Below are 115,343 nucleotides of genomic sequence, written 5' to 3'. Positions count from 1 at the left end.
CGCCTGCACCGGCTCCTGCGCCCTGGCGCCCCGGACAACACGCCTGCCCTCCCACCGGACGCGATAGGCCACGTCGCCGGCTCCTGGCACATGCCGGATGGCACCCGCACGCGAGGGCTGTTCGCCGTCTTGCGCACCGTCCCACGCGCCTAGGCACCCTACGGACGGCCAGGGCCGCTCTCCCGATCATCCGGGAGCCGAGTCCCCGCCGGAGGCGTATGCATCTGATCATTTCGTTCCACCAGCGCCATGACCCCTGACGCCAGCATGAAGGCAACCCCGATGAGGGCGAAGGTGACGCCCGAAGTGCCTCCAGACGTGAACGCGGCGACAACGAGGGCGAGCAAGCCAAGCCCGACGAAGCAGAGCAGTATGTCGCGGTTCTTCATGGCGAGCGATCGTAGGGCTGCGGGGCGCCTGGTGCATGGACGGGCCCCGCCGGCGTCCGCTCCTGCAGCAGTACGGCGAAACCGTCGAGATGGCGGGCCAGGCTGTACTCGAACAGGCCGTCCAGATCTGACACCGCCTCCCCAGGAATCGTGGCCAGCAGGGGAAAACGTCCACTGTCGAGGAGTTCGTCGGATCGGTGCTGCTGTTCGAGCCACCACCGCGTGAGGGTCACACCGGTCTCCTGCTCCGCCTCGACCTCGTCGGCCCTGGACAGGGCGACGGTGACGACCAGGGCGTGCAGCGCGAGTGCCTCTCGTATCCGTGTCGTCATGGACAGCCCCAGCCCGTCGAGCGCGCGCAGGGTCCACTCGGTGTGGGCCATCATGTTGGGCACGAGCAGCGGGCGGGTGAACGAGATGGCCCTGGGCAGCCAGATGTGCCGCTGCCCCAGCTGCCATTGCCGGCGGGAGACCAGTTCGAGCTTGGCCCGCCACCCCTCCGGCCCGGGGGTGGGCAGTTCCGATTCGCCGAAGACCTGGTCGACCATCTGCGTCACCAGCTCGTCCTTGTTCGCCACGTGCCGGTAGAGCGACATCGGGCCGACGCCGAGTTCGGCCGCGAGCCGCCTCATGGACACGGCACCGAGCCCCTCGGCGTCGGCGATCTCGATGGCGGTGCGGAGCACGTGCTCGCGGTTCAGTGCCTGCCTGGGAGGTGGTTCCGGCTGCTGGAGGTCCGGGCGGGCGGCGACCACCGTACCGGCGCCGACCCTCGCCACGACCAGCCCCTCGTCGCGTAGGGCCGCCATCACCTTGGTCGCGGTCGCGATCGCGACGCCCCAGCGCTGAGCGATCTGCCGGATGGACGGCATCCGCGCGCCTGACCGCAGGTCGCCGGAGAGGATCCGGGCACGGAGCTCTTCGACTATGCGCCGGTAAGGCGGATCCTGGCTCGACGACTGCATGAGGCCCCTTGGTGTACTAGTTCACTTCTTCAGGCTACTAGTTCACTTTATAGCGTTAGCCAGCTGTATAGCGGAAATACCGCGCATACGCTGTACGCATGACACTTGTTACACCGTACGCAGTCAGATTGTGGCACCGGCCGTTGATGGTCATGGTGGCGGCGATGTCGGCGCTCATCGTCGTCGCGGGTTTCGGTCTCTTCGCGGACGGCCGCGAGCTCATGGAGCAGTCGGTCTGGGCGAAGCCGTTGAAGTTCGGGGTCTCGTTCGTCATGTACGGCGCCACGCTCGCCTGGATGCTGCCGCAGCTCCGCAAGGCAAGGCGCACGATGTGGACCCTCGGAACGGCCTTCGCCGTCGCCGGTCTGATCGACGTCGGCTTCATCGTGGTGCAGGCGGCCCGCGGCACGTACAGCCACTTCAACGCCGAAACCGACGCGTTCAACGCGATCGGGCAGCTGGTCTTCTCCACGGGCGTGATAGGGCTGTTCGGAGCGACCCTGCTCATCGCCGTCATGCTGCTGTTCCAGCGGACCGGTGACGCGGCTCTCACCTGGGCCCTGCGCGCCGGGATCGGGCTGGCCGTCCTGGGCATGGCGCTGGCGTCCTTCATCACCGGGTCGACCTCGGCGAACGGACCCCGGACGGCCAAGGACGCCTACGGCAACCCGGTGTCACTCGTGGGGGGCCACGGGGTGGGCGTGCCGGACGGTGGCGGCATGCCGATCACGAACTGGAGCACCGTGGGCGGCGACCTGCGCGTTCCGCACTTCATCGGCCTGCACTCCGTCCAGGTGTTCGTGCTGGCGGTGCTCATCCTCACCACCCTCGCGACCCGGATCACCCGGCTCCGCCACGAACGCGTACGCGCCCAGCTGACCGGGGTCGTCATCCTGGGATACACCGCGCTGTTCGCCATCACGGCGTGGCAGGCGCTGCGCGGTCAGGCCCTGATCCACCCCGACGCGGCCACGTGGACCGCACTCGCGGTGACGATCTTCGCGACCACGCTGCTGGCGGCCCTGGCCCTCGCAGCGGCCCGCCGCCGCATCGATACGGCACCCGCCCCATCCACCGGCCGGGACCGGATCGCGATCCGGTGATCAGCCGAGGAGGTCGGCGCGCCGACGCCGAAGCATTCTCTCATGCCGGAAGACCGAGCCCCGGCCGCTTCCGGCCCTGACTGCGCCACAAAGGCGTAGATCCACTGCGGGGATTCGAAACTCTGGCATGTACGGAAGCGCATGAATCAGTCACTCTGAGTACAAGGCCCAATCGGTCAATGGAGGAGGCACCGAATGATCCCAGGCTGCGGAAGCTGCAACTGTGACGACGTGATGTACCAGGGCACACCGTCGCACTGGACGCAGTTGCACGTCGAGTAGGAGACGCGGCAGGAGCCCCGCCGAACCGTGATCGCCGGGGCTCTCGCCAACTGACGGAACCCATGCCCCTACGCGCGCCTCGAAGCCAGGTGACGAGAACCGCCCGCCAGCGTGTAGTCAGGTGATCTCAGGCGAGCATCGCGCCGGGACGCCGAACCGTTCGTAGAACGGAAACGGGTGCCTGCGAGTTCCTCAGGATCTGCCACGTGAGCAGCCCCGGCCAGTATGTGCATGGTCATGTTGTGGTGGGCGACTTCGATGTCACTCAGCTTGTCGCTCAAAGATGATCTAGGAGGGTGGGATCACGGGATTCTGACGCTCCGAGACGTATCCGGGAGCGGTTCCATACCCACCCCTCCTTGAGCTGCGGGCCCCAAGGCGCTCTGACCAGACTCCAAACAACCCGAAGCTTAGATTTTGAGGCCTAAGCGCCACAAGGGATGTGCCCTGGTCTGCCCGTATGCCGTCGCCCCACCCGAAGGGACAGCGGGACAGCCGCGGGGGCTGCCCCAGCCGCGCGCCGGCGCCAGGATCATGACGGAGAGAAGGCGGCCCCGCGGCCGGTCTTCTAGGGCTTGCCCTGGGACGGCGGTGTTCTCCACCCGTAACGCCTCCAAGACTGCGACACAGCTTTGTGTCTCTGCTTTCGGATCGCGACATCCCGATCGAGGACATCTCGTGCCTGCTCAGGCACGCCAACACGGTGGTTGCGGAGACGGTCTACCGTCAGCAGATACGGCCAGTCATCGCGCGGACGACGAGGCATAGCCGTTCAACATGTCACTCAGTTTGAACTTTCTGCTGGTGGGCGTTGCTGGGTTCGAACCAGTAACCCGCATCTAACCTCGGTGAGAACGTTCCTCCCGAGTCCTCAGCCCTGCTCGCTCGTCCAGGGCCGTTGCCACGCAAATAGTCACTCAGCGGGGACGTTGACAGGAGGCGGGGCTCCAGATAGGCCGTCTCCCAGCGAGCCGGCGGTGGCGGCGGCTTTGAGATGACTGGCCGCCACTCGTTCAGAAGGCTCGTGACGTCGGCGGCGCCGGATGGGACACCCCGGTATCACGTCGATCAGGAGTTCGCCAGGCCGCGCGATGCTCCGACCGCCGACTCCGCGACGCCGGGTCTCTCGGCCGCCACGCGTCTGGGGCGCCGAACGGAAGAGGACCGAAATGTAACCAGACCCCGAGAAAATGTAACCAGCACATGGTTACATTTGGCCTATGAGCCAGCACGTGAACGAATTGGTCGCGCGTCTTCGAGCGACCGGGGGCGACTATGACGATGTCGAGGTCAAGTCGGCGGCAGGAGGGCTGCCGCAGTCGCTCGCCTCAACCCTGAGCGCGCTCGCAAACCATCCAGGCGGCGGGACGATCATCCTCGGCCTCGACGAGGCCACCGGCTTTCGTCCGGTGCAGCTTTCAGATCCGCAAGCTCTCAAGCAGGGCCTCGCTCACAAAGCTCGCTCGTTCTCGCCACCGGTCCAGCTCACGATCAGCGATGCGGAAGTGGATGCGGCACCGGTCATCGTCGCCAGAGTGCATGAATGCGATCCGTCCGCCAAGCCGTGTCGGATCGCGGCGTCGGGCACGGCATACATGCGGGGGTACGACGGAGACTTCCCACTGTCGGATCTGGAAGAGCAGGCATTCCTCGCCGCCCGGAAGCCACCACTCTTCGACCGGCAGCCCGTGACAGGCGCGACCCGCGAGGACCTGGACAGCGACCTTGTCACAACGTTCCTACGTTCGGTGCGCGAACGGGATCCCCACGGCCTGGGCCGTTTCCCTGACGATGCCGAGTTGCTCCGGCGTGCTGGAGTGACTCTGCCCGACGGCACTCCGACCGTCGCAGGGCTGTTGGCTTTGGGGGTTCATCCACAGGAGTGGTTTCCGCGCTTCGTCATCCAGGCTTCGGCGGAGCCATTGCCGACCGATCCCGCAGGATCGCGGGCTCGGAACCAGACGACGATCACGGGGGCGATTCCACGAATGCTGGAAGAGGCCCTGAGCTGGGCCCGGCGAACCTTCGACACGAGCGTCGTGTCAGCGCCGGACGGGACTGTTCATGATCAGCCCGCCTATCCATACATCGCATTTCGCGAGATCATCGCGAACGCTCTTCTCCATCGCGACCTCGATCATTGGTCCGCTGGCATGGCCGTCGAGGTTCGGCTCCGCCGTGACCGGCTAATCGTCTCCAACCCGGGCGGCCTGTACGGCATCACGGTCGATCGGCTCGGTCGGGACGCCGTCACCTCCGCACGCAACGCGCGACTCGTGGCGATCTGCCAGCACGCTCGCACACCAGAAGCAGGCGCGCGAGTGATCGAGGCTCTGGCGACCGGCATCCCGATCGTGGGTGATGCCCTGGCAGAGGCCGGGCTCCCACCTGCGCACTACATCGACGCCGCTATTCGATTCACCGTCGTCCTAAGGCAGCAGGCGGTTCCCGTCATCCGCCCAGGCGACGACCTGAACGAGACGGAGCTACGCGTCTACGACGCCTTGGCGACCGGTACGCGCAGTGTCGCCGACCTCAAGCAAGACCTGAACCTGTCCGCACCCAACATCCGCAAGGCACTCCGCGAACTGAGATCGAGGGGGCTCGTCGAACAACTGGGGGGCCAAGGACGGCCAACAACCTACCGCAAGCTCTCGGAGTAACAGGGGCTGCTGATGTCCTCGCACGCCGGTTCGCCCAGCGAGACAAGATGACCACTGACCCCAGCAACTGCCCCAGGTTCGAACAGCGACTGATCAGGCCAATCTCGTCGATGACAGCGAAATTCGCATGCCTGCTTGCGCGAGCCAACAGCGCGACAACCCCGCAACATGATCGCTTCGGAGCTTCTTGACGCAGGTGGGCGGTACTGGGTTCGAACCAGTGACCCCTCGCTTGTAAGGCGAGTGCTCTACCGCTGAGCTAACCGCCCCTGATCGGCACTACACCTTACGACACCAAGGGCCCCGATCGCACATCCATCGCCCACCCAGGCCCCAGCTCAGGCCGCCCCGCCGCGCGCCAGCCGAGCAGGGACGCCCCGAGCATCCCGGCGTCCACCCCGAGGGCGGCCGGGATCAGCGGTGGCGCCTCGCGGAAGGCCAGGCGCTTGATCAGGCGCGTACGCACCGGGTCGAACAGGGCCGGGCCGGCTTCCGCCAGGCCGCCGCCCAGGACGATCACCGAGGGGTCCAGCAGCAGCGTGTACGTGGCCAGCGCCAGCGACAGCGCCTCCACGGCCTCGTCCCAGACCTCTATGGCGATCGGGTCGTCCGACGACACCACCTGCTCGGCCTTGACGCCGTCCAGGCCGGCCCGCTGGCTGTAGCGGCGCCCGACCGAGGCCGCCGACGCGTACGTCTCCAGGCATCCGAACTGGCCGCACGCGCACTGCTCCCCGTCCGGGAACACCGGCGTGTGGCCGATCTCGCCGGCCCAGCCGGAGGCGCCGCCGTACGGCTCGCCGCGGATGATCGAGGCGCCGGCGATGCCCGTGCCGATGGGGAGGAAGAGGAAGTCGGAGACGCCGCGGCCGGCGCCGAGGATGCTCTCGGCCAGGCCCCCCGTGCGTACGTCGTGCCCCAGCAGCACCGGGATGTCCAGGGTGGTGAAGTCGGTGGCGGGGACGTCGCGCCAGCCCAGGTTCGCCGCGTACACGGCCGAGTTCTCGGACACCAGCCCCGGCACGGCCAGCCCGACGCCGGCGGGGATGCCGTCGCCCGAGGCGGCCAGGTGGCTGATGAAGTCGGAGATCGCGGCCACGACCGCGTCCGGCCCCTCCGTGCGGGGAGTCGGGCGCCGCTCGCTCAGCAGCACCGCGCCGGACTCGCTGACCAGGCCGCCCTTCATGGACGTGCCACCGACGTCGAGCGCGACGACGAACGAACTCATTGCGGACACGATAGGAGACGATAGCGCAGCTCAGTAAATGTCCGGGAAAGGTGTGGGAGAGCGGGCGGCCTCAGCCGCTCACCAAGCCCCGAAACCCCCGGTGAGCCCCCAGTGCACCACGACGGCCCGCCGACGCCTCCTGGGGCCGCTACGCCCGCCCCAGCACCCGGTTGAGCGCCGCCTCCACCTCCGCCGACAATCCGGGCGGTGGAGCCACCGAGGCCGGGCTGAGCGTCTCCGACGAACGGGCCATCCGCACGGCCCCGCAGGACCGGCACTCCACCTCCCCCAACCGGCAGATCAGCGCCGTGGACTTGCAGGTGGCGCAGGAGTCGAGGTCGAGGTCGTGCAGCCGTTGACAGTCCGGGCAGATCAGCACCTGGGACTCGTTGCGCACCCCGCGCTGCCACGGGCTGGCACCGCGCACCGGGTCTGTCTGCCGGGCCCCGCAGCGGTAGCAGGGCATCCTTCCCTCCGAGGTCATGAAATGTCGGCGAGTGCCTTGACGTAGTCGGCGACGTCACGTGCCGAGGAGATCGGATTGACCACCGACCACCGGATCACGCCCTCGCCGTCGATGATGAAGGTCCCCCGCTGAGCGAGCCCCTTCGCCTCATCGAACACACCGTACGCCCGCGCGACCTGTCCGTGTGGCCAGAAATCAGAGAGCAGGGCAAAGGTATAACCCTCGCGATCCGCCCATGCACGGTGCGTGAACACGGAGTCCACGGACACGGTGAGCACCCGCGCCCCCTCGATCGGATGATCGCGCAGGGCGGACAGCTCACCGTGACAGATCCCGCTGAACGCCAGCGGGTAGAAGACCAGCACGACCTTCTCGCCCCGAAAGTGAGCAAGGCTCACCGGAGTGCCGTGCTGGTCCTGCAGCTCGAAATCCGGAGCCAGGGCGCCGACCTCGGCAGGATGTGCGTTCACACCAACATCCTGCCGTACGGCTGACGCTCAGGCCCCTATCGGCGGCTGCCCTTCGGCGGGACGAGCCTGGTGCCGGACCAGTCGGGTGCGGCGGAGATGCTGCTGGTCTGCGAGAGACCCGCGGTAGCGGCATCCTCCCCGATGTCGCTCGGCTCCACGTGGCCATCGCGCCCGGCCTTGGGAGTCAGCAGCCAGATCTGGCCTTCGTTGGCGAGTGCTCGCATGGCGTTGGTCAGAGCGTCGAAGAGGTCTCCGTCGCCGTCGCGCCACCACAGCAGCACCACGTCTACGACGTCGTCGCTCTCCTCGTCCAGCAGCTCGTTGCCGGTCAGGTCCTCGATGGAATCGCGAAGCTCGTCGTCGACGTCCTCGTCCCAACCGATCTCCTGCACCACCTGACCCGGCTTGAGGCCGAGTCGTTCGGCCAGGCCGCGCTCGCCCTGCGCCTGACCCGCGGTCGCGCTCACGTTTATCCCTCCTGCTTGAGTGGCCCCGCTTATGCGGTTTATCGCTTCGGCACAGTCCACACGCTGTGACCCTCAGTCGTCAACGGTCGCCACGGGTCCGGCCTGTGCCCAGGCAAAATCAATCAGACAAAAACGACAGGCGAACCTGACGTTGCGGGTTGTCGACGTTGAGGTCCACCAGCGCGATCGACTGCCACGTGCCCAGTGCCATTCGCCCGCCCAGCACGGGGATCGAGGCGTACGGCGGGATCAGGCCGGGCATGACGTGTGACCTGCCGTGGCCGCGCGAACCGTGGGCATGACGCCAGCGGTCGTCGGCCGGCAGCAGATCGCGCAGCGCGGCCAGCAGATCGTCGTCACTGCCCGAGCCGAGCTCCAGCAGGGCGACGCCCGCGGTCGCGTGCGGCACGAAAATGTGCAGCAGCCCGTCCTCACCCTGGGCACGAACGAAGTCGGCACATTCTGCCGTGATGTCGTGCACCGTCTCTCTGGAACCAGTGGCCACAGAGATGATTTCAGATCTCACAGGGAAATCTTACTTAGGCACAACGACGGCATCAGGGCCGGGAAACACCAGCCCGGTGTGCCCGTCGTCGAACCTCACCATGTACGGGGGCCCGCCGTCCATGCCCTGGACCTCCGTGATGACTCCGCTCCGGTCCCTTTCGCCAACGGTATTCCCGTGCACCAGGAGCCGGTCTCCTACCGTCGCATTCATACCTCCCACATTGGTACGCGGAATGCCGGAGGAAAAGACCGATTCATAAGTTTTGCTCCCCCTAGAGGGGGAGGAAGAAAGATGACCAGACCGTTACGCTGCGCGGATGTGGCGTTTCGGCCTGCGCGGCAAGATGGCGGCCTCGTACGTGCTGGTCACCGCGACCGCGGTGTTCCTGGTCGAGGCCGTGATCGCGGCCATCTACCTGATCCCCTGGGCCAACGCCACCGATCTGGCGGCCGTGCTGCAGGAGCAGGCGGCCAACGACACCACTGTGCTGAACCTGGAGGTGGCCAGGATCTCCACCACCCGCCCCGGCCTCTCGCCCGCCGAAGTCCTGGCCGCGGTCGCGGCGGGGACGCGGGACAGTAAGGTCGCGGACGACGCCCGGCGGCGGGCGGTCCCGGGCGAGGTCCAGCCGCGGGCGCTCCCGAGCGAGGTCCAGCCGCGGCCCGTCCCGGGCGACGACCCGCCGCAGGCGGTCCCGAGCGCGCCCCCGCCGCGGACGGACGTCCCGCCGCGGACGCTCGTGGGCGGCGCCGAGCCGCTGCACAAGCAGGGGCTGGCCATGCTGGCCGCCCTGGTGGACATGTCCGGCGCCGTCGTCGAGAGCTCGGCGCCCGCGATCTACCCCGTAGGAGGCACGCTCGACGTCTCCCCGCCGGGACTCCGGGGCGGCCCCGGAGTGGGCAGCACCAGGACGGGGCCGACGACCTGGCACTTCAGCCCGGTGCTGATCAAGTCGCCGGACGGCTCGGCGGGCTTCGACGCGATCGGGTACGTCTACGTACAGGCCCCCTCGGACGCCGCGCCCACCCCCACGGTCGGGGAGCTGCTCCCCCTGGTCGCGGCCGGCGGGCTGGCACTGGCGCTGGTGGTGCCGGTGGGGCTGGTGTTCGGGTTGCTGAGCACGCGCCGGCTGACGAGCCGGGTGCGCCGCCTGGCCGGCGTGACGACGGCGGTGGCGGCCGGCGACTTCCGCCCGCGGGTCCCGGTGGCGGGCTCCGACGAGGTGAGCACGCTCGAACGCTCGGTCAACCTCATGGCCGACCGGCTCGGCGCGGCCGTGGAGGCGGACAGGGCGACCGCGCGCGCCGAGGCCAGGCAGGCCGAGCGCGGCCGGATCGCCAGGGAGCTGCACGACTCGATCTCCCAGGACCTGTTCTCGCTGAGCCTGCTGGCCGCGGGCATGCGCCGGGCGGCGCCGGGCGGCCTGCGCGAGCAGTCCGAGGCGATGGAGCGCACGGCCGCCCGCGCGATGCGCGAGATGCAGGCGCTGCTGCTGGAGCTGCGCCCGGTGGCGCTGGAGGACGCGGGCCTGCTGCCCGCCCTGCGTGAGCTCTGTCACGCCTATGAGGAGCGGCTCGGCGTCGCGGTCGAGGCGGAGCTGGACGAGGTCACGCTGCCGCCCGCCGCCGAGCACGCGGTGCTGCGCCTGGTGCAGGAGGCGGTCGGGAACGCGGTCAAGCACGCGAACCCGAGCAGGATAGAGGTACGCCTGCGCGAGCGCGACGGCGCGATCACCGTGTCGGTGTCGGACGACGGCACCGGCTTCGACCCGGCGGACGTGGCCACCAGGCACGGCATGGGGCTCAAGCTGATGCGCGAGCGGGTCACGGAGCTCGGGGGCCGGCTGGACCTCCACAGCGACGAGAGCGGTACGACGGTGACGGCGAGGCTGACATGACGATCGGCGGCGACGGGGACGGCGGGCCTGACCCGACGGCCCACGGAGACACGACGGCCCACGGAGACACGACGACCGGTGGCGACGCGCCCGGCACGACGATCCGCGTGCTCATCGTGGACGACCACCAGGTCGTCAGGCAGGGCCTGCGTTTCGTCCTGGAGCAGGAGGACGGCGTCGAGGTCGTGGGCGAGAGCGGCGACGGCGAGGGCGCGCTGCGCGCGGTGGAGCGGTGCCGGCCCGACGTGATGCTGCTCGACCTGGTGATGCCGGGGCTGGACGGCCTGGCGGTGCTGGAGCGGCTGCGCGGGCTGGAGCGGCGGCCGGCGGTGATCGTGCTGAGCTCGTTCCAGGAGGACGACAGGGTGGTGGCGGCGGTACGCGCGGGCGCGCTGTCGTACCTGTCGAAGACCTCCGCCGTCGACCGCGTGGTGGAGGCGGTGCGCGTGGCCGCGCGCGGCGGCAGCGTGCTGGAGCCGGGGGTCGCGGCGCTCCTGCTGGGCCGCATGCGCCGGCCCCTCGACACGCTGACCCCGCGCGAGCGGGAGGTCCTGGTCGCCCTGGCGCGCGGCCGCTCGAACGCCGAGATCGCCAGGGACCTGCGCATGGGAAGGGAGACGGTCAAGACGCACGTCTCCAGCATCCTGGCCAAGCTCGGCGTGGCCGACCGCACCCAGGCCGCGATCTACGCGCTCCAGCAGGGGCTAGTGCCGCTCGACCAGGCACTCTAGGCCCACTCGAGGCAGGCGGGAGGCACGGCGGCTAGACTCGCCCGCCGCGGGTGAGAACCCTCTCCCGCGGGGGAGGGTAAGGCTACGGAGGCGGCATCCGGGACGCCAGGACATTCGAGCGAAATTTCGTTCGTTTTCCTGTCTTGTTAAATTGCTCCCGCGAGGTAACCTTTGGTGGCGATTCGTCCTACCATCGGTGGTCTAGGCCATCGTAGATGGCCCTGCCAGCAGGGACACTCTGGTTACTGGCTAGTAGAGATGCGTTTTCTACGGCTAGCGACCAGGATGGAAGGCGACCCAGACCAGACATCAGTCCATCTCGGAAGGCGAGACCCAGTGGCTTCCGGACGCCAGCGTTTCTCGATCATCAGCGACGGCCTACCCAGCCAGCTGCCTGATGTCGATCCCAGCGAGACCAACGAGTGGCTCGAGTCTCTCGACAACGTCGTCAAGACCGAGGGCCGCACCAGAGCCCGCTACCTGATGCTCCGCATGCTGGAGCGGGCGCGCGAGCACCAGGTCGGCGTGCCGGGCCTGCGCAGCACCGACTACATCAACACGATCCCGCCGGAGCGCGAGCCCTGGTTCCCCGGCGACGAGCATGTCGAGCGCCGCATCCGCGCCTACATCCGCTGGAACGCGGCCATCATGGTGTCCAGGGCCAACGCCCGCACCAACGTGGGCGGCCACATCGCGACCTACGCCTCGGCCGCCTCTCTCTACGAGGTCGGCTTCAACCACTTCTTCCGCGGCAAGGACCACGGGGAGTCGGGCGACCAGGTCTTCTTCCAGGGCCACGCGGCGCCGGGCATCTACGCGCGCGCCTTCCTCGAGGGCCGGCTCAACGAGGCCCAGCTCGACGCGTTCCGGCAGGAGCTGTCGCACGGCTTCCACGGCCTGCCCTCCTACCCGCACCCGCGGCTCATGCCCGACTTCTGGGAATTCCCGACGGTCTCCATGGGCCTGGGCCCGATCGGCGCGATCTACCAGGCGCGGTTCAACCGCTACCTGCTCAACCGGCAGATCAAGGACACCAGCCGCAGCCACGTATGGGCGTTCCTCGGCGACGGCGAGATGGACGAGCCCGAGTCGCTCGGCGCGATCGGCCTGGCCGCTCGTGAAGAGCTCGACAACCTCACGTTCGTGATCAACTGCAACCTGCAGCGCCTGGACGGCCCGGTACGCGGCAACGGCAAGATCATTCAGGAGCTGGAGTCGTACTTCCGTGGCGCCGGCTGGAACGTGATCAAGGTCGTGTGGGGCCGCGACTGGGACCCGCTGCTGGCGGCCGACGTCGACGGCGTGCTGGTCAACCAGATGAACACCACGCCCGACGGCCAGTTCCAGACCTACTCGGTCGAGTCCGGCGGCTACATCCGCGACAACTTCTTCGGCTCCGACCCGCGCCTGCGCAAGATGGTCGAGCACCTGACCGACGACGACATCCGCAAGCTGTCGCGCGGCGGCCACGACTACCGCAAGGTCTACGCCGCGTTCAAGTCGGCCCGCGAGCACGTCGGCCAGCCGACGGTGATCCTCGCCCAGACCATCAAGGGCTGGACGCTGGGCAAGGACTTCGAGGCGCGCAACGCCACGCACCAGATGAAGAAGCTCACCAAGGCCGAGCTCAAGGAGTTCCGCGACCGGCTCTACCTGCCGATCCCCGACTCGGCGCTCGAAGGTGAGCTGCCTCCCTACTTCCACCCGGGCGAGAACGACCCCGAGATCCAGTACATGAAGGAGCGCCGCGCGGCGCTCGGCGGCGTGCTGCCCAAGCGGGTCATGCGCGCCAAGCCGGTCAAGCTGCCCGGCGACGAGGTCTACGGCGGCTTCGCCAAGGGCTCGGGCAAGCAGCAGGTCGCCACCACGATGGCGTTCGTGCGGCTGCTCAAGGACCTCATGCGCGACAAGGAGATCGGCCACCGGTTCGTGCCGATCATCCCCGACGAGGCCCGTACGTTCGGCCTCGACGCCATGTTCCCGACGGCCAAGATCTACTCGCCGCACGGCCAGACGTACGAGGCCGTCGACAGGGAGCTGCTGCTGTCGTACAAGGAGGCCGTGCAGGGGCAGATCCTGCACGAGGGCATCAGCGAGTCGGGCTCGATGGCCTCGGCCATCGCGGCCGGCACGGCCTACGCCACGCACGGCGAGCACATGATCCCGATCTACATCTTCTACTCGATGTTCGGGTGGCAGCGCACCGGCGACCAGATGTGGCAGATGGGCGACCAGATGGGCCGCGGCTTCCTGCTCGGCGCCACCGCGGGCCGCACCACGCTCAACGGTGAGGGCCTGCAGCACGAGGACGGCCACACCCCGCTCATCGCCTCGACGAACCCGGCCGCCGTCTCCTACGACCCGTCCTGGGCGTTCGAGGTGGCGCACATCGTCAAGGACGGCCTCCGGAGGATGTACGGCGACCAGCCGGAAGACATCTTCTACTACATGACCGTCTACAACGAGCCCTACCTGCAGCCCGCCCAGCCCGCGGACCTCGACGTGCAGGGCCTGCTCAAGGGCCTGTACAAGTTCGCCGACGGGCCGCAGACGCAGGGTCCCAAGGCCAACATCCTCTCCTCGGGCGTGGCGGGCCCGTGGGCGATGGAGGCGCAGCGCCTGCTGGCCGAGGACTGGGGCGTGTCGGCCGACGTGTGGTCGGCGACGTCGTGGTCCGAGCTGCGCCGCGACGCGCTGGCGTGCGAGGAGCACAACCTGCTCAACCCCGACGCCGAGCCGCGCGTCCCCTACGTCACCCAGGTGCTCTCGCCGGCGCAGGGGCCGTTCGTGGGCGTCAGCGACTACATGAAGGCCGTGCAGGACCAGATCGCGCAGTGGGTGCCGGGTGACTGGTCCTCGCTGGGCACCGACGGGTTCGGCCTGTCCGACACCCGCTCGGCGCTGCGCCGCCACTTCCACGTGGACGCGGCGTCGATCACGCTGGCCGTGCTGACCAGCCTGGTCAAGCGGGGCGAGCTCGACGGCGAGGTGCTGCGCGAGGCCATCGCCCGCTACCACCTCAAGAACGGCGTCACCGAGGCGGGCGGCGCGGAGAGCAACGACACCCAGTCCATGGGGGTCTGAGTCATCCGAATGAGGCGCTCCCGCGAATGAGTTTTCGCGGGAGCGCCGTCATATCCGGCCGTCCGCGCCGTTGGGCCTGTGAGGCGGCACGTTCAGGAGGGGTACGTGCCGCCTCACCCAGGTTTGGTGCAGGGTCACGTATTGTGGGCACTACTTCCCCCTGAGAGATGTGAGGGGAAGTTCGTCATGCGTCGCCTTCTAGCCGCCGCCCTGCTTCTGGCGGCCGCCGGCTGTTCCACCGCACCCGCCGAGCCGGCCACGGAGTCCACCGCCGACCCGAACAAGATCGCCTGGGGTCCCTGCACCGACATCAAGCGCCCTGACGGCGAGCCGCCGGCCAACAAGGACGCCACGGTACGGTGCGGCAAGCTCGCGGTGCCCCTCGACTACGCCAAGCCCGACGGGGACAAGCTGGACCTGGCGCTCATCAAGCTGCCGGCCACCGGCAAGGGCAAGCGGCTGGGCTCGGTGGTGTTCAACTTCGGCGGCCCCGGCGCCTCCGGCGTCGACACGCTCGACCAGGCCGCCAAGGCGCTCACGGCGCTGCGCGCCCGCTATGACCTGGTCAGCTTCGACCCGCGCGGCGTCGAGCGCAGCTCCGGCGTACGCTGCGGCGACGGCGCCGAGATGGACCGGTTCACCTCGCTGGACACGCTGCCGCCCGACGCCCAGACGCACCAGGAGGCCGCGGCGGCCAACAAGCAGTTCGCCGCGCTCTGCCAGCAGAACTCCGGCAAGATCCTGCCCTACATCGGCACCGTGAACGCCGCCCGCGACATGGACCGCATCCGCGCCGCCGTGGGCGACCCCAAGCTCAACTACGTCGGCATGTCGTACGGCACGCAGCTCGGCGGCGTCTACGCCACCCTGTTCCCCAAGACCGTGGGCCGCATGGTGCTCGACGCGCCGCTCGACCCCACGGTCACGTTCGAGCAGCGCACGCTGGCGCAGACGCGCGGCTTCCAGAAGGCGTACGAGAGCTTCCTGCGCTCCTGCGTCAAGAGCACCTGCGACGTCGGCAAGGACCAGGCCACCGCCAACGCGAACGTCGAGCGGCTGATGAACCAGCTCGCCGGCAAGCCGCTGCAGGTCAACGGGCGTGCGCTGACCCAGGGTCTGGCCTCGACCGGCGTGGCCGCCGCGCTCTACTCGGAGCTGACCTGGCCGTTCCTGGAGGAGGCGCTGAGCCAGGCGCTCAAGGGCCAGGGCGAGGCGCTGATGTACCTGGCCGACTCCTACACCGGGCGCGCCCCGGACGGCAGCTACTCCACGCAGATGACCAGCTTCCCGGCGATCACCTGCGTCGACTCCGCCGAGCGCCCCGACGAGGCCGCGCTGCGGCGCACCGAGGCGGCCGCGATGAAGATCTCGCCGCTGTTCGGCAGCGAGGGCTCCGGCGGGCTGTGCCGGGTCTGGCCGGCCAAGGGCAGCAACGAGGCACGGCACGTGGACGCCACCGGGTCCGCGCCGATCCTGGTGGTGGGCGGCAAGGGCGACCCGGCCACCCCGTACGAGTGGGCGCCCAAGCTGACGGCCCAGCTCAAGACCGCGACGCTGGTCACGTACGAGGGCGAGGGGCACGGGGCGTACCTGTCGGGCAGCAAGTGCGTCCAGGGGCTGGTGGATTCGTACCTGATCGACGGGAAGGTGCCGAGCAAGGGCACGAGTTGCCCGGCGGCCTAGTCTGGGCCGCGTGACGGACTACGAATCCCAGATCCAGACCGAGGTCGCGCGGCTGGCGGACCTCTCCGGCGACCTGTCCGTGCCGGTGCCCACGTGCCCGGGATGGACGCTCGCCGAGCTGGTCACGCACGTCGGCCAGACCCACCGCTGGGCGGTGCACGTGCTGCGCGATCAGGTCCAGGAGCGGATCTGGTCGCGGCAGGTGCCCAGCGGGCTGGCCGAGGGCCAGAGCGGCGACGCCGGCTGGCTGACGGCGGGGGCCGCCGAACTGCTGGAGACCCTGCGCGCCACCGATCCCTCGATGACGGTGTGGACGTGGGGCCCGGACGGGACGGCGTCCTGGTGGCCGCGCCGGATGCTCTTCGAGCTGGTGGTGCACCGGGCCGACGCCGAGCTCGCGCTCGGCGTCGACCCGGAGATCCCGGCGGGAACGGCGATCGACGGCATCGAGGAGTTCCTGCACAACCTGCCGTACGCCGCCTGGGTCACCCGGCCGCTGGCCGAGCTCGGCGTGGAGGGGGCCACGATCCACCTCCACGCGAGCGACACCGACGGCGAGTGGACGATCACGCAGGGCCCCGCCGGGAAGATCACCTGGACCCGCGGGCACGCCAAGGGCGACGCCGCCGTCCGGGGCCCGGTGAGCGACCTGCTGCTCCTGCTCTACGGCCGCCGCTCCCCCGAGGGGCTCACCGTGCACGGCGACCGCGCGCTGCTGGAGCGCTGGCTGGCCACGGCCGCCTTCTGACCCTGTCGTGAAGGTGTCGTGAAGGTGCCCTGGACGCGCCGCCGCTCGGCGATCGGCGGCGAGTCCAGGGCGAGGGGGTGAACCGCTCCGGGGATCTGCCCTCGGGAGCGGCCCGCTCGCCTGCCGGGGTGTTCGCGGGGAAGGCGCATGCCCCGGCCCGCGAGCGGGTGATCACCTGCGGTGGAAGACGCCGAAGACGCTGCCGGAGACGTCGTGGATGTAGGCGAAGTCGGTGCCGGCGCCGTCGTCGATCACCTTCGTGATCACCTTGCCGCCCAGCGACTCGCTCTTGGCGCAGGTCTGCTCGACGTCGGCCACCTGCACGTGGAAGATCGCGTGGCTGGGGAACTCGCCTCTGGTGTTGAAGAGCCCGCCGGCGGGCTGCTCCCCGCCCGGGTAGCCGATCATCCGGTAGTCGAGCGGGCCGTCGTCGCCACGGTCGAACGTCCAGCCGAACAGCCCGCCGTAGAAGTGCTGGGCGCCTTCGGGGTCGTCGGTCGCGACCTCGAACCAGGTCACCGTGTTGTCCATCATCGTCTCCTCTTTCTCGAACAAGACAACGATGTATCCCTATGGCGACAACCCTATGTCGGTGTTTCCGCATCATTAATCGAGCAAAGTTCCGTGTACGACCATCTCGGGCACGTCGGTGGCGAAGCCTTCGAGCGGCCGGTCGGGGCAGCGCTCGGCGGTGACGGTGGCGGCCGCGATGCGGTCGAGGCGGAAGACGCGCACGTCGTCGCGCAGCCGGCACCACGCCACGAGATACCAGAAACCGCCGCGCCCGCCCAGGAACACCCCGGGCTCCACGTCGCGCGAGGTCAGCGCGCCCTTGGCGTCGGCGTAGTCGAGCCTGAGCACGCGGCGGCGCAGCAGCGCCTCCTCGATCGCCCGCGAGATGCCCTCGCCGCCCAGCGGCCGGATCTCGCCGCCCGGCTCGGGTGGCAGGTGCACGAGCTGCACGCGCCGGGCCAGCTCCCGGGCCAGCTCACCCTCGGGCCCCGGCATCGCGGCCACGACCTTGCGTAACGCGCTGCGCGCCTGCCGGCCGAACGGCTGGTCGCCGGCCCGGCTGAGCGCCACCGCGATGGCCACGGCCTCGGCGGGGGTGAAGTTGAGCGGGGGGAGCGACATCTTCTTGTCGATCGCGTAACCACCCTTGCGCCCCGGCTCGGCGTAGATCGGCACGCCCGACTCCTGCAGGGCGGTGATGTCGCGCTCGATCGTGCGGACGCTCACCTCGAACCGCTTGGCCAGCTCGCGGGCGGAGCGGCAGCGGGGCGAGATGGCGCGCAGGTCCTCGACTAACGCGTAGAGCCGGTCGGTACGGTTCACAGCCGAGACGCTACGCCGCGCCACCGACAATCGCGGGGCGCCCGGCAGCCCCGGGACACCCACGTAACCGCGCGGCCACAGGGGTCTCACGCTTCGGTCACTGCCCCAGGGCCCTCTGCCGGGGAGAGTACGCCGAGGCGGGCTTTCCCGCCACGCAACGACGGCCGCTTTTTCCTGACCGGGACGGGAGGTGCCGGGATCTCACCGGGCGGCGCCGATCCAGCCCAGCAGCCGGTCGAGCGGCCAGGTGTTGACGACGCGCTCGGCCTCGATCCCGCACCGGGCGGCGCGCTCGCACCCGAACCGCTGCCAGTCGAGCTGCCCGGGGGCGTGCGCGTCGGAGTCGATCGCGAACACGCACCCCATCTCGTACGCCAGCCGCATCAGCCGCTTGGGCGGGTCCAGCCGGTCCGGCCGGGAGTTGATCTCGACAGCCACCCCGAACCGCCGGCACGCCTCGAACACCAGCTCCGCCTCGAAGTCCGACTCCGGCCGCTTCACGCCGCGCTTCCCGCCGGCCTGCACCACCCGCCCGGTACAGTGGCCGAGCACGTCCACCAGCGGGTTGGCGATGGCGGTGACCATCCGGCGGGTCATGTCCTCCCCGCCCATCCGCAGCTTGGAGTGCACGCTGGCCACCACCACGTCCAGCCGCTCCAGCAGCTCGGACTCCTGGTCCAGGGAGCCGTCCAGGTTGATGTCCACCTCGATCCCGGTCAGGATCCGGAACGGCGCCAGCCGCTCGTTCAGCTTGGCCACCACCTCGAGCTGCCGCTCCAGCCGCTCGGCCGACAGCCCCTTGGCCACGGCCAGGCGCGGCGAGTGGTCGGTCAGGGCCCAGTACTGGTGCCCGAGCCCGATGGCCGCCTCCGCCATCTCCTCGATCGGCGAGCCCCCGTCCGACCAGTCGGAGTGGCTGTGCAGGTCCCCCTTGAGCGCGGCGCGCAGCTCGGCGGTCTCGGCGTCCAGCTCGATGCCGGCAGTTGCCCGCATTCTCCGCAAGTACGTCGGAACCAGCCCATCAAGGCTTTCGTTTATCACAAGGGCGGTGACCTTGCCGATGCCGGGAAGGTCGCCGAGCCCGCCACCGCGGGCCAGCCGGGCGAGCTCCTCCTCCGGCAGGTCGTCGACGACCGCGGCGGCGCGGCGGAAGGCACGCACGCGGTACGTGGGCTCGCCCGCGCGCTCGAGCAGAAAGGCGATCTCGCGCAGGGCCTCGACCGGTTCCATGCGTCCATTCATACCCAAGAGAACCGCAACCACAGGGGCATACACATTGAACGGGGACAAGGGCCACCGCTAGGCTGATCGGCCCAGGAAAGCAGGAGTTTGATGGCAAATCCGGCGCAGGCGCCCAAAGAACCGCCGCGCAAATCGTCGAAGATCGTCCCGTTGGTCGTACTCGGTGTGCTGTCGGTCATGGTGGTCGGCTACTGCGCGGCCGTGCAGGACGACGACGACGTCACCGCCGACTGCGTCGTCCGGCTGGACGACGGCACGTACGAGGTCGTGGACGAGGACTACTGCGACGACGACGGCACCAGGGTCTACTACGCGGGATCCCGGGGAGCCTACTTGTGGTACTACGGCGGGCGGAGAGTGGGCAACCGCGTCGAGGGCGGCACCACGCTGCGCCCGTCCGACACGAACATCACCAGCCGGGGCGGCAAGGAGATCCAGCGGGGCGGCTTCGGCCGCAGCTGGAGCGGCGGGAGCTGACGAGATGCGCCGCGAACACGGCACTCCCAGGAACGACTGGGAGAAGACGATCGAGAGCCAGGGGCTGGCCTACCACCGCGCCGCCCACCCGTCCGGGCTGAGCCGCCCGTACTGGGACGAGTCCGTCCACTACGTCTTCTCGATGGACGAGGTCGAGGAGCTGGAGACGCAGGTCGAGGAGCTGCACGGCATGTGCCTGCGGGCCGTCGAGCACGTGGTCTCCGCCGGGCGCTTCGCCGACTTCGCCATCCCCGAATGGGCGTGGGAGGAGGTGGCACGCTCCTGGGAGCGCCGAGACCCCTACGTGTACGCCCGCTTCGACCTGCGCTACGACGGCACCGGCCCGGCCAAGCTGCTGGAGTACAACGCCGACACGCCCACGTCGCTGGTGGAGGCGTCGGTCGTGCAGTGGTTCTGGCTGCAGGACGTCTTCCCCGACGACGACCAGTGGAACTCGCTGCACGAGCGGCTCATCGACCGCTGGCGCGAGCTGCGGCTGCCGCCCGGCCCCACGCACTTCGCGTTCACCAACGCGGACGAGACGGGCGAGGAGGCCATGACGGTCGCCTACCTCCAGGAGACCGCCGAGCAGGCGGGCCTGCAGACCGTCGCCGTGGCCATGGAGGACATCGGCTGGGACGCCCTCAACCGCCGCTTCGTCGACGTCGAGGAGCGCGCGATCCGCTCGGCGTTCAAGCTCTACCCGTGGGAGTGGATGCTGACGGACGACTTCGGGCGCCACGCCGTACGGCACGCCACGTGGATCGAGCCGCTGTGGAAGACGCTGCTGTCGAACAAGGCGCTGCTCGCCGTCCTGTGGGAGCTCGACCCGGGCCATCCGAACCTGCTGCCCGCCTACCTCGACGGCCCCCGCGACCTCACCTCCTACATCGCCAAGCCGCTGCTCGGCAGGGAGGGCGCCTCGATGCGCATCGTCACCCCGGAGGGCACCCAGGAGACGCCGGGGATCTACGGCCGGGAGGGCTACGTCTTCCAGAGCTTCGAGGCGCTACCGGCGTTCGAGGGGCAGCGGCCGGTGCTCGGCGCCTGGGTGGTCGCCGACGAGGCCGCCGGGCTGGGCATGAGGGAGACGACCGGCCTCATCACCGACGACACCTCCTCGTTCGTCCCGCATCGCATCGCTCCATGACCCGTTCCCGACACATGCTCTTCCACGAATGGAACTGACGTGACCCTTCTTGAGACCCTCGCCCGCGGCGCGGGTGCCATCGCCTCCTACGCCGCCGTCGGCGTGATCCTGATGATCGTCGGCTTCTACGTGATCGACTGGGCCACGCCCGGCAAACTGAGCGAGATCATCCGCAGCGAGCGCAACCCGAACGCCACCCTGCTCGCCACCTCCGCCCTGGCCGCCGTCGGCCTGATCGTGGCGGCCTCCATCTGGTCCTCCGGCGGCCGGCTCGCGGAGGGGCTCGCCGGCACGGCGGTGTTCGGCCTGGTCGGCATCGTGGTGCAGACGGTGGCGATGCTGGTGTTCGACCGGGTCGTCGGCATCTCCGTACGCGATCTGGTCAAGGAGCAGGAGCTGCAGCCCGGCTCGCGGCTGCTGGCGGTGACCCATGTCGCGATCGGCCTGATCACCGCCGTGGCCGTGATCTAGGACCGGCGCGAACCGCCGTTCCGGTCATCCGAAGGGACCTGGCACTCTAGGAGGCGTGACAGACCGGACCCGGGAGGACACCACGCGCAGGCTCGAGCGGGCCATGGGCTCGCTCGGCACGGCGGCGATGGCGCGCATGGACGAGCAGCTGCCGTGGTTCCGCGCGCTCAGCGCCGAGGACCGGTCGTGGGTGGGGCTCGTGGCCCAGGCCGGGATCGCGGCGTTCGTCGAGTGGTTCCAGCACGCGGGCCAGGACCGGCCCACCCCCAGCATCGAGTTCTTCGGCACCGCCCCGCGCGAGCTCAAGCGGTCCATCTCGCTCCAGCAGACCGTCGACATCGTCAGGGTCGTGGTCGAGGTGGTCGAGGCCCAGACCCACGAGCTGGCCGCCCCCGGCGGCGAGGACCAGCTCCAGCAGGCCATGTTGCGCTACACGCGCGACGTGGCCTTCGCCGCCGCCCACGTCTACGCCCGCGAGGCCGAGGCCAGGGGCTCGTGGGACGCCAGGCTGGAGGCCCTGATCGTGGACGCCCTCGTCCGCGGCGAGGTGGACGACGGCCTGCACTCCTGGGCCGCCGCGCTCGGCTGGACCTCCTCCCCCGTCGTCGTCATCGCCGGCCACGCGCCCGACGACGACCCGCGCGCGGTCATCGACGGGCTGCGCGAAAAGGGCCGCCGCATCGGCATGGACCTGCTGGCCGGGGTGCAGGCCGACCGGCTGATCGTGATCGTGGGCGGCGCCGGCAGCGTCGACGACGCGGCCAAGCAGGTGGTGGCCCGCTTCGGCGTGGGCCCCATCGTCATCGGCCCCGAGGTGCCCGACCTGCACGCCGCCGCCAGGTCCGCCAGGGCGGCGCTGGCCGGCCTGAAGGCGTCCTCCGGCTGGCCCGACGCGCCCAGGCCGGTGCACGCCGAGGACCTGCTGGCCGAGCGGGCGCTCGACGGCGACGCCGACGCCAGGGAACAACTCATCGAGAACGTCTACCTGCCGCTCGCGGGCACGCCGCTGCTGGACACGCTGGCGACGTACCTGGAGCAGGGCACCTCGCTGGAGGCGACGGCCAGGCTGCTGTTCGTGCACCCCAACACCGTGCGCTACCGCCTGAAGAAAATCACGGAGCTGACCGGATATCAGCCCACCGAGGGCAGGTCCGCCTTCACGCTGCAGGTCGGGCTCATCCTCGGCCGGCTCTCGGAGAGCGCCGTAACGTGGGGTGCCCTAACGTAATGGCGCCGAAATCCCCACTGTAGGCTTCCTACAAATCACCCAGGACAAAGTTCGTACGGATCTCCATCCGCGTGTCGGAGTTCTACAGGGCAAGGTGGATTTTGTGCTTGTACTCGTCGCCCCGGGCCAAGGTGCCCAAACACCGGGCTTCCTGACTCCCTGGCTCGAGCTGCCCGGTCTGGCCGACAGACTCGGCGCCTGGTCGGACGTCGTCGGGCTCGACCTGGTCGCCTACGGCACCACCGCCGACGCCGACGAGATCCGCGACACCGCCGTCGCGCAACCGCTGCTCGTCGCCGCCGCCCTGGCCTCCGCCGAGGCGCTCGGCGTGACCCCCGACGTGCTGGCCGGCCACAGCGTCGGCGAGTTCGCCGCCGCCGCGCTGGCCGGCGTGCTGACCCGCGAGCAGGCCCTCGGCCTGGTCCGGGCCCGCGCCGAGGCCATGGCCAAGGCCGCCGCCGTCACCGAGACCGGCATGACCGCCGTGCTCGGCGGCGTCGAGGAGGAGGTGCTGGCCGGCATCGACAAGCACGGCCTGACCCCCGCCAACATCAACGGCGCCGGACAGGTCGTGGCGGGCGGCACGCTGGAGCAGCTGGCCGCGTTCAAGGAGGACGCGCCCGCCCGCGCCCGCCTCATCCCGCTCTCGGTGGCGGGCGCCTTCCACACCCACCACATGGCCCCGGCCGTGGAGAGCCTGCAAGAGGCGGCCTGGAACGTCGTCCCCACCGACCCCGGCATCACGCTCCTGTCCAACGCCGACGGGCAGGCGGTCACCACCGGGGCGGAGTTCCTCCAGAGGCTGGTCAAGCAGGTCAGCAACCCCGTCAGGTGGGACGCCTGCATGGAGACCATGGCGGGCCTCGGCGTCACCAAGATGATCGAGTTGCTGCCCGGTGGCACGCTGACCGGGCTGGCCAAGCGCGGCCTGCGCGGCGTGCGGACCGTGGCGCTGAAGACCCCAGACGACCTCGACGCGGCCAGGGAGCTGACCAAGTGAAGATTCCCGACATCGCCCCGGGCGGCAGGGTGCTGGCCCTCGGCCACTACCAGCCGGCCAACATCGTCACCAACGACGACCTGGCCAAGACCATGGACACCAACGACGAGTGGATCCAGTCCAGGGTCGGCATCAAGGAGCGCCGGGTCGCCCCGCCCGAGGAGTCGGTCGAGGACATGGCGACCATCGCCGGCGGCAAGGCGCTGGCCGCCAGCGGCCTGTCCCCCGACGACGTCGACCTGGTCATCGTGGCCACCTGCACGCTCGAGACCCAGATCCCCAACGCCTCCGCGATCGTGGCGCACCGGCTGGGCATCAAGGCACCGGGCGCGTTCGACGTCAACGCCGCCTGCGCCGGGTTCTGCTACGCGCTCGGCACCGCCGACGCCGCCGTACGCGCCGGATCGGCCAGGAACGTGCTGGTCATCGGGGCGGAGAAGCTGTCGCAGTGGGTGGACTGGACCGACAGGTCCACCGCCGTGATCTTCGCCGACGGCGCCGGCGCCGCGGTCGTCGGCGCGTCCGAGACGCCCGGCATCGGCCCCGTGGTGTGGGGCAGCGCCGGCGACAAGGCCGACGCGATCTCCATCAAGGACCGCGACAACTACCTCTACCAGGAGGGCCAGACGGTCTTCCGGTGGGCCACCACCGCGCTGCACCCGGTGGCCCTCGAGGCCTGCTCCCGCGCGGGCGTGGACCCGTCGGAGCTGGCGGCGTTCGTGCCCCACCAGGCCAACCTGCGCATCATCGAAGCCATCGCCCGCAAGCTGGGCGCCGACAAGGCCGTGATCGCGCGCGATATCGTCAACGCGGGCAACACCTCCGCCGCATCCATCCCGCTGGCGCTCTCGCGCATGCTGGAACGCGGCGAGGTCCGCTCGGGCGGTCTCGCGCTGGTGCTCGGCTTCGGCGCCGGGCTGACCTACGCGGGCCAAGTGATCGAGATCCCCTAGGGATCCCGGCACACCATCCAAGCTTGTGCGGCAACGTCCGCACAGAACCCAGAAAACCAAAGGAGAACTAGCGACATGGCTGCCACCGAGCAGGACATCCTCGAAGGCCTCGGCAAGATCATCAACGAGATCACCGGCATCCCGGCCGCCGACGTGACCCCCGAGAAGAACTTCGTGGACGACCTCGACATCGACTCCCTGTCCATGGTCGAGATCGCCGTGGCCGCCCAGGACGAGTTCGGCGTCGAGATCCCCGACGACCAGCTCAAGAACCTGAAGACGGTCAAGGACGTCCTCAACTTCATCCAGAACTGACCCCGACAGACCCCCGAACTGATCAGTAAGGAGCGCGAAACGTGAGTGCGAACCGGGTACGTGTCGTCGTCACCGGGCTTGGCGCGACGACGCCCGTCGGTGGAGACGTCACCTCGACCTGGTCGGCGCTCCTCGCCGGTCAGTCGGGCGTCGAGACGCTGACCTCGGACTGGATCGACTCCGTCCCCGTGAAGTTCGCGGGGACGGCTGCGGTCGATCCGACCGAGGTGCTGCCGCGGCCCGAGGCCCGCCGCCTCGACCGCAGCGAGCAGTTCGCCCTGGTCGCCTCCAGGGAGGCCTGGCAGGACGCCGGCTCTCCCGAGGTGGCGCCCGAGCGGCTCGGCGTCGTGGTCTCCAGCGGTATCGGCGGCATCTCGACCACGCTCAGCGCATACGACACGTGGAAGGAGCGCGGCTGGAACCGGCTGTCGCCCTTCACCGTGCCGATGCTCATGCCCAACGGCCCGGCCGCCTGGATCGGGCTCGACCTGGGCGCCCAGGCGGGCGTGCACGCCACGGTGTCGGCATGCGCCTCCGGCGCCGAGGCCATCGGGTACGCGATGGACATGATCAGGGTCGGCCGCGCCGACGTGGTGGTGGCCGGCGGCACCGAAGCCGCCATCCACGGCCTCAACATGGCCGCCTTCGCCGCGGCGCGGGCCATGTCCCAGCGCAACGACGACCCGCAGGGCGCCTCCCGCCCGTGGGACCGCGACCGCGACGGGTTCGTGCTCGGTGAGGGCGCGGGCATCGTCGTGCTGGAGTCGGAGGAGCACGCCAAGGCGCGCGGCGCGCGGATCTACGCGTACTGCGCGGGTGTCGGCTACTCCGCCGACGCCCACCACATCACCCAGCCCGAGCCCGAGGGCCGGGGCATCATCATGGCCATGACGCAGGCGCTCACCGACGCCGGCATCACCGGGCTCGACGTCAAGCACGTCAACGCGCACGCCACCTCGACCCCCGCGGGCGACGTCGGCGAGGTGCAGGCGGTGGCCAAGGCCATCGGCACCCACCCGCTGGTGACCTCGACCAAGTCGATGACCGGGCACCTGCTCGGCGGCGCCGGCGGCATCGAGTCCGTCTTCACGATCAAGGCTCTCCAGGAGCGGATCGTCCCCCGCACCATCAACCTCGACAACATCGACGACGGCATCGAGGTGGACCTCGTCCACGGCGAGAACCGGGCGCTGCCGCAGGGCGACATCGCCGCGGTCAACAACTCGTTCGGATTCGGCGGCCACAACGTGACCGTCGTCTTCAAGGGGGCTTAATGACGGTGCTCGACAACCGGGTGGTGGGCGAGGGCTCCGATCCGGAGCCCTCCGATCCCCGCGACCCGGTCGTCCGCCTGACAGCGCTGCTCGACGAGGGCTCGCTGCGGCTGATCACTCCTGAGGACAAGAGCGGCGTCCTGGCCGCCATGGGCCGCGTCGAAGGCGTCCCCGTCGTCGCCTTCTGCAGCGACGCCCGCTTCCAGGGCGGCGCGATGGGCGGCGAGGGGTGCGAGCACATCGTGCACGCCTACGACGTCGCCGTCCGCGAACGGGTGCCGGTCATCGGAATCTGGCACTCCGGCGGTGCGCGACTCACCGAAGGCGTTGAGTCGCTGCACGCCGTCGGCCGGGTCTTCGCCGCCATGACCAAGGCGTCCGGCGTCGTGCCGCAGATCTCCGTGGTCGTCGGGCCCGCCGCCGGCGGCGCCGCGTACGGTCCCGCGCTCACCGACCTGGTCATCCTGGCCGACTCCGGCCGCATCTTCGTCACCGGCCCCGACGTGGTCCGCAGCGTGACCGGCGAAGACGTCGACAGCGCCGCCCTGGGCGGTCCCGAGCCGCACAGCAAGCGCAGCGGCGTCGTGCACATCGTGACGAAGACCGAGACCGACGCGTACGTTCAGGCGCGCCGGCTCGCCACGCTCCTCGGCCACCAGGGCCGCGTGCGCACCGGCGAGATCGAGGAGATCGACTTCTCGACGCTGCTCCCCGAGTCCGCACGCCGGGCATACGACGTCAAGCCGCTGGTCAACGGCCTGCTCGACGAGCCCGGAGTCGAGCTGCACCCCAAGTGGGCGCCCAACATCGTCACGTCGCTGGGCCGCCTCGGCGGCCGCACGGTCGGTGTGATCGCCAACAACCCGATGCGGCTCGGCGGCTGCCTCGACGCCACGTCCGCCGAGAAAGCCGCCCGGTTCGTACGTATGTGTGACGCCTTCGGCGTGCCATTGGTTGTCCTCGTCGACGTGCCGGGTTACCTGCCCGGTGTCGGGCAGGAGCACGACGGCGTGGTCCGGCGCGGCGCCAAGCTGCTGCACGCCTTCGCCGAGGCCTCGGTGCCCCGGGTCACGCTGGTCACGCGGAAGGCGTACGGCGGGGCGTACATCGCGATGAACTCCCGCGCGCTCGGCGCCACCAAGGTGTTCGCCTGGCCGACCACCGAGGTGGCGGTCATGGGCGCGGTGGCCGCGGTGCGCATCCTCAAGCGGCGCGAGCTCGCGGCGGCTCCCGAGGAGGAGCGGGCCGAGCTGGAGCAGCGCCTGGCCGAGGAGCACAAGGTGCTGGCCGGCGGCCTGAGCAGGGCGCAGGAGCTGGGCGTCATCGACGAGGTGATCAAGCCCGAGGAGACCCGCGGCGCCATCGCCAAGGTCCTCTCCCAGGCCACCCCGGCCAGGGGCGCCCACGGCAACATCCCGCTGTAAGCACGTTTCACGGCCGACGGGCCCGCACCTTCCTCAGGTGCGGGCCCGTCGGTCATTTACGGACTGGCGCCATCTCGCCCGTCACGGGCGGCATTTCCCCATCAAACGGCCGCGTGCAGCCAGCGGACGGGCGCACCGTCCCCGGCGTACCTGAACGGTTCCAGCTCTTCGTCCCATGGCCGGCCGAGCATCTTGTCCAGCTCGTCCTCCAGCACGCACCTCCCCTGCGCGGCCATCATCATCGCGGCGCGCAGCCGGTCTTCCGGGATCATGATGTCGCCGGCGACGCCGATGACCGCCGTGAAGGCGCCGAGCGTCGGCGTGTAGGCATGACGGGAGCCGTCCACTCCCGGCGAGGCGTCCTCGGTGATCTCGAACCTGAGGCGCTGCCAGCCCATGAGAGAGGAGGCGATGGCCGCGGCGATGCCGGCGCGGCCCTCCCACTCCGCCTGTGCCCGCACGACATTGGGCGCGGCGGGTTGCGGAGTCCACGTCAGGTCTACGGGCACGCCAAGGACACCCGCGACTGCCCATTCGATGTGAGGGCACAGCGCGGGCTGAGCCGAGTGGACGTAAAGGACGCCACGAGCAGACACCGGACCTCCCGTTCGGTACGAGGTGCGCCTTCCCCAACGGCCTCGCCACGGGATGATCACAAGTGACTAGGGAGAGACTACCGTCGGTCGCAATCCGACACCAGAGGGGGGCCATACCAAGTTGGTGCGGGAGTGGCGGGTGACAGCTGGCCGAGGGCGGAAACATACCCGCTCATGGAAATCCAATCTGTCGGCGAGGCGTACATCCGGCCAGGTCAGGTGCTGACCGACCGGGCCGCGGTCTCCGCCGCGTCGCGCTGGACCCAGGCGGTCTCGGAGGCGGACGGAGTCTGCGTCATCCACCTGTCGCCCGGCGCCGACCCCTGCGAGATCGCCGCCGAGCTCCGCGCGCAGGGCCTGCGGGCATCGCCCAACCACGTGCTCCGCGGCCAGCCCTTGTTCTTCGGCGGTCCCGCGTCCAGACCCTTCCCCGCCCCGCCCATCGGCTTCAAGGCGGGGCGGGCCCGCTCCGGCGTGGTCGTGGGCCTGCTCGACACCGGCATCGCCAAGCATCCGTGGTGGTCCGGCAGCGACTGGTACTCCCGTCTCGGCCCCGAGGAGGCCGACGCCTCCGAGGGCTCCCAGGCCGGCCACGGCACGTTCATCGCGGGCCTGCTGCTGCGCCGCGCGCCCGGCGTGTCGCTGCGCGTGCGCCGCGTCCTCGACGGCGACGGCCTCGGCGACGAGGCGGCCGTCGTACGCGCCCTCCACCGCATGCGCGAGCGGCCCCCGCAGGTGCTCAACCTCTCCTTCGGCTGCCACACCTTCGACGACCGGCCCCCGCCCCTGCTGAGCGACGCCATCGCCGGGCTGACGGACACGGTCACCGTGGCCTGCGCCGGCAACACCGCCTCCGACCGGCCGTTCTGGCCCGCCGCGCTGCCCTGCGTGGTCGGCGTGGCGGCCGTGGACGCCGGCCAGCAGCGCAGGGCGCCCTACTCCGGCTACGGCACCTGGGTCGACGCGTGCGCCCGGGGCGACTGGCTGACCAGCAGCTATCTCGACGCGGCGGACTACTCGGGGTACGCGGCGTGGAGCGGCACGTCGTTCGCCACCGCCCTGGTCGCCGGCGCCATCGCCGAGGCGGCCAGGGACGAGCCGGCGAAGGAGTGGACCAGGAGGCTCCTTGACTCCGAGGAGACCCGGCAAATTCCCGATCTGGGAGTTCTCTTCCCGGCGAGTCTGTAGAGTTTACGCTCAGTCCCCGGACAATCACGAGGAGGCATGATCGCCTTCCGTGCCGGACGGAAGGAGGCCGTATGCGCGATCCTCGGGATCCTGCGGAGCTGCTCGAAGCCGCGGCCGACGGCGACCGGTCGGCCTGGGACGAGCTCGAGTCGAGATTCGGGCCGCGCATGTGGGCCGTGGCCCGCGCGTGCGGCCTGAGCCCCGCCGACGCGGCGGACGCGGTCCAGGGCTCCTGGCTGCGCCTGCTCCAGCACCTCCAGAGCATCAGGGACCCGGCGGGAGTGGGGGGCTGGCTCATGACGACCGTACGCCGCGAGGCCCTGCTGCTCCAGCGGAAGGAGCGCTCGGGCGGCTCCTCGTTCGAGGTGGTCGAAGACCCTGATCCCGCCTCCGCCGTCCTGGAGGCCGACGGCCGGCGCCGGCTCTGGCAGACGGTCTCCACCCTGCACGAGCCCTGCCGCTCACTCCTCCAGCTGGTGGCGATCGACCTGGGAAACCAGCAGGTGGCCGCGCGACTGGGGCTGCCCGCGGGCAGCATAGGCCCGACCAAGGCCCGCTGCCTGGAAAAACTGCGCACTCTGATCTCACTACAGGAGACAGCGCAATGATCAACGACGAATACTTCCTGGCGGCCCTCCGGCTGGCCTCCGGGAACGACCCGATCCCGATGCAGGTGTCCGCCGCAGCACGAGACGCCTACCGGTTCCTGGTCCCCCGGGCGGTGACGGCCGCCTACGCCGAGTCCGCCACCATCCGCAGCGTGCGCGACGACGACAGCTCCCACCTGGTGCGCTTCGTCGCGGCCGGCCTCACCTTCGAGCTGGAGGTGACGGAGGGCGACGGGCTCATCGACGTCGCCGGGCACATTTCCCCCTACCCAGGAGAGGGCGCTCTCGTCGATGTAAGATCCCCCCACCTGACGCTGACCAGGCGCATCGCCCACACCGGCCACTTCGTCGCCACGGGCCTGCCACCCGGCTGGCTCAGCGTGGTGTGCCACCGGCCCGGTCACGCACCCATCCAGACGACCTGGGTGCGCATCCGACCCTGAACCACCAGTGACCGGCCGGGAGAGCGCGTCCTTCTCTCCCGGCCGTCTCCCGACCGAGGCCGGCCATGAGCGCAACATCGGACGAACACGACCCGCCCGGCGACCTCCACCCGCTCGTCAAGGCGGCCGAGGCCGCCATGATGCGTTCGCTGATCGACCCGGACCACGCCATGCGCGCGAGCCGCGTCATCCTCGCGGCCGCCCGCCGCGCCAGAGCTGCCGAGGCCACCGCCGTGGCGCTCAGGTCGATGGCGCTGGCCGCCCGCGAGCTGGGCGATCTGGAGGCCGCCGAACACCACCTCCGCGAGGCCATCGGCACGGCCGGAGCGCCGCCCGAGCGGATCGCCCAGGCGCGGCTGTCCCTCGTCACCGTACGCACCGAGCGCGGCCACCCCCTCCAGGCCCTGCGCGTGGCGGCCCTGGCCTGGGCCTACCTCACCCCGCTCGACCGCGCCAAGCTCGACACCCAGCGCGCGGTCGCCCTGGCCCACCTCGGCCGCTACCAGGAGGCCATCGCCTCCTGCGACCGCGCCCTGCGGGCCCTCGTGACCGCGCCCGGCACCATCGACGACCGCAGGTTCCTGGCCGGCGGGCTGCTCAACCGCGGTCTCATCCACTCCTACCGGGGCGACTGGGACGCCGCCATGCGCGACCTCGCCGCGTGCCTGCAGATCTCCCAGCACGCCGGGCTGCGGCACCTGGCCCGGCTGTCCGCCGCCAACCTGCCCTTCCTCGCGGTGCGCCGGGGCGACATCGCCGGGGCGTTCAAGCACTACAGCGAGGCCGAGGACACCCTGTTCGGCTTCCCCGAGCGGCTGGCCACGATGCGGGCCGACTTCGCCGGCGCCCTGCTGGCCGCCCACCTGCCCGGCGAGGCCAGGGCCATGTTGAGCCTGGCCGTGCCGGACCTGGAGGCGTCGGGGGCGCGCGCCGCGCTGGCCGAGGCCCGGCTGAAGCTGGCCCAGGTGGAGCTGCTGACCGGCGACCCGCACCGGGCCAGGCAGGTGGCCGAGCAGGCGGCGGAAGAGCTGGCCGCGCAGGATCGGCTCTCGTGGCTGCCGCTGGCCCGGGAGGTCCTCCTGCGCTCGCGGCTGGCCCTCGAACCTGTCACGCCCGAGCTGGTCGCCGAGCTGATCGCATGCGCCGACGACCTGGAGGAGGGCTCCCACCAGGCGGGTGCGGCGGCGCTGCGGCTGGCCGCGGCCGAGGCGGCGCTCGCCGTGGACGACCACCCGACGGCCTCGGCGCAGCTGGCCAGGCTCACCCGGCACGCCGAGCAGCGCGAGCGGTGGATGCCGGACGGCACCCGGCTGACCTCGCTCGCCTCCGAACCGCAGGCCAGGCAGTTCGCGCAGGCCGCGCAGATCCCGGTGCCGGTGCGCCAGCACGCGCTCGCGCTGCAGGCCGCGCTGCAGGAGGACGTCACGGGGGCCTTCCGGGCGATACGCGACGGGCTGGCCGAGGTGAGCGGGCGCGTGGAGGCGTTCGAGGACCCGTCGCTGCGCGCCCACGCGGCGCGGGCCGGGGAGCGGCTGGCGGCGTTCGGGCTGGAGGTGGCGGTGCGCGACGGGAGCGCCAGAGAGGTGTTCGAGTGGGCCGAGCGGTGGCGGGCCGTGGCGGCTCCGGCCCACGCGTGCGCCCTGGTGGACCCCGACCGGGTGCGGGCGGAGCTGGGGCGGGGGGCTCTGGTCGAGTACGTGGCGGACGGCGACGCGCTGCTGGCCGTACTCGTGACCGGAGAGCGAATGCTCCTGCGCCGCCTCGCCGGCGTGCGGCAGGTCAAGGAGGCGATCGTCCAGCTCCGGTACGCGCTGCGCCGCCAGGGCCATCCCCGCGACGTCGAGACCGCGGCCACCGAGGTCGAACGGCTGGTGCTGCGGCCCCTGGCGGCCGACCTGGCCGACCGGCCCCTGGTGGTGGTGCCGGTGGGCGCGCTGCACACGTTGCCGTGGGGGGCGTTGCCGTGCCTGCGGGAGCGGCCGGTCAGCGTGGCGGCCGGCGCGGCGGCCTGGCTGCGGGCGCGCAAGGCCCGGGGCTCGCGCTCCGGCCGGCCGCCTTCGGTGGTGGCGGCGGCCGGGCCGGCGCTGGCGCACGCGTACGCCGAGGTGGCGCACGTGGTGGCCTGCCATCCCGGCGGGCGTCAGGTGCCCGGGCGCATCGGGCCGGTGCTGGAGTCGCTGGGGACGGCGGACGTCGTGCACCTGGCGGCGCACGGGGTGTTCCACGCGCGCAGCCCGCTGGTGTCGGGGATCACGCTGGAGGACGGGTCGCTGATGGCGTACGACCTGCTGGACGTCTCGCGCTCGGCCGGGCTGGTGGTGCTGTCCGCGTGCAACTCGGGCATGTCGCGCACGCCGATGGAAGGGGCGCCGCTGGGGCTGCCCGGGACGTTCCTGGCCAAGGGGTCGTCCTGCGTGGTCGCCGGGCTGGTGCCGGTGGAGGACGAGGCGGCCCGGGCGGTGATGAGCACGTTCCACGAGCTCGTGGCGGCGGGGCAACCGCCGGACACGGCCCTGGCGTGCGCGGCGGCCAAGACGGGCGAGACCGGGTTCGCCTGCTTCGGGGCCGGCGACCAGGCGCTCTATTAGGCGGGTCAGCCGGTGGCGACGGGCCTCGACGGGTCGGCGACCCAGTTGGACCAGGAGCCCACGTACAGTGCCGCCGGCAGGCCCGCCACCGCCATGGCCAGCACCTCGTGCGCGGCCGTCACGCCGGAACCGCAGTAGGCGCCCGCCTCGACCCCTTCCCCCACGCCCAGATCGGCGAAGCGCGCCCGCAGCGCCCCGGGGTCGAGGAACCTGCCGTCGGGTCCGACGTTCTCCGTGGTGGGCGCGCTGACGGCGCCGGGGACGTGCCCGGCCACCGGATCGACCGGCTCCACCTCGCCCCGGTAGCGCTCCGCGGCCCTGGCGTCGAGCAGCACGCCCCGGCCGGCCAGCGCCGCCGCCTCGTCGGCCGCCAGCACCGGCATCCCGCCCGGTCGGGCGGTGAAGTCGCCCTCGACCGGCTCGGGCGTCTCCTTCGTGGTCGGCCGGCCGGCCTCGATCCAGGCGGGCAGGCCGCCGTCGAGCACGCGTACGTCCTGGTGGCCGAAGTAGCGCAGCGCCCACCAGGCCCGGGCGGCGACGGTGGACCCGGCGTCGTCGTAGACCACCACCGGCCGGCCGTCCGAGACGCCCAGCCGCCGCATCGCCCCCTGGAAAGCCGCCGCGTCCGGCAGCGGGTGCCGCCCGCCCTCTCCGGGGGGCGCCGCGAGGTCCGTGTCGAGGTCGCAGTAGACGGCACCCTCGATGTGGCCCTCGCGGTAGAACTCCAGCCCGGGCGGCCCGCCGAGCCGCCAGCGCACGTCGAGCACCGTCGCGCCGTCGAGCGCGGCCAGATCGGCGGGGGTGATCAGCGGGCTGGTCACGTGTGTACCTCCAGGAGCGGGACGTGCTGTTCGGCCGTCGTCAGCGAGCCGTGATAGCCGGTGAAGAGGGCCTCGATGCGTTGCTGGGTGGGGGCGGTGATGGCCAGGTCGGTGTGCGGCACGGCCACGACGTCGCCGATGCGCTCCAGCCACGCGTCGCGTACGACGGGGCCGAACCAGCCGGACTCGACCGCCTCCTGCCTGGACACCACCCACGCCTTGCCGCGCAGGGTCTCGCGCCACGCCTCCAGCACCTGCTTCGCGGCCCCCGGGCGGGCGTAGACGTGCCTGGCCCTGGCCTCGCCGCCGAGCAGCGCGACCCCCTCGGTCAGCTCGGGGACGCTCTCCGCGTCGAGCTTCTCGGTGGCGTTGACCATGCCGTGGTCGGCGGTGACGTAGAGGGCGGAGCCGGGCGGCAGGCCCTCGGCGATGCGCTGGGCCATGTCGTCGACGATGGTGAGCTGGCGCAGCCACTCCTCGCTGCCCCAGCCCACCATGTGGCCGGTGGCGTCGAGGTCGCCGTAGTAGACGGTGACGTGGGCGGGCCGCCGCTCGCGCAGCGCCTCGCGGACGCGGGCGACGCGGTCGTCGACGGACTCGGCGGGGACATAGCGGACGCCGCGGTAGACCGCCCTGGTCAGGCCGGTGCCCTCGAACTCGGCGGGGGCGACGTAGACGGGGTCGATGCCGGCCCGGGCGGCGCGCTGGTAGACGGTCGTGGCCGGCTGCCACACCTCGGGGTCCATCGTCAGGCCGTCGGGAAGGGTCCAGCGCAGGCAGTTGAACAGGTGTCCGGTGCCCGGCACGGCCAGCATCAGGCCCACCATGCCGTGCTCGCCGGGTGTGAGGCCGGTGCCCAGGGAGCACAGGCTCGTGACGGTGGTGGCGGGGAACCCGGCCGTGAGCGTCCTGCCCGCCAGACCGGACAGGAAGGGGGCGGCCTCGGGGTGGGCGCGCAACATCTCGGCCCCCAGGCCGTCGACCAGGAACAGGCAGACGCGGTCGGCGGGCTCCAGGGCCAGCGCGTTGGGCTCGCGCAGGCCGAGGGCGGCCAGCAACGAGCCAGGCAGATCCACCAGCGACGCGCCGCCGTATCCCGGCACCAGCATGCCCCCCAGTCTAGCCCTCCGTGATCTCCTACCGCCGCTCCCCATCCACCGGCCCTCCGGGACCGCCGCCGTGCCGGGCGAACCCGACCCGCCGCCGTGCGGGACGGCCGCCGTGCGGGCCGGGGCGGCACGCGGCCCGTGCGAGACAGCCGCCGGGTCCCGGGCGGGTGCGGCGTTCGGGTGTGGCCGCATGACCTACCGTCTCGTTCGGCGGGCGACTCCCGGGGAGCGGTCGCGTCAGGTGGCCGGATCACGCCGCGCGCCACCGACCGGTGTGCCGTCCCGGTGGAGTCGCGGCCGTGTCGCCGACACGATCGTCGTGCTACGTCAGCGGATGCGGCATCGGCGCGTGACGCACCGAAGGACCGCCGTGCGCTGGAGGGATACCCGGTCAGAAAGCCGCCACGCGCGGGGAACCGCCCTGTGCGGCGTGCAGCGTGTGGCGCGGCAGCGCTCGCATGCGTGCCGTCGGGTCGAGCCGAGGTTCCGGGCGAGCGACAAAGCCACCCAGCGCCCGGGGCCACCGCCGCGCCGGACAGCTGCGGGGCCGGACAGCTGTGGGGCCGGCGGTCAGGAGGTGCTGGAGCGGCGGCGCCAAGCCGTGCATCGGCACCCCACCGTGTCGGACGGCCGGCGGTCGACGGCGGCACGTGGCGGGCGCCGTGCGGGGGTGCCCGTCTGGGGTCGGGGGCGGGGGTGAGGGCCGGGGAGGGGTCAGGAGGTGGCGCGGGCGGTGGCTTCCGAGAGGGCCTTGGCGAAGGAGAGGACGTGGGTGACCGCCTCGGGGCCGTCGGCGGCCTCGCTGACCCGCAGCGACAGGTCGTCCGCCGTGATGGCGCCCGTGTAGCCGTGGTCGGCCTCGCAGTTTTCGTCGCCGCACGTGGCCGGCTCCAGGTCCACGTGGGAGATGGCGCCCCAGCCGATGGTGAGCGTCACCTCCGTGGGAGGGACGCCGGGGACGTAGGAGGCCGGGTCGGGCACCACGCGGGTGACGGCGACGGACTGGACGCGGCTCAGGCGGACGGCCTCCGTGGTCGTGGAGGCATGGGACGCCGAGACGCCCTCCACCGCCGGGTGCTCGTCGGTGTGGCACACCAGCAGCCGGGTCGTCGACAGCACCAGGACGGTGACGTGGCGGCGCACCTCCATCGCGGGATCGAAGGTCGCCTCGTGATGGACCACGAACGCGGTCACGGCCTCCTTGCCCAGCGCGGATTCGACCGCATCGGTGACGAGGTCGGGGTAGTAGCCGCTGCGTTCGATCGCTTCACGCAGGCCCGCGGCTGAGACTCGGGTTTCCCTCATGGCTCCATCCTGCCAGGACCGGGCAGTGCACTCACCCGCCGGACATAACGCTCTATAACGTCTTCTATCCGTGCACCACAGGGCACTTGTTCCCCTTGATTCGCCAAGGGCGATCAGCCCAGCCGGCGGGGACCACCGTCGAGGCGCGGGCCCGCCGGAGTGCGCAGGGTGGCGCGGGCGCCGAGGATCATGACGTCCGACTCCCCCACGAGCACCTGGTCCAGGTCCAGGCGGGCCAGCTCCGGCAGGTCGTGGGCCAGGCGGCCGACGCGTACGAGGAGGTCTTCGAGGGCGTCCACCGCCACGGGCGGGTAGCCGTACTCGCCGAACAGCAGCGGCGCGGCGCGTACGGACCGGACCAGCTCGGAGGCGTCCTCCCCGGTCAGCGGGGCCAGGCGGAAGCCCTGGTCCTGGAGGAGGCGCGCGGTCACCTCGCCGAGCCCGAACGTCACGACGGGCCCGAACGCGGGATCCTCGATCACGCCCACGACGGTCGGCACGGCGGGCTGCGGCGCCATCCGCTGGACCGCCAGCTCCGCCTGGTCGCCGAGCTGCTCGGCGAACTCGGCGTACGCGTGGCGCACCATCTCGGGACCCGTCAGCCCCAGGCGTACGGTCCCGGCGCGCCGGGAGGCCCCCGGATCGGCCACCTTCACCACCACCGGCCAGCCCAGCCGCTCGGCGGCGGCCACGGCCTCGTCCGGCGAGCGTACGGTCTCGGCGGGCCAGACGGTCATCCCGTAGCAGGACAGCAGCTCGGTGGCGTCGATCTCGACCGGCGGCCCGGCCTGCGCGAAACCGCCCGCGGAGGTGTCGGGACCGGCCGCGCTGCCGGACAGGGTCCGCTCGGCCAGCGCCCTGGCACAGGCGGTGTCGATGCCGTCCAGCTCGGGCGGCGGCGTCGCCGGGTGGGCGCGCCAGGTCGCGTGGCGCACCACGTGGGCCAGGGCCCGGACCGCCTCCTCGGGCGCCGCGTAGGAGGGGATGGACCCGCGCGAGGGGCCGGTGCCCGGCACGCGCAGGGCCGGATGCATCCCCAGATGCCCCCGGAACGTCGTGAGCACCGGCTTGGCGGCGTCCTTCGAGACCCGCAGCAGCTCGCCGGCCACCTCGTCGTCCCTGCCGGGGATCGGCGGCATGTAGATCACGACGGCCGCGTCCACGTCGGGGGAGGCCAGCTCGCCGGCGAGGGCGGTGCCGTACTCGGAGGGGCCCGCGGCGGGGCCCAGGTTGACCGGCGCGCGCGGCTCCAGACCGGCCGCGAGGCAGGCGTCGGCGGCGAGCAGGCCCAGGGCGTCGGAGTTGGTCACGAGCGCGACCCTGGGGCCGGCCGGCAGCGGCTGGTACGCCAGCAGCTGGCCCACGTCGAAGAGCTGGATGAGGTCGTCCACCCTGATCAGGCCCGCCTGCGCGAACAGCGAGCTGATCGCCGAGTCCGGCAGCCGCAGCTCCTCCGCCGAGTGCCCGGTGGGGGTGCCGCCGCTCTTGACCACCACGATCGGCTTGTTGCGGGCGATGCGCCTGGCCAGCCGGGTGAACTTGCGCGGATTGCCGAGCGACTCCAGGTAGAGCAGGATCACCTCGGTGGAGTCGTCTTCCTCCCAATATTGCAGCAGGTCGTTGCCCGAGACGTCGGCCCGGTTGCCCGCCGAGACGAACGACGAGATGCCCATGCCGCGCTGTGCCACGCGCTGCAGGAGAGCGGTGCCGAGCGCGCCCGACTGGCTGAAGAAGCCCACCTTGCCCCGGCCCGGCACGGTGGCGGCCAGGGTGGCGTTGAGCTTGACGGCGGGGTCGGTGTTGGCGATGCCGAGGCAGTTGGGGCCCACGACGCGCAGGCCGTAGGAGCGGGCGATGCGGGCCAGCTCGTCCTGCCTGGCCCGGCCCTGCGCGCCGGTCTCGCCGAATCCGGAAGAGACCACGACCAGGCCGTGCACGCCCTTCTCGGCGCACTCCTTGACCACGTCGATCACGCCCTCGGCCGGCACGGCGACCACGGCCAGGTCGACGTCGCCGTCGATCGCCCCCACGCTCGCGTACGCCCGCACGCCCGCCACCGCCCGCACCTCCCGGTGCACCGGATAGACGGGCCCGGTGAAGTCGGCCGCCAGCAGGTTGCGCAGGACGGTCTGGCCCACGCCGCCCGGCTCGCGCGAGGCGCCGATGACCGCGACCGACCCGGGGGTGAGCAGCCTGGCGATCGACCGGGACTCGGCCCGGTGCTCGCGCGCGGTCGTCACCTCCGCCGAGGTGTCGGTGGGGGTCAGGTCGAGCGTCATGCGTACGACGCCGTCCTCGAACTGGCTCTGGGCCGTGTAGCCGGCCTGGCGCAGCAGCCCGGTCATGCGCATGTTGGCGGGCAGGACGTCGGCGATGAAGCGCTCGATGCCGCGCTCGCGGGCCGTGGCGGCCAGGTGTTCCAGCAGGACGGAGGCCACTCCCCTGCCCTGGTGGGCGTCCTCGACGAGGAAGGCCACCTCGGCCTCGCCCGGGCCGGTGCGGTCGTAGCGGATCACGGCCACCATCTCGGTGCCGATGGTGGCGATCAGCGCGACCCTGCTGACGTAGTCGACATTCGTGAACCGCTCGACTTCCCTGTCGGACAGCCGGGGCCGGGGTCCGAAGAACCGGAAATAGATCGACTCGTCGGACAGCCGGGAGTAGAAGGAGCGGAGACGGTCCGCGTCGGCGGGCCTGATCGGCCGCACGTGCGCGGTCCCGCCGTCGGCCAGGACGACATCGGCCTCCCAGTGGGCCGGATATTGTGCCTCCACAGATTCGAGCGTAAACCCGCATCCCAAATGCCAAGACCCCGGGCCCTGTTGGGCAACGCTTGTGCATCGACTCAGGCCCGGTGTCCGAGGTAAGCCCCACGGGCGGCCCGGAAGCTGTTAGTTTTGCCGTGGCGTTCCAGCCGTGGCCAGGCTCGATCTGAAGGCAGCAAGGTGGTGACATCATGACGCGGGTCGTCGTGGTGGGCGATCTCATGACCGACGCGGTCGCGCGCGCCCGTTATGCGCTCGCCCGGGCGAGCGACACCCCGGCGATCGTGACCATGCACGGCGGTGGCTCGGGGGCCAACATCTCCTCCTGGCTTGCCGTCGAGGGCGCCGAGGTGGCCTTCATCGGCCGCAGGGGCGCCGACATCACGGGCCGCAACCGCGACATGGAGCTCATGGGCTATGGCGTGGACGCACGGCTCGTCATGGATCCCGAGCGGCCGACCGGCACCTGCGTGGTGCTCGTCACCCACAAGGGCGAGCGCACGATGCTGTCCGACCCGGGTGCCAACGCCGCCCTGTCGCCGGAGGACCTGCCGCGCGACCTGTTCACCTCGGGCACACACCTGCACCTGTCGGGCTACACGCTGATCAACGAGGGCTCGCGCGACGCCGGGCTCGCGGCGCTCGACATGGCCAGGCGCGGCGGGATGTCGATCTCCGTCGACTGCGCTTCGTCGGCGCCGCTGGAGCGCACCGGTGCCGAGCCGTTCCTCGAGTGGACCGACGGGGCCAAGCTGCTGTTCGCCAACGTCGACCAGGCGAAGGTGCTGACCGGCCGCGACGACGCCGAGGCCGCCGCCAAGGTGCTCGCCGCGTGGTTCCCGCAGGTCGTCATCAAGATGAACGCCGAAGGCGCGCTGTGGTACGGCAACGGCCGCCCCGATCCCGTACGCGTGGCCGCCGACCCGGTCGACAAGATCGTCGACGGCACGGGCGCGGGTGACGCCTTCTGCGCCGGATTCCTGCCGCCGTGGCTGGAGGGCAAGCCCCCGGCCGAGGCGCTGGCGTCGGGCAGCCGGCTGGCGGCCAAGGCGATCATGCACCTGGGCGCGCGGCCGCCGTTCTAGGCGACCACGGCGTGCGTCCCTTACGGCCGGGCGATCCCCCATCGGTCGGCTCCTACGAGATCACCGGATTTCTCGGCGAGGGCGGCCAGGGCAGTGTCTACCTCGGTGTCTCGCCGTCCGGCGAGCGGGTCGCGATCAAGCTGCTGCACGCCAGGTTCGCCGGTGACGCGACCGAGGTACGCCGCTTCCGGCGCGAGGCCGAGGCGGCCCGGCGGGTGGCGGAGTTCTGCACCGCACGGGTGCTCGAGGTCGGGACCGTGCACGACCAGCCGTACATCGTGGGCGAGTACGTCGACGGGCCCTCGCTGCAGCACCACGTCACCACGGAAGGGCCGGTGCGCGGGCCGGCTTTGATGCGGCTGGCGGTCACCACGGCCACCGCGCTGGTCGCCATCCACGGGGCCGGGGTGGTGCACCGGGACTTCAAGCCGAGCAACGTGCTGCTGGGCCCCGACGGGCCCCGGGTGATCGACTTCGGCATCGCGCGGGCGCTGGACGCCAGCCACAGCATGACGACCGGGATCGTCGGGACGCCCGCCTTCATGGCGCCCGAGCAGTTCCTCGGGGAGGCCGCTCCGGCGAGCGACGTGTTCGCGTGGGCGGGGACGATGGTGTTCGCGGCCACGGGGCGGGCGGCGTTCGGGGTCGGGGCGCTGCCGGTGGTGATGCACCGGATCCTCAACCTGGATCCGGATCTGTCCAAGGTGCCCGGGGAGCTGGCCCCGCTGCTGTGGGCCTGCCTGTCCAAGGACGCCCGGCGCCGGCCGACGGCCGAGCAGCTGGTCCGGGACCTCATCCGGGCCGGCACCACCGCACCCGCCGCCCAGACTCCCCCGCCGGTCCCCCTCCGGCCGTCGCCGCATCCGGCCGGGGGTCCGGCCGGGCGCCCGAGGGAAGGCCCGGCCGGTCACCCGGCTGGGGGCCCGGCTGGGGGCACGGCTGGGGGCACGGCTGGGGGCACGGCTGGGGGCACGGAGCCGCCCCCGCCGGTTGCCGCCACCACGCCGCTCCGGCGGGTCCGCAAGGCGCTGATCCCCATCGGCGCGGCGGTCACCACCCTGGCGGTGACCGCCGCCATCTGGCTGGTCCGCCAGGCGGACCAGCCGGGCGGGACGGGCGGGACGGCCGCCTCCGCCGCACCGTCGCCGGCGGCGTTCGGGGCGGCCGTGGAGAACGTCGCGAACCCCTCCACGAAGACCGGCGGCACGCTGCGCGTCGTCTCGGCCTCCACCCTGGAGTCCACCGACCCCGGCAACATGTACGCTCCCCACTCGCTGAACATGGTGCGGCTCTACGGCCGGTCGCTGACGATGTTCAAGCCGGTGCCCGGGGCCGCCGGCACGCAGATCGTGCCGGATCTGGCGGAGTCGCTGGGCGTGCCGAGCGATGGCGGCAAGACGTGGACCTACAAACTACGAGACGGCCTGAAATATCAGGATGGCTCCCCGATCCTGGCCAAGGACGTCAAGCACGCCGTGCTGCGCAGCATGGACCCCGACTTCGCCAACGGCTCCGCCCATCTGGACCTCCTGCTCGACCTCCCCACCGGCTACCAGGGGGCCTACAAGTCGCCCAGGGTGTCCACCGACGCGGCCGTCGAGACGCCCGACGACCGCACGATCATCTTCCGTCTGAAGGCCCCGTACTCCACGTTCGACCAGGTCGTGCAGCTCCCCGAGACGGTCCCGGTGCCCGCGACCAAGGACACGGGGGCCCGGTACGGCAAGAGCGTCCTCGCCTCGGGCCCGTACCGGCTGGAGAGCGTGACGGACAACAAGGTCGTCCTGGCGCGCAACGAGCACTGGTCCGCCGCGACCGACCCCAACCGGCGACCGCTCCCCGACTCGTACGAGCTCGAGTACGGCGTCCCCCCGGAGGACGCCGACCGGCGGCTCCGGGACGGCACCGCCGACGTCGGCCCGAGCGTCGCGGGGGACGACGTGCCGGGGCTGCTCGCCGACCCGGCGCTCAAGGCGCGGGCCGACGCGCCCGTCACCACCGGCGTCCGGCTCCTGGCGATCAACCCGGAGATCCCGCCGTTCGACAGGCCGGACTGCCGCCGGGCGGTCGTCCAGGCGCTCGACCTGAGCGCGCTGCGCCTGGCGTACGGCGTCGGGCAGGCGCCCGTGCCCACGTCGCTGCTGCCGCCCACGATCAGCGGCCGCCGCCACGCCGACCCGGACCTCCACCCGGAGGGCGACCCGCGGGCCGCCCGGCAGTCGCTGGTCAGGTGCGGGCAGCCGAACGGATTCAAGGCCAAATACGTCCACCGCGACCTGCCCGCCGAGGCCCGCGCCGCCGAGGCCGTGCAGAAGGCCCTGGCCGAGGTTGGCATCGACGTCAGCCTGGAGCGCGTCCCCATCGCCGAGTTCCACGAGAAGAAGGGCGGCAGCCCCGACTACCTCAAGGAGCACGGGACTGGGCTGATCGCCAAGGGCTGGTCCCCGGACTGGCCCGACCCCGAGTCGTTCCTGTCGCTGGTGGCGGACAGCAGGCAGATCAACGAGGAGTCGTACTCGATCAACGTGAGCGTCCGCGTCCGGAGCATCGACGACCTCATCGACCAGGCCAGGAAGGAGCTGAACGGCTCCGAGCGGGCCGAGCTGTGGTCTCGGGTCGAACGGTCGCTGGCCGACGAGCACGTGCTCGTGCCGATGGCCTGGCAGGTGCCGCTGCTGCTGCGCGGCCGGAACGCCGCGAACGTCCACGTGAGCCCGGTGTACGGGGACTACGACCTGCTCACCATGGGCGTCAGCTGACGGTCGCCAGGGCCAGCGGGAGCACGGCCGGCGCGCCGGCGTGGCGGACGAGGGCCGCGCCCAGCGTCATCGTCCACCCCGTGTCGACGCGGTCGTCCACGAGCAGGACGGGCCCGCCGCACTCGGCGATGGCGGCGCCCAGGTCCTTCGGCATGGCCAGCGTGCCCCTGATCGCCTGCACCCGCTTTGCGCTGTTGAACTGCTGCCCGGGCGAGCCCGCGCGGTAGCCCAGCTCACCCAGGTAGGACAGCCGCCCGACCTGTGCCAGCCGCTCGGCGAAGCCGCGCACCAGCTTGGGCCGGGTCGCGGACGGCACGCTGACCACCGCGACCGGGCGCTCGCGCCAGTCCCACGCCGACAGGACCTTGATCACGGCCGCGAACATGTCGTCGGCCATCGGCCCGTCCTCGCGGGCGAACAGCTCCCGCAGCCGGTTGCCCCACCCGATGTCGGTCAGCCGCCCGAGCGCCCGGCCCGGCTCGGCGCCCAGCTCGGGCTTGATCCGCCCGGACAGGTCGGACAGGCCGGTCGGCCACTGCTTGCGGGCCTCGATCTCCACACCGGGCCTGCTCAGCCGCTCGCGCGCGCTCTCCACGGCCTGCGCGCCGATCTCGGGCGAGCGGTGCCGCCCGGTGCAGTTGTCGCAGCGCCCGCACGGCGTGGCGCTGTCGTCGTCGAGGTGCCTGCGCAGGAACTGCTCGCGGCACTCGGTCGTCGTCAGGTAGGCGAGCATGGCGTCCTGCTCCGCCCGGCGCTCGGCGGCGATGCGGGAGTAGCGCTCGCCGTCGTACGCCCACGGCTCCCCGGTGGCCTCCCAGCCGCCCTTCACCCGGCGGACGGCGCCGTCCACGTCGAGCACCTTGAGCATCATCTCCAGGCGGCTGCGGCTCAGGTCGACGGCGCTCTCGAGGGCCGGGGTGGACATGAGGCCGCGCTCCTCCAGGGTCTGGAGCGTGGTGCGGACGACGGGCTCGGGCGGGAAGGCCAGCGAGGCGAAGTAGGCCCAGATGTCGCGGTCTTCGACGCCGGGCAGCAGGATCACCTTGGCCCGCTCGACCCCGCGCCCGGCCCGGCCGACCTGCTGGTAGTAGGCGACCGGCGACTGCGGCGCCCCGACGTGCACCACGAACCCCAGGTCGGGCTTGTCGAACCCCATCCCGAGCGCGCTCGTGGCCACCAGCGCCTTGATCTTGTTGTTGAGCAGCGCGTCCTCGGCCGCCAGCCGCTCGGCCGGGCTCGGTCTGGCCGGAGTAGGCGGCCACCTCCAGCCCCTGCTCGCGCAGGTAGCCGGAGATCTCGTGGGCGGCGGCCACGGTCAGGGTGTAGACGATGCCGGAGCCGGGCAGCTCGCGCAGCGTCTGGGCCAGCCAGGCCAGGCGCTGCTCGGCGGTGGGCAGGCGGACGACGCTCAGGTGCAGGCTCTCGCGCTCCAGCGGCCCGCGCAGGACGAGCGTGTCGTCGCCGTCGGGCCGCAGCTCGGCGGGCAGGCGGAGCTGCTCGGCCACGTCGCGGGTGACGCGGGCGTTGGCGGTGGCGGTGGTGGCCAGGACGGGGATGCCCGGCGGCAGGTCCGCGAACAGCGTGGACAGCCTGCGGTAGTCGGGCCTGAAGTCGTGGCCCCAGTCGGAGATGCAGTGGGCCTCGTCGACCACCACGAGCCCGGCGCTCTCGGCCAGCTCGGGCAGGACGTTGTCGCGGAAGTCGGGGTTGTTGAGCCGCTCGGGGCTGACCAGCAGCACGTCGACCATGCCGTCGGCGACCTGACCGTAGATCTCCTCCCACGCCTCCGGGTTGGCGGAGTTGATCGTGACGGCTCGGATGCCCGCGCGCTCGGCGGCGGCGATCTGGTTGCGCATGAGGGCCAGCAGCGGCGAGACGATGACCGTGGGGCCCTCGCCGAGCTCGCGCAGCAGCGAGGTGGCCACGAAGTAGACGGCCGACTTGCCCCAGCCGGTGCGCTGCACGACGAGCACCCTGCGGCGGTCGACCACGAGCGCCTCGATGGCGGCCCACTGGTCTTCTCGGAGCACGGCGTGCTCGCCCGCCAGCGCCCGCAGGCGCTCCTCGGCCTCTTCACGCAGCATCGCGGCATCGGGGGCGTCAATCATGCCTCCTTGTTACCAGCTCCGGCCGACGGAATGCGCCCGCTGTGCCCATACCGGGTGCCCATTCTCCGGAACTGTGGGGTTCGACGGGACGTTGGAGCAGACACACCACCGGATCGCCGCCCGCAGGAGGGCTGATGACGGGGCTGGCCAGCGCGCCGGTAGCCCCGGCGACGAACGCGCGCCGCCGGGAGAGCAACGCAGTCGACCGTTTACGAATCTTCGCCCGGGTGCTCCTGGCGGCCATGGTCCTGGCCACGGCGGGCTGTGCGGGCACCAACGTCAAGGCGTCGTACCACCCGGCCTTCCTGCCGGTGAAGCTCGAATGGGCCAACGGCGAGGTGAAGCTCGCGGGAGAGACCTCGCTCGTCACCCCGATCGGGGTCTTCTCCATCGGGGCCGAGTACAGCCTGCCCGACAAGGAGGCCGACTCCCTCTACGTCATCATCCGCGACGGCCTCGGGAGCGCCGACCATCCGGAGATCGCCGGATTCGACCACATCTACAAGGTCAAGAGCGGCTCCGGCCAGTTCACGGCCGTGGTCAACGGCACGGCCGTGATCCAGGTCGTCGACCGGCAGGTGCTCATCGACGTGACGGACGGCAGCGTCCAGACCATCGAGTTCAAGGGCGCCCAGCCCGTCGTCCAGGAGCGCGGCTCGACCATCGGCGACCGGTGGCAGGCGTACTGGGACGGCTCCTTCTACTCGCCCATGGCGCTGTCCCGGTGGGCGTACGACGACTCCACCATGACCAGCTGGTTCGGCCTCGGGTTCCTGTGGTTCCTGGTCCGCCTGGCGCTGGCGATCGTCCTGGGCCTGGTCGACCTGCTGCTCACCGTGGGCTGCACGATGGCGGCCGCCGCCTTCGTGCTCTTCGGCCCTACCGGACGCAACATCGCGTACGGCGTGGAGGCCCTGACGTTCCTGATCTGCGCGTGGATCGCCTGGGCCTACTTCAGGCTGTGAAAGTCACTGGTCGGCGTGCTCCGGGAAGGCGTTGATGGTGACGCGGTGCATGCGCCGGCGCTCGGTGTAGTCGGCCACCGCGTAGTGCTGCGTCGGCCGGTTGTCCCAGAAGGCCAGGGTGCCGGGCCGCCAGCGCAGGCGGAGCTGGAACTCCGGGGAGCGGATGTGGTCGATCAGGTACGGCAGCAGCGCCTCGTTCTCCCGGTCGCTCAGCCCGACGAGGCGGGTGGTGGAGGCCCGGTTGACGAAGAGCGCCTTGCGGCCGGTCTCGGCGTGCACGCGTACCACCGGGCGCTCGATCGGCGGCCACTTGGCCTGGATCTCCGCCAGGTCGAACGGGTGCCCCTTCGAGATCGCCTTCTTCATCGACATCGTGATGTCGTGCACGGCGGTCAGCTCGTCGCACAGGCGCTGGATCGGCGGCGAGAGCGTCTCGTACGCCAGGTACGTGTTCGCCCAGCAGGTGTCCCCGCCCACGCTCGGGAGCTGCATGCAGCGCAGCAGCGAGCCCATCGGCGGGGTCGGCTCGAAGGTGTTGTCGCTGTGCCACTCGTCGCCACCCTCCCCCTTGGGCGAGGTCTGGTCGAGCACGTGGATGGGGCTGGTGGCGTCCTTCTTGAAGGCGGGGTGGTTCAGCGTGCCGAAGTTCAGGGCGAACTGCAGGTGCTGCTCGTCGTCGATGGGCTGGTCGCGGAAGAAGAGGACGAGGTGCTCGAGCCACCCCGCCCGCAGGGTCGCGACCTCCTCCTGCGACAGCGGCTTGCGCAGATCGACCCCGGTGACCTCGGCGCCGATGTGCTTGGTCACGGGATGGAACTCGATCATGACGCCTCCGTATCCAGGTGGGAACCCTCGACCCGAACGTACGACCCAAGCAATTGCTTGGTCAAGGCCGTTCCGCCGGATCGAACATGTCTGCGATAAGTGGCGGACATCGAGTAGCATCGGGGCTCTGGAGCCCGCAGGAGGCGAGACGTGATCAACGCCATCGATACGCCACAGGAGACGCGGCTCGTGTCATCATCTCCAGGGGCGCCCGGGTTACGTCGACGCCTCGCACGCCGATCTGACGCTTCTCCAGCGGGCTGACGGCTACGGTTAAAGCACAAGAGCAGAAGGAGGATGCGCTTCCCCTCGGCGCGACGGCCGAGGCAGCCGCGCAGCACAAGATGGCCCGACGCACGACTGCACCCCCACCTGACGACTTCGAGGAGCGGATCGTCGATATCGACGTCTCCTCCGAGATGCGCGCGAGCTACCTCGAGTACGCATACTCAGTGATCTACCAGCGGGCGCTGCCCGACGCTCGTGACGGTCTCAAGCCGGTGCAGCGGCGCATCCTCTACTCGATGAGCGAGATGGGCCTGCGCCCCGAGCGGGGGCACGTCAAGTCCTCCCGCGTCGTCGGCGACGTCATGGGCAAGCTGCACCCCCACGGTGACAGCGCCATCTACGACGCCCTCGTGCGCCTGGCGCAGCCGTTCTCGATGCGCCTGCCGCTGGTCGACGGGCACGGCAACTTCGGCTCGCCCGACGACCTGCCGGCCGCCATGCGTTACACCGAGGCCAGGCTGGCCCCGGCGGCGATGTTGATGGTGGAGTCGCTCGACGAGGACACCGTCAACTTCAAGCCCAACTACGACGGCCAGGAGACCGAGCCCACGGTCATGCCGTCGGCGTTCCCCAACCTGCTGGTCAACGGCACCAGCGGCATCGCGGTCGGCATGGCCACCAACATGGCCCCGCACAACCTCACCGAGGTCGTGGCCGCCGCCCGGCACCTGATCAAGAAGCCGGACGCGACGCTCGACGAGCTGATGAGGTTCGTGCCGGGTCCCGACCTGCCGACGGGCGGCATGATCATCGGGCTGCAGGGTGTGCGCGACGCCTACGAGACCGGGCGTGGCACGTTCCGCATGCGGGCCAAGTGCGTGGTCGAGCAGATCACGCCGCGCCGCAAGGGCATCATCGTCACCGAGCTGCCCTACAACGTGGGTCCCGAACGCGTGGTCACCAAGATCAAGGAGCTGGTGACCAGCAAGAAGCTCCAGGGCATCGCCGACCTCAAGGACCTCACCGACCGGCACAAGGGCCTGCGGCTGGTCATCGAGATCAAGAACGGCTTCATCCCCGAGGCGGTCCTCGAGGAGCTCTACCGGCTGACGCCGATGGAGGAGACGTTCGGCATCAACAACGTCGCCCTGGTCGACGGCGAGCCGCGCACGCTCGGCCTGCGCGAGATGCTCCAGGTCTACGTCGACCACCGGATCGAGGTCGTGCGCCGCCGGTCGGAGTTCCGGCGCCGCAAGCGCGAGGAGCGCCTCCACCTCGTCGACGGCCTGATCATCGCGTTGCTCAACATCGACGAGGTCATCCAGGTCATCCGCTCCTCCGACGACTCGGCGCAGGCGCGGACGCGGTTGATGGACGTGTTCAGCCTGACCGACATCCAGGCCGCCTACATCCTCGAGACGCCGCTGCGCCGCCTGACCCGATACGACAAGCTCGAGCTCGATCGGGAGAAGGAGACGCTCACCGACGAGATCGCCAAGCTGACGGAGATCCTGTCCTCGGAGACGAAGCTGCGGGGCGTGGTCTCGGGCGAGCTGGCCGACGTGGCGAAGAAATACGGCACGCCGCGCCGCACGGTCCTGCTGGAGGCGCCCGGCGTCACCCGCACCCCGGTCGTGTCGCTGCAGGTGGCCGACGACCCGTGCCTGGCCATGCTGTCCTCGACCGGCCTGCTGGCGCGCACCTCCGACGCCACGCCGCTGGCCGGTGAGGGCGAGCGTTCGGCGCACGACGTGCTGGTCAGCGTCGTACGCACGTCCGTACGCGGGGAGGTCGGCGTGGTCACGTCGCTGGGCCGGCTGATCCGCGTCCAGGTCGTCGACCTGCCGACGCTGCCGCCCTCGGCCAACCCGCCGTCGCTGTCGGGCGGGCACCCGGTGTCCGAATACGTGTCGCTGCAGCCCGACGAGAAGGTGGTCGGCCTCGGCTCCCTCGATCCGGATGGCCCCGGGCTGGCCCTCGGCACGGCGCAGGGCGTGGTGAAACGGGTGGTGCCCGACTATCCGGCCAACCGCGACGACTTCGAAGTGATCACGTTGAAGGACGGCGACAGCGTGGTGGGCGCCGTCGAGCTGGTGTCCGAATCCCACGACCTGGTGTTCATCTCCTCCGACGCCCAGATGCTGCGCTACCAGGCCGCGCTGGTGCGGCCGCAGGGCCGCCCGGCCGGCGGCATGGCCGGCATCCGGCTCGACGACGGGGCCAAGGTGATCTGGTTCGGCGTGGTGGATCCCGCGCTGCCCTCGGTGGTCGTCACCGTCGCGGGCTCCTCCACGGCGCTGCCCGGCACGCAGGTGGGCGGCGGCAAGGTGTCCGACTATGCCGAGTTCCCCGCCAAGGGGCGCGCCACGGGCGGGGTGCGGGCCCAGCGCTTCCTCAAGGGTGAGGACGAGCTGCTGCTGGCCTGGGCCGGCCCGGCGCCCGCCAAGGCGGTCTCGGCGGTGGGCAAGCCGGTGCCGCTGCCGGAGGAGGTCGGCCGCCGCGACGGGTCGGGCGTACGCCTGACGCACACCATCGGCGCGGTCGGCGGCGCCCTGGCCTCAGGGCCAGAGGCCCTGCCGAGCGGGCCCTCGGAGCAGCCGCCGGCGGACGAATAGCCGGGCGCCGGGGCCGATGGTTCACATCGGCCCCGGCGATCCTGTTATGAAACGCGGGCCACCGCCGATCTCATCAGGGAGAGCGCTCTCTCCCTGATGGAGGTACCGTGTTCCGAGCCAGACGCCCGTTATGGGTGGCCCTCACGCTCCTCGCCTCGCTCATCGTGGCCCCGCCCGCCCTGGCGGCCGCCGAACCGCTCACGATCACCGACTTCGCGTCGGACGGCGTGCCCGCCGGTGTGTACGCCTGGGGCAACGACGCGGCCTCGACCCCCACGCTCACGATCGAGCCCGGCGCGGACCGGCCCGGCGCGTCCGCGACGAACCGGGTCCTCAAGTCCGTCTACACCATCAGCCAGTGGGGCGGCTGGTCCCATGACCTGCCGGCCACGCAGGACTGGTCCCCGTACGAGGGCTTCTCCTTCTGGGTGAACGGCACCGGCTCGGGACAGCGGATCTTCTTCGAGCTCAAGGACGGCGGCGGCGGGCCGGGCAACGCGGAGCTGTTCGAGTCGTCGTTCACCGACGAGGCGGCGGGCTGGCGGAAGGTGGAGGTGCCGTTCGCGAGCTTCACCCGCCGCACCGACTACCAGCCCGGTGGCGCGCCGACCGACGGCGAGCTGGACCTGGTCGCCGTGTGGGGCTACGCGATGCGCCTGCCCACCACGTCGGGCACGCTGACGTGGGACGAGGTCCAGCTGTACGGGACCGCGCCCCCGCGACCGGTGCGCCTGTCCACCGACGCGCCGGTCTACCCGGTGAACGAGAAGGGCGAGGTGCGGGTCGGCGTCACGATCACGACCGCCGGCGACGCCCCGCTCGCGGCCGACCTGGCCGTGGACTACCGGACCGGCACGGGCACCGCGACCCCCGGCGCCGACTACACCGCCGCCCAAGGCACGCTGACGTTCCCGGCCGGCACGGCTTCGGGCTCGCAGAAGACGTTCACGGTCAGGACCTTGCGCGACGGGCAGGACGAGGTGGCCGAGACCATCCCGATCGAGCTGTCCGGCACGGGCACCAGGCCGCCGGCCGAGGCGCCGGTCATCGTGATCAACGCCCACGGCCTGCCGTACCTGAACGCCCGCAAGCCCGTCAGGGAGCGCGTCGCCGACCTGCTGGGCAGGATGACGCTGGACGAGAAGATCGGGCAGATGACGCAGGCCGAGCGCGGGGCGCTGGCCAAGCAGAGCGACATCGCCACGTACCGGCTCGGCTCCCTGCTGTCCGGCGGCGGCTCGACACCCGCGCAGAACACGCCGCGGGCGTGGGCCGACATGATCGACGGCTTCCAGCTCCAGGCCCGGCAGACGCGTCTGCAGGTGCCGCTGATCTACGGCGTGGACGCGGTGCACGGCCACAACAACGTGGTCGGGGCGACGATCTTCCCGCACAACGTCGGGCTGGGCGCCGCCCGCGACCCGGCGCTGGTCGAGCAGGCGGGCAAGATCACCGCCAGGGAGGTCAAGGCCACCGGCATCCCGTGGAACTTCGCGCCGTGCCTGTGCGTGTCGCGCGACGACCGGTGGGGGCGGGCGTACGAGTCGTTCGGCGAGGACCCGGCGCTGGTGTCCAGGATGGCCACGGTCATCGACGGGCTGCAGGACAACGGGGTGCTGGCCACCGCAAAGCACTACGTCGGCGACGGCGGCACCGCGTACGGCTCCTCGACGACCGGCGACTACACGATCGACCAGGGCGTCACCCGGACGAGCCGCGAGGAGCTGGCGGCGATCCACCTGGCGCCGTTCGAGGAGGCGGTCGGGCGTGGCGTCGCCACCGTGATGCCGTCGTTCTCCAGCGTGGACTTCGGCGACGGGCCGCTGAAGATGCACGCCCACGACGAGCTGATCAACGGGACGCTGAAGGGACGGCTCGGGTTCAAGGGGTTCGTGATCAGCGACTGGCAGGCCATCGACCAGATCCCCGGCGACTACCCGGCCGACGTGCGCACGTCGGTCAACGCCGGGCTCGACATGATCATGGTGCCGTACGCGTACCCGCAGTTCACCGGCACGCTCAAGGCCGAGGTCGAGGCCGGGCGGGTGCCGATGTCGCGGGTGGACGACGCGGTGGCCAGGATCCTGACGCAGAAGTTCCGGCTGGGGCTGTTCGAGCGCCCGTACGCCGACCGCTCCCGCATCGGCGACGTCGGCTCGGCGGCGCACCGCGCGGTCGCCCGCACCGCCGCGGCCAGGTCGCAGGTGCTGCTGAAGAACGACGGCGGCCTGCTGCCGCTGCGCGGCGACGCCAAGGTGTACGTGGCCGGCTCCAACGCCGACGACATCGGCAACCAGTCCGGCGGCTGGACGATCACCTGGCAGGGCTCCTCCGGGCCGATCACGCCCGGGACCACCATCCTGCAGGCCGTCCGCTCCCGCGCCGCCTCCGTGACCTACTCCCGGGACGCCTCCGCCGACCTGGCCGGGCACGACGTGGGTGTCGTGGTGGTGGGCGAGACGCCGTACGCCGAGGGGCAGGGCGACGTGGGCCGTGCCGGGCGCACGCTGGACCTGTCGGCGGCCGACCGGGCGGCGGTCGACAAGGTGTGCGGGGCCATGAAGTGCGCCGTCCTGGTGGTCTCCGGGCGGCCGATGCTGCTGGGCGACCTGTCGGGCGTCGAGGCCGTGGTGGCGTCCTGGCTGCCGGGCACCGAGGGCGACGGGGTGGCCGACCCGCTGTTCGGGGCGGTGCCGTACACCGGGCGGCTGCCGTTCACCTGGTTCCGGTCGGTCGAGCAGTTGCCGATCAACGTGGGCGACGCCTCGTACGATCCGCTGTTCCCGTACGGGTGGGGCCTGCGCACCGATCCCGCCCGCGACCGGCTCAAGGCCGCGCGGGACGAGCTGGCCCGCGGTGACGGCGCGTCGAAGGCCGCCGCCGCGGCGCTGACCCTCGCCCTGTCCGGCCGCCTCTGGAACGCCGACGGCTCCGTCCGCGACCCGCGGGCGGTCCTGGGGGCACTGGGGGCAGCCGCGGCGCTGCTCGAACGCTCGAAGAGCGACCCGTACGCCGTCGGCGACGCCGTCGTCTCGGTGGCCAGGGACGTGGCGCAGAAGGCCGGCAAGCGTGCCGACCTGCAGGCGTCGGCCGACCACGAGCTCGCGGCGGGCAACCCGAAGAAGGCGGTGGACCTGCTGGCCCAGGCGATCCGCTGACCGTCGGGAGGGGCCGGCCCCTCCTCACAGGGCTGCCAGAAACGGCCCTCGCCTGGGGCCGGCTCCCTCCCGGCCAGCACGAAGGGCCGGCCCCGCTCGGGGGCCGGCCCCTCCTCCCGGGCCGGGAGCAGTCCCCATCGCCCGGCCCGGTCGCCGCGTCAGTCGTGGCGGGCTTTCAGACCCGGCAGAGACAGAACGTGTGCCCCGCCGGGTCGAGGAACACCCGGAAGCTGTCATCCTCGCTGGGCTGGTGGTGGTGCTTGGTCGCGCCGATCTTGATCGCCTGCCGCTCGGCCTCGTCGAGGTCGGGGACTCGCAGGTCCAGGTGGACCTGCTGCGGCCGGTCGGGGCTCGGCCACACGGGCGGCTGGTGGTCGGGCGCGAGCTGGAAGGCCAGCCTCCTGGGCGGGCCGCCGTCGGTGACGACCACCCATTCGTCCTCGACCGACGTGACCGGCCAGCCCAGCAGGTTGGAGTAGAACTCGGCCAGTCCCTTGGGATCCGGGCAATCCAGTACGACACTCCTGAACTCGGCGATGCCGCCCATCGATCTCCACCCTTCTCAGACGACAATGGATGCCATGGCTGCCAACTCGTTCATGGTTCCGCTCGGCACTCCCGCACCCGCCTTCGACCTGACCGCCATCGACGGCGGCAGCGTTTCGCTCGAAGACCTGAAGGACTCTCCCGCCACCCTCGTGGCCTTCCTCTCGAACCACTGCCCGTACGTGCGGCACATCGAATCCGGTCTCGGAGCCCTGGCCGGTGACTACGGCGCGAGGTTGTCGATCGCGGCCATCTGCAGCAACGACAGCGTGAACTACCCCGACGACGACCCCACACACCTGGCGGAGCAGGCCCGCCGGGCCGGGTTCACCTTCCCGTACCTGCTGGACGACACCCAGGACGTGGCCAAGGCCTACCGGGCGGCCTGCACGCCCGACTTCTTCCTGTACGACGCCCATCTCCGGCTCGTCTACCGGGGCGAGTTCGACGGCGCCCGGCCGGGCAACTCCGTACCGGTGACCGGCGAGTCGCTGCGAGCCGCCATCGACGCCCTGCTCGACGGGGAGCCGGTTCCCGAGGAGCAGAATCCGTCACTCGGGTGCAGCATCAAGTGGAAGCCGGGGAACGAACCCGCCTGAAGCGAACAACGACGTGGGCGTGGCGCCCGGCCACGCACGACGGTCACGGAGACCGCCACCTTCGCTCCGACGCACGCCCCCTGGAGACGGGAGCCGGCTGATCGACCTCAGCCGGCCGCCCGGCACAGCACTCCACACCTCACACACCGGCGAGCACAGCCCTCCACGACACCTCCCCGCCGGTGAGCGTCGGTGGCGGCCGCGCCACACACGCTGGCGAGCGTCGGGGACGGCGGCCCCTGACGTACAAGCGGCCCGGCACCTCCTCACCGGCGGGCGCAGCCCTCCCCGGCGCCCCTCCCCCACTAGGAGCGTTGGAGGTGGCGGCGCCTCACGTACCAGCGGGCCGGCACCCACCCACCGGCGGCGCAGCACTCCACGGCCCCACTCCCACCAGCGGGCGTTGGGGGGTGGCGGCAGCCTGCCACGAGCGTCCACGAGCGCATGACGCCTGACAGCGCTGCGCTGATGGCGCCCGGCAGCGCTGTACCGGTCACCTCCCACCTCCCGACACCCACCCGAATGTGCGAGTGGACGTCGCCCACCCGGACGAGTGGGTCAACGTCGGCCCGGAGGGGCGGGCGCCCGCGGTTGGCGGTGTCCGCCCCTCAGGTCGACGCGGCGATGGCCGCCGGCAGGGCCAGCAGCAGTTCGTGCGGCTCCCCGCCCTCCCAGTGCCGGATCAGCTTGGTGCCCGCCTCTCCCGGATCGAAGCCCTCGCACCCCAGCGGACCGAAGCAGCCCGCCTGATCCAGCATCAGGATGAGCGGGTCGTCCTCGGGCAGGCCGGCCGCGTAGGCGGCGGTGTCGAGGAGCGCCAGGGCGCACTTGGCGTTGCGGCCGTCGTCCCTGGACTCCACGCGGTCGAGGCGGCGCCAGGCTTGAGCACGGAGATACGCGGCAAGCGATTCTGACCTACTCACGACTAACCTTCTTTGATCACGTACATACGGCTACGACATCATCACTCAAGGTGACGCCGTTTCGTGGGAGGTTTGCCAAGTCCGGGCATTCGCCACCCCGCTGACAATAGCTTTGAGGCGTGCGGGATTATTTGTGGCATGAGTGCGTTCGACGACCTGTATGCCGCCAACGCGAAGTTTGCTAAGAGGTTCGGAAGCTCCGGACTGACCGGTCGCGCGGCCCGTGGGCTGGCTGTCGTGACCTGCATGGATTCGCGCATCGACCCGCTGGGGCTGCTCGGGCTGAAGCCTGGCGACGCCAAGATCCTGCGCAACGCCGGTGCCCGGGTGACGGACGACGTCCTGCGTACCCTGGTGCTGGCCGTTTACGTGCTCGGGGTGGAGCGGGTGCTCGTCATGCCGCACACGGACTGCGGGATGTCCAAGGTGTCGGACTCGGACGTACACGCCTTGACCCAGGAGCGGGGAGTGGACACCCGCAGCCTGGAGTTCCACACGGTCCCCGACCAGAACGAGGCCCTGCGGCACGACCTCACGCGCATCCGCAGCACCCCGTTCCTACCGGAGGGCATGCCGGTGGCCGGCGCCATCTACGACGTCCACACAGGCCGCCTGACCCCCATCCACGCCTGACAAACGTGGGCGAAGCACCCCCACAACGCCGCTCCGCCCACTCCCGGCCCCATCAAGGCGCGGGGAGAGGACCGATCAGGCCATCCGGCGCTCCCCCGGCAACGGTGCCCATCCCTGGCCACGGGCCAACTCGTGGCCAGCTGACCAGCTCCGGACCATGGGACCCGCTCCTGGCCAACGAGCCCAAGCTCCGGGCCACGGGACCCGTTCTCCAACAGCGAGCCACTCGTGGCCGGGGAAACCCTGGCCGGTATCCGCGCTTTCAGCCGCCAAGGGTCGTTTAGCCAGACCCTGACCGGCGGACGGAGGACCGCTGCAGCCACCCTCACGCGACGAAGTGCCACTCCGCCACGCTCAGCACTCAGGCCGCCCCAGGCCCGCTCCGCCATACTCACGTCCTGCCACAACGCCCCTAGCGCGTACTTCCTGCCCCACACGCCCCCACACGCCCGTGTAGGCAACCCCCAGAGGCCCCACAGCGCCCTACAAGCGCGGCACCCACGCCCCCCGGGCCACCAAGCCCAGGAAGGCAAGCCAAAGCATCCTGAGCCCTTGGAGGCGACCCCGGCCCGAATCCTTGGAGGGCGACCTCGGCTCCCCGCCCGCGCCCGGACTCAACAGGCGCCCGGCCTGGCCCCGAGGCATACGTGCGCCCAAAACAGCATCGCAGCCCAGCTCGCTCAAGACGGCACCGCTCCGCGAGCACACGCATGCGTACACGCCGCTGGAGCTCCAACCCACACCCCGGGCGCGCCGGAGTCCCATGCCACGCCCAGCAGAGGGCGTCGGCAACCGCACCTAGGCGTCGATGTGGTCGCGATCCACTTCGGCCGCGCTGTTGACGATGAACTCCCGCCGCGGCGCGACCTCGCTGCCCATCAGCAGGTTGAAGATGCCATCGGCACCCTCGGCGTCCTCGATCCGGACCCGGCGCAGGATGCGGTGGCGCGGGTCCATCGTCGTCTCGGCGAGCTGATCGGCGTCCATCTCACCCAGACCCTTGTAGCGCTGCACCGGGTCCTTCCACCGCTTGCCGCGCCGTTCCAGGTCGCGCAGCACCCTCTGCAGCTCGGCGTCGGAGTAGCAGTAGATGTACTTCTCCTTGCCCCGCCCCGGGTTGGTCAGCTCGATGCGGTGCAGCGGCGGCACGGCGGCGAACACCCGGCCGGCCTCCACCATCGGCCGCATGTAGCGGTGGAACAGGGTCAGCAGCAGGCAGCGGATGTGGGCGCCGTCCACGTCGGCGTCGGCCATGAGGATGACCTTGCCGTAGCGGGCGGCCTCGATGTCGAACGAGCGCCCCGACCCGGCTCCGACCACCTGGATGATGGCGGCGCACTCGGCGTTCTTGAGCATGTCGCTCACGGACGCCTTCTGCACGTTGAGGATCTTGCCCCGAATCGGCAGCAACGCCTGGAACTCCGAGTCGCGGGCCAGCTTGGCCGTGCCCAGCGCCGAGTCTCCCTCGACGATGAACAGCTCGCTGCGGTCGACGGCGTCGCTGCGGCAGTCGACCAGCTTGGCGGGAAGCGCGGAGTTCTCCAGCGCGCTCTTGCGGCGCTGGTTGTCACGGTGCTCGCGGGCCGCGATGCGCGCCTTCGCGGCGGCGACGATCTTCTCCAGCACGGCCCGGAGCTGCTGCTTGTAGCCGCGCGGCGGGTTGGTGAACAGCTCCTTGAGCTCGCGCGAGACCACGTGGGAGACGATGCGGGTGGCCGCGGAGGTGCCGAGCACCTCCTTGGTCTGCCCTTCGAACTGCGGCTCCGGCACCCTGACCGTCACCACGCCGGTGAGACCCTCGGAGATGTCGTCCTTGGTGACCGGGTCGTCGCCGTTCTTCAGCAGGCGGGTCTCACGCAACAGCTCGTTGATCGTGCGTACGAGGCCGCGCTCGAACCCGGTCAGGTGCGTGCCGCCCTTGGGCGTGGAGATCACGTTGACGAACGAGCGCACGGTGTTCTCGTAGCCCTTGCCCCAGCGGACCGCCACGTCCACGGTCAGCTCGCGCTGCACCTCGGTGGGCGTCATGTGGCCCTGGTCGTCGAGGACCGGCACGGTCTCGTGGAAGTGGCCCACGCCCTGCAGGCGCAGCACCTCGCAGACGGCCTCGTCGCGGGCCAGGAACTCGGTGAACTCGGAGATGCCGCCGTCGAAGCGGAACTCCTCCTCGATGCGCTCCTCGTGCCTGCTGTCGAAGACGGCCAGGGTCAGGCCGGGCACCAGGAACGCGGTCTGCCGCAGGCGCACGTGGATCTCGTCGAGCGAGACCTCCGCGTCGGGCAGGAAGATCTGCTTGTCGGCCCAGAAGCGCACGCGGGTGCCGGTGACGTTCTTGGGGAGCTTGGCACCGAGGCGCAGGCCGGACTTCTTCTTGAACTTGGCCGTGGGCCCTTCGCCGTCGAAGACGCCCGGGACGCCGCGGCGGAAACTGATCTCGTGTACGAGGCCGTCGCGATCGACCTCCACGTCGACCCGCGCGGACAGGGCGTTGACCACGGAGGCGCCGACGCCGTGCAGCCCGCCGGAGGCGCCGTAGGAGCCGCCGCCGAACTTGCCGCCCGCGTGCAGCTTGGTGTAGACGAGCTCGACCCCGGCCAGGCCGCTCTTGGGCTCGACGTCGACAGGGATGCCCCGGCCGTTGTCGCGGACCTCGATCGAGCCGTCGGCGTAGAGCTCGACCTCGATCCGGTCGCAGTGCCCCGCCAGCGCCTCGTCCACGCCGTTGTCCACGATCTCCCAGAGGCAGTGCATGAGCCCGCGACTGTCGGTGGACCCGATATACATGCCCGGGCGCTTGCGAACGGCCTCGAGGCCCTCAAGCACCGACAGGTGACGAGCTGTGTAACCCGCCTCCACTAGCGTCACTCCAGCTCCCCTGGTCTAGGCTCGAACACGTGTGCGTAGCCTACCGTTCTTCCCTTGCGCACGCGTACAAGCTTGCCATGGCGGCACGTTTGCCGTTACCAACCGGCTGATCGTCATTACTTTGGGACACATTCTGCTCTGGGCGTAGCGAGGGGGCGGTTGGGAACGTCCACGTCCGGTTAGATGTTGTTCCAAGTGACTGACGCCAGATCCTCGCTTCGGCGGGGGTGACCCGAAAGGCGATACGTGACTGGAGCTCTCGCCCCCGTTAAGCCGCTGACGGCCCTCGACCGCTGCGACCGCTGCGGCGCCCAGGCCTACATTCGCGCAACCCTGCCTGTGGGTGGGGAGTTGCTGTTCTGCGCTCACCATGGGCGTCAGCACGTCGCAGCGTTGCGTGAAAAGGGCGCCGACATCCTGGACGAGTCGGCTCGACTCAGCGAAACCCCTTCAATTGCCCCCAACGACGAGCGCTGACAGCGCTGGTCGTGTGAGATAACCACATATTGCGTGACCAGAACGGCGACCCCGGCACCGTCCGGGGTCGCCGTTCTGCATAAATCCACCCCCTGACGCCGCCCCGGCGGCCGAAATGCCACTCCCAGGCGGCGCACCGCCGAGCGGGGTTCCGGCCTACGGGGTGTGAGTGGCGGGGGGTTCTGCAGGCGCGAACGGTGCCTCGCAGGCCTTCTGCGGGGCCCTGCCGGTCGGGCCTGTAAAGGGGCACGGACCAGGGCCAATAAGGTAGTGAGCTGTGTTGATCCTGTTGCCGCCGTCCGAGGGCAAGGCGTCAGAAGGCAACGGGCCGCCTGTCGGCGAGTTGTCCTTCCCCGCCCTCGACAAAGCCCGCAAACGCGTCCTGAACGGGCTCGTCCGTGCCTCCAAGCGCCGCGACGCCCTCGACGTACTGGGCCTGACCCCGGGGCTGGCGGGCGAGCTGGCCAAGAACACGGAGCTGAAGACCGCCCCCACGCTCCCCGCCGCCGAGCTCTACACCGGCGTGCTCTACGACAACCTCGGGCTGGCCACGCTGGACGAGGAGTCCAGGAGGCGGGCGGAGGAGAGATTGGTGATTTTCTCCGGACTTTGGGGTGTGGTCAAAATCACAGACCGGATCCCACCGTACCGCCTGTCGATGGGCGTCAACATGCCGGCGCTCGGCGGGCTGGCCGCCTTCTGGCGTCCGCTCGTCACCAAGGAGCTGGAACGGGTTCCGGGGCTCGTGGTGGATCTCCGGTCGAGCACCTACGCGGGCGCCTGGCAGCCGGGCGAGCGCTCGGTGACGGTACGGGTGTTCCGGGACGGCAAGGTCGTCAGCCACATGGCCAAGGCGACCCGGGGCGAGATCGCCCGCGCGCTGCTGCGGCAGGACGCGGAGCCGGCCGGGCCGGATGATTTGGCCAAGATCCTCGACGGCCTGGGCTACACGGTCGACCTCGCCGAACCCACCCGCCCCCGCCGCCCCTGGGCCCTGGACGTCCACGTCACGGACTAGCTTCTGCTCCGCACGCGGGCGCCGCCGTGCCCGTCCTTCCCACCGAACTTCGGGGGCGGAGGGCGAGGGCGCCAAGCCGTATGGTGGCCGGCCTGCGACGAAACGCCACGTGGGAGAACGGTCAGGCACGGACGACTGCCGAACGCCGCTGTGGACCGACGACTGGATCGCCGCCGGCACCGCCGTGCCGCCGACAATGTCTGGCCGTCCGGTGGCGGCTGCTGCCGGGCAGCGCGCCCCGACCCAACGTGAACCCGGCTGGCGAAGAGCCGGCTCCGACGCGTGCAGGCAGACGCGGTAGCGGGGACCGGAACTCGGGAGCGCAGGGGACCCGGGAGCGCAGAGACCCGGGAGCGCGGAGAGTGGAAACGCGGCGCGGAAGCGAAAGCCGGGGTGGAAGCGGAAGCCGGGGTGGAAAGGCGCGCGCCCCGCCGGGAGAATCCCCCGGCGGGGCGCGCGTTCCGTATGGATCAGCCCGAGCGACCCGTCACACCCCTCAGTCCAGGTAGTCCCGCAGCACCTGGGACCGGGACGGGTGACGCAGCTTGGACATGGTCTTCGACTCGATCTGGCGGATGCGCTCACGGGTCACCCCGTAAACCTTTCCGATCTCGTCCAGCGTCTTCGGCTGACCGTCGGTGAGGCCGAACCGCATCGACACGACGCCCGCCTCTCGCTCCGACAACGTGTCGAGAACGGAGTGCAGCTGCTCCTGCAGCAGCGTGAAGCTGACGGCGTCGGCCGGGACGATGGCCTCGGAGTCCTCGATGAGGTCACCGAACTCGCTGTCTCCCTCCTCACCCAGCGGGGTGTGGAGCGAGATGGGCTCGCGCCCGTATTTCTGGACCTCGACGACCTTCTCGGGCGTCATGTCCAGCTCACGGGCGAGCTCTTCCGGCGTGGGCTCGCGGCCCAGGTCCTGCAGCATCTGCCGCTGGACGCGGGCCAGCTTGTTGATCACTTCGACCATGTGGACCGGGATGCGGATGGTCCGCGCCTGGTCGGCCATGGCACGCGTGATCGCCTGCCGGATCCACCACGTGGCGTAGGTGGAGAACTTGTAGCCCTTGGTGTAGTCGAACTTCTCGACGGCCCTGATCAGACCCAGGTTGCCTTCCTGGATCAGGTCGAGGAACAGCATGCCGCGCCCGGTGTAGCGCTTGGCCAGCGAGACCACGAGCCGGAGGTTGGCCTCCAGCAGGTGGTTCTTGGCGCGGCGGCCGTCTTCGGCGATCCACTCCAGCTCGGCCTTGACGTCGACGGGCAGCCCGTCGGTCTCGCCACCGCCCAGCTGCTCCTCGGCGAACAGGCCCGCCTCGATGCGCTTGGCCAGCTCGACCTCCTGCTCGGCGTTGAGCAGGGGGACCTTGCCGATCTGCTTGAGGTAGTCCTTGACCGGGTCGGCGGTGGCGCCGGCGGCGGCGACCTGCGCGACCGGGGCGTCATCGTCGTCGTCGGAGAGGATGAGGACCTCGTCCTCGCTCTTCTCCGGCACGACGACCTCGGCGGCCTTGGGCTCCTCTTCGGAGTCGGATTCGGAGTCGTCGTCACCCTCGGAGTCGGTGTCGGCCTCGGCGACGATCTCGTCGTCGTCGACGACGATGTCCTCGAGGTCCTCCAGCTCCACGTCGCCGTCGAGCTCGATGTCCTCGTCGTCGTCCGAGTCGGCCCGCGGGGCCTCGGGCGCCTTCGGCTTGGTCTCGGCAGGCCCAGCGTTCTTCTGCTCGGCCTTCTTGGCGGCGGCTGGAGCCGCGGCCTTCTTCGCCGCCGGAGCGGCCTTCTTGGCAGGGGCCGCCTTCTTGGCGGCCGGCTCGGCTTCAGCGGTGCCCACGACCGCGGTCACGGTCTCGGGCTGCTGCTCTTTGGCGGCCGCCGCCGTCTTGGTCTTGACGGGGGCGGCGGTGCGGCGCTTTGCTGGACCACGAGACTTCTTCGGCGCAGCCGAATCCGCGGCGGTCACCACCACGGTCACGCCCTCTTTGCTGAGGTTCCGCAAGAACGCGGCGGCGTGCGACATGGGGATGTCCGCCTCCTCGAAGGCCTGACGGACATCCTCAGACTCGAGGAAACCCTGCGAGCGCCCACGCTCGAGCAGTCGCTGAATGACGGGCTCGTTCAGCTCTTGTGGCTTCGAGCGAGTCGAACTTGCAGGCGACACGAACACCTCTCGAACGAACGCGTGGCGACAATGGACCCAGATGCCCGCTGGGGGGCTGTTGCCTCTCTCGGAGATCGGTGAGGCCGTGCGGACCGCGACGGACCTGCACAGCATTGTGGCACGACCCCGCACTCCATACGGCCACCTCCCGGCGGTTGACCTCCACCCTAGGCCGACCAAGACAGTAGTGCGTACGTAAGCGGGGCACTGATACCCGAAAGCAACCGTTATGACTGTTTCATTCAGTCACTCTTCGTGGCTGGTGGGACGTGAATTGCGAGCGCGGCAACGTCATCATCTTGTTCATATCCAGACAACATCCGGTCAACCAGGAAGTCCAGCAGCATGTGTGGACTACTCACCACCTCAGGTGGCGCTTCGGTCACAACACTGCAAATCTCTGCGAGTCCGGCATCCAGCCCGCGCTTCCTGTTCTCCACGAGACCGTCGGAGTAGAGCACGGCGGTATGGCCGGGCGGCACCACGAACCGGAACTGCCTTCGGCTGGTCGGCCAGCCTAGCGGAGTGCCGGGCTCGGCGTCGCACAGGATCGCCGTGCCCTGCGGCGAGACGAGGACGGGTGGCGGGTGACCGGCCAGGGCCAGAGTGCCCTCACCGGTGACGGGCTCGACGACCATGTAGGCCAGGGTCGTGACCTGCTCCTCTTCCTCGGTCGCCTCGAAGACCCGGTCGAGACCGGTGAGGACGGCCGCGGGCGGCGGATTGGTCAGCGCCAGCGCCCGCATGGCGTTGCGGATGCGGCCCATGCCCGCCGCGGCCTTGACGCCCTTGCCCATGACGTCGCCGACGACGGCCGCGACCCGCCCGTCCTGAAGGACGAACGCGTCGTACCAGTCGCCGCCGACCTGCACGTGGCGGCTGCCCGAGCGGAAGCGCTGGGCCAGCACCAGGCCCTTGACCACCGGCAGGCGGTCGGGCAGCAGGCTGCGCTGCAGCGTCTCGGCGGTGCGGTGCTCGCGCTCGAAGAGCGTGGCCCGCTCGACCGCCAGCGCGCACTGGCCGGCCAGCGCCTCCAGGAAGACGCCGTCCTCCTGGGAGATCTTCTGCGGCCGGGTGAAGGAGAATCGGAGCGCTCCCAAGGCGCGTCCCGCGGCGAGCAGCGGCAGGCCCACCCAGGCCCGCTCGTCGCCGTGGGCGAGGAACCCGGCCAGGACCTCCTCGTCGCCGCCCGCCTCGAGCAGCTGCGCCTTCAGCGACTCCGGGGACTCGGCGAAGACGGGCCGGCGGCTGTTGACCGCCATGGTCATCACGTTGGAGTGGGACAGCGGGATCTCGTCGCCCGTGGCGCCCGAGGCCTCGAGGATGCCCTCGCCGTTGATCAGCTTGAGCGCGGCGCGGTCGGTGTCGAGCAGCGCGACCGCCGAGCGGTCGGCGGCCAACGCCGTACGGCCCACGTCGATGATGACCTGCACCACCTGCTCGACCGTCAGCGCCTCGGCCAGCATGGCGGTGGCGCCCTGGAGCCGGGCGGTGCGCAGGGCGGCGGCGCCGAGCTGGTCGGTCAGCCTGCCGCGCATCTCCTCGGCCTCGCGCTGCGGGGTCACGTCGGTGTTGGCGCCGACCCACTCGACCACCCTGCCGTGGCGGATGATCGGCACGGCCCGCACCTCGAAGTGGCGGTAGCCGCTGGCCCGGGTGCGCACCCGGTAGTTCCACTCGAACATGGTGCGCCCGCGCAGCGCCTCGCGCCACGCCTCCTCGGTCTGCTGGCGCTCCTCGGGGTGCACGACCTCCAGCCAGCCGCTGGCGAGGTATTCCTCCAGGCCCTGGCCGGTGATGGCGCGCCACTGCGGGGCGTCCTCGACCACGGCGCCGGTGGGCGAGGTGATCCAGACGAGCTGGGACTGCGCCTCGACCAGCGAGCGGTAGCGCTCCTCGCTGCGGCGCAGCGCCTCCTCGGTCTGGCGGCTCTCGGTCACGTCGAGCCCGACCAGGGCGACCGCGCGCAGCTCGCCGCCCTCGTCGTGGACCGGCGAGAACGACAGCGACCAGTGCCGGGTGTCGCCCTCGGCGGAGCGCACGCGCACGCGGCCCTCGGTGACCGGCGCGTCGCTCTCGATGACGGCCTGCACCGCGTGGGTGATGATCTGGCTGAGGTCGGCGGCGAGCACCTCGACGGGCTGCTTGCCGGCCATGCGTTCCGCGGGCACGTTGACGACATCGCTGAACACGTCGTTGACCCGCTGGATGCGACTGTCGCCGTCGAAGAACGCGAAGGCGAACTCGGCCTCCGACAGCATGCCCTTGAAGAGGGCGGAGTCTGAGATGTCCACATCCGACTCCCGGGGACGGGGAACGGAGGTCTCGGCGCTCATGGTCCGCACCTCCGTCGCGTGCCAGGGTCTCCCACGCGGCACATCTCCATAACTGTGTATCGGCGTAGCGCAGCTCCGGGCGACCGGATCCTGCAGTACATCATCGACGATGGGCATGTACGGACGGAAGCCCCCGCCGCGGCCCGGTCGCCTCTAGGGTCTACGCATCCTGTCAAAGTCGCTCCACATTGCGCAGCAAGATCAGGTTACAGCGCCCGATTACCGCGCCCGGATACGGGCCCGATGACGGGGACCGGTCCCGGCCACGGCACCTGACTATCGGGCCTTGGCCGCCCGCTTGGCCTCCTGCTTGGCGGACCGTACGCGGGCCAGGCTGTCGGCGTCGACCACGTCGGCGACCGACCTGTTCGACCCCTCCTCGCCGTAAAGTCCGGCAGCCTCACGCCAGCCTGATGGCTGGACCCCCATCTGCTTCCCCAGCAATGCCAAAAAAATCTGGGCCTTCTGCTTGCCGTATCCCGGGAGGGCCATGAGTCGTTTCAACAACTCTTGACCGTCCGCGGCGTCGGCCCAGATCCGCTCCGGCTGACCGTCGTAGTGCTCGACGAGATAGGCCGCGAGCTGCTGGACCCGGGCGGCCATAGACTTGGGGTAGCGGTGCACGGCCGGCTTGTCCGCCAGCAGTGCGGTGAACGCCTCCGGATCGTAGGAGGCGATCTCCTCGGCGGTGAGATCGTGCCCGAGCCGCTGGGAGATGGTGTAGGGCCCCGTGAACGCCCACTCCATGGGGATCTGCTGGTCGAGCAGCATGCCGACGAGCAGGGCGAGCGGGCTGCGGCCGAGGAGCTCGTCTGCCTCGCTCCGCTGGGCGAGCTGGATGCGCATGGAGACAGCTTTGCACGAATGGGCGCCCGGTGAAGTGAACACAGTCGCCGCGGAGCCTTGACAGTCTCCCGAGAAAAGGTGAAATGAGAGCGCAAGTCGCCCTGCAGACATTCCTGGGGGTTTGCCCCTGGGTCTCCAGAGGAATCTCACATCTATGCTCGCTCTGGCCACACGGTTCCTGCGGGAACCGGTCAGTCTCAGGCTGGCCGAAGAGTTCCTGACCGTACCCGTGGACACGATCGACCGCTGCGTAGCCGACGTGTGTGCGTGCGCGCAGCATCTGGGCATCTCGGCGACGCCCGAGATCGTGGAACGGATCGCTCGCGAGCACCTGCTCGCGATCGTGAATTCCGCACCTCCTCCCCGGGGCGTCCGCTAGGGCGTCCGCGGGACGAAGGGCGGGCGGCGCGGGAGGCGCCCGGATCGGCGTGCCCGCCGAAAACGCCTTCCCCGATAACATCGGGGTCACCGGGCCGAGTTCTACGCACCGTTTGCGCCTGGAATACGAGAGAGTGAGGGCGTGCGCCGACACCGACGAGATCCCCGGGAGAGCACCCCGCCAGACGACGTGTTCAAGGAGATGGTGCAGGCGGCTCGCGAGCTGCTGGCCGTACGCACTCCCCTCGACGCGGAGCTGATGGTCTCCGACATGATCGGTGCCTGGTGGGGCAGGCGGGTCAGGGGCGGCGACGTCGAGCAGGTGCTCGGGGAGGGGCTCGTCGACTACGCCGCCAAGGCCGGCACTCCGGCCTCGCTGACCCTGCTGATCTGCCTGGCCTACCTGGGCACCGCCCGCCAGGGCGCCAAGGCCGAGGGCGCGGCGCTGGCGATGATGGAGTCGGGGGTGGCCCGGCCGGGCTGGGCCGACCGGGTGGGCGCGGTGAAGCCGGCCGGCTGCTACGTCTCCCGCGACGCCTACGGCGACCAGGACACGGTCATCTGCACCTTCGCCTACCGCTGGAACGAGAGCGAGCTCCCGGTCGAGCGGCACGCGCTGGTCATGGTCGTCGACTACAACATGAGCGGCATGGCGCGCGACGCCTGGGTGTCCTCCCAGGTCGACAAGCTGCTGGAGTCGGCCAGGGCCGAGGCGGCGGGCAATCCGCTGCTGCTGTTCGAGGAGATCCAGCCCGAGCAGGCCAGGGCGCTGCTGGAGTCGGCGATGAAGGCGACCAGGGAGCCGAAGACGCCGCCGCCGGTGAGCGACAGCTACAGCGCCTACCACGCCTTCGCCCGCGCGCGGCTCAAGGCGCTGCCGCCCGGGCGCAAGCGGCCGGCGCCGCTGCACATCGAGGCCCCGTACAGCAGGGAGCGGCGCGCCATGCTGGCGGCGGAGTTTCTGGCCTCCGACGCGGCCGAGCACCTGTCCGACCCCTCGGCGGCCTCGCGCTGCGCCGACCACATCATCGACTACGGGTGCGAGCAGGACTTCAACCGGCCGCTGCGGGTGAGCCCGACCAAGTGCGAGACGTTCCTGCTCGACTGGCTGCCGCGCAAGGTGATGCTGAGCGTGGCCGAGCAGGAGGCGATGCCGCACGTGATGTCGGCGTGGGTGCGCTTCGCCGCCCGCCGCACGGGGCTGCCCGAGCAGGGGCTCAAGGCCACGCTCGACGCGGTGTGGGGGGCCATCGGGAAGTTCCCCGAGGCGTACCGGGACCCGACGTCGTTCGGGCTCGACCGGCCGCTGCTGGAGCGGCTGCTGCCGGACGGCGACCTGTCGGCGCTGGCCAGGCGGGCCTTCGCGTTCCCCTATCTGCAGGGCACGCACAACGGGATCGACCTCGACCGGCTCAACCCGGCCGACCAGGCGGACCGGCGTACGTTACTCGAGATCGACCACGGCGGCGTGATCGACCAGGAGCACCTGGCCTGGCACGAGGAGATCGCCACCCGGCTGTGGGACGGCGACCCGCCGCAGCTCTGGGAGGCCGCGCAGCGCCTGCTCGACCTCGGGCACGACCGCCACGACGTGCTCCACGTGCTGATCGAGATCGCCGAGCGGATCGGCGGCGACCCCGAGGAGCTGGCGGCGGCCCTCGACGACATCGCCGACATCCCGGACGAGATCTGAGCCACTAGAATAACGTTCTATGGCGATGTACAGCCGGCTCGGCCAGGGCCGCTACCTGGCTTCCGAGCACACGCAGGGGCCGTGGGATCCCCGCACCCAGCACATGGGCCCCGTCACCGCCCTGATCGCGCACGAGCTGGCGCAGACCGCGCCGCGGCCGGGGCTGGAGCTGTCCAGGCTGGTGGTGGACGTGTTCGCGCCGGTGCCGGTGGCCGAGCTGGCGGTCGCGACGGACGTGACCCGCGACGGCAAGCGCGTGCAGTGCCTGTCGGCGAGCGTGTCCTCGGGCGGCCGCGAATACGTCAGGGCGAGCGCCTGGCGCGTCCGCACGGCCGGCACGCCGCCCACGCCGGTCGCCGGGCCGCCCGCGCCGGTCCCGCCGCGCTCCGAGGAGCAGGCGCGCTCGTGGCTGGGCTCCGGCTTCGGGTACGGCAGGGCGCTCGACTGGCGTTTCGTCGCCGGCGGCCCCATGGAGATCGGCCCCGCCACGGTCTGGGGCAGGCTCACGATGCCGCTGGTCGAGGGCGAGGAGATGACCCCGGTGGAGCGGGTGGCGGTGTTCGCCGACAGCGGCAACGGCGTCAGCTTCGCCCTCGACTTCGACACCCACGTGTTCGTGAACGTGGATCTGACGATCTCGCTGTTCCGCGCCCCGGTCGGCGAGTGGGTCTGCATGGACGCCGCCACGGTCATCGGCCCGGCCGGCCGGGGCCTGACCCGGTCCACGTTGTACGACGAGTCCGGGGAGATCGGCACGGCCACACAGACGCTGTTCGTCGCGCCGAGGTAGCCGATGCCGCCATGATGGTCCCATGGTGATCGACCTCAACGCGGACCTGGGCGAGGGTTTCGGCATCTGGCGGCTCGGCGACGACCTCGCGCTGCTCGACATCGTCACGAGCGCCAACGTGGCCTGCGGCTTCCATGCGGGCGACCCCGTGACGATCAGGCGCACGTGCGCCGCCGCCGTCGACCGCGGCGTGGCGATCGGGGCGCAGGTGTCCTATCGCGACCTGGCCCACTTCGGGCGCAGGGAGATGGACGTCGAGCCGGAGGAGCTGTGCGCCGAGGTGCTCTACCAGCTCGCGGCGGTCGACGGCATCGCCAGGGCGATGGGCGGCCGGGTGTCCTACGTCAAGCCGCACGGCGCCCTGTACAACCGGATCTGCCGCGACGAGGTGCAGGCGGCGGCGGTGATCGACGCGGTGGCCGACTACGACCCCTCGCTGCCGGTGCTCACGCTGCCCGGCTCGGTCGTGCACAAGGTGGCGGCGGCCGAGGGCGTGCCGACGGTGAGCGAGGCGTTCGCCGACCGCGCGTACACCCCTCAGGGGATGCTCGTCCCGCGGCGCGAACCGGGCGCGGTCATCCACGACGCCGCCGCCGTGTCCGCCCGTGCCCGCCAGATGGCCGTGGAAGGCTCTGTGACGGCCGCTGACGGGAGTTCCGTACCGATTTCCGCGCGTTCCATCTGCGTCCACGGAGACACGCCTGACGCCGTCCGTCTGGCGCAGGGGGTGCGCGACACGTTGCTGGCGGCCGGAGTGGTCCTGCAGGCGTTCGCGTGATCCGGACGGCCGGGGAGCACGGGCTGCTCGTGGAGACCGGCTCGCTGGAGCTGTCGCACCGGCTGGACGCGGCGTTGCGGGCCGAGCGGCCCGCGGGCGTCGTGGAGATCGTGCCGGGGCCGGAGACGGTGCTGGTGGTGGCCCCGGGGGTGGACCAGGCGCGGTTGCGGGCGCGGCTGGCGGAGGTCGCGGCACGCGAGCGCGGCAGGGCCGGCGCGCGGGCGGCCGAGGGGCGGCCGGTCGTGACGATCCCCGTGGTCTACGACGGCGCCGACCTCGATTCCGTGGCGGCGCTGGCGGGGATCTCCGTGGACGAGGTGATCTCCCGGCACTCCGGGCGGGAGCTGGTGGTGGGGTGGCTGGGGTTCGCGCCCGGGTTCGCCTATCTCACCGGGCTGGATCCGGTGCTGGAGACGCCCAGGCTGGACACGCCGCGCACGTCGGTGCCCGCCGGGTCGGTGGCGGTGGCGGGGCCCTATTCGGCGGTGTACCCGACGGCCTCGCCGGGCGGGTGGCGGCTCATCGGGCGCACGTCGGTGCGGGTGTGGGACGTGGCGGGCGATCCGCCCTCGCTGTTCAGTCCGGGCATGCGCGTGCGGTTCGAGCCGGCATGATCGAGGTTCTGGCGCCGGGGCCGTACGCGACCGTCCAGGACCTGGGGCGGCCCGGCCTGGCTCATCTGGGTGTGCCGTGCTCGGGAGCGGCCGACGCGCCGAGCCTGCGGCTGGCCAACCGGCTGGTCGGCAACGCCGAGGGGCTGGCGGGGATCGAGCTGACGTTCGGGATGGCGCGGCTGCGGTTCCTGGACGCGGCGTGGGTGGCGCTGGCGGGCGCGCCGCTGGCTTCGGGGGCGGACATGGGGGTGCCGTTCTGGGTGCCGGCGGGCGGCGAGCTGCGGCTGGGGGCGCCGGTGCGGGGGTTGCGCACCTACCTGGCCGTGCGCGGCGGGATCGCGGTCGAGCCGGTGCTCGGCAGCCGGTCCACCGACTCGCTGTCCGGGCTCGGGCCCGAGCCGCTGCGGGCGGGCACGCTGCTGCCGGTCGGCCCGCCGGAGGGCGTCATCTCCGTCGATCTGGCGCCGATGCCGGGGCCGCGGCCGGCCGTGCTGCGGGTGCTGCCGGGGCCGCGCGACGACTGGTTCGTCCCGGCCGCGCTGGCCGCGCTGTGCGGGGGGCCGTACACGGTGACGCAGGACAGCAACCGCGTCGGGGTGCGCCTGAGCGGGCCGGAGCTGGCGCGGGCCAAGGAGGGCGAGCTGCCGAGCGAGGGCATGGTCGCCGGGGCCGTGCAGGTGCCGCCGAGCGGGCAGCCCATCGTGTTCCTCGCCGACCATCCGCCGACGGGCGGATATCCGGTGATCGGCGTCGTACGCGGTGCGGACCTGCCGGTCGCCGCCCAGCTCAGGCCGGGCGACGAGGTGCGCTTCAGCACCCGGCCCGGCCGGGCGTGACGGGAGCCCGCACTCCGGCGTTCCCCGGCAGGCCTTTCCCCGTTGACCTGCCGCCCGCAGACTGGACCGTGTGGCGGACTTTGATGTTGTGGTCCTGGGTTCCGGACCAGGTGGTCAGAAGGCCGCGATCGCGGCCGCCAAACTCGGCAGGCGCGTCGCGGTCGTCGAGAAACGACACATGCTCGGAGGCGTCTGCATCAACACGGGAACGATCCCGTCGAAGACCCTGCGCGAGGCCGTCCTCTACCTCACCGGCCTCAACCAGCGGGAGCTGTACGGCGCCAGCTACCGCGTCAAGGACGAGATCACGGTCGCCGACCTCGGGATGCGCACCCAGCACGTGATCGGCCGCGAGATCCAGGTGATCCGCAGCCAGCTCGCCCGCAACCACGTCACGGTGTTACAGGGCACCGGCCGGTTCCTCGACCCGCACACCATCGGCGTCGTCCACGACGAGGGCAAGACCGAGGAGACCAAGGTCACCGCCGAGAAGATCGTGATCGCCACCGGCACCTCGCCCGCGCGGCCGTCCAGCGTCGAGTTCGACGACCGGACCGTGATCGACTCCGACGCCATCCTGCACCTCGACCGGGTCCCCGAGACGCTGGTCGTGGTGGGTGCCGGGGTGATCGGCATCGAGTACGCCTCCATGTTCGCCGCCCTCGGCACCAAGGTGACGGTGGTGGAGCGGCGCGACCGGATGCTGGAGTTCTGCGACCTGGAGATCGTGGAGGCGCTCAAATACCACCTGCGCGACCTGGCGGTGACCTTCAGGTTCGGCGAGAACGTCGCGGCCGTCGAGCGCCGCCCGCGCGGGGCGCTGACCCTGCTGGAGAGCGGCAAGAAGATCCCCGCCGACTGCGTGATGTACTCGGCCGGGCGCCAGGGCAAGACCACCGAGCTGTGCCTGGAGGCCGCCGGCCTGGCCGCCGACGGCCGGGGGCGGATCTCGGTGGACGGGAACTTCGCCACCGAGGTGCCGCACATCTACGCCGTGGGCGACGTGATCGGCTTTCCCGCGCTGGCGGCCACGTCGATGGAGCAGGGCCGGCTGGCCGCGCAGCACGCCTGCGACGAGCCGGCGGGCGGGATGAACGAGCTGTCGCCCATCGGCATCTACACCATCCCGGAGATCAGCTTCGTCGGGAAGTCGGAGGACGAGCTCACCCGCGACAAGGTGCCGTTCGAGGTGGGCATCTCGCGCTACCGGGAGCTGGCCAGGGGGCAGATCATCGGCGACTCGTACGGGATGCTCAAACTGCTGGTGTCCTCCGAGGACCGGCGGCTGCTCGGCGTGCACGTGTTCGGCACGGGGGCGACGGAGCTGGTGCACATCGGGCAGACGGTCATGGGGTGCGGTGGGACGATCGACTACCTGGTCAACGCCGTGTTCAACTATCCGACGCTGGCGGAGTCGTACAAGGTGGCGGCGCTGGACGCGATGAACAAGATGCGGACGATCGCCCGGCTCACCGCTGACATGTGAGCCGGGCGACCTTCAGGTCAGGACAGCGTCCACTTCTGGTTGGCGGCGCCCGTGCAGGTCCAGATCTGCAGGCGGGTGCCGTCGGCGCTGGAGTTGCCGGTGACGTCGGCGCACTTGTTCGCGGCGGGGTTGACCAGGTCGCGCCCGGCGGTGTGGGTCCACTGCTGGTTGGCGGCGCCCGTGCACGACCAGAGCTGCAACCGGCTGCCGTCGGCGGTGCCGTGGTCGACGACGTCCAGGCACTTGCCCAGGGCCCGCAGCGTGCCGTCGCCGGGGCGCGTCCACTGCTGGGCGGCGGTGCCGTTGCAGGTGTGGAGCTGTACGGCGGTGCCGTCGGCGCTGCTGCCGCCGGCCACGTCGACGCACTTGCCGGCCAGCCCCGTGATCGGGCCGCCGCCGCCGGAGCCCGGCGTGCCCGACCAGGTGAAGGTGGCCGTGGTGCGGGCGGGCAGCGAGTACACGAAGGACTGGTTGCCCCAGTCGACCCGGACGGACTGCGCCGAGGTCCCGCCGTTGTGGGCGATCAGCGCCTTGGAGCCGTCAGGGTTGCGGTAGGCCACGTTCTGGACTGTGCCGTTGGCGGTGGAGTCGATCCGGTACGCCCCCGGCTTGACGAACTTGGTCAGGTGGCCGGTCGTGTAGTACTCGATCGTGTAGTCCACCTGGCCCGCCCGCGAGCCGCCCTCCTGGACGGTGATCAGCCCGGTGCAGGTGCCGCAGCCGCCGTTGTGCGGGCCCATGTTCTGGTTGAGCGCCAGGCTCCACTTGACCAGGCTGCGGCTCCAGTTGCGGGCGTAGGTGACGATGTCGGCCATGTCCTCGTTGTGCTGGTTGGCGATCCAGGTGCCGCCCGAGTGCTCGGTGCTGAACTGCGGCACCGACGGGTACTGGTTGCGCACCTGCGTGCCGACGGCCGGGTCACCCCCGTAGCCGTGCCAGGCGATGCCGCCGAACAGCGGGTCGTTGCGCAACGCCGAGTCGGCCAGGATGGGGGCGCCGATCTGCCCGTAGTCGCCGTAGTTCCAGTCGTGCACGAGCACCTTCGTGTTGAGGCCCGCCGCCCGGAAGGCCGGGTAGACGAAGTTCTTGGTGAGCTCGATCAGGCCGGAGGCGTTCCAGGACATGCCCGGGTAGTTCATGGCGGTCGGGTTGCCGGCCTGGCAGCAGTTGGGCTCGTTCTGGACCGAGACGTAGTCCACGGGGACGCCGGCCGCCTGGTAGCTCTGGACGTACTTGACCAGGTACTGGGCGTACATGCCGTAGTACTCCCACTTGAGCCAGCCCATCTGGTCCATCCGGCCGTTGTCCTTCATCCAGCCGGGCGCGCTCCACGGCACGCCCTTGACCCGCAGCGCCGGGTTGAGCTGCTTGGCCTGCGCGGTCAGGAGACGGACGTTCGTGTCGTAGCCGTTGGCGCCGAAGTCGTTCAGGTCGCAGCAGGTGTCGTCGAGCGAGACCATGCCGGGACGGGACAGGTCGGAGGCGCCGATCGGGTTGCGTACGAAGGACAGGCCGATCCCGTCCGTGGGCGAGAACAGCCTGCGCATCACCGCGTCCCGCGTGGCGGCGCTGACGGGGCCGCCGCGCAGCAGGTACGCGGTCGTGTCGGTGATCGACGCGCCGCCGCCCTCGAACGGCTGGTACGTCGTGCCCTCGTTGACGGTGATCGTGTGGCCGGCGGTGCCGCCCGCCGGGCCGAAGGCGATGGGGGCCTGCTGCTGGAGGCCCCGGGTGACGTTGCGGCCGCCGGAGTCGGAGGTGGTGGTCAGCCAGACGTTCACGGGCTCGTTGGCGGCGAGGGCCGGGGCCGGCGCGGCCAGGCATAAGGCGGCGGCGCAGGCGAGCGCGAGAAGGATTCTGGACACGGCTGGAGTCCTTTCAGGGCGGGGGGTGATGCCCTTGTAACAAATGAAACAAACGTGTAACGCTGCTTGCCATGAGCAGCAGAACACGAGTCAACATGGCAGTCAACCGATGTAACAAATGAAACAGTCAGCGCGGGACCGGCCCTGTCGAGCCGCGCACGACCAGCTCGGTGCCCAGCGAGACGTGCAGCGCCTCCAGGGTGTGCCTGCTGAGCAGCCGCATCAGCAGCGTGACCGCCATCCGGCCCATCTCCTCCAGCGGCTGGCGCACCGTGGTGAGGGCGGGCGAGGCCGCCCTGCTCACGTCGATGTCGTCGAAGCCCGCCACCGACAGGTCGCCGGGCACGCCCAGCCCCCGCTCGGCCGCCGCCCGCAGCGCCCCGACCGCCATCTTGTCGTTGAACGCCACCAGCGCCGTCGGCCGCCGCGGCAGGTCCAGCAGCTCGCAGGCCGCCCGGTAGCCGTGCTCCATGCTCGGCTCCGGCACGTTGCGCAGCAGCTCGGGCGCCGGGAGCACCCCGGCGTCGGCCAGCGAGGCGGTGTAGCCGGCCAGCCTGGCCTCGCTGGGCAGCCAGCGCACCGGGCCGCCGATGATCCCCACCCGGCGGTGGCCCAGCTCCACCACGTGCGCCATCAGCTTGCGACCGCCCGCGAAGTGCGCGGCCGACACGGCCACGATGTCCTTGGGGGGCGGCGTCCTCGGGTCGATCACCACGAAGGGGAAGCCGCGGTCGCGCAGGCGTACGAGCTCGTCGCCGGGCTCCGGCGGCAGGATCAGGATCGCGCCCGCGACCCCCGGGCGGTCGGGCAGCCCGGGCAGCACCGCGCTCCCCTGGGCCGCCTCCCCGGCGCCGAGGATCATCTGCCGGCCGTGCAGCTCGATGGTCTCGCCCACCGAGGAGACGATGAGCCCGAAATAGTCGGTCAGCACGTAGGGGCAGCGCACGTAGACGGCGCCGCCCGGGGCGTCGGGCGCCGCGCGGGGCCTGGGCGCCTGGTCGCCGAGCCGGCCGACGGCGCGCAGCACCAGCTCGCGGGTGTGCGGGGCGACGTTGGACTGGCCGTTGAGCACGCGCGAGACGGTGGCGATGGACAGGCCGGTCTCGGCCGCGACGTCACGCACTGTCGCGCGCGCCCTGCCCTCCCTGGCCGCCATCGCACGCTCCCCGCTCGGGCTGTGCCGCCAGGATATTCACCGGGCGAAGCCGATCTCCACCTCAACGGATTCTCACCGGACGTATTCGGTGCGTTACATTGAGTTCTCGTGCCGGAAAAGGATGAGCCCGAAGGCGGAAAGCGGACCAAGATCCTGCTATGGGCCGGTGGGATACTCACCGCCGTCATCACGGCGTGGGCGACCGACGCGCTCAGCCTGATCGTCCGGCCGGCCGACCTGCTCGGCCTCGGCAAGCCGGCGCTGCGTGCCACGGTGCTGCCCGCCACCGGCCGCAACCCGCACCTGGCCGTGCCCGCCCTGCCCGTGACGCCGCGGGACCGGGCGATCTTCCTGACCGGCCGCTTCGACGACCCCGCCTTCCTCGACCTGGCCGGGCGGCTGGGCGGCGCCTGGGTGGAGTGGATGCGCGTGCGCGTGGTGTTCGAGGCCGACCGCGCCCCCGTCCGCATCACGGACGTACGCGTGAAAGAGGTCACCGGCGACCGGCCGAACATCACCGGCGCCTTCGTCGAGTTCCCCAGCGAGACGGCGGAGCGGAACCCGCAGCTCACCGTGGACCTCGATGCTCCCCGCAAGTTCTTCACCAGCGCGGGCAAGCCCGGACCGCCCTACTTCGGCCGGCAGAGCCTGTCACTGCAACAGGGCGAGCAGACCGAGCTCGGCCTCGAGATCCGCGCCGGAGCCCGCAGCCACGCGTTCAACCTGGAGGTCGAATACGTGCCCGGCGGCGGCGACCGGGCGGAGCGCATCACGGTCACCGATCAGGCGGGACGGCCGTTCCGGGTCACCGGAGCCCCCGAGCGCCACACCGGCTACGGCACGGTCTACCTCAACACCGGCGCGGGGCTGCGGGCCGCCACCGGCCGGGCGGCCTGCGAGTTCTTCGAGCCGGACCGGGCATGCGGCTCCGGGCGCTGATCGCCGGCGCGCTCGTCCTCGCCTGCGCCGCCGGCAGCCGGGCGGCCGGGCCGGAGCGGGCGGGGCTCACCGCCGCCTGGAGCGTCGAGCTGGGGCCGCTGGGCGACGAGGGCATCGACCTCCACGTGCCCACGGCGACGATCCGCGGGCGTCACCTGCTGGCCGTACGATCCGCCCGGCCGCGCTCCGTCCGCGTCCACGACGCCGGGACAGGGCGGCTGGTGAGCACCTTCCCGCTGGCCGAGCCTCCGCTCGGCGCCACGATGGACGTGCGGTTCGTCGGGGAGTCCCTCGCCGTGCGCGTCGACGAGGGGACCGGGCAGCGCATCAGCCTGCACGACCCGCTCGCCGGCACAACGACGTGGTCACGCGCGCTCCCGTACGCCAGGGCCTCGGCCCTGACGCCCACCGGCATCGCCTGGGCCGCGCACGACGGCCTGCGCGGGATCGACCCGGCGACCGGCCGCGACACGTGGACCCTGCCGTGGCCGCCGGGCTGTGCCCCACCTGATCTGATCGGTGCCGGCCTTCCCGTCCTCGCCGCGGACTGCCGCGGCAAGGGGGTTCTGCGCGGCGTGGACCCGCGCACCGGACAGGTGGCCTGGGCCCATGAGGTCCCCGGCGCGCCCGAGCAGATCCTCAACACCGAGGTCTCGTCCACGGGGTTGATCACCGCCTCGATCGACGGGCTCCTCACCGTCCTCGACTCCCGCGGCCGGCTCGTCGCGCGGGTGCCGGACACCTTCCCGCAGGTCGCCAGGACGACGGCGGTGCACGCCGGCGCGCTCACGCTGGTCGTCCACAGCGTGGCCGGCGCCCGGCTGATCACCGCGCTGCGCGACGGGCGGGTCGCCTGGCGGACGTCGCTGAGGCCGCGCACGGGAGCGGAGAGCCTCGAGGACCACCTGCCCGGCGCCGGCCATCTGACGGCCCGCCACGCGGTGGGAGAGCTTTTCAGCGGGCTCGAACCCGGCCTGGTCGAGGTCATCTCCCTGGCCGACGGGACACGGGCCGTGCTGCGCCTGCCGGTCGCCCAGCGGGCCGCGTCCGTCGTCGGCTCCACCGCGCGCGACGTGCTCGTGTACGAGATCCATCCCGGTGGTGGCCGCCTGACCGCCTACACCTTCCACGGGCGGACCGGGCTGCCGCCGTCGTTGCCCGTGCCGCCCGGGAGCTGGCCCGACGCGTGCGCGCTCCTCGGCCCGGCGGCGCCGCCCGGGTACCTCCCGGTCCCGGGCACCGGCGGGCATCTGGGGCTGCGCTGGCCGCGGCCGAGCACGTGCACGTTCGTCCCGCCGGACGACGCCGGGGCCCAGGTGCGGGTGGCCATCACGTGGGTCGCCGCGACGGAGGCCGACGTCCGGCTGCTGGCCGCCACGAAGGCCGCCGCGGACCCGGCGGTGCTGCGGCTCGGCGAAGGGGCCTACCTCGGCTCGGAACCCGACCGCGCCGACCGGCGTACGTACGCGTGGGCGACGGGCGGCCGGATCCTGGCCGCCGTCCAGGCAGTCGGCGACCCGGCCCTGACCCGGCGCACGGCCCTGGCGGTCGCCGCCCGCCTCCGCACCGCTGGCCCGGCACACAGTCCTGGCGGTCGCCGGCCGCCTGCGCAGCGCTGACGCGACGCACGGCCCTGGGAGTGCGGGGCACCCCCAGGGCCGGTGACACGACGTATGCCCCCTGGGTGCGGCGCCGGAGCGAACCTCGGGGTCAGTCGGTGGAGGCGGGGCGGCGGCCGCGGGCCGCGGGCTTCTTGCGGCCCGCCACCAGCGTGTCGCCCGGCGCGGGCGACGGCTCCTCGTTGCTCTTGGGCTCCCCCGCCGGTCCGCGGGGCCTCGGGTGCGGCGCCGTGTCGTCCGACTCCGAGACCTCGGACCCGTCCTCCGGGGCCGGGTCCGCGGCCGGGGTACGCGCGAGCGGATCGGGCCGGTCCGGATCTCGGAACGAGGCGATGACCCGGTCGGCCTCCGTGTCGGCGGCGAACTCGTCGGCCGCCTCCGACTCCCTCCGCCGGATCACGACCATGTGGTCCACCGACACGCGCCCCGCGCCGACCACGGCGAGCAGGAGGGAGGCGGCTCCGAGGAGGATCAGCTCGTTCATGGTGATGGGATTGAGCGGAGGGGCCACCAGGAAGACCGCCAGTGCCTCGGCGAAGAGGATCAGCCCCGTGGCGGAGACCACGAGCCCGGCGATGAGCAGCGCGCCGCCGATCAGCTCGGCGAGCATGGTGACCGTGGCCCAGGCGCGGGGTGCGGGGGCACCCTGCTGGAGGAAGTTCGCCCCGGTGACTTTCAGACCGTCTTCCAGCTTGGTCCAGCCGTTGGCGAAAAAGATACCGCCCACACCGATGCGGGCGACTAAAGCGGCAAGATCACGAAGGACCTGTTTCACGGTACTTGACTGCCCTAATCGGGACATGGCACACCTCAATCACGGCTGAGCAGCACGGCCACCGCGACGGCGGTCAGGCTGAGCAGGACGACGCTCACGACCACGGTCGTGTGCAGGGCGTTGACGAAGGCCCACCGGGCGGCGTCGAGCAGCGCGCCGCCCGCGTTGCCGCCGATCTCGTCCGCGACGTGGGCGGCCGAGGCCAGCGACTGCCTGGCCTCGTCCATGCCGCCCTCGGACACCCCGGGCACGGCGGGCAGCCCCGGCGCGTAGACGATCGCGGTGATCGTGCCGAGCACGGCCACGCCGAGCCCGGCGCCCAGCTCGTACGCGGTCTCCTCGATGGCCGCGGCCCCGCCCGCCTGTGACTCGGAGGCCGACGCCATGATCGTGTCGGAGGCGGCCAGCAGCGCCACCTGCACCCCGAACCCGATGCCGATGAAGCACACCGCCAGCATCACGGGGTGGCCCTCGACCCCCCAGCTCAGGGTGGGCGTCAGGGCCAGCGCGACGAGCCCGAGCCCGCCGCTCATGGTGGCCCGCATGCCGATCCTGGGCAGGATGTGGGCGGCGGCGAGCCCGCCGAAGATGGCGGAGACGACCAGGGGCAACATCCTGAGCGCCGCGCGCACGGGGCTGTCGCCGAGGACGAGCTGCAGGTATTGGGCGAGCATGAGCTGCAGGCCCACCAGCGCGAACACGCCCAGCAGCACGCCGGCGACCCCGGTCGTGAACGCGCGGCGCCGGAACAGCCCGATCTCCAGGAACGGCTCGCGCAGGCGGGTCTGCCGCCGTACGAACGCCACGAGCAGTCCCAGCCCCGTCAGGAACACCACCGCCGCGGCCCAGAACGGCATCAGGCTGCCCGAGCCCGCCTCTTTGAGCCCGAACGCCAGCGCCAGGATGCCGAACACCGACAGCGCGGCGCTCACCACGTCCCATGGCCGGCCCTTGCGCGCGCGGGACTCGGGCAGCAGGCGTACGGCGGCGGGCAGCAGCACCAGCAGGATCGGCACGTTGATGAGGAAGACCGCGCCCCACCAGAAGCCGACGAGCACGCCGCCGATCAGCGGCCCGACCGCCGCTCCGGCCGCGGCGACGGCGCTCCAGACGCCCAGCGCGACGGCCCGCTCGCGCCTGTCGGTGAACACCTGGCGGATCAGCGACAGCGTGGCGGGCATGATCATCGCACCGCCCACGCCGAGCAGCGCCCTGGCCATGATCAGCGTCAGCGGGGTCGGGGCGAACGCGGCGCCGGCCGAGGCCACGCCGAACAGGACGAAGCCCCACAGGACCAGCCGTTTACGGCCGTACCTGTCGCCGAGCGTGCCGAACACGATCAGCAGCGGCGCGACCACCAGCGAGTAGATGTCGATGATCCAGAGCAGCTGCACCGCGGAGGGTTCGAGGGCGGCCGTGAGCGCGGGGACCGCGATGTGCAGGACGGTGGCGTCGACCGTGATCAGCAGCAGGCTCAGGCAGAGCAGCACGAGAATGGCCCAGCGGCGGTCGTGGTGCTCCCGGTCGGCAGTCCGTACGAGGGGTGCGGCCTGTGTGACGGTCATGGGCCTCCTTGCAGGCCGATCCGTTTCCCAGGGCCCGCACGTGCTGTTCATCGACAGGCGGCGGAGCCATGGGGCGGCGCTCACTCCTCCCGAGCTCGGCCGCCTGGCTCCGGCGCTCCGGCTTGCGTGGCAGCTTAGGCCATGCCACGGACTTGTCATAGCGGTATCGGGTGATCCGGGGTCACCCCCAACCTCTCTAGAGAGATACAGCCATATGTCGGTATCTATCCAACATTGCCCCGCCAGCCGATCATGGGACTCGTGGGGACCGACGCAAGTGGCACAAGAGGCAACTTTTCCGACCGGTCCTCACGCGAATGGTGTGACGAGGCCCTGACCAGGCTGAACGCCGGCCGCTCCGAGTCCGCGCTGGAAGCCGCCCGCCGCGCCGCCGACCTGGAGCCGGCCGCCGAGTGGCCGCAGCGGCTGATCAGCCTCGCCCACGAGAGGCTGGGCCGCGACGCCGACGCCGTCCCCGCCGCGGAGCGGGCCGTGGACCTGGGCCGCGGCTCCTGGCCGGCCCGGCTGCGCCTGGCGGCGGTGCTGCGCCGCGTGCCCGGCCGGTGGGCCGAGGCGGTCGAGCACGCGACGCTGGCCAGGAAGTTCGCGCCGGAGGAGCCGGGCCCTGAGGTCATGCTGGGCGACCTGGCCCTGCTGCGCGGCGAGCACGCCCGTGCCGAGCGGTCCTACCGGACCGCCCTCGCCCTCGACCCCGATGATCCGCAGGCCCGGGTCAACCTCGGCCTGGCCCTGCTGCGCTGGGACCGCCCCCGGCCGCACCACGACCCGGCCTGGCCGGTCGACCCGCGCGACACGGGCCGGGCCAGGCGCGCGCTGGAGGTGTGGTCCCGGCAGGTGCGCCTCGTGGTCGCCGTGGCCACGGTCGCGGTCGCCGCGTGCGCGCTCTTCCTCGACTGGGGCGTCCAGGCGCAGATCGGCGGCTTCGCCGTGCTCGTGCTGCTGGTGCCGCTCACGGTCAGGCAGGCGCGGCGGGTCGGCGTCTGGGCGTACGCGCGGGCGATGCTCTGCAGGGACCCCTGGCTCGGGGTGTCGGTCGCCTCGGCGGCGCTGGCGGTGGCAGCGTACGCCGCATGGCTGCTCCTGGGGGCGGTGCCGGCGCTGCCGTCCTCGCTGGATCCGGTCTGGGCCGGGCTGGCGGGCATCGTGGTGCTGGGCTGGCCGGCGCTGGCGGCCGTGCGCGCGCTGGCGGAGACCTGGCGCGGGCGCCCGCTGCTGGCGCTGGCCGAGACGGTGCGCGCGACCGAGCGGACCGCCCGGCGGAACGCCGGGGTGACGCTCTGGATCGTGCTCGGCAGGACCTGGTCGGTGCTGGTGGCGCTGGCGGGCGGGGCACTGGTGCTGGAGCCGAGGGCGGCGCTGGCGGCGCTCGCGGTGCCGTACCCGATGGTGCGCGGCTACCTGCGCGCCCGGCGGGGCGGCGACCGGTGGCTGGCCACCGCGACCGGGCTCGTGGTGCTGGCCGCCGCCGCCTGCGCGACGGGCGGGCTGCTGGGCTCGGTGTGGGCGTGGCGGACCGGGCTGGGCGCGCTGGGGGCGGCGGCGGTCGTGTTCGCGGCGCGGGCCGTGCGCTCGTGGTGGCGGGGCGGTCCGGGACCGTGGCGCGCCTCCCTGCTCATGTGTGACCTGCCCATGGGGGCCCAGCCGTCGGTGACGCTGGACTCGGAGGTACGCCAGACCTTCTCGTACGCCCGCAGCATCGTCCTGTCCTACGGCGACGCCCTCGGCCCCCGGGTCGCCGGGGCGGTGGCCTCCGTGACCTCCTCGGGCGAGCTGCGCCTGATCGCCGAGACGGAGGCGTGGGAGGCCATCGAGGAGGACCCCAGGGTGGCGGTGTTCGCCACCGACCCGCTGCAGCGGCGGTTCTGGGTCGAGGTGCGCGGGATCGCCCTGGCCGACTCGGACGTCCTGCGCGTCACGCCCAAGCAGGTGCTGGTGGGAGAGTTCCCGGGACGTCACCAGCGCCGCTGAGTAGAATCTTGTTCTATGCGAACCCTGCGTACGCCCGAAGAGCGCTTCGCGAACCTGCCCGACTTCCCCTACGAGCCTCACTACGCAGAGATCGCCGACGGCCTGCGCATGGCCTACGTCGAGGCCGGCCCCTCCGACGGGCAGCCGGTCGTGCTGCTGCACGGCGAGCCGAGCTGGTCGTTCCTCTACCGGCACGTGCTGCCGGAGCTGGCGGCGGCGGGGCTGCGCGCGATCGCGGTGGACCTCGTCGGCTTCGGCCGCTCCGACAAGCCCGCCGACCTGGCCGACCACACCTACGCCAGGCACGTCGAGTGGACCCGCGCCCTGTTGCTCGACGCCCTCGGCCTCGACGGCATGACGATCGTGGGCCAGGACTGGGGCGGCCTGATCGGGCTGCGGATCGCCGCCGAGCACCCCGGGAGCGTCGCCCGGATCGTGGCCGCCAACACGGGCTTGCCGACGGGTGACATTCCCATGCCTGACGTGTGGCACCGGTTCAGGGACGCGGTGCTCAAGGCGCCGGTGCTGGACATCGCCCGGCTCATCCAGGCGGGCTGCCGGAGCGAGCTGCCGGAGGAGGTACGGGCGGCCTACGACGCGCCCTTCCCCGACGAGTCGTACAAGGCGGGACCGCGTGCCATGCCCGGCCTCGTGCCGATCACGCCGGCCGATCCCGCCGCGCCCGCCAACCGCGCTGCCTGGCAGATCCTCACCACACTGGACCGGCCGTTCCTGGTGGCGTTCTCCGACAGCGATCCGATCACGGGGGGCATGGCGCCCATTCTGCTCAAAACGATGCGCGGTGCGGCTGGCCTGCACCATCCCGTGATCAAGGGCGCCGGGCACTTCCTCCAAGAGGACGCGGGGGCGGAACTCGGGCGTCAGATAGCCCTTTTCGTGACCTCCACCTAGCGTGTCAGGTCCGCCCAATAGTCGGTCCGGTGCGGTATAACCGGGGGCGGACCGGGGAGGCGTGATGCGTGAGTCCGACAGCGCCGCTGACAGGGGCCAGGCCTTGGGGCGGGCCGCGGCGCGGGATCTGTTCGAGAAGGTTCGGCTGCGTTATTTCCAGATTCCCCCGGCCGCGCGCCGGGTGCTCTACGTGGTCGTCCTGGTGGCCGCCATGGGGGTGGGCGCGGCACTCGGGTGGGACCTGCTCAAGACCTTCCCCCTGGTGCTCCTGCTGCTCGCGTTCGTCGCGCTGACCATGCGCTTCCCGCGCGCCGCCGCCACCGCGCTGGTGGTCGCGGGCTGGACCGTCCTGGCGCTGGTGGCGTTCTCCGGGCTGTTCCCCGCGGGCGCCGCGACCGTGCACGCGATGGTCGCGCTGGCCCTGCCGGTCGCCGCCGCGGCCCACCTGATCCGCTGGGTGACCCCGTGGATGAGCACGCTGATGGCGCTCGTCCCCGCCGGCCTGCTCGCCGCCGCGCTCTCGCCCGTCTCCGACGGCACCGCGGTCTGGGTCGCCTACGCCGCCGCCGCGGCCGTCCTCGTCCACCGGTTCGTGCTCGCCCGCAAGGCCAAGGCGGAGAGCGTGGCCGCCCAGGAGCAGCAGGTCCGCGTCAGGGCCCGCGAGGGCAGGCCCGAGGCGCCGCACGACAAGACCGGCGCGCCGCCGCAGATCTCCGTTGAGGAGGCGCTCGGCGAGCTGGAGAGCATGATCGGGCTGGCGCCGGTCAAGGAGCAGGTGCGCTCGATCGCCGCCTCCATCGAGGCCTCCAGGCTGCGCGCCGAGGCCGGCTACACCGCCGGGCGGCCCACCAGGCACTTCGTCTTCGTCGGCCCGCCCGGCACCGGCAAGACCAGCGTCGCCCGCGCGCTGGCCAAGATCTTCTACGCGTTCGGCCTGCTGGAGACCCCCTACGTGGTCGAGGCGCAGCGGGCCGACCTGGTGGGCGAGTTCCTGGGCGCGACCGCGATCAAGACCAACGAGCTGGTGGACCGGGCGCTGGGCGGCGTGCTGTTCATCGACGAGGCGTACGGGCTGGTCAACTCCTCCGACGGGCAGCCCGACCGGTTCGGCGCCGAGGCCGTGCAGACCCTGCTCAAGCGGGCCGAGGACGACCGCGACCGGGTGATCATCATCCTGGCCGGCTACGAGCAGGAGATGGGCTCGTTCCTGTCCAGCAATCCGGGCCTGGCCAGCAGGTTCGCCACCCGGGTGCGCTTCCCCGGCTACTCCCCCGCCGAGCTGGTCGAGGTCACCGAGCTGCTGCAGCGGCGCAGGGGCGACACGATGGGCCCCGAGACCCGCCGGGTGCTGCTCGGCCTGTACGACGACGTGCACCGGCGCGGGCTGATCGACGAGCTGGGCAACGCCAGGTTCGCCCGCAGCCTGGTCGAGGCCGCGGCGCAGGCCCGCGACGTACGCGTGGTGGGCGCCGGCGGCACCCCGACCACCCAGGACCTGGTGACCACCACGACGCCCGACGTGACCAAGGCGTTCCAGGAGCTGACCGCCCGCTTCCGCGGCTACGTCGCCACCCCCACGCTGGAGGAGGCGCTGGCCGACCTCGACAGGATGGCCGGGCTCGCCCCGGTCAAGCGGCAGGTGCACGCGATCGCGGCCCAGCTCCAGGTGGCCAGGATGCGGCAGGAGCGCGGGCTGCCCACGCCGCAGCAGATGCGCCACTTCGTGTTCGCCGGCCCGCCCGGCACCGGCAAGACCACGGTCGCCCGGGTCCTGAGCCGCATCTTCGCCGCGCTCGGCCTGCTGGCCCGGCCCGACGTGGTCGAGGCGCACCGGGCCGACCTGGTGGGCCAGCACCTCGGCGCGACCGCGATCAAGACCAACGAGCTGGTCGACCGGGCGCTGGGCGGCGTGCTGTTCATCGACGAGGCCTACAGCCTGGTCAACCCCGGCTACCAGGGCGGCGACGCGTTCGGGGCCGAGGCCGTGCAGACCCTGCTCAAGCGGGCCGAGGACGACCGCGACCGGCTCGTCATCGTGCTGGCCGGCTACGAGCGCGAGATGGACGCCTTCCTGGCCACCAACCCGGGCCTGGCCAGCCGGTTCAACCAGCGGGTGGCCTTCCCCAGCTACTCGCCGGCCGAGCTGTCGCAGATCGCGGTGCTGCTGGCGGAGAAGTCGGGCGACTCGTTCGACGAAGAGGCGCTGAGCCGTCTCGACGAGGTGTTCGCCTGGGTGTGCGAGGAGCGGCTGATCGACGGGCTCGGCAACGGCCGCTTCGCCAGGTCCCTGTTCGAGCGGGCGGCCATGCGGCGCGACGTGCGGCTGGCCGCCCACGCCGCGCGCGGCGGATCGGCCAGCTCGGCCGACCTGACCACGATCACGAGCGAGGACGTCCGCACGGCCGTGGACGAGCTCGCCGGGCGCTGAACGGCCGCCGCGCCCCCTCCCGGAACCCCACAAGGTAGGGGTCCCAGTCCATGGCATGTTGCCTCATAGTGTCCGCGCGATGTCGTAGAGTGAGCGGGTCGGTGATGGCCAAGCCCGGCACCGCTACGTGCGGGTGCGCGTCGGAGGGGGAGCGATGGCGGGGTTCCTGGCCCGCAGGCTGCTCAACTACGCCGTGCTCGTCGCCGTGGCGGCCAGCCTCGCCTACCTGCTGGCGGCCACCGCCCTGGATCCGCGCTCCAACTACGCCGACCGCACCCCCAAGCCCCCGCCGGCCGTGGTCGACGCCCAGCTCAGCGCGCTCAACCTCAACGACAAGACGCCGCTGCTGCAGCGCTACGCCACCTGGGCGGGCGGCCTGCTGCACGGCGACTTCGGCAGGACCGTCGCGGGCGCGCCGGTCAACGAGGACATCAAGCGCCGCATGGGCGTCACCTTCCGGCTGGTCGTGCTGGGCCTGCTCTTCGGCAGCCTGCTCGGGGTGCTCACCGGCGCGCTGGCGGCGGTCCGGCAGTACGGGTGGTTCGACCGGCTCTCGACCGGCCTGTCGTTCGTGGTGCTCGCGGTCCCGGTGGTGGTGCTGGCCAACATGCTCATCCTGCTGGCCTCGTGGGTCAACGAGCACCTGTTCGGCCGCCAGGTGTTCCTGGTCAGCGGCGAATACAGCGACGGCCTGACGACCGGGTTCTGGGGGCACGTGGTCGACCGGCTGCAACACCTGGTCCTGCCGACGATCTCGCTGTCCATGGGGCTGATCGCGGTCTTCAGCCGCTACCAGCGCAACATGATGCTCGACGTGCTGGGGGCCGACTTCGTCCGTACGGCCAGGGCGAAGGGGCTCAGCAGGCGCAAGGCGCTGACCCGCCACGCGCTGCGCACGGCGATGATCCCGGTGGTGACCTACTTCGCGTTCACGTTCGGGGTGCTGCTGACCGGGGCCACGTTCACGGAGAAGATCTTCGGCTGGCACGGGCTGGGCGAGCAGCTGATCAACTCGATCTTCGGCAACGACGTCAACACCGTCGCGGCCATCTCCTTCCTGGCCGCCATCGCCGTGTTGTGCGCCTCGCTGGCCGCCGACCTGCTGCACGCCGCGCTCGACCCGAGGGTGCGGGCGCGATGACGCTGTCCGACGAGGAGCGGGCGGAAGAGCTCACCGACGGCGTTCTGACCAGGGCGCCGTCGAGGGCGCGGGTGGTCACCGGGCGGTTCTTCCGCTCCGCGCAGGGCCGGATCGGTTTCGCGGTGCTCGCGCTGATGTTCCTGCTGGCCTTCGTGGGGCCGCTGTTCAGCCCGTGGACCTACACCGACAAAGACTTCACCGCGTTCATGCAGCCGCCCTCGCCGCGCCACTGGTTCGGAACGCTCCAAACGGGCTCCGACGTCTTCGCGGTGACGCTGCGCGGCATGCAGAAGTCGCTGGTCGTGGGTTGCTGGCGGCGCTGGTGTCCACGGCGCTGGCGGCCGTGGTGGGGGCGTTTGCCGGCTATTTCCCGGGGTGGACCGACCGGGCGCTGAGCTGGGTGACCGACCTGCTGCTCGTGCTGCCGGCGTTCCTGATCCTGGCGATCCTGTCGCCGCTGTTCGGGTCGGGGCAGTGGTGGCTGTTCGTGATCATGCTGGCGCTGTTCCTGTGGATGGTGACCTCGAAGATCGTGCGCGGGATGGCGATCTCGGTGAAGGAGCGGGAGTTCGTGCAGGCCGCCCGCTACATGGGCGTGCCGCCGGTGCGCATCATCTTCCGCCACGTGATCCCCAACCTGTCGTCGCTGCTGATCGTGGACGCCACCCTCAACGTGAGCAGCGCCATCCTCACCGAGACCTCGCTGTCCTACTTCGGGTTCGGCATCCAGCCGCCCGACGTGTCGTTCGGGACGCTCATCGCCGACGGCTCCAAGACCGCGGTCTACGCGCCGTGGACGTTCTGGTTCGTGGCGGGGCTGCTGGTGATCACCGTGCTGGCGGTCAACCTCGTCGGCGACGCGCTGCGCGACGCGTTCGACCCGTCCTCGGCGAGGGGGGCGCGATGACCCCGGTCCTCGAGGTCAACGACCTCAACGTGTCGTTCGGCGACGTGCGCGCCGTGCGGGGGGTGAGCTATTCCGTACGCCCGGGCGAGGTGCTCGGCATCGTGGGCGAGTCGGGCTCGGGCAAGTCGGTCACCTCGGCCGCCGTCATGGGGCTGCTGCCGCCGGGGGCGCGGGTCACCGGCTCCGTGCGCCTGCACGGCCAGGAGCTGATCGGCGCGCCGGAGCGCAGGCTCAACGCCGTCCGCGGCAAGTCCATGTCGATGGTCTTCCAGGACCCGCTGTCCGCGCTCACCCCGGTCTACCGGGTGGGCGACCAGATCGCCGAGGCCGTGCGCGTGCACCAGCGGGTCAGCAAGGAGACGGCCCTGGTCAAGGCGATCGAGCTGCTGGAGCTCGTCGGCATCCCGCATCCGGCCGAGCGGGCGCTGGCCTTCCCGCACGAGTTCTCCGGCGGCATGCGGCAGCGGGTGGTGATCGCGATGGCCATCGCCAACGACCCCGACGTGATCATCTGCGACGAGCCGACCACGGCGCTCGACGTCACCATCCAGGCACAGGTGCTGGAGGTGCTGAAGCGGGCGCAGGCCAAGACCGGCGCGGCGATCATCATGATCACGCACGATCTCGGGGTGGTGGCCGGGTTCGCCGACCGGGTGCTGGTCATGTACGCCGGGCGGCCCGTCGAGGTGGGCGGCGTGGACGACATCTACTACCGGATGCGGATGCCGTACACCGTGGGCCTGCTCGGCTCGATCCCGCGCGTGGACCGCGACGGGCGGCAGCCGCTGGTGCCCATCGAGGGCAACCCGCCGTCGCCCTCGGCCCTGCCGCCCGGGTGCCCGTTCGCGCCGCGCTGCCCGATGCGGATCGACGCGTGCGACGAGCGGGAGCCGCCGCTGTTCCAGGTGGGCGAGGAGCACCGGGCGGCGTGCATCCGCTGGGAGGAGGTGGGGCCGCGTGGCCCCGGCCGGCACGCGGCCCCGGGCGACGGCACCGTGCTGCGGGTGCGCGGCGAGCGCGCCGTGCTGGAGGTGCACAACCTGGTCAAGGACTACCCGCTGCTCAAGGGGGCGGTGTTCAAACGGCGGGTCGGCACGGTACACGCGGTGGCCGGGGTCAGCTTCGACCTCCGGCAGGGCGAGACGCTGGGCCTGGTCGGCGAGTCGGGCAGCGGCAAGACCACCACGCTGACGCAGATCCTGGAGCTGACCCCGCCCCAGGAGGGCGGCGTCGTCGTGCTCGGCCACGACACCGCCCGGATGAGCCGGGCGGAGCGCACCGAGGTCAGGCGCGACATGCAGGTCGTCTTCCAGGACCCGCTGGCCTCGCTCGACCCGCGCATGACCGTCTACGACATCCTGGCCGAGCCGCTGCGCACGCACGGCCGGCGCGACCCCGGGCGGCGCATCGGCGAGCTGCTCGCCCTGGTGGGGCTGGACCCCGCGCACGCCGCCCGCTACCCGCAGGACTTCTCCGGCGGGCAGCGCCAGCGCATCGGCATCGCCAGGGCGCTCGCGCTGGAGCCCCGGCTGCTGGTGCTGGACGAGCCGGTCTCCGCGCTGGACGTGTCGATCCAGGCCGGGGTGATCAACCTGCTCGACTCGCTGCGGGCCAGGCTCGGCCTGTCCTACCTGTTCGTGGCGCACGACCTGGCCGTGGTGCGGCACATCGCCGACCGGGTGGCGGTGATGTACCTGGGCAGGATCGCCGAGATCGGCCAGGTGGACGCCGTCTACGACGCCCCGGCCCATCCGTACACGCAGGCTCTGCTGTCGGCGATCCCGCTGCCCGATCCCGTGCGCGAGCGCTCCCGCGAGCGGATCCTGCTCGAAGGCGACCTACCCAGCCCGGCCAACCCTCCGACGGGCTGCAGATTCCGCACCAGGTGCCCCAAGTTCCGCGCCGAGCTCACCGACGAGCAACGCAGGCTCTGCGTCGACGTCGAGCCCGAGGTGCGGCTGCTGGGCGACGACCAGGGGGCGGCCTGCCATTACGCAGAGAGGCGCGAAGTCGTATAGACCTCGCTCGATCCAGGAGGAATTCGCTCGATGAAAGCATCACGTCTGGTCGTGGCCGCCACGGTGGTGGGCTCGCTGGCGGGCTCGCTGCTGCTGGGGGGCTGTGGGGGCAACCAGGGCGGCCCGGAGGTCCAGGACAGCGCCGGGGACGAGCGTACGATCAAGGCCTTCGACATCAACCCGCAGCCGCGGGACAAGGTCAAGGACGGCGGGACGCTGCGCTGGGGTATCAACGAGTTCCCCTCGCAGTGGAACAGGAACCACGTCGACGGCAACCTGGCCATGGCCGCCGTGGTCAGCAACGCGCTGCTGCCCTCGCCGTTCACGTCCAACGAGAAGGCGGAGATCTCGGTGGACCACGACTACGTGGTCGACGCCAAGGTGACCGACCAGCGGCCCAAGCAGGTGGTGACGTACACGCTGAACCCGAAGGCGAAGTGGTCCGACGGGAAGCCGATCACCTGGGCCGACTACCAGGCGCAGTGGCGGGCGCTCAACGGGCGCGACTCGGCCTTCCGGATCGCCTCGTCCACGGGCTACCAGGACATCGAGAAGGTGGCGCGGGGCAAGGACGACCACGAGGTGGTGGTGACGTTCGCCAGGCCGTTCGGTGACTGGCAGGCGCTGTTCGGGCCGCTGCTGCCGGCCTCCACCAACCACGACGCCGGGGCGTTCAACACCGCGTGGCTGAACAAGATCCCGGTGACGGCGGGGCCGTTCAAGTTCGGCGGGTTCGACCAGACGGCGAAGACGATCACGCTGGTGCGGGACGACGCGTGGTGGGGCGACCGGGCCAAGCTGGACAAGATCATCTATCGGGCCTCCGAGCACGACGCGCTGATCAGCGCGTTCAGCAACGGGGAGCTCGACATCATCGACATCCAGCCGTCCGCGCCCGACTACGCGCGGGCCAAGGCCACCACGGGGGCCCAGGTGCGCCACGCGGCCGGGCCCGACTTCCGGCACTTCACCTTCAACGGCTCCAGCGAGCTGCTCCGGGACCGCAGCGTGCGCCAGGCCATCCAGCTCGGCATCAACCGCCAGGCCATCGCCCAGTCGGACCTGCAGGGGCTGGACTGGCCGATCGCGCTGCTGAACAACCACTTCTTCATGAACACCCAGGAGGGCTACCAGGACAACGCCGGAGAGCTCGGCGCGTACAACCCGGGCAAGGCCCGGCAACTGCTGGACGCCGCCGGCTGGAAGCTGAGCGGGTCCGTCAGGCAGAAGAACGGCAAGCCCCTCGACCTGCGGTTCGTGGTGCCCTCCGGGGTGCAGATCAGCAAGGCGGAGGGGGAGCTGGCGCAGACCATGCTCGGCCAGATCGGGGTCAAGCTCACCATCAAGGCCGTGCCCAGCGACGACTTCTTCACCAAATACGTGATCCCCGGGAACTTCGACATCACGCCGTTCGCCTACATCGGGACGCCGTTCCCGGTCTCCAGCAGCTACGGCATCTACGCGAACGCGACCAACGGCCAGAACTGGAACGCGAACTTCGGGCGCACCGGATCGGCGGCCATCGACCAGGCCATGAGCCGGGCCGCGCAGAGCCTGGAGCCGGTGCGGGCCCGCTCGGCGACCAACGCGGCCGACAAGCTGATCTGGCAGGAGGTGAACGTGCTCCCGCTCTACCAGCGGCCGCAGATGGTGGCCGTGCGGCAGACGCTGGCGAACGTGGGGGCCCGGGGCTTCTACGACCTCCAGTACGAGGACATCGGCTTCACGGGCTGAAGTGTCGGCGGCCCGGTGTACTACTGGACGCATGACGACGAGGTTGACCTGGGCCCAGATCCTCTCCTGGCGCCTGCGCCGGCAGTTCGTGAGCGGGGCCGGCGCGGAGAACGCCGTGGCCGTCGCCCGGCGGCTGTGCGGCGTGCAGAGCCAGGTCACCTCGTCGGCCCGGCTGGCGGTGGCGGTCAGGAGCGCCAGGCCCGATCCCGAGGAGATCGACAAGGCGCTGTGGAGCGAGCGCACGCTGGTCAAGACCTGGATCATGCGCGGCACCCTGCACCTGGTGCCCGCCGACCAGCTCGCCGACTACTGCGCGGCGCTGAGCACGCTGCGCTTCTGGGAGAAGGGCTCCTGGCAGCGCGGCCACGGCGTCACCACCGGTGAGATCGAGGCGATCATCGACGCCGTGCCCCGCGCGCTGGGCGAGCGGGCGCTGACCCGGGAAGAGCTGGTCGACGCCGTGGTGGAGGTGACCGGGGACGCCCATCTCCGGCAGGCGCTCACGTCCGGCTGGGGCGCCCTGCTCAAGCCGCTGAGCCGGCTGGGCGAGCTGTGCTACGCGCCGCCGCTCGACGGCCGGGTGGCCTTCACCGCCCCGCGCGCCTGGGTGCCCGGCTGGCCGGCCGGGTTGCCGCCGCACGAGGAGGCGGGGCCGCGCCTGGTCCGGGCCTTCCTGGGCGCGCACGGCCCGGCCACGCCGGAGATGTTCGACACCTGGCTGTTCGGCGGCGTGGCCAGGAAGGCCGTGCTGAAGGGCTGGTTCCGCGACCTGGCGCCGGAGCTGACGGAGGTCGAGACGGACGACGGCATGACGCTGACGGCGCTGACCGAGCACCTCGACGACGTCGCCGGCACCGCGCCGTCGGCCGAGGTGCACCTGCTGCCGGGCTTCGACCAGTTCGTCCTGGCCGCGCCCCGCGGGCTCGCCCCGCTGCTCCCGCCGGAGCTCAGGCCCAAGGTCAGCAGGCAGGCAGGGTGGATCTCCCCCGTGGTCGTCCACGAGGGGCGGGTCGCCGGGGTGTGGGAGGCCAAGGGCGGTGACATCACCCTCGACCTCGCCGCCCCGGTGCCGCAGGGCCCGCTCGACGAGGCGGTGGCGCGGATGCGCGCCCTGCTCGCCGGCTAGCGGGTGCCTACGCCGAAGTGCCGGCCATCACACGGTCGACGATGCCCTTGTTGCCCTCCTCGCGGGCGCAGTGGGCGCAGCAGTACCAGTGCTCGCCCGACTGCACCCCATGTCCGATGACCTTGGTGCCGCAGTGCTCGCAGATGGGCGCCATCGCCTCGATCGCGCACTGGAAGCAGTCGAAGGTGTGCACCGCTCCCTGCGCGTGCACCTCGAACGCCATGTCGTAGTCGTTACCGCAGGTCTCGCAGACAGCCATGGTGATCCCCTTTGCAGTCGATCCGCCGGGGGGATACCCGGTTCCGGGGTCTCTTTTCCCCAAGAAACCACCATATTCAGGCCGCCTGCCTCCGTCACGGGCGCTCGACGGCGAAGCGGGCCAGCAGGGGCAGGCCCAGGAGCCCCAGCGCGCCCAGGGCGGCAGGCAGGCCGAGCCACCCGCTCAGCCCGGCCACGAGCAGCGGGCTCACCACGAACCCGGTGTAGGAGATGGTCGACACCCCCCACACCATCGTCCCGCTCGCGTCGTCGGCCGCGGCCCGGCTGAGCAGGGCGGGCACCAGCGGGCCGAGGGCCAGCCCGGTGACCGCGAACCCGGCCAGCGAGAGCGGCACGCCGCCGCCCAGCCCCGCCAGGGCGATCCCGGCGCCGCCGCCGAGGCCGGCCACCAGGTACAACGCCCTGAGCGGCGTCCGGGGCAGCGCCTGCACGATCAGCCGGCCGGCCGTCAGCGCAGCCATGTAGACCGAGGGCGCGGCGCTGGCGACCAGCGGGGTGGCGTCCCGGTGCTCCTCCAGCAGCAGCACCGACCACTGCTCGACCGAGTTCTCGATGACCAGGACGCAGGCGGCCAGCGCCCCCAGCACCACCGCCGAACCCCACAGGCGCCGGCCGGAACCGGCGGCAGGGGTGTCGGGCAGGCCGTGGCCCAGGGGCAGCGCCAGCAGGGTCAGCGACGTGGCGGCCACGATCAGGGCGACGATCAGGAGCACGGCGGCGACGTCGAGGCCGTACGAGCGGGCCAGCCCGGTGAGCGGCGCCACCGCGATGACCGTGACCGGGAAGGCGGCGTGCACGGGCTGGAAGAGGCGCCGGCCGCTCTCGCGCTCGGCGCGGCCGGTGGCCAGGTTCAGCGCGACGTCGAGGGCGCCGCTGGTGGCGCCGACCAGCAGCAGCGCCAGCGCGAGCTGCCAGGCGGAGTCGGCCAGCCCGATGGCGGCCACGCTGAGCGCGAACAGGCCCATCGTGACCATCAGCGCGGCGCGTTCCCGCCCGCGGGCCAGCCGACCGGCCAGCGCCATCGCGGGCAGCGCCCCCACCGGCACGGCGCTCAGGGCCAGCCCGAGGTCCCCCGCCGACAGGCCCAGCTCCAGCTTGACGGCGGGAAGCAGGGCCGACCACGACCCCCAGAACACGGCCCACGCCGCACAGACCGCGATCAGCGGCATCTACCGGCCCCCCTCGGAATTCGGTCCGGCCATAGTAAGGATCTTCCTCCGGGCTCGGCCGAGCACATCCGGGCAGGGGGTGCTCGTCGAATCTCTTTCGCCGGAGTTGTCACAGAGGACGGGCCGTCGCGGTCTATAGGGGCGTACGACGAATGTGTGCGCGCTCGTAGAAATGCATTGAGCGAGCCGGCCGGCCCGGATTAGGTTGGCGCGCATGGCGGGCGGCAAGCCCCGCCGGCACGCCGCAGACCGGCGCGGCGCGGGATCTTGAGAAGGAGAAGGGAACGCGCTTCGGAAGGGGAGATCATGAAACGCGTCAGAGTCACGAAGTCGGCCGCCAAGCGGCGCACCCGGCTGACCACGGAGCTGGACCTGCGGTCACCAGCAGGTCGCAGACTTCCCTATTGACTTACTCCTTACACCAAACTTACGGGGGTATCTGTAGATAACATAGGTAACAGAAATATCACGGGGGGCTCACGATGAAGAGGCTTGTGGTGGTGCCACCACACGTTGCCAGGCACAAGATCCGCGACATCCGCTCGGCCGGGCACCGCAAGCCTCCCGCCGATCCCAAGGTGATCGACCTCCGCGCCTACACCGGCCGGAACATCATCCGCTTCCCCGGCGGCCCCACCCCCGCCGCCTGAGGTCAGCCGTACAGGCGCTTGGCGTACGCCTCGCCGTAGTAGTTCTCGAGCTCCTCGAGGCTCTCCTCCACCTTCTGCACGTCCTTGACCAGCCTCGCGTGCGACGGCAGGGCGTCGGACCCCCAGCTCTCCGGCTTCCACAGCGCCGAGCGCATGAACGCCTTGGCGCAGTGGAAGAAGATCTGCTCGATCTCGACGACCAGCGCGAGGTGCGGGCGGTGGCCCTTGACGATCAGCTCGTCGAAGAACGGGGCCTCGCGGACCAGCCGGGCCCGGCCGTTGACGCGCAGGGTCTCGTTGCGCCCGGGGATCAGAAAGATCAACCCCACATGCGGATTTTTCAGGATATTGAGGAATCCGTCCGCCCGGCGGTTCCCCGGACGATCCGGGATCGCGATCGTCACGTCGTCGATCACGTGGACGAAGCCGGCCGGGTCGCCCTTGGGCGAGACGTCGCAGTTGCCCGCCTCGTCCGAGGTGGCGATCAGGCAGAAGGGCGAGGCCGCCAGCCACTCGAGGTCGCGCTCGTGCAGGCGTACCCGCTCCTTGGTCGCCGCCCGCGGCATGACCTCGCCGAGGAGTTCGCGCAGCTCGGCCTCCGACTCGATCTCCGACCAGCTCATGTGATCTCCCTTCGGGGTTTCATCAAATTTTGTCAGGAATCGGGGCCAACATCCGGTGGGGCGTCCGAAGGGCGAGACTCACCTGGTCCTGCCGCGTGTCGGCGCTGAGCCCCGGGCCGGGGCGGACCTCGACCTCCTCGATCGGGACGCTCCTGCCGCAGGTGCAGCAGACCGACAGCGGGTCGAGCCGGGTGCCGCAGGGCACGTGGTGGAAGAGGCGGCGGGGGCCGTTCGCGGCCAGGTGGCGGTCGCTCCACTGACCCAGGGCCAGCAGGGGTTGCCAGAGCTCGCGACCGACGGGGGTCAGGAGGTATTCGTCGCGGGGCGGCGCGTCCTGGTAGCGGCGGCGCTCCAGCAGGCCCGCCTCGACGAGCGCGGCCAGCCGCTGGGACAGGACGGCCCTGGGGATGTCGAGGTGGGCCTGGAAGTCGCCGAAGCGGCGCACGCCGTACATGGCGTCGCGGATGACCAGCAGCGTCCACCGCTCGCCGATCACTTCCAGGGCACTGGCCAGCGCGCAGTCCTGGCCGTCGTAGTTCTTGCCGAGCGCCATGGGACCCATGTTAGTTCATTCACCGAACCGTGCTAGCGTGCGCGGCATGAGTTCAATGACCGAACCGATGACGTCGCGGCGCGGGGCGACGCTCGCCGTGGCGTCGTGGGCGCCGCTGCTCGTGCTCACCAACTTCACGCTGCCGATGGTGACGCTGCCGCAGACCGCGCGATCGCTGGGCGCCGGGCCGACCGGGCCGGTGTGGATCCTGGGCTCGATCGCGCTCGGGCTGTCGTCGATGTTGCTGGTCGCGGGCGGGCTGGCCGACGACTACGGGCGCCGGCGGGTGCTGGTCGCGGGCACGGGCGTGCTGGCCGCCGCCAGCGTGGTGGCCGCGGTGAGCCCGACCGTGCCGGTGTTCGTGCTGGCCCGGCTGGTGCAGGGCGCGGCGAGCGCGGCGATGCTGGCGGCGAGCCTGGGCATCGTGGGACATGCCTTCCCCACCGGGGCGGAGCGGGTGCGGGCCACCGGGCGGTACGGGGCCATGATCGGGCTGGGCACCGCGGTGGGGCCGCTGGTGTCCGGGCTGCCGGCCGCGGTGACGAGCTGGCGGGCGGCGTACTGGCTGATGGCGGCCGGCGCGCTGGTGCTGGCGATCATGTCGGCCCGGGTGCTGGAGGAGTCGCGCTCCGAGGTGCCGCGCAGGCTGGACGTGCCGGGGGTGGTGCTGCTCAGCCTGGGCGTGGCGGCGCTGGTCGCGGGGGTGACGGAGGGGCGCGCTGGGTGGGGCCGGCCGGTCGTGCTCGAGGCGTTCGCGCTGGCCGTGGTGCTGCTGGCGGCGTTCGTGGCGGTCGAGCGGCGGCGGCCGGAACCGCTGCTGGACCTGGAGCTGTTCGGGCGGCCGGCGTTCCTGGTGGCGACCGGCGGGGCGCTGGTCGTGGGGGCGGCGGTGGTCGGGCTGCTCAGCTACCTGCCGACCGTGCTGCAGACGGCCCACGGGCTGGCGCCGCTGGACACGGCGCTGCTGTTCTGCGTCTGGTCGGGGCTGTCGTTCGTGGCCTCGCTGCTGACCCGGCACGTACGCCTCGGCACGGCCGCGCGGCTGGCCCTGGGCCTGGGGCTGAGCGCGGCCGGGTTCGCCGCGCTGCTGGGCGCGGGCTCCTCGTTGTCCCTGCCGCTGATCGCCGGCGGGCTGGCGGTGAGCGGGGTGGGATCGGGACTGATCAACTCCTCGATCACGCACCTCGCGATCGAGAGCGTGCCGGCGCACCGGGTCGGCATGGGCTCGGGGGCGAACAACACCGCCAGGTACGTCGGCTCCTCGCTGGGCGCCGCCGGGATGGCGGCACTCGTGGGGGCCTTCGGCCTGGCCCAGGGCACGGCGGTCGCGGTGGCGGCCTGCGTCGTACTCACGGGCGGCACGGCGCTGGCCGTGCTGGCCGTCCGGAAATGACCATGATGGAGTGGAGACCATGACCGGATCGCGGATGGCCGACCTCGACGGCCTGCGCATGCACTACCTGATCGACGGCGCGGGCCCGCTGCTCGTCCTGCTGCACGGATGGCCGCAGACCTCCCACTGCTGGCGGCACCTCATCCCCGCGCTGGCCGAGCACTTCACCGTGGTGGCGCCCGACCTGCGCGGCTACGGCCACACCGACAAGCCGGCCACCGGCTACGACAAGCGCACGATGGCGGCCGACGTCCGCGCCCTGGCGCGCTCGCTCGGCCACGACCGGGTCCTGCTCGCCGGGCACGACCGGGGTGCCAGGGTCGCCCACCGGTACGCGCTCGACCACCCCGGCGAGGTGGACCGCCTGGTGGTCATGGACATCATCCCGACCAGGGAGATGTGGCGCAGGTACGACATGACGACCGGGCTGGCGGCCGGCACCTGGCACTGGACGTTCCACCTGCAGCCCGACCTGCCGGAGCGGCTCGCGGGCCAGGACGTGCGCGGCTATCTGGGCTACTTCTTCGACAAGTGGACGGTTCAGCGGTCGCGGCTGGAGGTCGACGAGTACGTGCGGGCCTTCGAGCGGCCGGGGGCGCTGCGGGCGGGGTTCGAGGACTACCGGGCCTCGTTCCCGTACGACGCCGAGCACGACGACGCCGACTGGGAGGCGGGCCGGCGACTGGAGCTGCCGGTGCTGGCGCTGTGGGGCTCGGCCGGGCTGCCCAGCAGGGTGCCGGTGCTCGACATCTGGCGCGATTACGCACTTGACGTGCGGGGAGCCGAAATTCCCGACTGCGGGCATTTCCTGGCCGAGGAGCAACCGGACGCCGTGCTCGCGCACCTGCGGGACTTCCTGCTGCCGAGGGACTGACCAGCCACCGAACGGCTACCAGCGGCGGGCGTGCGCCATCACGCCGAGGAGCGCGTCGCGCTCCAGACCGAACCTGCGCGGCTCCACGGCGTGCCGCTCCGCCCGCAGGTGCAGCAGGGTCAGCTCGGTCGCCGCCTGCTGGTAGTCGCTCATGGCGCGGCCGAGCCCCGCTCCCCTGGCCCACTTGCGGGCCGTCTTGCGGGTGGACAGCGTGGTCAGCATGCGGACGTCGGCATCGGTGATCAGGCCGGTCTGCTGGTAGGCGGGCAGGTAGTAGGCCATCCGGGCGACGAGCTGGCGGCGCTCGACGACGGTCACCACGATGAGCAGGACCAGCGTGGCCATGATCACCAGGTAGGCGACGCCCAGCCAGGTGAGCGAGCCCGTGGTGGCGGCGCCATTCCAGAGGCCGTGCAGGAGGACCGCGCCCAGGTAGCCGAGCGGGATCGCGGCGAACCTGGCCGCCGTGCGGCGGGTCAGCGCGTACGCGACACCCAGGCCGATCATGGAGGTGTAGATGGGATGGCCGAGCGGGTCGATCAGCCCGCGCACCACGAAGAGCTGGACCGCCGCGCCGGGGCCGTCCTCGCCGAACGCGAGCAGGTAGTAGCCCACGTTCTCCACGGCGGCGAAGCCGAGGCCGGCCATGGAGGCGTACACGATGCCGTCGGTCAGGCCGTCGATCTCCGCCCGCCGGCGCAGGAGCAGCAGCAGCGCCGAGCCCTTCAGCGCCTCCTCGACCACCGGCGCCAGCACCACGGCGCCGATGTCCTCGACGGCCGCGGAGGCGTAGCCGGCCCGGACGAACAGCTGCTGGCCGAGCAGCGTCAGCGCGATGCCGGCCACGATGGCCACCCCGGCGCCCCACGCGAAGGCGAACGCGAGGTGCAGCTTCGGCTCGGGTTCGAGCCGGTCCAGCGAGAGGACGGCCGCGAGGAGCACCGGAAGGGGCGCCACGGCCAGCAGCGCGGACAGGCCGAACCCGACGGGACCGCCGGAGAACAGCATGACGGCCAGCACGATCAGGGCGAGGACGCCGGAGACGACCAGTCCGACCAGCAGGGCCTTGCTGGGGCGCGGGGCGAGCAACGGAGCAGTCATTGTGGTGCCTCTCTTCCCGTTGGCTTCGCCCACTATGCGCGCCGCGCATCTACATGCGCTTAACGGTCACTTGATTCGCGATAATACGGATCAGCCACGACGGACTCACCGCTCGTGTACGAATACACCTCCCGGCCGGAAATGAACACCCGCAGCGCCCGGCTCATGACGTCCAGCGGGTCGCCGGACCAGATGACCACGTCACCGTCCAGTCCCGGCCGCAACGCGCCCACCCGGTCGTCGAGGCCCATGATGCGGGCCGGGTTCACGGTGATCGAGCGCAGCGCGGCGGCCGGGTCCATGCCCTCCTTGACCGCCAGCGTGGCCTGGTGCACGAGGAAGTTGATGGGCACCACGGGGTGGTCGGTGGTGATCGCCAGCTCGACGCCGGCCCGGTCGAGGATGCCCGGGTTGCGCAGGGAGCGCTGGCGCAGCTCGACCTTCGACCGGGTGGTGAACAGCGGGCCGATGATGACGGGAACGTTCCGCTCGGCCAGGGTGTCGGCCAGCAGGTGCCCCTCGGTGCCATGGTTGATCACCAGGCGGTAGCCGAACTCGCCGGCCAGCCGGAGCGCGGTGGAGATGTCGTCGGCCCGGTGGGTGTGCTGGCACCACGGCAGCTCGCCGTCCAGCACGCGGACCAGGACCTCCAGCGTGCCGTCACGGTCGAACGGCTTGCCCTCGTCCTCGGCGGCGGCCCTCCTGGCCCGGTAGTCCTGGGCCTTCATGAACGCGTCGCGGATCACCGCGGCCACGCCCTGGCGGGTGGACGGCAGCTTCTTCTGGTCGCCGTACACCCGTTTGGGGTTCTCACCGAGCGCGCTCTTGACGCTCACCGGCTCCTTGATCAGCATCTCGTCCACGGACCTGCCCCAGCACTTGATCGCGACCGTCTGGCCGCCGATCGGGTTGCCGGAGCCGGGCTTGATCACCGCGGTCGTCACCCCGCCGGACAGCGCGTCGCCGAAGGCCAGGTCGGCCGGGTTGATGGCGTCGAGAGCGCGCAGGCGGGCGCCGTTGGGGTCGGTCATCTCGTTGGTGTCCTGGCCGGCCCAGCCCTCGGCCTCCTCGTGCACGCCGAGGTGACCGTGGGCCTCCACGAAACCGGGCAGCACCCAGCCGCCCGCGGCGTCCACGACGGGGATCCCCTCGGGCACGGCCACGTCCCGGCCGACCGCGGTGATCTTCCCGTCCTGGATGAGTACGGTTCCGCCGTCGATGGGGTCGCCGTCGACCGGTACGACATATCCACTGGTAATGGCAAGATTCATGAGTTGTAACCTACCGGCGAGCGGGTAGTGGGCCTGGATGATCGCGAACCTGTACAGACGATGGCTGCTCGAGCTGTGGAACGGCGACTTCGATCTGGCACACGAGCTGGTCACCCCCGGCTTCACCGGGCACTGGCCCGGCATGGACGTGTCCGGGCCCGACGGGCTGATCGAGGCGCTCCGGCAGGGGCACGCGCCCTTCGCCGACGTCAAGGTGACCCTGGACATCGGGCCGATCGTGGACGGCGACCTGGTGTCGGCGCGGTGGACGTTCGGCGGGACGTACCGGGGCGGCATCCCCGGCGCGGAGACGGCCGAGGGCACCAGGATCGCCTTCAGCGGGCACGACATCCTGCGGGTCGAGGACGGCAGGTTCGCCGAGTACTGGGTGATCTCGGACGCTCAGACGTTCAACCGAGAGCTCGGTATAGGGTGATATTTCCTGATCCGGGCTAAAGGTGATGCATGACGGTGAACTCCGGGGCCGGAGCGGTCCCCGAACCCCGGCCGCTCGGGGACGCGGAGCTGTCGGAGCTGCTGGCCAGGCAGCGGTTCGGCGCGCTGGCGACGAACAAGGGCGACGGCCACCCGTACCTGTCCACCGTCCTGTACGCCTGGGACCCGGAGCAGCGCGTGGTGCGGATCTCGACCCTCGCCGACCTGCCCAAGGTGCGCCAGCTGCACAAGGATCCGCGTGGCGCGCTCTACGTGGCCAGCGACGACTTCTGGTCCTACGCCGTGGCCGAGGGCAAGGCGGAGCTGTCGCCGGTGACCGCCGAGCCGGGCGACGAGGTGGGCAGGGAACTGCTGGCCATGCGGCCGTCGTTCGCCGAGCCCGCCGACACCGAGGCGTTCCTGCGGCAGGTGGTGGCCGACCGGCGGCTGGTGATCAGGCTGAGGGTGTCGCGGCTGTACGGGACGCTGCTGCCAGCCGCATAGCGCGGCGCCGGTTGTAGGCCACGGTCGAGATCACGACCAGGACGAGCGCCAGGTCGATGGCCGCCGACCAGCGCATGGCCAGGACATGCTGCCCGCCCTCGGCGACGGCGAAGAAGACCGCGCCGATCACCGCCACGCCGCCCGCGCCCGCGAACTGCTGGGCCGTGCTCAGGATGCCGGAGCCGATCCCGGCCTGGTGCGGCGCGACCTCGACCAGCGCCGCGCCGATGAGCTGCGGCAGGACCAGGCCGTTGCCCGCGCCGACGAGGATCAGCGCGGCCACGACGTACGGCAGGCCCAGCCCGGCCCCGGCCACCATCATGCCCAGGCCGAGCGCCGTGACGGTGCCGCCGATCATGACGACGATCAGGCCGTACCTCCGGACCAGCCGCGTCCCCAGCAGCGAGGTGATCGAGAACATCACGCCCATCGGCGCGAACGCCAGCCCCGCCTGGAACGCCGTGAGCCCGCGCCCGGCCTGCAGCAGCAGCGTCAGCGTGAACATGAACGAGGCGAAGTACGCCATGAACGCCACGATCGAGCCGATCCCGGCCTGGTACGAGTGCACCTTGAGCAGCGCCAGGTCGAGCACCGGCTGCCCGCCGCGCGCCCCGAGCACCCGCTGCCGGCGCCAGGTCAGCGCGAACACCGGGACGCTCGCCGCCATGCAGGCCCAGGTCCAGACCGGCCAGCCCAGGCTGTTGCCCAGGCCGAGCGGCACCAGCACCAGCGCCAGCGCGGCGGCCAGGCCGGTGGCGCCCGGCAGGTCGAGCCTGGCCCGGCGGCCGGTCTCCACCTCCGGCAGCAGCCACGCGGCCAGCGGCACGACGACCAGGCCGACGGGCAGGTTGATGAGGAAGATGACCCGCCAGCCGAGCCCGAGCACGTCGGCGGTCAGCAGCAGCCCGCCGAGCACCTGGCCGGCGATCGAGCCCAGGCCGCCGGTGGCGCCGTACCAGCCGAGGGCGCGCCCCCGCTCCTCCGGCGGGAACGCGGCCGAGATCGTGGCCAGCACCTGCGGCACCATGACGGCCCCCGCCAGGCCCTGGAGCAGGCGGGCGGCGACGAGCTGGGCCGGGGTCGCGGCGATCCCGCACAGCAGCGACGCGACCGTGAACGCGGCCACGCCCCAGACGAACATCCGCCGGTAGCCGTAGCGGTCGCCCAGCCGGCCGCCGGTGATCATGCCGGCCGCGTACGTGAAGGCGTAGCCGCCCACGATCAGCTCCAGGGCGGCGGGTCCGGCCCGCAGGTCGTGCTCGATGGAGGGCGCGGCCACGTTGACCACGAAGAAGTCGAACTGGGCCATGAACCACGCCGACAGGAGAACGGCCAGCGTTCCACCGACTTTCACGACGAACAGGCTAGAACCACCCGGCCGTCCGGGCCTCGGCCGGGCCCTCGCAACTTCCCGGGCACCGGCTTGCGCCGTCCTCGTGATCGTCGCGCTGTGCGGGATCCCCACGCAGGCCGCGAGCCGCCTTCGGCGTCGAGCAGGCCGTGGACGTCTACCTCCGGGTCCCGGGTGCACCCCCGCAAGATCACTGACGACGCCTGGTCGCGCGGCACTGGGCTGCTCGGCGCGATGACCTGGAGATGTCCGGCGACACCGGCACCCTGACCACCGCGCTCGAAGCTGGACTCCCGCCAGCACCGTTCCGCAGTACGGCGGCGCCGGCCTCCGCGAACCCGGAGCTCCTGAGTACCGGGCCGCGTGTCGAATGCTCATCCCTGCGGCATCGCACGGCTACTCTGCTCTCAACTTCAGGTCATGCGATCTTGTCATTGTCGAGTCGTTTGTCTCTCCCCAGCAGAGGAGACCCATGTTCAGACGACTCGTCGTCATCATCGCGACCTCCCTCACCCTCCTCGCCGAACCCGCTCTCCTCGCCTCCCCCGCCCACGCCGCGACCGTCATCAACGTCGCCCACAGAGGCGCCTCCGCCTACGCCCCCGAGAACACGATCGCCGCCTTCGAGCTGGCCGGCGCGCAGGGCGCCGACATGTTCGAGCTCGACGTCCAGGAGACCAAGGACCACGAGCTGGTCCTGATGCACGACACGACGCTGGCCCGCACCACCGACGTCGAGCGGGTCTTCCCCGGCCTGTCCCCCTGGAACGTCGGCGACCTCACGCTCGCCCAGATCCGCGAGCTGGACGCCGGCTCGTGGCTGTCCGGCGAGTACGACGACGAGCCCGTGCCCACCCTCGGCGAGGCGCTGAGCGCGATGAGCGGCTCCGGCATGGGCCTGCTCATGGAGGTCAAGGCCCCGAACCTCTACCCGGGGATCGAGGCCCGCATCGCCGCCGAGCTGCGCCGCCATTCCTCCTGGCTCGCGCCGGGGCGGCTCGTGGTGCAGTCGTTCGACTGGGGGTCGATGCGGGAGTTCGACGAGTTGCTGCCGAACGTGCCGATCGGGTTGCTCGGCACGCCCTCGACCGGGGAGTTGCCGGGGCTGGCGGCCTTCGCCGACCAGATCAACCCGCCGTACACCACTCTCACCGCCGCGTACGTGCGGCGGGTGCACTCCCTCGGCATGGACGTCCTGGCCTGGACCGTCGACAACCCGGACACCATGCGCCGAATGATCACCTACCGTGTGGACGGCATCATCACCAACAAGCCCGACGTCCTACGCGACGTGATCGACGCCTGAGCTCCGTGCGGCCGGCACGGCCAGCCGGATCCGGTTGGTCGTGCGGTCTTGCGCATCAGGCTCGCCACGTACGTCTTCACCGTCGAAACCCCCAGGTAGAGGCGCTCGGCGACCTCCCGGTTCGACAACCCGTCGCCCACCATGGCCAGCACATCCCGCTCGCGCGGGCTCAGGTCGGAAATGGCGGGCGCCTCCTCCGTACGGGACTCGCGGGCGCGTGCGGCCTGCTCGACCAGGCGGCCCAGCACGGCCTGGCTGAAGGGCGGCTCACCGTCCACCGCCCGGCGCAGCGCGGCGAGCAGCTCGCCCGGCGGCGAGTCCTTCACCAGGAACCCGAACGCCCCGGCGGCCAGCGCCGGATAGAGGTGATCGTCGTCTAACGTGGTCAGCACGACGATCCGGCTGCCCGGGCGGGCCGCCATGACGCGCTCGGTGGCGGCGATGCCGTCGACGCCGGGCGGGACGGAAGCGAGCCCGGCTCATTCCCTCCGCAGGGACGAGCCGAGAGCGATCATGCGCAGGGTCCCCTTGGTCAGCATGAGCGCTTCCCCGGCTCCAATACCTCGGAGACCGGCCACCCTGGTGGTGCCCGATGAGGACCGCTCCAGGGGTTCCCCGTCGGGCCCCAGGCGGAGCAGCACGCCGCCTTGACTGGCCATGATGAACCCCTCGCCGTCCCGGAGCACCCCACGGGCGAGTGGCTGGCCGACGTCCACCCTCCACAGCACCGATCCGGCTTCGGGGTCGACGGCGAGATATCGGGCACCTCGCTCCGCCAACCACACCACTCCCCCGGTGAACTCGGGAGGCCAGTCCAGCAGGTCGCTGTCGTGGCCGAAGACTTGATCAACGAGCTCCGACGACAGCCGGACCAGGGCGACGGATCGCGAACCGCACCGCACCAGGCAGCGCTCAGAGTCGATCATGGTGAACGCCCGTGTGCCGTCCATCTCTTTCAGGGGCTCCGGCGTCCGCCATCGGGCCAGTTCGCGCCCATCACGCGGATCGATCAGCCAGGCCGCCGAACCGCTGCCCAACAGCACACCGTCACCGAACGTCGCCGGACGTACCGTGGCCATGCGCTGCGGCGTCCGCCACAGAAGCCGCCCGTCCGCCAGGTCGAATGCCGCCAAGGGCGTATAACCGCGCCAACCGCCGACGACGACCGTGCTTCCGCTGGCCACGACATGCCCGGTGAATTCCCGCAATCCGGCGCTCCATCGCACCACCCCCGTCGCGAGATCGAGGCAGGACAGCTGAGCTTTGTCCTGAGGGAGAACCAGGCAACAGTCGCCGGCCACCACGACGGCCCGCGGCCAGCCCCCCACCGGACGGTCCCAGCGGACCGAGCCGTCGTGACGGTTCAGGCAGACCAGCCGCGTGTGGCGCTCATGCACCACGACCCGGCCTACCGTCGCTGCCGCTCTCGACGCCATACCCGGCTGATGAAGCTGCCGCTCCCACAATGTCTGCCCGATCATCAGGGCATTTCACCAGGGAAGCAGTGATATCGCCAGCGGTTGACGGGCCGGGCGGGGAATCAGGGCCATCCCCGGTTCCCCGCCCGGCCACATCGAACTGCCGGCTACTGGTTGATCAGCTGCAACCGCTGGTCGAGCCGCAGCCCTCGCAGACGTAGCAGCTACCGGCCGGACGCATCTTCGTGCCGCACGTCATGCAGAGCGGCGCGTCGGCGGTGAAGCGCTGGTGGCTCTCCAGCGTCAGCTCCTGGGGCGCCTGCTCGGCCTTCGGCTGGGCGGCGGCGGACTCGATGGGGGCCGACTGCGCCAGCGCCTCACGGTCGACCGTCTCCTGCAGGGCCGCCGGGTCCTCGCCGCGCTGCTGCGCCGCCCGCTCGGCCGCCGAGAAGATGCCCAGCGCCGCCCGCTCGTCGTAGGGCAGGTGGTCCAGGGCCAGGCGGCGGAAGATGTAGTCCATCACCGACGTGGCCATCCGGATGTCCGGGTCGTCCGTCATCCCGGCCGGCTCGAACCGCATGTTGACGAACTTGCTCATGTACGTCTCCAGCGGCACTCCGTACTGGAGCCCGATGGAGATCGCCACCGAGAAGGCGTCCATGACGCCCGCCAGCGTCGAGCCCTGCTTGGACATCTTGAGGAAGACCTCGCCGAGCCCGTCGTCAGGGTAGGACGAGGCGGTCATGTAGCCCTTGGCACCGCCCACCGTGAAGCGGGTGGTCATGCTCGGCCGCTGGTTGGGCATGCGCCGCCGGGTCGGCCGGTTGACCTCGATGACCTTGACCTCGGGCTCCTTGACCTCCTTGGCCTCCTGCTTCTTGGAGCCGTCGCCGGCCGACAGCGGCTGGCCGACCTTGCAGTTGTCGCGGTAGACGGCCAGGGCCTTGAGGCCGAGCTTCCAGCCCTCCAGGTAGACCTGCTCGATGTCGTCGATCGTGGCAGACTCGGGCAGGTTGACCGTCTTGGAGATGGCGCCGGACAGGAACGGCTGGGTGGCGGCCATCATGCGTACGTGGCCCATCGGCGCGATCGCCCGCTCGCCCATGGCGCAGTCGAACACCTCGTAGTGCTCCTGGCGCAGGCCGGGGGCGTCGACGACGTGGCTGTGCTCGGCGATGTACTCGACGATGGCCTCGATCTGCTCCTGCTGGTAGCCGAGCTGCCTGAGCGCCCGCGGGATCGTCTGGTTGACGATCTGCATGGACCCGCCGCCGACGAGCTTCTTGAACTTGACCAGCGCCAGGTCCGGCTCGATGCCGGTCGTGTCGCAGTCCATCATGAGGCCGATCGTCCCGGTGGGGGCGAGGAGGCTGGCCTGGGCGTTGCGGTAGCCGTTCTTCTCGCCCAGCTTCAGGCACTCCGACCACTGACGCGACGCCTCGGCGTGGATCTTCGCGTCCATGGAGCCGACGGTGCGCAGGTCGTCGTTGGCCGCGGCGTGCTTGCGCATGACCCGCTTGTGCGGCTCGGCGTTGCGGGCATACCCGTCGTACGCCCCCACGACCCCGGCGAGCTCGGCACTGCGCCGGTAGGACACACCGGTCATCAGCGACGTGATCGCTCCCGCCACCGCCCGGCCGCCGTCGGAGTCGTAGGCGTGACCCGTCGCCATGAGCAGCGCGCCCAGGTTGGCGTAGCCGATACCGAGCTGCCGGTATGCCCGCGTCGTCTCACCGATCTTCTCCGTCGGGAAGTCGGCGAACGTGATCGAGATGTCCATCGCGGTGATGATCAGCTCGGTCAGCTTGACGAAGTCGGCGACGTTGAAGGTGTTGTCGTCCTTCAGGAACTTCAGCAGGTTGATGCTGGCCAGGTTGCAGGAGGAGTTGTCCAGGTGGACGTATTCGCTGCACGGGTTGCTGGCGGTGATCCGGCCCGTCTCCGGGGTGGTGTGCCAGTCGTTGATCGTGTCGTCGTACTGGACGCCGGGGTCGGCGCACTCCCAGGCGGCCTTGGCCATCTTGCGGAACAGGTCCTTGGCGTCGACCTTCTCGATGACCTCGCCGGTCAGGCGGGCCCGCAGGCCGAAGTCGTCGCCCTTCTCCACCGCGCGCATGAACTCGTCGGAGACGCGTACGGAGTTGTTGGCGTTCTGGTACTGGACGGAGACGATGTCCTTGCCGCCCAGGTCCATGTCGAACCCGGCGTCCCGCAGCGCGCGGATCTTGTCCTCCTCGCGCGCCTTGGTCTCGATGAACTCCTCGATGTCGGGGTGATCGACGTCGAGCACGACCATCTTGGCCGCCCGGCGCGTCGCGCCACCCGACTTGATCGTCCCCGCGGACGCGTCGGCGCCGCGCATGAACGACACCGGCCCGCTGGCCGTGCCACCGCTGCTGAGCAATTCCTTGGACGAGCGGATCCGGGACAGGTTCACCCCCGAACCCGAGCCACCCTTGAAGATCACACCCTCTTCCTTGTACCACTCCAGGATCGACTCCATCTGGTCGTCCACGGAGAGGATGAAGCAAGCGCTCACCTGCTGCGGCGACTGGGTGCCCACGTTGAACCAGACCGGCGAGTTGAACGCGAACACCTGGTGCGCCAGCGCGTGCTTCAGCTCGTGGTCGAAGATCTCGGCGTCCTCGTCACTGGCGAAGTAGCCGTGCTCGAGCCCCGTCCTGGTGTAGACGCCGACGACTCTGTCGATCAGCTGCTTCAGGCTCCACTCGCGCTGCGGGGTGCCCACGGCCCCGCGGAAGTATTTGGTCGTCACGATGTTGGCCGCGTTGACCGACCAGAACTCGGGGAACTCGACACCCCGCTGCTCAAAGTTGATCGACCCGTCGCGCCAGTTCGTCATGACGACGTCGCGGCGCTCCCACTGGATCTCGTCATACGGGTGCACACCGGGCTTAGTGAAGATCCGCTTCATCTTCAGTCCCTTACGCGGACGCTTGCCCCCACGCGCGACTGAACCGCTGGCCGTCTCCGTCATGACTCCCCCTTCTCCGCCTTCAACTGTTTGATCTCGGCCTCGAAGTCCGCCAGGCTCTCGAAACCGCGATATACCGATGCGAACCGCAGGTAGGCCACCTCGTCGAGCTCCCGCAGCGGGCCGAGGATGGCCAGACCCACCTCGTTGGAGGGAAGCTCGGCCGCGCCCTTCGCCCTGATGGCCTCCTCCACCCGCTGCCCGAGCTGCGCCAGCGAATCCTCGCTGACGGGCCTGCCCTGGCACGCCCGCCGCACGCCCGCGACGACCTTGTCCCGCGAGAACGGCTCCGTCACTCCGCTGCGCTTGCTCACCATGAGCAGTACGGTCTCCTGCGTGGTGAACCTGCGCCCGCACTCGGGACAGGTGCGCCGACGCCTGATGGCCGCGCCGTCGTCCGTGGAGCGGCTGTCGATGACCCTGGTGTCAGGGTGGCGACAGAACGGACAGTGCACGCTTTCGCCTCCAAGACCTGCGGCCACCACACGCGCCAGAACCGTCCGCACGGGACGCTCGCGCACACTCCACGGCTATCCATGGAGCGGTCACGGAAACACAAGGTGTGGTGAACTACATCGGTGTAACTACTAGATGTTGTGGTCCAACCGTAGAAGCGCGCGACCATGAACGCAAGTTGAGCGACCCCATCCTGCTGAAGTCGCTGATCAGCCCCGCCCTCCCCACCGGACCCGGGCGTGTCGCCGGTCAGCAGTGATCTTCCCGCAGGTGAGGGCGTCACATGGGTTGCGCTGGGCCTCGCTCGTGAACAAACCTCACAACGGTACCCGAGGACTCATCCACCGCCTGCCATCCCTCCCGGCGCCGGCTTCGCGAGCCTGTCCGAGAGCACCGTACGCACCCCCCAGATCTGGCCGACTCCGCCCCAAACTCGCCCAAATACGGTCTGCGGGAGCCCCCCATCTCACGCGGCCCCAGTCCGAGGAGTCCGCAGTCCTGCCACGGGACACCCAGGAACCCCCTCGCCCGGAGGAACGCACCGGCGATCGTGGACAGGCAGACGTCAGGAACCCCAGGAGCGCGGACACCCCTGGTGCCCTTGACGCCTTGCCACGCTTTCCTGCCGGCCGACCGGCCATGGGCCAGCGAGACAGCGGGCCGCCGGTTCGACGATCAACGTAAGGCGGCCGTGTCCCCCGGCACGTAGAGACGGGTGCCCGGCCGGATGAGAGAGTCGGACAGGCCGTTCAGCCGCTTGATCTCCGCCACCAGGGCGCCCGGGTCATTCCCCTCGGAGAGCGCATCGGCGATCTTCCACAGCGTGTCGCCCCTGTGGACCTCGACCCACGGCAGCCCGGCCTGGCCCGCCACCACGACCCGCACCTCCGCATGCCCGGCCGCCCGCGTGCCGAGCCAGAACCCGCCGAGGGCCAGCAACGCCATGGCGATCACCAGCACGACGCGCCCGCGCCGGGTGAGCCGCACGGGCCTACGATCCCGCCGCGCAGGCGCAGAACCTCGCCGTGCAGGCGCATGACTCGGCTGGGCCGGAGCATGACCTCGCCAGGCAAGCGCACGTCCCTGCCGCCCGGGAGCAAGACCCCGCCGAGCAGAAGCGGAACCCCGCTGCACAGAAGCGGAACCCCGCCGCGAGGAAGCGAGACCTCGCCGCACAGAAGCAGCACCTCGCTGCGCGGACGCGGGACCTCGCTGCCCGGAAGCAGCCCCTTGCAGCACAGACGCGGGACCTCGCTGCACGGATGACGCGGAAGCAGCGGCAGCGCCCCGCCACCCGGGGATGACCCGCCGCAGCCGGGCCGGCGACCGCCTCGCAGCAACACCCGACAAGCGCCTCACGGCACCCGCCAGTCGCCCCGGCACACCAGGTCGCCGCCGCCCCTCCCCGCGCCCACGCGCAAGGCCCGCCTTCGCAAGACGCCCCTTCCTTGTGCGGACAGCCCCTACGCGCAGGCCGCCCCCGCCTTCGCGCTCCCCGCGCTCTCGGTAAGCCTCGCGACCCTCGTAAGCCTCGCGACCCTCGTAAGCCTCGCGACCCTCGTAAGCCTCGCGACCCTCGTAAGCCGCGCGCCCCCTTCCCCCTCGTCCCCCACCCGCCGAACCGCCATCCCCCTGCACCTGTGCCCTACCGCCCGGCGCCCTGTCCCCCGCATCGGGCCTGCGGCTCGCCGCGGTGTCATCGCCTCCACCCGGCGCTCCGGATCCGCGACCACCCCGTGAGCCGGCCCTTGCCGGAGGGACGGTGTCGTCCGTGTCGCCGCCCTCGCGGGGCGGGGGGACGAGGCGCAAATGGGATCTTCCCCCACTACTCGAACGGGGCCCCAACCTCTTGCCGGAATTCCCCCGGACACCGGTCGCCGCACGCGTATTGTCTCCCCGTCGATCCCCACTCCGCGTGGCATCGGCGATCAGTGTGAGCTGGTTGACGTCTTCGCTGGTCGTGTCCGTATTTGTGGGCGTTCGCATGGTTGACCTCCTGCCGTGTGGCCTGAGGAAAGGCCAAATAAAGATCAGCAAATCGAACACGGTGTCGATCGAACTCCCGTACGATGTTGTACACCACACTGGCGACAATTTCGAGGAAGACTCGAACAATTGTTTGAAGATGATCTTCAACAGCGATAGCGTCGCTGTGTGCGACATCAAGACCACGGACCGGGAGGTTCGCCGGTGAGGCGGGCCGCCAGGCGAGGAGGAAGAGCATGACCGAGCGGGATGACGCAAACGGGGTCAGCGACCTCGCGGTGCGCCGGCGAGACTCCCTGGGCCTGACGCCCAGGCAGCGCAAGATCCTCGAAGTGATCCGCGACTCGGTACAACAGCGCGGATATCCGCCCTCCATGCGCGAGATCGGTGAGGCGGTGCAGCTGACCAGCACGTCCAGCGTGTCGCACCAGCTCACGGCCCTGCAGCGCAAGGGCTACCTGCGGCGCGACCCGCACCGGCCGCGTGCGCTCGAGGTTCGCCTTCCGGGCGAGCCCGTGCTGTGGGTCGATCCCGACGCCACCGACGACGAGCCGACGATCAACCGGCCCACGGCCGCCTACGTCCCGCTCGTGGGCCGTATCGCAGCCGGTGGCCCGATCCTGGCCGAGGAGAGCGTCGAGGACGTCTTCGCCCTGCCGAAGCAGCTCGTCGGCGAGGGCACGCTGTTCCTCCTCCAGGTCGCCGGTGACTCCATGATCGAGGCCGCCATCGCCGACGGCGACTGGGTGGTCGTGCGCCAGCAGCCCGTGGCCGAGAGCGGCGACATCGTGGCCGCCATGATCGAGGGCGAGGCGACGGTCAAGACGTTCAAGCGCAAGGACGGCCATGTCTGGCTCGTCCCCCACAACCCCAACTACGAGCCCATCCCGGGCGACGAGGCCAGCGTCCTGGGCAAGGTCGTAGCGGTCCTGCGCCGGTTGTAGGCAGCCAGCCGACCGGGCAGCCAGCCGACCGACCAGCCAGGTGGCTGACTAGGTAGTGGCCGACCGGTTGCAGGAAGCCGGAGGTAGTAGGGGCTCGGGGTCGGGCGCGCGTCCAACCGCCGTACCGCGTACTGGCGCGCGCCGGAGCATGCACCCACGGGGTACGTACGACCCCGGGGGTGCTGACTGCTGTCCCTAGGAGCATTCCCCGAGGGTTCCGGCGCCCGAAGGCCCCAGGCCGTAGCAGGTCACTCCAGTACGAAGCTCGCGCTCCCCCGGAACCCGCTGGACCCGTCGTCCCGCTCCACCCACACCTGCCCCGCCCGATGCCGCACGAAATACCCTGGGAAGTTCGCCGACTCCAGCGACACCGTCCCCGCCCCCGCCAGCCCGCTCCTCCGTACGAAGCTCGCATCCGCGTCGAACAGCCCCGACCCGTCGCGCTGCTGCACCCAAGCCTCGAAGTTCCGATGCCGCAGGAAATACCCCGGGAAGTTCGCCGACTCCAAGGACACCGTCCCCGCCCCGGACAACCCGGCCACGAGCCGGAACTGCGAGTCCGCCAGCGGCGTGACATCGGCCTCCAGCCGGGCCCGGTAGTCCCAGTGCCGCACGGCCGCCCCCGGCGTGTCGTACGACATCAGCCGCACCGGCGTGACCCCGTCAGGCACCGGGATGCCGAAGTCGGGAGTGCCGTCGGCCCGCCAGTACACCTTCTGCACGCGTGTCCGCCGGTTCGGGTCGTTCAGGGGGTCGCCGGAGATGTCCCGGTAGTTACGGTCGTGGTAGACCAGGATGTCGCTCTGCCCGTCCTCCGAGGTGGTGAAGGAGTTGTGCCCGGGGCCGTACTGGCTGGTGGCGGCGTTGCTGGCGAAGACCGGGTTCGGGCTCTTGGTCCACGATGACGCCTGGAGCGGGTCGGCCGAGGCGGACGCGGTCAGCAGGCCGAGGCAGTAGTTCGCGTCGGTGGCGCTGGCCGAGTACGTCAGGAAGAGCCGCCCGTTGCGCTGCAGCACCGAGGGCCCTTCGGCGACCTTGTACCCGCGTGTCTCCCAGGCCAGCGTCGGCACCGTCAGCCGGGTCGTCGCGCCGGTGATCGTCCACGGGCTGGCGCCCATCCGGGCGATGTACAGGTTGGAGTTGGTCGAGATGCCCGGCTCCTGCTGCGCCCAGAGCAGGTAGCGCACGCCGTTCGCGACGAACGTGGTGGCGTCCAGGGAGAAGGTGTCCCAGGGGGTGGTGATCCGGCCGCGCTCGGCCCAGGCGCCGGCCAGCGGGTTGGCGGCGGCGCTCTCAAGCACGTACATGCGAATGCGCCACACGTCGTCGGCCCGCCCCGCCGCGAAGTAGACGTACCACTTGCCGTTGATGAAGTGGATCTCCGGCGCCCAGATGTGCGCGCCCATCTCGCCGGTCGAGTGCTTGCGCCAGATGACGCTCTCGGGCGCGGTGGCCAGGCCCTGGATGGTGGTGGCGCGGCGCAGCACGATGCGGTCGTACTCGGGAGCGGTCGCGGTGAAGTAGTAGTAGCCGTCGGTGTGGCGGAAGATGTGCGGGTCGGCGCGCTGCGCGGCCAGCGGGTTGGTGTACTGCACCGCCGGCGAGGCGTGCGCCGCGCCCGGCGACAGGAGGTTGGCGGTCACGGCGAGCAGCGTAGCCAGGACGGTGAGGACCGCCGTCCGGCGGAGGGGGCGTGCGAGCATGAGCGTCCTTCCAGTACGCGGGCAAGACCTTCCGGCCAGTACGCGGGCATGACCTTCCGGCACGCGGCCCGGCGCTCAGACCGGCGGCGCGACGACCGGGTACGAGGCGGCGGAGGCGAACACCGGCCCCGGCTCCCGCAGGTCCGCCGCCGCCCCCCGAACGTGCATCACTCAGGACGGCGGCGCCACAGGACCTCAGAGAGCTAGAACGAGCACGCAACCAGCGGCCCTCCGCAGTGTTAGCGCTAACATCTCACCGCCCAGAGGTGGGCCGGTGAGAGCGTTCGCGCGCATTCGTATCCCGGCCCGGGACGGCCCGTCAATCCCCGCCCGGCGGAGTTGCAGCCGATGTGCAGTGGCGGGCCGGCAAGCCCGGTACAGGCCGAGGCAGGGTCAGCGGGCCTCGTACAACTCGTGCGCCGCCGTGATCGCCTGGCCGGCGAAGTCCAGCACGTCACGCCTGCGCTCGAACGGCGAGCCGTAGAGCGAGCGACGCGGCGTGCCGAAGTGGTCGCCCAGCCCCGAGACCGCGCTCGCCAGCGTCGGCAGGGCGGCGTCCTCCTCGCGCAGTCGCAGTGCCTCGTTCACCACCCGGTGCCAGCGATCGGGGAACACCTCCAGCGCGTACCGCCCCGCCCCCGTCTTGGAGGTGATGTCGCCGGTCGCCAGCGTGTAGTGCAGCCGGGCGACCCCGGTGACCACCCACACGACGCCGTAGCCGCCCAGGCAGGTCAGCCACCACAGGGAGGACGGGTGCGAGGCGCGGGTGACCAGGCGGCGCCAGTAGCCGTCGAGGTTGCCGTCCGTCCAGGTGGCCAGGGCGCCGGGATCGTTCCAGATCTTCAGCTCTTCCGGCTTGGGCCCCCGGCAGGTCAGCCCGTGGCAGGCCAGCGTGTGCCAGGTGACCGGGTTGACCTGGCCCCGCCGGTTGAGCCGGCCCGCGTGCGCCTGGGGGCGTTCGCCCAGCTCGGCGGGGTCGTGGCCGAGATCGTCCCAGGTGAGATAGACGCCGTCGAAGGGGTGGACCCCGAGTCTGGTGTGGATCCGCTCCAGCACCCCGGCCGGTGGCGGCTCGGCCGTCACGGCCACGAAGTCGACGTCGCTCGTGCCGGGCCGGTAGTCGCCCAGAGCCGCGGAGCCTTCCAGGTAGAGCCCCTCCACCAGGCCGGGAGCCTCCGCGTCGGCCAGAGTCAGGTACGTGTCGACGATCGCATCGATCTTCGGGTGGGGCGTCATGGCCGCCCAGCCTGCCACAATCCGCGCTGCCGCCTCATCACATTCAAGAATCCTAGAATGGCGGAGTGAATGACGCATATCCCCCTTTAGACCTTAAGTCCACACATGATGGTCTGAAATGGGCGATGGTCGAGCCGGGAGTGATCCCCGCCTGGGTGGCCGACATGGACCTGCCCACGGCGCCCGAGGTGACCGACGCCCTGCGACGGCGGGCCGGCGGTGACCTCGGCTACCCGGCCTGGCTGCTGGACCCGAACAGCGGCCCGCTGGCCGAGGCGTTCGCCGAACGCATGTCCGGCAAGTACGGCTGGCAGGCCGACCCCGGGCTGGTGCGCTCGTTCAACGACCTCAACCAGGCCCTTCAGGTGCTCCTCCAGGTCTGGACCAGGCCGGGTGACGGGGTCGCCGTACACGTACCGGCCTATCACCCGTTCCTGACCACGCTGAGCACCATGGACCGTCCCCTCCACCCCATCCAGCTGGAGCCGGACGGCGACACCTGGCGCTTCGAGGTGCCCGACCTGTCGGCCTGCCGCGTACTCCTCCTGGTCAATCCGCACAACCCGACCGGCCGCGTGTTCACCCGCGCGGAACTGACCGAGCTGGCCGAGCACGCCGAACGCCACGACCTGCTGGTCATCGCCGACGAGATCCACTCCGACCTGGTCTACGAGCCGCACCGGCACATCCCGTTCGCCACGATCCTGCCGGAGCGCACGGTCACGCTCACGTCCGCGACGAAGGCGTTCAACCTGGGCGGCATCCGCTGCTCGGTCGCCCACCTCGGCCACCCGGGCGTCCGCAAGGCCCTCGAAGATCAACCCCCGTTCGTGTACGGCTCCGCGAACGTGTTCGGCGTCGAGGCCACGGTGGCGGCGTGGCGGCACGGCGACGCCTGGCTCGCCGAGACCCTGACCCTGCTCGACCGCCACCGGCGCACGATCGCCGCCCGCCTGCCCGGCGCGTTCCGGTACCGGGTCCCGGAGGCCACCTACCTGGCCTGGCTGGGGGTGGGCCGGGCGGGGATGGCGGAGGTGCTCGAACGCGAGGCCCGGGTCCGGCTGAGCGACGGTGCGGCCTTCGGGCCCGGCGGTGAGCACTACGTCCGGCTCAACTTCGCCACCACGGAGGCCATCCTCACCGAGATCCTCGACCGCCTCATCGGCACCTCCGGCTGAGGGAGCGCGTCGGGTTCTCCCCCACCCACCGCACCTCGGCAGAGGTCCT

General features: G+C 71.2%; 95 protein-coding genes, 1 tRNA gene and 2 pseudogenes (1 of these 98 running past the window's edge). 55 read left to right on the top strand and 43 right to left on the bottom strand.

Annotated elements, in window-relative coordinates; all coding sequences use genetic code 11:
• Positions 1-153, top strand: the end of a protein-coding gene (locus tag ACTWPW_RS23215) for a maltokinase N-terminal cap-like domain-containing protein (protein ID WP_443169887.1). Its footprint begins 516 nt before the window's first position; only the last 153 of its 669 coding nucleotides appear in the window; the start codon falls outside the window, past its left edge; it ends in the stop codon at positions 151-153.
• 5 nt (positions 154-158) lie between these two features.
• Here ACTWPW_RS23215 and ACTWPW_RS23210 read toward each other — a convergent pair whose 3' ends face one another.
• Positions 159-389, bottom strand: coding sequence for a hypothetical protein (locus tag ACTWPW_RS23210; RefSeq protein WP_443169886.1), 231 nt, complete (start codon positions 387-389; stop codon positions 159-161).
• Positions 386-1,354 carry a TetR/AcrR family transcriptional regulator C-terminal domain-containing protein gene (locus tag ACTWPW_RS23205; RefSeq protein WP_443169885.1) on the bottom strand — a complete coding sequence of 323 codons (969 nt, stop codon included), beginning with the start codon at positions 1,352-1,354 and terminating at the stop codon, positions 386-388. Before ACTWPW_RS23205 ends, ACTWPW_RS23210 begins: the two co-directional genes overlap by 4 nt.
• Before the next feature lie 98 nt (positions 1,355-1,452).
• Here ACTWPW_RS23205 and ACTWPW_RS23200 point away from each other — a divergent pair, with 98 nt between their 5' ends.
• Both ACTWPW_RS23200 and ACTWPW_RS23195 read left to right on the top strand, forming a co-directional pair.
• Positions 1,453-2,457, top strand: a complete 1,005-nt coding sequence (locus ACTWPW_RS23200) for a hypothetical protein (protein ID WP_443169884.1) — start codon at positions 1,453-1,455, stop codon at positions 2,455-2,457.
• A gap of 1,502 nt (positions 2,458-3,959) precedes the next feature.
• Positions 3,960-5,402, top strand: a complete 1,443-nt coding sequence (locus ACTWPW_RS23195; RefSeq protein ID WP_443169883.1) for an ATP-binding protein — start codon at positions 3,960-3,962, stop codon at positions 5,400-5,402.
• A 197-nt stretch (positions 5,403-5,599) separates the two neighbouring features.
• On the opposite strand, the gene ACTWPW_RS23190 is transcribed toward ACTWPW_RS23195, so the two are convergent.
• The 7 genes from ACTWPW_RS23190 to ACTWPW_RS23160 form a co-directional block, all read right to left on the bottom strand.
• Positions 5,600-5,671, bottom strand: a tRNA-Val gene (locus tag ACTWPW_RS23190).
• A gap of 17 nt (positions 5,672-5,688) precedes the next feature.
• A complete protein-coding gene (locus ACTWPW_RS23185; RefSeq protein WP_443169882.1) occupies positions 5,689-6,630 on the bottom strand; it encodes an ROK family protein in 942 nt (313 codons plus the stop codon).
• Positions 6,631-6,778: 148 nt separating this feature from the next.
• Positions 6,779-7,057, bottom strand: coding sequence for a hypothetical protein (locus tag ACTWPW_RS23180; protein WP_375115346.1), 279 nt, complete (start codon positions 7,055-7,057; stop codon positions 6,779-6,781).
• 53 nt (positions 7,058-7,110) lie between these two features.
• Entirely contained in the window at positions 7,111-7,566 is a 456-nt protein-coding gene (locus tag ACTWPW_RS23175; protein WP_375115347.1) for a peroxiredoxin, read from the bottom strand.
• A gap of 35 nt (positions 7,567-7,601) precedes the next feature.
• Positions 7,602-8,033: a DUF3052 domain-containing protein gene (locus ACTWPW_RS23170; protein WP_364125452.1), complete on the bottom strand. Its 432-nt coding sequence runs from the start codon at positions 8,031-8,033 to the stop codon at positions 7,602-7,604.
• A gap of 118 nt (positions 8,034-8,151) precedes the next feature.
• Positions 8,152-8,559 carry a secondary thiamine-phosphate synthase enzyme YjbQ gene (locus tag ACTWPW_RS23165; protein WP_375115348.1) on the bottom strand — a complete coding sequence of 136 codons (408 nt, stop codon included), beginning with the start codon at positions 8,557-8,559 and terminating at the stop codon, positions 8,152-8,154.
• A gap of 9 nt (positions 8,560-8,568) precedes the next feature.
• On the bottom strand, positions 8,569-8,751 hold the full coding sequence (locus ACTWPW_RS23160) for a DUF1918 domain-containing protein (protein ID WP_364125456.1): 183 nt from the start codon (positions 8,749-8,751) through the stop codon (positions 8,569-8,571).
• Between the two features lie 106 nt (positions 8,752-8,857).
• Between ACTWPW_RS23160 and ACTWPW_RS23155 the strand changes: the two genes are divergently transcribed.
• The 5 genes from ACTWPW_RS23155 (at position 8,858) to ACTWPW_RS23135 (ending at position 16,684) form a co-directional block, all read left to right on the top strand.
• On the top strand, positions 8,858-10,438 hold the full coding sequence (locus ACTWPW_RS23155; protein ID WP_443169881.1) for an ATP-binding protein: 1,581 nt from the start codon (positions 8,858-8,860) through the stop codon (positions 10,436-10,438).
• Positions 10,435-11,169, top strand: coding sequence for a response regulator (locus ACTWPW_RS23150; RefSeq protein ID WP_375115350.1), 735 nt, complete (start codon positions 10,435-10,437; stop codon positions 11,167-11,169). The genes ACTWPW_RS23155 and ACTWPW_RS23150 overlap by 4 nt, the downstream gene beginning before the upstream one ends.
• Before the next feature lie 336 nt (positions 11,170-11,505).
• Positions 11,506-14,253, top strand: coding sequence for a pyruvate dehydrogenase (acetyl-transferring), homodimeric type (aceE, locus tag ACTWPW_RS23145; protein WP_364138439.1), 2,748 nt, complete (start codon positions 11,506-11,508; stop codon positions 14,251-14,253).
• Between the two features lie 186 nt (positions 14,254-14,439).
• Positions 14,440-15,936 carry an alpha/beta hydrolase gene (locus ACTWPW_RS23140; RefSeq protein WP_375115351.1) on the top strand — a complete coding sequence of 499 codons (1,497 nt, stop codon included), beginning with the start codon at positions 14,440-14,442 and terminating at the stop codon, positions 15,934-15,936.
• 10 nt (positions 15,937-15,946) lie between these two features.
• Positions 15,947-16,684 (top strand): maleylpyruvate isomerase family mycothiol-dependent enzyme, encoded by a 738-nt coding sequence (locus ACTWPW_RS23135; RefSeq protein ID WP_375115352.1) that lies wholly within the window; start codon positions 15,947-15,949, stop codon positions 16,682-16,684.
• A gap of 171 nt (positions 16,685-16,855) precedes the next feature.
• Here the strand turns inward: ACTWPW_RS23135 and ACTWPW_RS23130 are convergent, their stop codons facing one another.
• The 3 genes from ACTWPW_RS23130 to ACTWPW_RS23120 all read right to left on the bottom strand — a co-directional run bounded on the left by ACTWPW_RS23130 (position 16,856) and on the right by ACTWPW_RS23120 (position 19,249).
• Positions 16,856-17,239 carry a VOC family protein gene (locus tag ACTWPW_RS23130; RefSeq protein ID WP_375115353.1) on the bottom strand — a complete coding sequence of 128 codons (384 nt, stop codon included), beginning with the start codon at positions 17,237-17,239 and terminating at the stop codon, positions 16,856-16,858.
• Positions 17,240-17,290: 51 nt separating this feature from the next.
• Positions 17,291-18,019 carry a helix-turn-helix transcriptional regulator gene (locus ACTWPW_RS23125; RefSeq protein WP_375115354.1) on the bottom strand — a complete coding sequence of 243 codons (729 nt, stop codon included), beginning with the start codon at positions 18,017-18,019 and terminating at the stop codon, positions 17,291-17,293.
• A gap of 201 nt (positions 18,020-18,220) precedes the next feature.
• Positions 18,221-19,249 carry a PHP domain-containing protein gene (locus tag ACTWPW_RS23120; protein ID WP_375115355.1) on the bottom strand — a complete coding sequence of 343 codons (1,029 nt, stop codon included), beginning with the start codon at positions 19,247-19,249 and terminating at the stop codon, positions 18,221-18,223.
• Positions 19,250-19,411: 162 nt separating this feature from the next.
• Here ACTWPW_RS23120 and ACTWPW_RS23115 point away from each other — a divergent pair, with 162 nt between their 5' ends.
• The 9 genes from ACTWPW_RS23115 (at position 19,412) to ACTWPW_RS23075 (ending at position 27,553) form a co-directional block, all read left to right on the top strand.
• Positions 19,412-19,738 carry a hypothetical protein gene (locus ACTWPW_RS23115; RefSeq protein WP_443169880.1) on the top strand — a complete coding sequence of 109 codons (327 nt, stop codon included), beginning with the start codon at positions 19,412-19,414 and terminating at the stop codon, positions 19,736-19,738.
• 4 nt (positions 19,739-19,742) lie between these two features.
• Positions 19,743-20,888: a glutathionylspermidine synthase family protein gene (locus ACTWPW_RS23110; RefSeq protein WP_443169879.1), complete on the top strand. Its 1,146-nt coding sequence runs from the start codon at positions 19,743-19,745 to the stop codon at positions 20,886-20,888.
• A gap of 39 nt (positions 20,889-20,927) precedes the next feature.
• On the top strand, positions 20,928-21,359 hold the full coding sequence (locus tag ACTWPW_RS23105) for a DUF350 domain-containing protein (protein ID WP_375115358.1): 432 nt from the start codon (positions 20,928-20,930) through the stop codon (positions 21,357-21,359).
• A gap of 103 nt (positions 21,360-21,462) precedes the next feature.
• Complete coding sequence (locus tag ACTWPW_RS23100) at positions 21,463-22,587, top strand: PucR family transcriptional regulator (RefSeq protein ID WP_364113403.1); 1,125 nt, start codon at positions 21,463-21,465, stop codon at positions 22,585-22,587.
• Between the two features lie 103 nt (positions 22,588-22,690).
• Positions 22,691-23,587 (top strand): ACP S-malonyltransferase, encoded by an 897-nt coding sequence (locus ACTWPW_RS23095; RefSeq protein ID WP_375115359.1) that lies wholly within the window; start codon positions 22,691-22,693, stop codon positions 23,585-23,587.
• Positions 23,584-24,540, top strand: a complete 957-nt coding sequence (locus ACTWPW_RS23090) for a beta-ketoacyl-ACP synthase III (protein ID WP_375115360.1) — start codon at positions 23,584-23,586, stop codon at positions 24,538-24,540. The genes ACTWPW_RS23095 and ACTWPW_RS23090 overlap by 4 nt, the downstream gene beginning before the upstream one ends.
• Before the next feature lie 75 nt (positions 24,541-24,615).
• On the top strand, positions 24,616-24,855 hold the full coding sequence (locus tag ACTWPW_RS23085; protein WP_364112997.1) for an acyl carrier protein: 240 nt from the start codon (positions 24,616-24,618) through the stop codon (positions 24,853-24,855).
• Between the two features lie 41 nt (positions 24,856-24,896).
• Positions 24,897-26,129 carry a beta-ketoacyl-ACP synthase II gene (fabF, locus tag ACTWPW_RS23080; RefSeq protein ID WP_364112999.1) on the top strand — a complete coding sequence of 411 codons (1,233 nt, stop codon included), beginning with the start codon at positions 24,897-24,899 and terminating at the stop codon, positions 26,127-26,129.
• Positions 26,129-27,553, top strand: coding sequence for a carboxyl transferase domain-containing protein (locus ACTWPW_RS23075; RefSeq protein ID WP_443169878.1), 1,425 nt, complete (start codon positions 26,129-26,131; stop codon positions 27,551-27,553). The genes fabF and ACTWPW_RS23075 overlap by 1 nt, the downstream gene beginning before the upstream one ends.
• 101 nt (positions 27,554-27,654) lie before the next feature.
• Here ACTWPW_RS23075 and ACTWPW_RS23070 read toward each other — a convergent pair whose 3' ends face one another.
• Positions 27,655-28,149, bottom strand: coding sequence for a DUF3145 domain-containing protein (locus ACTWPW_RS23070; RefSeq protein ID WP_346111797.1), 495 nt, complete (start codon positions 28,147-28,149; stop codon positions 27,655-27,657).
• A 174-nt stretch (positions 28,150-28,323) separates the two neighbouring features.
• Between ACTWPW_RS23070 and ACTWPW_RS23065 the strand changes: the two genes are divergently transcribed.
• The 4 genes from ACTWPW_RS23065 (at position 28,324) to ACTWPW_RS23050 (ending at position 32,976) form a co-directional block, all read left to right on the top strand.
• Positions 28,324-29,337: a S8 family peptidase gene (locus ACTWPW_RS23065; RefSeq protein WP_375115362.1), complete on the top strand. Its 1,014-nt coding sequence runs from the start codon at positions 28,324-28,326 to the stop codon at positions 29,335-29,337.
• A gap of 71 nt (positions 29,338-29,408) precedes the next feature.
• On the top strand, positions 29,409-29,945 hold the full coding sequence (locus ACTWPW_RS23060) for an RNA polymerase sigma factor (RefSeq protein ID WP_375115363.1): 537 nt from the start codon (positions 29,409-29,411) through the stop codon (positions 29,943-29,945).
• The gene (locus ACTWPW_RS23055) at positions 29,942-30,388 is read left to right on the top strand and encodes a hypothetical protein (protein WP_364113007.1); all 447 of its coding nucleotides are present in this window, start codon (positions 29,942-29,944) and stop codon (positions 30,386-30,388) included. The genes ACTWPW_RS23060 and ACTWPW_RS23055 overlap by 4 nt, the downstream gene beginning before the upstream one ends.
• A 65-nt stretch (positions 30,389-30,453) precedes the next feature.
• Complete coding sequence (locus tag ACTWPW_RS23050; protein ID WP_443169877.1) at positions 30,454-32,976, top strand: CHAT domain-containing protein; 2,523 nt, start codon at positions 30,454-30,456, stop codon at positions 32,974-32,976.
• A gap of 5 nt (positions 32,977-32,981) precedes the next feature.
• On the opposite strand, the gene ACTWPW_RS23045 is transcribed toward ACTWPW_RS23050, so the two are convergent.
• The 4 genes from ACTWPW_RS23045 to ACTWPW_RS23030 form a co-directional block, all read right to left on the bottom strand.
• Complete coding sequence (locus ACTWPW_RS23045; protein WP_375115365.1) at positions 32,982-33,797, bottom strand: sulfurtransferase; 816 nt, start codon at positions 33,795-33,797, stop codon at positions 32,982-32,984.
• The gene (locus tag ACTWPW_RS23040) at positions 33,794-34,906 is read right to left on the bottom strand and encodes an alkaline phosphatase family protein (protein ID WP_375115366.1); all 1,113 of its coding nucleotides are present in this window, start codon (positions 34,904-34,906) and stop codon (positions 33,794-33,796) included. The genes ACTWPW_RS23045 and ACTWPW_RS23040 overlap by 4 nt, the downstream gene beginning before the upstream one ends.
• A gap of 714 nt (positions 34,907-35,620) precedes the next feature.
• Positions 35,621-36,211, bottom strand: a complete 591-nt coding sequence (locus ACTWPW_RS23035; protein WP_364113015.1) for a DUF5998 family protein — start codon at positions 36,209-36,211, stop codon at positions 35,621-35,623.
• A gap of 113 nt (positions 36,212-36,324) precedes the next feature.
• Positions 36,325-38,985, bottom strand: a complete 2,661-nt coding sequence (locus tag ACTWPW_RS23030) for a bifunctional acetate--CoA ligase family protein/GNAT family N-acetyltransferase (RefSeq protein ID WP_443169876.1) — start codon at positions 38,983-38,985, stop codon at positions 36,325-36,327.
• 182 nt (positions 38,986-39,167) lie between these two features.
• On the opposite strand from ACTWPW_RS23030, the gene ACTWPW_RS23025 reads away from it, so the two are divergent.
• Together ACTWPW_RS23025 and ACTWPW_RS23020 are read left to right on the top strand one after the other, a co-directional pair.
• Positions 39,168-40,061: a carbohydrate kinase family protein gene (locus ACTWPW_RS23025; protein WP_375115368.1), complete on the top strand. Its 894-nt coding sequence runs from the start codon at positions 39,168-39,170 to the stop codon at positions 40,059-40,061.
• Between the two features lie 11 nt (positions 40,062-40,072).
• Positions 40,073-42,820: an ABC transporter substrate-binding protein gene (locus tag ACTWPW_RS23020; protein WP_443169875.1), complete on the top strand. Its 2,748-nt coding sequence runs from the start codon at positions 40,073-40,075 to the stop codon at positions 42,818-42,820.
• Here ACTWPW_RS23020 and ACTWPW_RS23015 read toward each other — a convergent pair.
• Positions 42,813-44,904, bottom strand: a pseudogene (locus ACTWPW_RS23015) (RecQ family ATP-dependent DNA helicase). The gene ACTWPW_RS23020 and the pseudogene ACTWPW_RS23015 sit on opposite strands and share 8 nt — an antisense overlap.
• Before the next feature lie 158 nt (positions 44,905-45,062).
• Here ACTWPW_RS23015 and ACTWPW_RS23010 point away from each other — a divergent pair.
• Positions 45,063-45,893, top strand: a complete 831-nt coding sequence (locus tag ACTWPW_RS23010; RefSeq protein WP_375115371.1) for a hypothetical protein — start codon at positions 45,063-45,065, stop codon at positions 45,891-45,893.
• Between the two features lie 3 nt (positions 45,894-45,896).
• Here ACTWPW_RS23010 and ACTWPW_RS23005 read toward each other — a convergent pair whose 3' ends face one another.
• Positions 45,897-46,718, bottom strand: a complete 822-nt coding sequence (locus tag ACTWPW_RS23005) for a TauD/TfdA dioxygenase family protein (RefSeq protein WP_375115372.1) — start codon at positions 46,716-46,718, stop codon at positions 45,897-45,899.
• Between the two features lie 344 nt (positions 46,719-47,062).
• Between ACTWPW_RS23005 and ACTWPW_RS23000 the strand changes: the two genes are divergently transcribed.
• Together ACTWPW_RS23000 and ACTWPW_RS22995 are read left to right on the top strand one after the other, a co-directional pair.
• A complete protein-coding gene (locus ACTWPW_RS23000) occupies positions 47,063-49,561 on the top strand; it encodes a DNA gyrase/topoisomerase IV subunit A (RefSeq protein WP_443169874.1) in 2,499 nt (832 codons plus the stop codon).
• 107 nt (positions 49,562-49,668) lie between these two features.
• Positions 49,669-52,719 (top strand): glycoside hydrolase family 3 N-terminal domain-containing protein, encoded by a 3,051-nt coding sequence (locus ACTWPW_RS22995; RefSeq protein WP_443169873.1) that lies wholly within the window; start codon positions 49,669-49,671, stop codon positions 52,717-52,719.
• A 175-nt stretch (positions 52,720-52,894) separates the two neighbouring features.
• On the opposite strand, the gene ACTWPW_RS22990 is transcribed toward ACTWPW_RS22995, so the two are convergent.
• A complete protein-coding gene (locus ACTWPW_RS22990) occupies positions 52,895-53,266 on the bottom strand; it encodes a VOC family protein (RefSeq protein WP_375115375.1) in 372 nt (123 codons plus the stop codon).
• Between the two features lie 34 nt (positions 53,267-53,300).
• On the opposite strand from ACTWPW_RS22990, the gene ACTWPW_RS22985 reads away from it, so the two are divergent.
• Positions 53,301-53,864, top strand: a complete 564-nt coding sequence (locus ACTWPW_RS22985) for a thioredoxin family protein (protein WP_375115376.1) — start codon at positions 53,301-53,303, stop codon at positions 53,862-53,864.
• A 608-nt stretch (positions 53,865-54,472) separates the two neighbouring features.
• Here the strand turns inward: ACTWPW_RS22985 and ACTWPW_RS22980 are convergent.
• A complete protein-coding gene (locus ACTWPW_RS22980; protein WP_364113037.1) occupies positions 54,473-54,787 on the bottom strand; it encodes a hypothetical protein in 315 nt (104 codons plus the stop codon).
• Positions 54,788-54,925: 138 nt separating this feature from the next.
• Here ACTWPW_RS22980 and ACTWPW_RS22975 point away from each other — a divergent pair, with 138 nt between their 5' ends.
• A complete protein-coding gene (locus ACTWPW_RS22975) occupies positions 54,926-55,420 on the top strand; it encodes a beta-class carbonic anhydrase (protein WP_364113039.1) in 495 nt (164 codons plus the stop codon).
• A 798-nt stretch (positions 55,421-56,218) separates the two neighbouring features.
• On the opposite strand, the gene ACTWPW_RS22970 is transcribed toward ACTWPW_RS22975, so the two are convergent.
• Positions 56,219-58,285, bottom strand: a complete 2,067-nt coding sequence (locus tag ACTWPW_RS22970) for a DNA gyrase/topoisomerase IV subunit B (protein ID WP_375115377.1) — start codon at positions 58,283-58,285, stop codon at positions 56,219-56,221.
• A 246-nt stretch (positions 58,286-58,531) separates the two neighbouring features.
• Here ACTWPW_RS22970 and ACTWPW_RS22965 point away from each other — a divergent pair, with 246 nt between their 5' ends.
• On the top strand, positions 58,532-58,762 hold the full coding sequence (locus ACTWPW_RS22965; protein WP_349451734.1) for a DUF7455 domain-containing protein: 231 nt from the start codon (positions 58,532-58,534) through the stop codon (positions 58,760-58,762).
• A gap of 277 nt (positions 58,763-59,039) precedes the next feature.
• Entirely contained in the window at positions 59,040-59,780 is a 741-nt protein-coding gene (locus ACTWPW_RS22960) for a YaaA family protein (RefSeq protein ID WP_443169872.1), read from the top strand.
• A 496-nt stretch (positions 59,781-60,276) separates the two neighbouring features.
• Here the strand turns inward: ACTWPW_RS22960 and ACTWPW_RS22955 are convergent, their stop codons facing one another.
• The 3 genes from ACTWPW_RS22955 to ACTWPW_RS22945 form a co-directional block, all read right to left on the bottom strand.
• Positions 60,277-61,938 carry an RNA polymerase sigma factor gene (locus ACTWPW_RS22955; protein ID WP_364113405.1) on the bottom strand — a complete coding sequence of 554 codons (1,662 nt, stop codon included), beginning with the start codon at positions 61,936-61,938 and terminating at the stop codon, positions 60,277-60,279.
• Positions 61,939-62,180: 242 nt separating this feature from the next.
• Positions 62,181-64,274 (bottom strand): SpoIIE family protein phosphatase, encoded by a 2,094-nt coding sequence (locus ACTWPW_RS22950; protein WP_443169871.1) that lies wholly within the window; start codon positions 64,272-64,274, stop codon positions 62,181-62,183.
• 276 nt (positions 64,275-64,550) lie between these two features.
• Positions 64,551-65,120: an HhH-GPD-type base excision DNA repair protein gene (locus tag ACTWPW_RS22945; protein ID WP_375115380.1), complete on the bottom strand. Its 570-nt coding sequence runs from the start codon at positions 65,118-65,120 to the stop codon at positions 64,551-64,553.
• A 154-nt stretch (positions 65,121-65,274) separates the two neighbouring features.
• On the opposite strand from ACTWPW_RS22945, the gene ACTWPW_RS22940 reads away from it, so the two are divergent.
• The 7 genes from ACTWPW_RS22940 to sthA all read left to right on the top strand — a co-directional run bounded on the left by ACTWPW_RS22940 (position 65,275) and on the right by sthA (position 71,695).
• The gene (locus tag ACTWPW_RS22940; protein WP_345387711.1) at positions 65,275-65,499 is read left to right on the top strand and encodes a hypothetical protein; all 225 of its coding nucleotides are present in this window, start codon (positions 65,275-65,277) and stop codon (positions 65,497-65,499) included.
• A gap of 141 nt (positions 65,500-65,640) precedes the next feature.
• Complete coding sequence (locus tag ACTWPW_RS22935; RefSeq protein ID WP_443169870.1) at positions 65,641-67,191, top strand: hypothetical protein; 1,551 nt, start codon at positions 65,641-65,643, stop codon at positions 67,189-67,191.
• Positions 67,192-67,210: 19 nt separating this feature from the next.
• A complete protein-coding gene (locus ACTWPW_RS22930) occupies positions 67,211-67,981 on the top strand; it encodes a thioesterase family protein (RefSeq protein WP_364113049.1) in 771 nt (256 codons plus the stop codon).
• A 22-nt stretch (positions 67,982-68,003) separates the two neighbouring features.
• Positions 68,004-68,759 (top strand): LamB/YcsF family protein, encoded by a 756-nt coding sequence (locus ACTWPW_RS22925; RefSeq protein ID WP_364113051.1) that lies wholly within the window; start codon positions 68,004-68,006, stop codon positions 68,757-68,759.
• On the top strand, positions 68,756-69,373 hold the full coding sequence (locus tag ACTWPW_RS22920) for a 5-oxoprolinase subunit B family protein (protein WP_375115381.1): 618 nt from the start codon (positions 68,756-68,758) through the stop codon (positions 69,371-69,373). Before ACTWPW_RS22925 ends, ACTWPW_RS22920 begins: the two co-directional genes overlap by 4 nt.
• Positions 69,370-70,209, top strand: coding sequence for a 5-oxoprolinase subunit C family protein (locus ACTWPW_RS22915; protein ID WP_375115382.1), 840 nt, complete (start codon positions 69,370-69,372; stop codon positions 70,207-70,209). Before ACTWPW_RS22920 ends, ACTWPW_RS22915 begins: the two co-directional genes overlap by 4 nt.
• A 70-nt stretch (positions 70,210-70,279) precedes the next feature.
• Positions 70,280-71,695 carry a Si-specific NAD(P)(+) transhydrogenase gene (sthA, locus tag ACTWPW_RS22910; protein WP_375115383.1) on the top strand — a complete coding sequence of 472 codons (1,416 nt, stop codon included), beginning with the start codon at positions 70,280-70,282 and terminating at the stop codon, positions 71,693-71,695.
• A 17-nt stretch (positions 71,696-71,712) separates the two neighbouring features.
• Here the strand turns inward: sthA and ACTWPW_RS22905 are convergent, their stop codons facing one another.
• The gene (locus tag ACTWPW_RS22905) at positions 71,713-73,560 is read right to left on the bottom strand and encodes a ricin-type beta-trefoil lectin domain protein (RefSeq protein WP_375115384.1); all 1,848 of its coding nucleotides are present in this window, start codon (positions 73,558-73,560) and stop codon (positions 71,713-71,715) included.
• Between the two features lie 127 nt (positions 73,561-73,687).
• Positions 73,688-74,716 (bottom strand): LacI family DNA-binding transcriptional regulator, encoded by a 1,029-nt coding sequence (locus ACTWPW_RS22900; RefSeq protein ID WP_375115284.1) that lies wholly within the window; start codon positions 74,714-74,716, stop codon positions 73,688-73,690.
• Positions 74,717-74,824: 108 nt separating this feature from the next.
• Here ACTWPW_RS22900 and ACTWPW_RS22895 point away from each other — a divergent pair, with 108 nt between their 5' ends.
• Both ACTWPW_RS22895 and ACTWPW_RS22890 read left to right on the top strand, forming a co-directional pair.
• The gene (locus ACTWPW_RS22895) at positions 74,825-75,655 is read left to right on the top strand and encodes a hypothetical protein (RefSeq protein ID WP_375115283.1); all 831 of its coding nucleotides are present in this window, start codon (positions 74,825-74,827) and stop codon (positions 75,653-75,655) included.
• Entirely contained in the window at positions 75,637-77,274 is a 1,638-nt protein-coding gene (locus ACTWPW_RS22890; protein ID WP_443169869.1) for an outer membrane protein assembly factor BamB family protein, read from the top strand. The genes ACTWPW_RS22895 and ACTWPW_RS22890 overlap by 19 nt, the downstream gene beginning before the upstream one ends.
• 91 nt (positions 77,275-77,365) lie before the next feature.
• Here ACTWPW_RS22890 and ACTWPW_RS22885 read toward each other — a convergent pair whose 3' ends face one another.
• A complete protein-coding gene (locus ACTWPW_RS22885) occupies positions 77,366-78,076 on the bottom strand; it encodes a DoxX family protein (protein ID WP_443169868.1) in 711 nt (236 codons plus the stop codon).
• A gap of 8 nt (positions 78,077-78,084) precedes the next feature.
• Complete coding sequence (locus ACTWPW_RS22880) at positions 78,085-79,614, bottom strand: MFS transporter (protein ID WP_443169867.1); 1,530 nt, start codon at positions 79,612-79,614, stop codon at positions 78,085-78,087.
• A 252-nt stretch (positions 79,615-79,866) separates the two neighbouring features.
• Between ACTWPW_RS22880 and ACTWPW_RS22875 the strand changes: the two genes are divergently transcribed.
• The 8 genes and pseudogenes from ACTWPW_RS22875 (at position 79,867) to ACTWPW_RS22840 (ending at position 91,869) form a co-directional block, all read left to right on the top strand.
• Positions 79,867-81,603, top strand: a complete 1,737-nt coding sequence (locus tag ACTWPW_RS22875) for a tetratricopeptide repeat protein (protein ID WP_443169866.1) — start codon at positions 79,867-79,869, stop codon at positions 81,601-81,603.
• 15 nt (positions 81,604-81,618) lie between these two features.
• Positions 81,619-82,515 (top strand): haloalkane dehalogenase, encoded by an 897-nt coding sequence (locus tag ACTWPW_RS22870; protein ID WP_443169865.1) that lies wholly within the window; start codon positions 81,619-81,621, stop codon positions 82,513-82,515.
• A gap of 64 nt (positions 82,516-82,579) precedes the next feature.
• The gene (locus ACTWPW_RS22865) at positions 82,580-84,943 is read left to right on the top strand and encodes an AAA family ATPase (RefSeq protein WP_443169864.1); all 2,364 of its coding nucleotides are present in this window, start codon (positions 82,580-82,582) and stop codon (positions 84,941-84,943) included.
• A gap of 154 nt (positions 84,944-85,097) precedes the next feature.
• Positions 85,098-86,084: an ABC transporter permease gene (locus ACTWPW_RS22860; protein WP_443169863.1), complete on the top strand. Its 987-nt coding sequence runs from the start codon at positions 85,098-85,100 to the stop codon at positions 86,082-86,084.
• Positions 86,081-86,991, top strand: a pseudogene (locus ACTWPW_RS22855) (ABC transporter permease). The gene ACTWPW_RS22860 and the pseudogene ACTWPW_RS22855 overlap by 4 nt, the downstream one beginning before the upstream one ends.
• Complete coding sequence (locus tag ACTWPW_RS22850) at positions 86,988-89,009, top strand: dipeptide ABC transporter ATP-binding protein (RefSeq protein WP_375115276.1); 2,022 nt, start codon at positions 86,988-86,990, stop codon at positions 89,007-89,009. The pseudogene ACTWPW_RS22855 and the gene ACTWPW_RS22850 overlap by 4 nt, the downstream one beginning before the upstream one ends.
• A 30-nt stretch (positions 89,010-89,039) precedes the next feature.
• Entirely contained in the window at positions 89,040-90,743 is a 1,704-nt protein-coding gene (locus tag ACTWPW_RS22845) for an ABC transporter family substrate-binding protein (RefSeq protein ID WP_375115275.1), read from the top strand.
• 31 nt (positions 90,744-90,774) lie between these two features.
• Positions 90,775-91,869, top strand: a complete 1,095-nt coding sequence (locus tag ACTWPW_RS22840; RefSeq protein ID WP_443169862.1) for a winged helix DNA-binding domain-containing protein — start codon at positions 90,775-90,777, stop codon at positions 91,867-91,869.
• 7 nt (positions 91,870-91,876) lie between these two features.
• On the opposite strand, the gene ACTWPW_RS22835 is transcribed toward ACTWPW_RS22840, so the two are convergent.
• Positions 91,877-92,128, bottom strand: a complete 252-nt coding sequence (locus tag ACTWPW_RS22835) for a hypothetical protein (protein ID WP_357867527.1) — start codon at positions 92,126-92,128, stop codon at positions 91,877-91,879.
• Positions 92,129-92,222: 94 nt separating this feature from the next.
• Entirely contained in the window at positions 92,223-93,317 is a 1,095-nt protein-coding gene (locus tag ACTWPW_RS22830; RefSeq protein WP_443169861.1) for an MFS transporter, read from the bottom strand.
• A 482-nt stretch (positions 93,318-93,799) separates the two neighbouring features.
• Here ACTWPW_RS22830 and ACTWPW_RS22825 point away from each other — a divergent pair, with 482 nt between their 5' ends.
• On the top strand, positions 93,800-93,967 hold the full coding sequence (locus ACTWPW_RS22825; RefSeq protein ID WP_375115272.1) for a hypothetical protein: 168 nt from the start codon (positions 93,800-93,802) through the stop codon (positions 93,965-93,967).
• Between the two features lie 2 nt (positions 93,968-93,969).
• Here ACTWPW_RS22825 and ACTWPW_RS22820 read toward each other — a convergent pair whose 3' ends face one another.
• Both ACTWPW_RS22820 and ACTWPW_RS22815 read right to left on the bottom strand, forming a co-directional pair.
• The gene (locus tag ACTWPW_RS22820; protein ID WP_375115271.1) at positions 93,970-94,590 is read right to left on the bottom strand and encodes a pyridoxamine 5'-phosphate oxidase family protein; all 621 of its coding nucleotides are present in this window, start codon (positions 94,588-94,590) and stop codon (positions 93,970-93,972) included.
• Between the two features lie 22 nt (positions 94,591-94,612).
• Positions 94,613-95,143 (bottom strand): winged helix-turn-helix transcriptional regulator, encoded by a 531-nt coding sequence (locus ACTWPW_RS22815; RefSeq protein WP_375115270.1) that lies wholly within the window; start codon positions 95,141-95,143, stop codon positions 94,613-94,615.
• A 46-nt stretch (positions 95,144-95,189) separates the two neighbouring features.
• On the opposite strand from ACTWPW_RS22815, the gene ACTWPW_RS22810 reads away from it, so the two are divergent.
• Positions 95,190-96,536 carry an MFS transporter gene (locus tag ACTWPW_RS22810; RefSeq protein ID WP_443169860.1) on the top strand — a complete coding sequence of 449 codons (1,347 nt, stop codon included), beginning with the start codon at positions 95,190-95,192 and terminating at the stop codon, positions 96,534-96,536.
• Positions 96,537-96,555: 19 nt separating this feature from the next.
• Positions 96,556-97,410 carry an alpha/beta fold hydrolase gene (locus tag ACTWPW_RS22805; RefSeq protein WP_375115268.1) on the top strand — a complete coding sequence of 285 codons (855 nt, stop codon included), beginning with the start codon at positions 96,556-96,558 and terminating at the stop codon, positions 97,408-97,410.
• Between the two features lie 15 nt (positions 97,411-97,425).
• Here ACTWPW_RS22805 and ACTWPW_RS22800 read toward each other — a convergent pair whose 3' ends face one another.
• Positions 97,426-98,511, bottom strand: coding sequence for a PrsW family intramembrane metalloprotease (locus ACTWPW_RS22800; RefSeq protein ID WP_375115267.1), 1,086 nt, complete (start codon positions 98,509-98,511; stop codon positions 97,426-97,428).
• Positions 98,512-98,570: 59 nt separating this feature from the next.
• Complete coding sequence (locus tag ACTWPW_RS22795) at positions 98,571-99,782, bottom strand: amidohydrolase (protein WP_443169859.1); 1,212 nt, start codon at positions 99,780-99,782, stop codon at positions 98,571-98,573.
• Between the two features lie 37 nt (positions 99,783-99,819).
• Here ACTWPW_RS22795 and ACTWPW_RS22790 point away from each other — a divergent pair, with 37 nt between their 5' ends.
• A complete protein-coding gene (locus tag ACTWPW_RS22790; RefSeq protein ID WP_375115265.1) occupies positions 99,820-100,218 on the top strand; it encodes an ester cyclase in 399 nt (132 codons plus the stop codon).
• Between the two features lie 29 nt (positions 100,219-100,247).
• Complete coding sequence (locus tag ACTWPW_RS22785) at positions 100,248-100,721, top strand: TIGR03618 family F420-dependent PPOX class oxidoreductase (RefSeq protein WP_375115264.1); 474 nt, start codon at positions 100,248-100,250, stop codon at positions 100,719-100,721.
• Here the strand turns inward: ACTWPW_RS22785 and ACTWPW_RS22780 are convergent.
• Positions 100,672-102,075, bottom strand: a complete 1,404-nt coding sequence (locus ACTWPW_RS22780; RefSeq protein ID WP_443169858.1) for an MFS transporter — start codon at positions 102,073-102,075, stop codon at positions 100,672-100,674. The genes ACTWPW_RS22785 and ACTWPW_RS22780 overlap by 50 nt on opposite strands.
• Positions 102,076-102,544: 469 nt before the next feature.
• Here ACTWPW_RS22780 and ACTWPW_RS22775 point away from each other — a divergent pair, with 469 nt between their 5' ends.
• Positions 102,545-103,378 (top strand): glycerophosphodiester phosphodiesterase, encoded by an 834-nt coding sequence (locus ACTWPW_RS22775; protein ID WP_375115262.1) that lies wholly within the window; start codon positions 102,545-102,547, stop codon positions 103,376-103,378.
• Here the strand turns inward: ACTWPW_RS22775 and ACTWPW_RS22770 are convergent.
• From ACTWPW_RS22770 to ACTWPW_RS22750, 5 genes are all read right to left on the bottom strand, one after another.
• Complete coding sequence (locus tag ACTWPW_RS22770) at positions 103,315-103,800, bottom strand: LuxR C-terminal-related transcriptional regulator (RefSeq protein ID WP_443169857.1); 486 nt, start codon at positions 103,798-103,800, stop codon at positions 103,315-103,317. The genes ACTWPW_RS22775 and ACTWPW_RS22770 overlap by 64 nt on opposite strands.
• Positions 103,801-103,857: 57 nt before the next feature.
• Entirely contained in the window at positions 103,858-104,859 is a 1,002-nt protein-coding gene (locus tag ACTWPW_RS22765; RefSeq protein WP_443169856.1) for an outer membrane protein assembly factor BamB family protein, read from the bottom strand.
• Between the two features lie 115 nt (positions 104,860-104,974).
• The gene (locus ACTWPW_RS22760) at positions 104,975-107,794 is read right to left on the bottom strand and encodes a vitamin B12-dependent ribonucleotide reductase (RefSeq protein ID WP_443169855.1); all 2,820 of its coding nucleotides are present in this window, start codon (positions 107,792-107,794) and stop codon (positions 104,975-104,977) included.
• Entirely contained in the window at positions 107,791-108,246 is a 456-nt protein-coding gene (gene nrdR, locus ACTWPW_RS22755) for a transcriptional regulator NrdR (RefSeq protein ID WP_364113115.1), read from the bottom strand. Before nrdR ends, ACTWPW_RS22760 begins: the two co-directional genes overlap by 4 nt.
• Before the next feature lie 676 nt (positions 108,247-108,922).
• Positions 108,923-109,234 (bottom strand): LysM peptidoglycan-binding domain-containing protein, encoded by a 312-nt coding sequence (locus ACTWPW_RS22750; protein ID WP_443169854.1) that lies wholly within the window; start codon positions 109,232-109,234, stop codon positions 108,923-108,925.
• Between the two features lie 1,235 nt (positions 109,235-110,469).
• On the opposite strand from ACTWPW_RS22750, the gene lexA reads away from it, so the two are divergent.
• On the top strand, positions 110,470-111,177 hold the full coding sequence (gene lexA, locus ACTWPW_RS22745) for a transcriptional repressor LexA (protein ID WP_364113121.1): 708 nt from the start codon (positions 110,470-110,472) through the stop codon (positions 111,175-111,177).
• Between the two features lie 248 nt (positions 111,178-111,425).
• On the opposite strand, the gene ACTWPW_RS22740 is transcribed toward lexA, so the two are convergent.
• On the bottom strand, positions 111,426-112,880 hold the full coding sequence (locus ACTWPW_RS22740; RefSeq protein ID WP_443169853.1) for a family 43 glycosylhydrolase: 1,455 nt from the start codon (positions 112,878-112,880) through the stop codon (positions 111,426-111,428).
• 393 nt (positions 112,881-113,273) lie between these two features.
• The gene (locus ACTWPW_RS22735) at positions 113,274-114,116 is read right to left on the bottom strand and encodes an aminoglycoside adenylyltransferase domain-containing protein (RefSeq protein WP_443169852.1); all 843 of its coding nucleotides are present in this window, start codon (positions 114,114-114,116) and stop codon (positions 113,274-113,276) included.
• 125 nt (positions 114,117-114,241) lie between these two features.
• On the opposite strand from ACTWPW_RS22735, the gene ACTWPW_RS22730 reads away from it, so the two are divergent.
• Positions 114,242-115,294 carry a MalY/PatB family protein gene (locus tag ACTWPW_RS22730; protein WP_443169851.1) on the top strand — a complete coding sequence of 351 codons (1,053 nt, stop codon included), beginning with the start codon at positions 114,242-114,244 and terminating at the stop codon, positions 115,292-115,294.
• Positions 115,295-115,343: the final 49 nt, after the last annotated feature.

It is taken from the genome of Nonomuraea sp. KM90, assembly GCF_052246675.1.
In the GTDB taxonomy this organism is placed as follows: Bacteria; Actinomycetota; Actinomycetes; order Streptosporangiales; family Streptosporangiaceae; genus Nonomuraea.
This window is presented reverse-complemented; position numbering and strand designations above follow the sequence as displayed.

Excerpts from the sequence above, each read along its gene's own strand:
- ACTWPW_RS22985 (WP_375115376.1), top strand. The coding sequence starts at position 53,301 with ATGGCTGCCAACTCGTTCATGGTTCCGCTCGGCACTCCCGCACCCGCC.
- ACTWPW_RS22875 (WP_443169866.1), top strand. The coding sequence starts at position 79,867 with ATGGGACTCGTGGGGACCGACGCAAGTGGCACAAGAGGCAACTTTTCC.
- ACTWPW_RS23155 (WP_443169881.1), top strand. The coding sequence starts at position 8,858 with ATGTGGCGTTTCGGCCTGCGCGGCAAGATGGCGGCCTCGTACGTGCTG.
- ACTWPW_RS23025 (WP_375115368.1), top strand. The coding sequence starts at position 39,168 with ATGACGCGGGTCGTCGTGGTGGGCGATCTCATGACCGACGCGGTCGCG.
- ACTWPW_RS22850 (WP_375115276.1), top strand. The coding sequence starts at position 86,988 with ATGACCCCGGTCCTCGAGGTCAACGACCTCAACGTGTCGTTCGGCGAC.
- ACTWPW_RS22785 (WP_375115264.1), top strand. The coding sequence starts at position 100,248 with ATGACGGTGAACTCCGGGGCCGGAGCGGTCCCCGAACCCCGGCCGCTC.
- ACTWPW_RS22870 (WP_443169865.1), top strand. The coding sequence starts at position 81,619 with ATGCGAACCCTGCGTACGCCCGAAGAGCGCTTCGCGAACCTGCCCGAC.
- ACTWPW_RS23055 (WP_364113007.1), top strand. The coding sequence starts at position 29,942 with ATGATCAACGACGAATACTTCCTGGCGGCCCTCCGGCTGGCCTCCGGG.
- ACTWPW_RS23120 (WP_375115355.1), bottom strand. The coding sequence starts at position 19,249 with ATGGAACCGGTCGAGGCCCTGCGCGAGATCGCCTTTCTGCTCGAGCGC.
- ACTWPW_RS22830 (WP_443169861.1), bottom strand. The coding sequence starts at position 93,317 with ATGCCGCTGATCGCGGTCTGTGCGGCGTGGGCCGTGTTCTGGGGGTCG.
- ACTWPW_RS23075 (WP_443169878.1), top strand. The coding sequence starts at position 26,129 with ATGACGGTGCTCGACAACCGGGTGGTGGGCGAGGGCTCCGATCCGGAG.
- ACTWPW_RS22925 (WP_364113051.1), top strand. The coding sequence starts at position 68,004 with ATGGTGATCGACCTCAACGCGGACCTGGGCGAGGGTTTCGGCATCTGG.
- ACTWPW_RS22975 (WP_364113039.1), top strand. The coding sequence starts at position 54,926 with ATGAGTGCGTTCGACGACCTGTATGCCGCCAACGCGAAGTTTGCTAAG.
- ACTWPW_RS22865 (WP_443169864.1), top strand. The coding sequence starts at position 82,580 with ATGCGTGAGTCCGACAGCGCCGCTGACAGGGGCCAGGCCTTGGGGCGG.
- ACTWPW_RS23035 (WP_364113015.1), bottom strand. The coding sequence starts at position 36,211 with ATGAGGGAAACCCGAGTCTCAGCCGCGGGCCTGCGTGAAGCGATCGAA.
- ACTWPW_RS23150 (WP_375115350.1), top strand. The coding sequence starts at position 10,435 with ATGACGATCGGCGGCGACGGGGACGGCGGGCCTGACCCGACGGCCCAC.
- ACTWPW_RS23065 (WP_375115362.1), top strand. The coding sequence starts at position 28,324 with ATGGAAATCCAATCTGTCGGCGAGGCGTACATCCGGCCAGGTCAGGTG.
- ACTWPW_RS22740 (WP_443169853.1), bottom strand. The coding sequence starts at position 112,880 with ATGCTCGCACGCCCCCTCCGCCGGACGGCGGTCCTCACCGTCCTGGCT.
- ACTWPW_RS22775 (WP_375115262.1), top strand. The coding sequence starts at position 102,545 with ATGTTCAGACGACTCGTCGTCATCATCGCGACCTCCCTCACCCTCCTC.
- ACTWPW_RS22915 (WP_375115382.1), top strand. The coding sequence starts at position 69,370 with ATGATCGAGGTTCTGGCGCCGGGGCCGTACGCGACCGTCCAGGACCTG.
- ACTWPW_RS23210 (WP_443169886.1), bottom strand. The coding sequence starts at position 389 with ATGAAGAACCGCGACATACTGCTCTGCTTCGTCGGGCTTGGCTTGCTC.
- ACTWPW_RS23050 (WP_443169877.1), top strand. The coding sequence starts at position 30,454 with ATGAGCGCAACATCGGACGAACACGACCCGCCCGGCGACCTCCACCCG.
- ACTWPW_RS22820 (WP_375115271.1), bottom strand. The coding sequence starts at position 94,590 with ATGAGCTGGTCGGAGATCGAGTCGGAGGCCGAGCTGCGCGAACTCCTC.
- ACTWPW_RS22950 (WP_443169871.1), bottom strand. The coding sequence starts at position 64,274 with ATGAGCGCCGAGACCTCCGTTCCCCGTCCCCGGGAGTCGGATGTGGAC.
- ACTWPW_RS23085 (WP_364112997.1), top strand. The coding sequence starts at position 24,616 with ATGGCTGCCACCGAGCAGGACATCCTCGAAGGCCTCGGCAAGATCATC.
- ACTWPW_RS22790 (WP_375115265.1), top strand. The coding sequence starts at position 99,820 with ATGATCGCGAACCTGTACAGACGATGGCTGCTCGAGCTGTGGAACGGC.
- ACTWPW_RS22900 (WP_375115284.1), bottom strand. The coding sequence starts at position 74,716 with ATGGCGGCCAGGGAGGGCAGGGCGCGCGCGACAGTGCGTGACGTCGCG.
- ACTWPW_RS23110 (WP_443169879.1), top strand. The coding sequence starts at position 19,743 with ATGCGCCGCGAACACGGCACTCCCAGGAACGACTGGGAGAAGACGATC.
- ACTWPW_RS22825 (WP_375115272.1), top strand. The coding sequence starts at position 93,800 with ATGAAGAGGCTTGTGGTGGTGCCACCACACGTTGCCAGGCACAAGATC.
- ACTWPW_RS23100 (WP_364113403.1), top strand. The coding sequence starts at position 21,463 with ATGGGCTCGCTCGGCACGGCGGCGATGGCGCGCATGGACGAGCAGCTG.
- ACTWPW_RS23200 (WP_443169884.1), top strand. The coding sequence starts at position 1,453 with ATGACACTTGTTACACCGTACGCAGTCAGATTGTGGCACCGGCCGTTG.
- ACTWPW_RS22795 (WP_443169859.1), bottom strand. The coding sequence starts at position 99,782 with ATGAATCTTGCCATTACCAGTGGATATGTCGTACCGGTCGACGGCGAC.
- ACTWPW_RS22880 (WP_443169867.1), bottom strand. The coding sequence starts at position 79,614 with ATGACCGTCACACAGGCCGCACCCCTCGTACGGACTGCCGACCGGGAG.
- ACTWPW_RS22990 (WP_375115375.1), bottom strand. The coding sequence starts at position 53,266 with ATGGGCGGCATCGCCGAGTTCAGGAGTGTCGTACTGGATTGCCCGGAT.
- ACTWPW_RS23205 (WP_443169885.1), bottom strand. The coding sequence starts at position 1,354 with ATGCAGTCGTCGAGCCAGGATCCGCCTTACCGGCGCATAGTCGAAGAG.
- ACTWPW_RS22945 (WP_375115380.1), bottom strand. The coding sequence starts at position 65,120 with ATGCGCATCCAGCTCGCCCAGCGGAGCGAGGCAGACGAGCTCCTCGGC.
- ACTWPW_RS23040 (WP_375115366.1), bottom strand. The coding sequence starts at position 34,906 with ATGCTGGTGCCGGGATACGGCGGCGCGTCGCTGGTGGATCTGCCTGGC.
- lexA (WP_364113121.1), top strand. The coding sequence starts at position 110,470 with ATGACCGAGCGGGATGACGCAAACGGGGTCAGCGACCTCGCGGTGCGC.
- ACTWPW_RS23140 (WP_375115351.1), top strand. The coding sequence starts at position 14,440 with ATGCGTCGCCTTCTAGCCGCCGCCCTGCTTCTGGCGGCCGCCGGCTGT.
- ACTWPW_RS22730 (WP_443169851.1), top strand. The coding sequence starts at position 114,242 with ATGGTCGAGCCGGGAGTGATCCCCGCCTGGGTGGCCGACATGGACCTG.
- ACTWPW_RS22890 (WP_443169869.1), top strand. The coding sequence starts at position 75,637 with ATGCGGCTCCGGGCGCTGATCGCCGGCGCGCTCGTCCTCGCCTGCGCC.
- ACTWPW_RS22940 (WP_345387711.1), top strand. The coding sequence starts at position 65,275 with ATGCTCGCTCTGGCCACACGGTTCCTGCGGGAACCGGTCAGTCTCAGG.
- ACTWPW_RS22845 (WP_375115275.1), top strand. The coding sequence starts at position 89,040 with ATGAAAGCATCACGTCTGGTCGTGGCCGCCACGGTGGTGGGCTCGCTG.
- ACTWPW_RS22930 (WP_364113049.1), top strand. The coding sequence starts at position 67,211 with ATGGCGATGTACAGCCGGCTCGGCCAGGGCCGCTACCTGGCTTCCGAG.
- ACTWPW_RS23000 (WP_443169874.1), top strand. The coding sequence starts at position 47,063 with ATGGCCCGACGCACGACTGCACCCCCACCTGACGACTTCGAGGAGCGG.
- ACTWPW_RS22770 (WP_443169857.1), bottom strand. The coding sequence starts at position 103,800 with ATGGCGGCCCGCCCGGGCAGCCGGATCGTCGTGCTGACCACGTTAGAC.
- ACTWPW_RS22835 (WP_357867527.1), bottom strand. The coding sequence starts at position 92,128 with ATGGCTGTCTGCGAGACCTGCGGTAACGACTACGACATGGCGTTCGAG.
- ACTWPW_RS23185 (WP_443169882.1), bottom strand. The coding sequence starts at position 6,630 with ATGAGTTCGTTCGTCGTCGCGCTCGACGTCGGTGGCACGTCCATGAAG.
- ACTWPW_RS23010 (WP_375115371.1), top strand. The coding sequence starts at position 45,063 with ATGACGGGGCTGGCCAGCGCGCCGGTAGCCCCGGCGACGAACGCGCGC.
- ACTWPW_RS23060 (WP_375115363.1), top strand. The coding sequence starts at position 29,409 with ATGCGCGATCCTCGGGATCCTGCGGAGCTGCTCGAAGCCGCGGCCGAC.
- ACTWPW_RS23005 (WP_375115372.1), bottom strand. The coding sequence starts at position 46,718 with ATGATCGAGTTCCATCCCGTGACCAAGCACATCGGCGCCGAGGTCACC.
- ACTWPW_RS23195 (WP_443169883.1), top strand. The coding sequence starts at position 3,960 with ATGAGCCAGCACGTGAACGAATTGGTCGCGCGTCTTCGAGCGACCGGG.
- ACTWPW_RS22815 (WP_375115270.1), bottom strand. The coding sequence starts at position 95,143 with ATGGCGCTCGGCAAGAACTACGACGGCCAGGACTGCGCGCTGGCCAGT.
- ACTWPW_RS22735 (WP_443169852.1), bottom strand. The coding sequence starts at position 114,116 with ATGACGCCCCACCCGAAGATCGATGCGATCGTCGACACGTACCTGACT.
- ACTWPW_RS22810 (WP_443169860.1), top strand. The coding sequence starts at position 95,190 with ATGAGTTCAATGACCGAACCGATGACGTCGCGGCGCGGGGCGACGCTC.
- ACTWPW_RS22840 (WP_443169862.1), top strand. The coding sequence starts at position 90,775 with ATGACGACGAGGTTGACCTGGGCCCAGATCCTCTCCTGGCGCCTGCGC.
- ACTWPW_RS22885 (WP_443169868.1), bottom strand. The coding sequence starts at position 78,076 with ATGTCCCGATTAGGGCAGTCAAGTACCGTGAAACAGGTCCTTCGTGAT.
- ACTWPW_RS23160 (WP_364125456.1), bottom strand. The coding sequence starts at position 8,751 with ATGAATGCGACGGTAGGAGACCGGCTCCTGGTGCACGGGAATACCGTT.
- ACTWPW_RS22760 (WP_443169855.1), bottom strand. The coding sequence starts at position 107,794 with ATGACGGAGACGGCCAGCGGTTCAGTCGCGCGTGGGGGCAAGCGTCCG.
- ACTWPW_RS22805 (WP_375115268.1), top strand. The coding sequence starts at position 96,556 with ATGACCGGATCGCGGATGGCCGACCTCGACGGCCTGCGCATGCACTAC.
- ACTWPW_RS22765 (WP_443169856.1), bottom strand. The coding sequence starts at position 104,859 with ATGATCGGGCAGACATTGTGGGAGCGGCAGCTTCATCAGCCGGGTATG.
- ACTWPW_RS22800 (WP_375115267.1), bottom strand. The coding sequence starts at position 98,511 with ATGACTGCTCCGTTGCTCGCCCCGCGCCCCAGCAAGGCCCTGCTGGTC.
- ACTWPW_RS22860 (WP_443169863.1), top strand. The coding sequence starts at position 85,098 with ATGGCGGGGTTCCTGGCCCGCAGGCTGCTCAACTACGCCGTGCTCGTC.